This is a genomic window from Limibacillus halophilus (assembly GCF_014191775.1).
In the GTDB taxonomy this organism is placed as follows: domain Bacteria; phylum Pseudomonadota; class Alphaproteobacteria; order Kiloniellales; family CECT-8803; genus Limibacillus; species Limibacillus halophilus.
In genome coordinates this window covers 1-112,844 of record NZ_JACHXA010000005.1, presented here as the reverse complement: position 1 = coordinate 112,844, position 112,844 = coordinate 1, and the positions used below count along the sequence as shown (strand labels likewise).

Here is a 112,844-nt window from a genome sequence, read left to right as displayed (position 1 = left end):
GGCATATCAGAAGACATCATCACCGCGTTATCTCGATCTCCCTGGCTTTTTATCATCGCGCGCAACACAACGTTCACTTTCAAGGGCACTAACATCGGTGTCCCGCAGATCGCCCGGGAGTTAGGCGTCAGGTATGTACTGGAAGGCAGCGTTCGCAAGGCCGGTAATCGGGTTCGCGTTACCGCGCAGCTCATCGACGGAACGACCGGTGGCCATATCTGGTCTGAACGCTACGACCGGCAACTTGCAGATGTCTTTGATCTCCAGGACGAGATTACCCGTAACGTCGTGGCATCCATACAAACCCGCGTTCAGTTGACTGCGAGTGGCGCGGTCGAGCGTAGTACGCGTCCGGATCTAACGGTCTGGGAGTTGACAATGCGCGCCTGGCATTTGCTCTACGATTTCACGCCGGAAAGCTTCACAACCGCAAAAGTCCTGCTGAAACGCGCGCAGGACCACGCCCCCGAAAGCGCAGAAGCCAACATGGTCCTCGCGCTGATTCACCACCACAGTGCAATCCTGGGCTTTGCCGACGACTTCGTCGAAACAATGACCCTTGCGCACGAACTGGCGCGCCGAGCAACACGACTGGACGGCAGGAACGAATATGCCCATTGGGCTCTGGGCATCACCTGCTGGGGCCTCCATAAGCACGAGGAGTCCATCGCGGCATTGGAACGCGCTGTGGAGCTAAACCCAAATTGTTCCCTCGCCTATGGTAGCCTAGGCACTGCACTGAGCTTGGTTGGCCGCTTGGAGGAGTCAATTGCCAATCAGGAAATCGCAATCCGGTCGAACCCCCGCGACCCCAGTATATTCTTCCGCTTTACCGGAATCGCCCTCGCCCACTTTCTAGCCGGACGCTACGACACTTGCATTGAGTGGGCGAATCGCGCGGTCCATCGCATGCCACAATGGTATTTTGGACATTACCTTCTAGCCGCTGGCCATGTGATGTCTGGTCGGCTGGAACAAGCGAGAGCTGCGATTGCCTACTGCCACGAGGCCTTGCCCCACGCAAGCATCGCAGACCTCGATCGTGTACCCTTGAAGGACGCGACCAGAATGCAACAACTCCGCGACTGTTTGCGCCGGGCCGGACTACCGGAGTGAAGGGATCTGCTGGAAAGGGAAAGAAATGGCGTCCCCTAGGGGATGAAAGTGGGCACTGGGAGGTAAAACTGGCTCTACCTGGTAGGATACAAGTCAAGCGAGGTATTCAATTTAAAAATGGTGGCTGATATCCAATGGCCCGCGTTTCAGTTGAAATCTGTGTATGATTTTTCCACTTGGTTTGCAGAATAGTTCTTATTCCAAGTGAGCCGCCGCAAACCGCTCAATAACGTTTTTGGCCAAACCGCGCGCCTTAATAAAAACACCAATCTCTTGTCGGGGCTTGGTATCGGGAGGATCTGCAGATAGCCAATTCTGGCTAGTGATTACTACTGCATCATCATCCCATGCTAATATCTTGGCATGAATGCGTGGTTTTCGAACAGGTCTGATCTCTACCCCCATCTCGCGCACATCTATTGTCATATCTGCTGCAGCATCGCCACCTAAGAGGCCGCTCGTGGTGCAATAAAACACATTAACATCAACACCTTTCGCTTTTGCAGCAGCTAGTGCCGGGGCTAATATTGCTGACTCGCCAGCTACGCCGAAACGGTGGCTGACAACAAACATTCGCCTTTCGCAAACATCGCGTGCTTGCCTAACGAGATCAGCATGGCGTGAACCTATGACAATTTGGGCAAGAGCTCCGCCATTTGATTTTATGGGTTTAGCTCTAAGATGAGCAGCAAGCGCAGCAAGTTCATTTGTGAAGTCAGTCCATATGCCGCGCGAGCCTTTCGACAACTCGGCCATTTGGTAAACAACATCAGCAACAATGGCTGGATCCTTCAGTCGAACTGAAGCCTCAAAGGATTGAAACTGGGTAGAAAGCCAGTTGCAGGAGCCGACAATGCTAAAGAATTTATCTGTCGAGCCTTCGTCGGCAATCAGAACCTTAGAGTGTGACCCTGTAGAGAACGGATGTACGCGCAGCATTTCGATACCTTCCTCGCGCAACATACGCCTGATTAGGCCAACTGCATGACGCGTGGTGCTATTGCTTTCTGATTGCGCCTCCTGTCCCCAAAGAATGTCAACTTTGACCCCTCGGTTAACAGCCTCCTTTAGAAGATGCAGCAGTTCGTTGAAACGGTTCTCCGAGATAAAGGTCGAATGAATAAGTATTCGGTGTCGCGCTTTTTTCACGGCTGCTTCAAACACCGCACGGTGATCTGAACCTCCAAGAATAATATCTCGAGCCGAAAAATCGATGAAGTGCTCCCCTGGCAATAAACTTGCAGAAGGAACCGCAATTTGAGGTGGCTCAAAGAACGCGAAATCTCCTTTTGCTGGAAGATTGGGCGCGGCCTTTGCTGCACATTTTATGATCTCTATTAGTGACGCAGGAGCGCGAGTTGTGAGTCCATCAGGTTCGCCATCACGGACAGTAACAAGAGACCATCGCTTTGATAATCGGTCGCCATGCGGATCTACAGAAATGAATTTTTCGTCGTCTAAAAATAATGCTTCAACGAGTGGTTTTACCTCGTCTAAATATTCTCTCTCAGCTCGCTCAAGCTTCACTATTCTTTCGCGCTTGGCTCGTTCGTCCAAGACATGTTCATGAACGAAAGGTAGCTCGCGACTGCGGTATACTGTGCCGGTAACTTGGTCTATGACAAAGTTCATCCTCCGACTCAATCGTCTAGACGCATTCGGTAGTTCATTATATGTAGCGGCGGCGGCTCCTCGGTGAGTGACAACAAAACGAACAGCAGCGCTTTTTTGCGACATCTCCACCCAACCAGCACGCATTAAACGTATCAAAGCCTCAATTGCGACGCGCTTTGGAATATTGCCACGTTCAGCAAGCTCCGCAGCAGTCAATGGCTCATCGATAAGCCCGGCGAGCAAAACATGTTCAACAATGCTCCAAGGGCGGCCCTTGTCAAAATGAAAGTTGCGGCGACCTTGTAGAACTGGAACCGCGACCTGGACGATTGTCATCTTGCAAGCCTCAAAAGCCTATCGGAAGGAACTACTACCGCATTACTATTTTTGCGCTCATCTTCAATTGCTTTGAGCATCTCTGATAAGAAATAGGTATTACACCGCTCACCTTTGAACTGTTCTGCTCTTAATACGTGCTCAAGGAATTTGGATGAACAGACCAAGATTAAACGCCATCGAGCTCTACTAAGCAGAACATTCATTCTGCGCGAATCGCTTAAGAATCCGAGAGCGCTTCTGATACCTGAATGGTGATTGTTTCGGACCAATGATACAACGACAACATCAGCCTCATTTCCCTGGAATGAATCAACTGTCCCGCAGTAGTTTCCTGGACTCACGGCAGCGCAAAATTGACTCAAATGTGAACCCACTGAAGAATCTTCGTCTATTCGATTTTGCAGTCGGATGACTTGCTCACGATAAGGCGACAGGATCGCCATGGTCGGTATTTCTGAGGACTTTGGGTTCCGCCCAATCAACATAACAGCTTTTAGTATAGCTTCGATTTCATCAGGGTTGTGCCACCGGGGGTGGGCTTCTGCGCCGAGCATGCCGACTGTGCTTTGAACGTATGGCATGTCAATCATCATGATCGGCGCATCCGGCAAGCGCTTTGGGTCAAGAGACTTGATCGGACAAGGCTCCTTCTCGAAGCGTTTTTTTGCGGACGGATGCGTATGCAGATCGCCATCATAGAAACACCGAGAGATTACGCGAGCGATCGCCGGATGCATCCTATGTTGTTGATTAAGTCGATGGGCTATTTGCCGCGCCTTAGCTCCACGGGCATACAATTTAAACTCGGCTTCGATAAGCGACTCGAACAAAAGAAGGCAATCGATTGCGGTCGCACATAGTGCTGCAAAATCCTCTCCCGCCTCTTCATCAATTTCATCCAATATTTCGTCAGTAGATGGATCACGCAGTGTACGGCTTACAAATTCCTTCCCAGTGATCATTGCATTGCGCAGAGTATCTGGTTCTTCAAGGAGCCGAATGATTTGTTCCGAACCAAAGGGGGACAGCTGTTTATGATCCCCAATCATAAGCCGCCGGTATGACAAAAGTAACGGGGCAACAAGCTCTCCACCCGTTGCCTTCCCAGCTTCTTCTATGATCGACCAGTCGAACTGACCACGTTCTTCAATTAGACGCTCTAACTCAAAAGAGTTGGTGGTGGCAAAGACAACGTTTGCGGCTCTCACTATTAGCCCTTCTACGGCTTGTTTTGAGTATCGAGGTGCCACTCCCCGGCCCTTCAAATTCTCATCGTTGGTATCATCGCCGCTCAGTTCTGCCTTGAGCGCCATGACAGATTCACGCAGGTTATCTGGTGAACTAGAGACCAGTTCGCTTTGCGCAAATCGTTGAATTATACTGCCAACTTGGCTTCCAATTTCATATGGACCGGCGTCCTTGTGACTGTCGCGGGGTCGGCATCTGACAATCAGTATATCGTCTCGGTCGCCTACCAGAGCCTTGTCAAGAGTTTCCATAAGATGGTTTACGGCCGCATTGCTTTGTGCGCTAAGAAGCAATCGCGTTGTTGGGTCCTTTTCGAATATGTATTTGACAAGCTCTCTTATCATGTGAGTTTTCCCGACGCCCGGGGGACCCTGAACTAAAAAAAGCGGCAAAGTTTCAACAATAGCGTTCAGCGCCTGTATTTTTGAATCGTCTAAGTTAGCAAGAACATTGCCATTATCGATGGAATCATGCGTGTCTAATATCCGCCTCCTAGGATCGACTAGCATCCATAGTAATTCGGCATGATCTGCAAGTGCTCTGAGCGCTTTAAGCCGACGCTGGAGCTGTTTATCTCTTCCCACAAAGTCGCCTGGAATCAAGATGGGATTATGAAGGGGTGGAGACAGATCAGTTCCAACAAATCGATACTCTGGCGCTTTTTTCGACCCTGCAAATTCCTTGTCGAAACGCCATGACGTATCTGTGAATTCACTTTTGCCAACATGCTGCGCTTCGGTAAGAACCCATTCGTCACTCCGTCGGTCCTGCATTAGCGCTTCATTTAGGCGTATAGATGGTGACTTAAACCCCATTTCTTTTGCGAGTGCCTCGCGCCCCAAGTCCTCCCGAACGGTAATCATAATTGCGTTCATTTCATTTTCAGAATTGCCAGTTACATTTCGTACATTCACAGGAAAAGCGTCTGTGGCGGCATACAGCGCTTCAAGGAACTGGGTAATTGCGAAGGCTTTATGATGCTGTTTGTCACGAGCCGCGAACTTTTTATCAACCTTAAACACCCGCCGCAGTGTGTCCCAACTACGGACTTTTCCACGCATACGGCTGAATCGTTCGTGCGCCTCTCTCAATTGTAAAATTTCAAGCGAGTTTGATTGCAGGGGAATTGAATCGACGATCTTATTTGGATTGGGGCTTTGAAGCTCCACACTATCGCAATATGCGAGCTCCCAAGTTAGTGCAGCGCCTTCTGATCTAGGCGAATATTCCTTTATACGATAGATTAATTTTGTCCCTCGAATGGCTAATCTGAAATTCGAGCCATCTCCGATTCTAATAGCAAACAAAATAGGAACTTCGCTCAAATCATCTTCAATAAATTCTATTTGCTCTCGGTCAGATGTAATTTCGATCACATCTTCTGATGCCTCTCTAATATTTTGAGATAACCTAGAATTTGTTCCCAGTGAGACGACGAGATGAAACTTGACGTCTTGATGCGCAATATCGGCTTCTAAGACCCGAAGAACCTCCTGAATCCGTCTTTCAACCACTTCGCCATCCAAGCGGTCCAAGTGTTCCACCTGAACGAGGTGTCTAAGGAGCCGAATTTCGTCCAGCACTAGATTTTCTGAGACCGCAGATAGCGGTATTTTTGGATCTTCAAGGCGGCAAACCGAAAGATTCATTAATTCAGCTGCTAGCCGACCAAAATCTCTCCAGTCTTGCAAGAATGATACTTGCTCACCATAAGCGCTGTCCGGTCCGCGTGCGGAGCGTCTACCGGCGGCAGCCCCGATTAAACGTATGGACCATTCAAATCCAGTCAGCTGGAAATCAGGCTCCTCCCCACCAGTGGTTAATATTGCCCAATTGTCTAGGTTCTTATGAAGGAGACCTTGTGTGTGTAAGGTTTCTAATCCTGTAGAAATTCGAAGTAAGTTTCTCCACAACTTTGCTCTGTTGAGAGACACACGTTGATTCTTTATCCAGTGAATAGAAGAAGCATGTGCGAGAACACTTGAAAGAGGCTTTCTTTGACCAGGGTCCAATACTAGATAGAATCCGTCGTCGTCAAAGCCAGTTTGTTGGAGCGTTGCTATAGCATCAAAAGCGTTAGGGTACCCCCCCAAACGATGGAGCTGGCGGACTTCGTGATGCCAAATCTCTCTTAGTTCTGAGTCCGAGGTGTGTTTGGCCTTTGGCCATATTTTGACCAACACGGGATTGCCGTGATCATCAATACCTGAAAGGATGCCTGGGCGGCCATATTTGCGGTCAGGCCTGCGCAAATATGTGTCGTCGAGACGATATGGGCTTAAAAACTGGCTGCGACGACGCCTCGACCTCTTGGGCATTACTTTCCCCTTTCCCCCGTGATCAGTAACACGGGGGGTTTAAAATACATTACGTTACATTGCTACCGATAGGACTGTTCTGTCCAGAACTCTCACCCCATGGGGGTAGACTCTGGCTTAGTCATGCCAAGCCCCTAACGTGCAGGCTCCGGCTCGGTCAAGGCTCGCGCCAGCGACCGTGCGCAGCACGGCCTGGCCTTGAGGGAGACGGCAGCCGCACGTTCTCCTGGCGCTTATGACTGAGCCCTGCCCTGTTTGCTCCAAAGGAGGATGAAAGACACTGAATGTCTTTTAAGCTTGATTGAAAGACATTGTTTGTCTTATAAGGGATTATCACTTTGGGAATCGTAGGACATGGTTACAGAAAGACACTATCTCACCGTCAAGGCGCTGGCACAGTTGATCGCCCCTTCCTTGAGCGCGGCGAACATCGCCAAGACCATGCGCCAGCTTCGCCACTGGACGCAGAACGACCTTCTGGAGACGGTCGGCGGCAAGGAAACCGGCACCGGCATCCCGCGCCTCTATGAGACCGAGCCGACACCCTGGATCGCGGCGATCCTTCTGGAGTTGGCGCGCTACGGCGCGACCCTGGAAGTCCTCAAGCCTGCCGCCCAGGCTCTCTATGACGCCTGGGAGGATGACAACGACCTGGTGATGGCCTCGGAGACTCAGGAAGGACCGGCCTTTGCCCAGGTCTCCTGGCAGGTCGATCCAGATAGCGGACGCTTCACAAAGGCCAGCATTCATTTCTTCCACGGCATAGAAGCCTTCGATGGCGATGAGACAGTCCTGGAAAGCGCGCCTGTCAGCTCGATCCTGATCAATCTCACCCAGGTCATGGATAAGCTCTATGGCGCTGGAGCCACTGCGGATCGCGGCGACCATGACCAGTGAGCGCCCGCGCCTGCTTCTGAGCGGCATCGACAGTCTCTATGTCTCCTACTTCGTCTCCATGGGCGAAAGCTGGCTGGACTTCGATGAGCTGGCCTATCAGCAGCAGCGCCTCAAAGAGAGCCGCCGCGATGAGGTCGCCAAGATAACGATTGGTGGCGAGAGCTTCGCCCTCATGCCCTATGGTCTCCATCCCTACCGTTACGTGCTGGTGAATGAAGACTTCGAAATCCGTCTGACTGAGAAGATGCAGCCAAGCTGCCATGTGCGATTCTCTAGCAAGGGTCTCTGGAGCCATGGCTATGCCGCGCTCCTGGCGCGCCTGAACGCCTGGCTGGAAGCCATCAATGGCGCACTATACAGGCCCAGCTCCGTATCCCGTATTGATTGGAGCTTTGACTATGACTTGCCGCTGGTCGATTTCGCGGCGGATCACTTCGTCACACGCGCTAGCAAGGACGCCATCTACCGGGAGCATGGCCTGGTGCAGACCCTCACCTTCGGGCGCGGCGAGGTGGTGGTGCGTCTCTATGACAAATCGGCGGAGATCGAGCAGGAAAGCGGCAAGGTTTTCTTCCATCAGCTTTGGGGTCAGAAAGAAAATGTCTGGCGGGTCGAGTTTCAAATACGGCGCGAGCGCCTGGCGCCCGGCGGCATCACCAATCCGACCGAGATCGGCATCCATCAAGGCGATATCCTGCGTGAGCTGGCGAACAGTCACACGACCCTGCGCAAGCCTTCGGGCGACAGCAACCGCTCTCGCTGGCCGCTCCATCCTCTCTGGCAGGGACTTCTGCAAGATATTAGCGCCCTCGATCAAACAGGCCTGATCCGGGAGATCGACCGGCAAGCGCCCCTGAATTGGCGGCTCTTTCAGCAGACGAAGTCCCTCCACGGCGGCTTAAAAGGCCTCGCAGCAGTTCTTGGCCTTCTCAAGGGTGCAACTGCACCCCTGACGATTGAGGAGGTCCACGCAGAGCTTCTGAGCCACCTCAAATTGCACCACGACCCCTACACCTGGGAGCAAGACGTGGCCGCACGGATCACCAAATACAGCTATGGGCTTTGGTAATGTATAAGTCGATTCTCTCTCTCATCAACCATCGCAAGACCCGGATCATCGACCTGGCGCAGGCCTCCCTGCCGCCGGAGCAGTTCCAGGCTTTCAGAAAGATCACCCTGGAGGAGTTTGGCGAGCGCGGCCTGATAGCCGATTTGCGCGCCCTCTTCCGGGCAGAGCGTTAAAGGGCGGGTATGGCATGGCAAGGGCCGGAATTGATCCAGGCAGGAAAGGAGGTTTTCATGGTTGAGCGACAGCCATCATACGCCCGAGCATAATAGCGACGGCCAAAGCAAAGCGGCCTCGTCCAAAAAGACAAGGCGGCCCGTCGCAAAAGCCACGAGCAAGGGCAGGTATAATAGCGGCGAGTATAATAGTGAAACCGGACTCCGGGTCAGTCACGATCTACCCGAAGTCCTGCCGGTGACAGGCGAGGAAATCGAAATGCTTTCCGGTTTCTTTGATAGTTTGCTGGTTAGCAGTCTGGAAAATTAGGAGACCATAATGGCTGGAACGGGAATGCGGGCGGCTCTCTATCTGAGGGTTTCAACGACGAGGCAAGCAGAGCAAGACCTCTCGCTTCCCGACCAGCAAAGCCAATGCGAGGCCTACGCCAAAGCCAACGGCTATCAGGTCACCAATGTCTATATAGAGCCTGGCGCGTCGGGCACCGACGACAGGCGACCAGCCTTCCAGGAAATGATAGCCGACGCCCGGCAGACGCCACGGCCCTTCGATGTGGTGCTTGTTCATAGCCTTTCGCGCTTCGCGCGCTCGGTTGCTGATTCCTGCATCTACCGCAGAATGCTGGAAAAGAACGATATCCGGCTCGTGGCTATCACCCAGGATTATGGCGACGAAACCACAAGCAATTTTCTCTATACCGTTGTCGCAGCCTTCGATGAGCAACAGAGTGCGGAGAACGCCAAGCACACCCTGCGCGCCATGAAGGAGAACGCGCGCCAAGGCTTTTGGAACGGCGCATCGCCACCCTATGGCTACCGCACCTACACAGCAGAACTACGCGGCGCAAAGGAAAAGAAGCGCCTGGAGATCGACCCTAACGAGGCGCAGACCGTTAAGCTGATCTTTGACCTCTACAGGAACGGCGACGGCAAAAGCGGTCCGCTCGGTATCAAGGCCATCGTCAATCATCTAGGCGCCAGGGGTCTCAAGGCACGAAAAGGTGCGCGTTTCAGCATCAAGAAGGTGCATGAAACCCTGCGCAACCCTGCCTACAGGGGCGAATACTTCTTCAACAGGTTCGACAGTCGCAGCAAGAAGGAAAAACCACGTGAGGAATGGATCGCCCTTCCCGTCCCTGTGATCATCGAGCCGGAGACTTTTGAGACGGTCCAGAGCCGCCTCAAAGCGCGCAGCCCGCGCAAGACCCCGGCGCGCATTACCAATGGCCCGACCCTGCTCACAGGGCTCCTGAAATGCGGTCGCTGCGGCGCAGGGATTACGATCCGTACCGGCAAAGGCGGTCGCTATCGCTACTACGACTGCGCCAACAAGATTCGCCACGGCAGCAGCGCCTGCAAAGGCCATCCTATTCCCATGAAGGACCTGGACCGGCTTGTGGTCGATAGCCTCCTGGAGCGCATCTTGGAACCAGCGCGCTTGACTGTGATCCTCAAGGAATTAACGCAGCGATCTTCTGATAAGAAAGATACAAGGCGCGAGACAGTAGCCCACCTCCAGCGCGAGCTGCGTACGCACGACCAAGCGTTGGATAACCTCTATAAGGCTGTCGAGAGCGGCCATCTGGACAACGATGAATCCCTGGCAATCCGTATCCGCACACGCAAGAGCGAACGTGAGGAGATTATCCGGCAGCTCTCGATCCAGAGCCGCGCTCAGGAAACCATTGACCAGAAGATCACGCCTAAGCGCGTCAAAGCCTTTGCAAGCGCTCTCAGGCGCGAGTTCGCGAACGATAACTCGCCGCTCCGCAAGAGCTATCTGCGGCTCCTCATTGATCGGATTGAGGTGCAAGGCAAAGAAGTGCGCATCACCGGCTCAAAGGCCATCCTGGCACAGGCCGTGGCCGCCAACGATGGCGACCATCCTTCTTTTTGCGAGGGAGTGCCCACTTCTATGGGCGGATGGCGTCCCCAACGGGAATCGAACCCGTGTCTTCAGCGTGAAAGGCTGATGTCCTAGGCCTCTAGACGATGGGGACGCAATGACCGAACCGATGGCCAAACCGGCTCGACGGCGCAAAGACCTAATCGGTCTGAGCTTCAAATGCAAGCCCTTCGCTGCCCTTTCTGATTCCAGCAATCGGGACACCGGAAATCTCTTGGATCAGCTTGCGTACGATAGCCACCTGAAAGTCCTGAAAATCCTGCGCCGTGATGATGAAAGCACCGGTCCCGCCAATCACGTTGTAGAGGTAGTAGCTATCAACTGCCTGGTCCTCATTTAGAATAGCCAAGCCATTGATCGTAAACCCTTTCGCGACGGCATCATCGCGCGCGCGCGGCGGCAGGCGTCCCTGATTCGCACGGCCGTCGCCGGACACATCGATGACCTGACGACGCCCTTGAAAGGGGCTTTTCAAAACAAAATCAACGCCGACATCGATAGCACTACCGATGGCCGTTCCGCCGCCGACAACGAATCGGGCCGTGTTCTCCACGGCCTGCGCAAAGGCCTCGGCGGTCACCTCGTCCTTGACCACGCGCCAATCCAGTGACAATGACTGATTGCGGCTGTCCGACCATTGCATCAAGGCGACAGCGATCCCAAGGTCGCCAGAAGCCTGGATCGCGCCTTTGACCCCTGGATGGCGGAAAGCGGCTGCTATACCCTGCATCTGAAGATCGAACTCCCGGGCATCAATGCTGGAAGAGCCGTCGATCGCCAGCAGTAGTTCCAGATCGACCTGCTGCGCGACCGCCATGCGCGGCACCAGCAACGCCAGCAGCAGCAGGGGCATCGTCACAGCAGCCGACAGGGTTTGAGAAATCCCGCACGCCGATCTCATAGGCACAAGCATAGCAGGCCCGCACTCGATGGTCGCGCCCTAAGCACGGTACCGGTTCTTCAATTACAGGACTTGCGCTAGCTAGAGCTAGCCAGCGCGCCATCGTCGATCAGGAACTGCACCGCATCACCGCCAGCCCATTCATCCAAACGCAGTTTGCCGGCGAGATGAAAACGGCCACCACCTCCAGACAAGAGTGCCTGCCCTAAATCCGTATCAAGCGCGCGGAAGGCTATGGCTTTGATTGATTTGCCATCGCTACCGACGATACGGCAACGCACATGGTCATCGCCCACGACCTGCGCTTGGATCACGCCCACACCGGAAAACGCAAAGCGAGGCTCCGGGTTATCAGTTCCGAAAGGGCCGACTTTCTCTAGCAAATCAACGAGACTGCCAGTAGCCGCCCCGGGCTGTAGAACCGCATCGATTCCTATTGCTGCCTGATAGCTACTGCGCTCAATTTCCTTCTGCAAACGATCTTCCAAAAAGGCCCGGAGATCGCGCAATGCTCCCCTGGCAACTGTCAGGCCGGCCGCCATGCGATGTCCGCCACCATTAATGAGAAGACCGGCCTGACGCGCGGCGATTACGGCGCTGCCCAGATCAACGCCACGGACCGAACGGGCTGAACCCTTCCCCACTTCATCCTCAAGGGCAATGACCAAGCATGGCAGGTCATAGCGCTCCTTGAGGCGGCTAGCGACAATGCCGATGACTCCCGCGTGCCACCCCTCCCCTGCGGCAAAAACCATGCCGCGCGGCTTTTCGCCTGCCTCTACCTGCAAGAGCGCATCGTCCAGAACTTGCCTTTCGATCTCGCGGCGTTCGGCGTTCAACGCATCAAGTTCCTGAGCAAGCGCCCGGGTTTCCGAGGGGTCTTCGCTGCTGAGTAGCCGAACGCCCAAATCGGCCTTGCCGACACGCCCACCGGCATTGACCCTGGGACCCAAAAGGAAACCGAGATGATAGCTTCCCGGTCGACTATCGACGCGGGCTACTTCGGACAAAGCGGCGACACCCTGGTTTCGGCGCGCAGCCATTATCTTCAGGCCCTGGGCCACGAACGCGCGGTTAGCGCCTGTCAAAGGCACGACGTCACAGACCGTTCCCAACGCAACCAAATCCAGTAGATTCTTCAAATCTGGCTCCGGGCGGTCTCCGGAAAACCAACCAGCTTCACGCAGGCGCCGGTTAAGCGCCACCAGCAACAGGAATGTAACCCCGACGGCGGCCAAGTGCCCCTGGCCGGACTCGTCATCCAGGCGGTTCGGGTTGATTACCGCTGCTGCTATTGGCAGCTTCGGCTCTGCTTTGTGATGGTCGATCACAATGACATCGAGGCCAACCTCCGCCGCCGTTTCCAGCACCTCAAAGGAAGTGATGCCGCAATCCACCGTCATCAGAACCTTTACACCACGCTCAGCAAGTGTGCGCATGGCCTGGGGATTGGGGCCATACCCTTCGGTAATGCGATCGGGAATATAAGCTTCTACCGCCACGCCGAGTGCGCGAAAATACCGGAGGATCAGCGCGGAGGACGTTGCCCCATCCACGTCATAGTCACCAAAGACGCCAAGGCTTTCCCCCTGTTCCAAAGCACTTTGAATGCGTGTGGTCGCTTGTTCCATCCCGGCAAGGCCGGAGGGATTTGGAAGATCTCTGCGGAGAGTCGGTTCGAGAAAGGCTTCCAAGGTCTCAAGCGTCACGCCACGGGCTGCTAGGATACGACCCAATATCTCCGGAAGATCTCCACGCTGGCTAAGCGCCAGCGCCAGGCGCTCATCGTTGCAACGCGCTTCCCAACGCCGTCCTTTCAGCGAGGTTTCGACCCCCAGGAATCCTGCTCGTCGCTCCTCCGCCGCCGCCATCCCAAATCCTTTCAGAGAGATTTCCTAGATAAAGGGGCTGTACCAAACCTTACGCTCGAAATTGTGGTGTGTGTCGATGGTGCGGACCGTCCCTGTCTTGGAGCGCATGACAATGGAATTGGTGTACGCGCCACCGCCGTAACGGCGCACGCCCTTTAACATGGCCCCATCGGTGACGCCGGTCGCCGCGAACATAACATCACCCTTGGCCAGATCCATGAGGTTGTACTTGCGATCCGGGTCCTCAATGCCCATCGTCCGCGCCCGGGCAATCTGCTCTTCATTCTTGAAGATGAGACGACCCTGCATTTGCCCGCCGATACTACGCAGCGCCGCAGCAGCCAGCACGCCCTCGGGCGAGCCGCCTTGACCCAGATAGATGTCCACCGCCGCCTTGGGGTTGCTGGTGGCCATCACACCGGAGACATCACCGTCCCGGATCAGCATGATACGCGCGCCAGCGTCGCGCGCCTGTTGGATTAGGTCCTGGTGACGGGGACGGTCCAGGATACAAACCACGAGATCGGCGACATCGACTTTCTTGGCCTTGGCCAGTTCGGTCAGGTTTTCCTTCGGCGTAGCATCGAGATCGACGATGCCTTCCGGCAGGCCGCCGCCGACTGCGATCTTGTCCATATAAATATCCGGGGCGAAGAGGAAACCACCCTCCTCGGCCAGAGCGATCACTGCCAGCGCATTGTGATCGCCCCTAGCGGTCAAAGTGGTGCCTTCAAGCGGATCAAGGGCAATATCGAATTTCCCGCCGCCGCTGCCAACCTTTTCACCGATATAGAGCATCGGCGCTTCATCACGCTCGCCTTCGCCGATCACGATCGTGCCATCGATCGGTAGACTGTTCAGTGTTTCCCGCATAGCATTCACAGCAGCCTGGTCAGCGGCCTTCTCGTCCCCGCGCCCCATCAACCGCGAGGCGGCTATTGCCGCAGCCTCGCTGACACGCACCAATTCCAATGCAAGATTGCGATCAGTCCAACTGTCGGTCATGTATGGTTACTCCCCTCGGATTGATGTGGGCCGCCACGATGCCATGCGCGACAACAGGCGCCCTTGATTTCTTATTGACCGTTCTTGCCCCATTCACTGCCGCGCGGCAAGGGGTCATGGACGAAGCCGATCTAGAGTGCTTCGATCCGGATCAAGTGCGGAGGCTCCAGCACGCTCTTTTGTTGTTCAATGCGCGCAAGCGCACGCAACATCGCCGCCTCGTTCGTCTCGTGCGTGGTGATAACCACAGGCACGGATTGGCCTTCCTTGGATGAGCGCCCCCGCTGCACCATGGTTTCGACCGAAATGTTTTCATCCCGCAAAGTCGCCGTGATATCAGCAATCACGCCGGCTTCGTCCAGGCACGCCAGACGGAGATAATAAGCACCCACGTGCTCCGCCATTGGCCGGGTCGACAACTTGTTCAGGCGCTCAACCGGGAGGGAGAAGGTCGGTAGTTGCTGCCCTCGCGCCACATCGATGATGTCCGCAACAACAGCCGAAGCGGTCGGATAAGCTCCCGCCCCTCTGCCCTCGAACAGGGTCGTACCAACGTAATCACCTTCGGCGACGACCGCATTAAAAACACCGTCGACGCTGGCAATCGGCGCCTTGCGGTCAACCAAACAAGGATGCACCCGCTGAAACACGCTGCCATTGTTACACTCAGCAATGGCCAGCAGCTTGATGCGGTAACCGAGTTCTTCCGCGAAGGCTATATCCTCAGCCCCAATGTTACGGATGCCTTCCACATAAACGCCCGGAAAATCAACTTCACAACCAAAGGCGAGCGCTGTCAAAAGCGCAAGTTTATGAGCCGCATCAACACCATCAATATCGAAGCTTGGATCGGCTTCAGCGTATCCCAAGGCTTGAGCATCAGCCAAGACAGAACCGAAATCACGCCCGGTCTCGCGCATGGTTGTCAGGATGTAGTTGGACGTGCCATTCAAGATGCCGGTGATCGAATGAATTCTGTTTCCGGCCAAGCCTTCCCTAAGAGCCTTGATTACCGGAATCCCGCCAGCCACCGCAGCTTCGAAATGCAGGCTGGCGCCGCTACTTTCGGCGAGATGCGCGAGCGCCGTGCCATGGTGCGCCATCAAGGCCTTGTTCGCCGTGACGACCGGCTTCCCTGCCGCCAGTGCCGTTTCAACCAGGGTCTTGGCGGCCCCGTCTGTGCCGCCCATCAACTCGACGACAATATCAACCTTGTCGGATGTCGCTAACGCCACAGGATCGTCATGCCACTGCAGCTTGGAGATATCAAAGCCGCGATCCTTTCCGCGATCACGCGCTGATACCGCCGTTACCTCGAGAAACTTACCGCAGCGAATCTCAATGAGGTTCCTTTGCGTTTCCAGTAACTCGAGAGTGCCAATTCCGACCGTCCCAAGACCGGCAAGACCTAGACGCAAAGGGTCGCTCATGAAATTCGCTCCATTATAATCCTACAGTGATCGCGCTACGCTCGGGAACAAAGGCGCGACAGTGGTCTAGCGCTTGCTGGACTGTAATTCCAGAAAGATTTCGGCGCGCCGATTCCAGGCTTCGCCGTTTGCCGTACTTTCCTCATAGACCGGCTTGCTGTCGGAGAGCGCTTCGACCAGGATCGCGGCAGGTGATACACCAAAGTTGCGCAAAGCCTGCGCCACGGAATCGGCCCGCCTAGCTGACATCTCAAGGTTAATTCTCTCACGATCTGGGGCGGAAACCGCGCCTGTTTTGCCGCTCGCGTGTCCCTGCACCTTCAAGACGCCGCCTTCAGCTTGGTGAATCAAGAATACCTGGCGGAGGACCTCTAGATCCTCGCTGTCCAAATCCGCGGACGCGCTATCGAAGTAAATAACCGCGATCTGCTCAGTGGCCCCTGCGACCGCTGGCCCGGCGCTGGCGGTTCGGCGGATGCTTGAGCGCAAAGGCTCAGTGCTGTAATTGGCGGAATCGCGATCGGCAGTCAGTTCCTTAGTAAGGCGCTCGCGTTCTTCCTTGCTGCTCGCTTCGGGTGCTTCGTCGGGGACCGATGCCAAATTCGGGAAGCTCTCCTCCTGGCCTTCGGGCACAACGACCGTTTGGTTCTCCGGCACCGGCTCGGAATCATCGAGCCAACCGGTTGGATCTGCCCACTCAGGAGCTGACGCACAAGCCCCCAGGAAAAGGAGGGGCGCTATTGCTAGAGCCACCCGCCAGCCCCCTCGTATCGGCGACAAACGATGCCACCTGTTCTTGTGCATTTCACACCGGATATCCGAGGATTTCCTCAAGACCTGCGTCACGCCTATTCCCTTCTCTCCTGCCCCCCGAAACATGGTGTCGGAGCATCTCTGGCGGAAAGCAGCATAGAAAAGCCGGGTAGCACTCGCAACAATGCTGAAGCGGTGGCACCCGCATATCCCAAGGCTTGCAGAATACTGCATGGGAAAATCCTGGCGATATTGCCCGCAATCGGCTATCAACCTAGAAATATTGCACCGCACAATTTTCAGTACCTTTGAAGCGCGACCCGAATGCGCTTACATGTTCGGGTGACAGTTGCGCTCATTAGAAGGTTAGAAGGGTAAAAGATGTCGGATCAGAAGGAACAGCCGTCACCGGATATCAACCTGCCAGACCCGGTGGAGTTTACCAAGACCATGGCGAACATTGCCGAGCGCAGCCAGCGCTTGGTGACCGATTTTCTGCAAAACCAGGATCTTGAGGGCAAGGGATCGGTCGATCCGCTGAACATTGGTGGCGCTTTCTACGAGATGACGACACGCATGATGCGCGACCCGGCCAAGTTGATTCAGGCGCAGATGTCGTTGTGGCAGGACTACATGAAACTATGGCAGAACACCACGCAGCGCATGCTGGGCGGCGAGAGCGATCCGGTAGCGGCCCCAGATCGCGGTGACCGGCGTTTCAAGGACCCTGCCTGGGAAGAGAATCAGATTTTCGACTATATCAAGCAATCCTATCTGCTGACGGCGCGCTGGATGCAGAACACGGTGAACGACGTTGAAGGGCTGGACGACAAAACCGCTCAGAAGGTGGACTTCTATACAAGGCAGTTCGTCGACGCCATGGCGCCGTCGAATTTCGCGGTGACCAATCCAGAGGTCTTGCGCACGACCGTCGAAAGCGGTGGCGAAAACCTGATCAAAGGCTTGGAAAACCTGCTGGAGGATATGGAAAAAGGTAAGGGCAAGCTTCGCATCAAGATGGTCGATGACCAGGCCTTCAAGCTGGGCGAGAACATTGCCGTGAGCCCAGGCAAGGTGATCTTCCAAAACGATCTGATGCAACTCATCCAATACAGCCCGACAACCGAGGAAGTTTACAAACGCCCGCTGCTTATCGTCCCGCCCTGGATCAACAAGTTCTACATCCTGGATCTACGCGAGAAAAATTCCTTCGTTAAATGGGCGGTGGACCAAGGCTTTACGGTTTTCATGGTGTCCTGGGTCAACCCTGACGAGAAGCTGGCGAAGAAATCCTTCGAGGATTACTTGGTTGAAGGGCCCTTGGCGGCTCTCGAAGCCATTGAAGCCGCCACCGGCGAAAAAGACGCCAATGTCATCGGCTATTGTCTTGGCGGCACCTTAATGTCGGCAACGCTTTCGATCATGGCGCAAAAGGGCGATGATCGCGTCAAGTCCGCGACGCTTTTCACCACCATGACGGACTTCACCGCGCCTGGCGAACTCGGTGTCTTTATCGATGAAGAGCAACTCAGCGCACTCGAAGAGTCGATGAACCAGCGCGGATACCTCGAAGGCGCGGAAATGGCGAAGACCTTCAACATGCTCCGGGCAAACGATCTCATCTGGTCGTTCGTGGTCAACAACTACCTTTTGGGGAAAGATCCCTTCCCCTTTGATCTTCTCTACTGGAACTCGGATTCCACGCGCATGCCCGCGGCCATGCATTCCTTCTATCTGCGCAAGATGTACCACGAGAACAAACTGGCGGAACCAGGTGGTATAACCTTGTTGGGTACACCGATCGATTTGACGAAGATCAAGACTCCTGTGTTCATGCTTTCAACGCGCGAGGATCACATCGCGCCCTGGGATTCAACCTACGCACTGACGCAACAGCTTTCGGGTCCGAAAAAATTCTGTCTCGCGGCCTCCGGACACATCGCCGGGGTCGTCAACCCACCGGCTTCGGGCAAATACTGCTACTGGACCAACAACCGCACGCCGAAGGATCCCGAAGCTTGGTTGCAAAGTGCCGAGCAGCATGAAGGCTCCTGGTGGCCGGAATGGGCAAAATGGGTCGGTCGCAAAAGCGGCACCAAGGTCCCTGCCCGCCAGCCGGGAGATGGCAAACTAAAGGCGATTGAAGACGCGCCCGGCAGTTACGTCCAGGTCAAGGCCACACCCGAAGATGCTCACGCCATTAAAAAATAGCTACACCAAGAAAACACGTCAAAGTAGCATGGCAATGGCCAAGCTTATAATATGATGCTTGAGCCGATCGACGTAAACGGAGTGCCGCTACCTGGTAGCGAGGAGCCCGTATCGATGCATAGATTCAACCTGCATGATGTCAGAGGGCCGTTGATTGACTACCTAATGGCTTTATGACGCTTGCTTGTGAGCGGCGGCAAGCTTGGCGTAGTTGGCAGCAGAGTATGGAAGAAAGCCGCGCTCCGCTTCGGTCAGCGCCCGTGCATGACGGGCGGGGCTCCCCGCCCACAAGGTACCGCTTTCGACGACCTTACGGGGAGTCAGCAATGCCCCGGCGGCCAACATTGCGCCCTCTTGTACAACCGCTTGATCCATAACGACCGCACGCATACCCACAAACGAGCCATCCTCCAACGTACAGGCATGCAACAAGGCCATGTGCCCAATCGTGATTCCGTCACCTATCAGGGTCGGCATTCCGCCACCTGTCTCGCGGTAATCCCCCTTGGGGTCATGATTGCAGTGGATAATCGAGCCGTCTTGGATATTGGTGCGCGCGCCGATCCGAATCCGATTGACGTCGCCGCGAATGACGCAGCCATACCAGACCGAACTTTCCGGTCCTATCTCCACATCGCCAATAACAACGGCGCCGTCGGCGATGAAGGCCGTCTCGTGAATACGCGGACTAACGCCCTTAAAAGCTTTTATGATTGCCGCCAAGATCCCCTCTCCTGCTTTGCCGTCAGAGCACCTCGCGAGCACCGGGCCAGGCTGGGTCGGTGAAGCGCTGAAACTCCACCGCATGTCCTTCCGGATCATAGGCGAAGAAATGATAGATACCATAGGCCTCGGTTTCTCGCGGCGGCCCATCGGTCGGAATTCCCGCGTCATTCAAGCGCTGATACCAGCCATCAACCTCATGCGCCACGAAGGAAAGGCAGACACCCTTTGGATGAACCTCTCTGTCGGCTCTATGACAGACCCCAATATAGCTGTTGGGCGTTACACGGTAGATCCGACAACCGCCTTTCTCAAAAGTCAGACCCAGACCAAGCGTGTCACCATAAAACCGCCACATGGCTTCCGGTTGCGTGGTGTAAACGAAGGTGATCTGCTCCATGGCGCACTTCCCTTTCTGCTGACCGTCGGTCACCCATCATGCCCGTCACGACAGCCCCCTGCCACCCTTGCCGTCGCTCCCGTCGCGGGTCAGTATTAGCAAGACATTATAAGCTGTCGGAAGGAGCCTAGCGATGCACGCCATCTTCGTCATGGTCAAATGCGATCTGGGTCGCGCCTACGATGTCGCCGCACAAGCGGTCGATACCTTGGAGGAGGTCTCGGAGGTCTATTCGACTTCGGGAAGCTATGACTTGCTGGTGAAATGCTATTTACCGGAAGACTCCGACATCGGACGCTTCGTCACGGAGCGGCTGCAAACCCTGGAAGGCGTGCGCGACACCTTCACACTTATCACCTTCAAGGCTTTCGCCTGACGGCTGTTTCTCGAAAACCCTATATCTCGCCCTACATGAAAAAAGGGCCGCCCAAGCGAGCGACCCTTCTTTCGTTCGGCAATTCCCGTTGCGAATTAACGCTTGGAGAACTGGAAGCTCCGGCGCGCCTTGGCGCGGCCATACTTCTTACGCTCGACGACACGCGAATCGCGGGTCAGGAAGCCTTCCTTCTTGAGCACGGCTCGCAGGTCCGGCTCGTAAAGCGTCAAGGCCTTCGAGATACCGTGGCGTACGGCGCCCGCCTGTCCGGAGAGACCACCACCGGTAACCGAGCAGACAACGTCATACTGGTTGACACGCCCGGCGACCGAAAAGGGCTGCGAGATGATCATCCGCAACACCGGACGGGCAAAGAAGGTCTCCACGTCGCGGCCATTGACTGTTACTTTGCCGCTGCCCGGCTTGATCCAGACGCGAGCAATGGCGTTCTTACGCTTACCGGTCGCGTAGGAGCGGCCCTGGGCATCGATCTGCGGCTCGCGCGTCTCCTCCTCGGCTACAGCAGTCACAGCCGCTGCACCGCCCAGTTCGGAGAGGTCGTTTAGGGTTTGCTGTTCGTCGGCCATGCCCTTACGCGCTCCTCTTGTTCTTCGGGTTCATGGAAGCAATGTCCAGCACGGTCGGCTGTTGAGCCTCATGTGGATGATCGCTGCCCGCATAGACGCGGAGGTTCTTCATCTGCTGGCGCCCAAGGGGTCCACTCGGCACCATACGCTCAACGGCCTTGAGGACGACTCTCTCCGGATGCGCACCAGACAAAATCTGCCCCATGCTACGCTCCTTGATGCCGCCGGGATGACCGGTGTGCCAGAAGAACTTCTTATCGTCCCATTTCTTGCCGGTCATCTGCACCTTCTCGGCGTTGATGACGACAACGTGGTCGCCGCAATCGACATGCGGGGTGAAGGTCGGCTTATGCTTGCCGCGCAGAATCAAAGCGATCTGGCTGGCAAGGCGGCCGAGGACAACACCCTCTGCGTCGACGACGAACCACTTCTTTTCCACCTCAGCCGGTTTGGCGGAGTAGGTTTTCATGGCTCTGCTCCTTCGCAAGGTCGCCCCGATATCCGGGGCGGTTCTCGAACTCGTTGGTGACGACCGCCAGCATGGCAAATGACTAAACCCGCGGCCCTCTCCTATCGGCGGCGAGTTCTAAGGAACTAAAACGATCTTGTCAAAGGAAAACGTCTTAAAATTATAGACTTAGAGATGAGGTATTTAGATACCCCATTTTTAATTTATCGGTTTGGCGGGATCGAATAGGTCGAAGTTGCGTGTGCAACGGGTTCGCCTGACTCTTCGCCATCCGAATGGATCAAGACATCACCTACAGCGAGACGTTTACCGAGCTTCAGCAACCGCGCTTTGGCTATAATGTCTCCCGGTTTGGGGCGACGAAGGAAATTGATGTTGAGATTAATTGTCACAGCCAGTTCAACACGGCCAACCGCCGAAAGGACGGCGCCATACATCGCGAAATCGGCGACAGTCATCATGGCTGGTCCGGAGATCGTACCGCCGGGCCGCAGATGAACCTCGCGGTAAGGCAAACGAACGGTGCAAGCGCCCTCCTCGAGGGATTCCACGGTCATCCCAAGCTCGACTACCCACGGCAGCTCTTTGGCGCAAATATCCTGAATTTCTTCCCTTGTGATCCTGGCCATGGCAACCCCTCTTCCCTATGGTCTCCTGATAACCCTTGAAGCGGGCTCTGCCTAGGGGCCAAATTGCCAATAACGGGCCCTCTCCTGCAAGAGGGTGTGTTTGATGCCTTTTTGTTGGAGCGAGACCTAATGAACGACGAAGCGCCAATCCTGTTACGCGAAGACCGGGAAAGCGTAGCCTGGCTGACCTTGAACCGGCCCCGTGCATACAATGCACTGTCCATCGGTTTGATGACCGCCTTGCAGGCGGAGCTTGAGAGTATCGGCGAAAACGCCGACATACGCGCTGTCGTCATCGGCGCGGCGGGCCGCGGGTTTTGTGCGGGTCACGATTTGAAGGAACTGCGTGCCAACCCGTCTCGTCAATTCTATGAATCCGTTTTCGCCCACTGCAGCAAGCTGATGCTCACTATCACCCGGATGCCGCAGCCGGTTATCGCGCGTGTCCACGGAATCGCCACCGCCGCCGGCTGCCAACTGGTGGCAACCTGCGATCTGGCCGTGGCGGCCGATGATACGCGCTTCGGCACGCCGGGCGTCAACATTGGCCTGTTCTGCTCCACACCCATGGTGGCGCTATCGCGAAACGTTGGACGCAAGCAGGCGATGCAGATGTTGCTGACCGGAGAAACCGTGGATTGTGCGACTGCACTCTCGTTTGGACTCATCAACGAGGCCGTTCCTGCCGACAACCTCGACCGAAGCGTGGAGGCCCTGGCGGCCGCTATAAAAAGCAAGTCCTCCCATGTTCTCAAAATCGGCAAGAAGGCATTTTACCGTCAGGCTGAAATGGGCCTGGAGGAAGCCTACCGCTTTACCGGGCAAGTCATGGTCGAGAACATGATGGCGCGCGACGCCGAAGAGGGCATCGATGCCTTCATCGAGAAACGTCCGCCGGTCTGGCAAGACGCATGACGATGGTTGTCGACACTATGAACAGCCCCAACGCCGCACATGACCATGATCGTTATCCCGATCATTACATCCGTCGTATCCTGGCAAGCACGAAAACCATCGCCATGGTGGGTGCCAGCCCGGACTGGAGCCGCCCCAGTTACTTCGCCATGAAGTACCTGCAGGAAAAGGGGTATCGTGTGATCCCGGTGAATCCGCGCGCCGCCGGACAGACGATTCTCGGAGAGAAGGTCTATGAGCGGCTCGATGCCGTCCCCGCTCCCTTTCAGATGGTCGATGTATTCCGCAACTCCGATGCTGCCGGCCCGATTACGGACGAGGCTATTGCCCTGGCCCAGGACAAAGGCATTCAGGTGATCTGGATGCAGTTGGGTGTGCGCAACGATGCCGCTGCGGCGCGTGCCGAAGCAGCAGGGCTAAGGGTCGTCATGAACCGCTGCCCGAAGATCGAGTGGGGCCGTCTCAACAACGAACTTTCCTGGGGTGGCTTCAACTCCAGGATCATCACAGCCAAACGCCGTAGGATCTGATCGCAATGACCAGCAAAAAGAACGACGAGGACTACGGGTTTGAAACCCGCATGATCCATGCAGGCAGCCAACCGGAACCCATCACCGGTGCGCGCCAGACGCCGATCTTTCAAAGCACGGCTTATGCTTTTCACGATTCCGATCACGCAGCCTCTCTTTTCAACCTGCAGACCTTCGGGTTCATCTATACCCGGCTCAACAACCCAACCGTTGCCGTCCTGGAGGAGCGTATCGCAAATCTCGAGGACGGCCGCGGCACGACCTGTACTGCCTCCGGCCATGCCGCTCAGCAACTTGCGCTTTTCACGCTCATGGAACCTGGGGATTCCTTCATCTCCTCGTCACGCCTCTACGGTGGCTCAATCACGCAGTTCGGCAAGACCTTCAAGAAATTCAACTGGAACTGCGACTTCGTCGACATCGACGATCCCACCGCGATCCGCAAGGCGATCAAACCGACGACGAAAGCAATCTTCGTCGAGAGCTTGGCCAACCCAGGCGGTTCGGTCTGCGATCTGGAAACCGTCGCGGCGATCGCCGAGGAAGCCGAGGTGCCGCTGATTGTCGACAACACCATGGCGACCCCTTACCTCTGTCGGCCCTTCGAGTGGGGCGCTTCACTCATCACTCACTCAACGACCAAGTTCCTTTCCGGTAACGGCACCTCCATGGGTGGCGCGGTGGTCGACAGCGGCAAGTTCGATTGGGCCCGCAACGACAAGTTTGGCGCATTGACTGCGCCCGAGGCCGCCTATCACGGTCTGATTTTCTATGAAACCTTTGGCGACATGGCTTTTACCATGCATGCCCATGCTGTGGGTCTGCGCGACCTGGGTGCGACGTTGGCCCCGATGAACGCCTTTCAGACCCTGCTGGGCATCGAAACGCTGAGCCTGCGCATGGAGCGTCACTGCGCCAATGCACTAGCGGTCGCGGAGTATCTGGAGACTCACGAGGGTGTGGAATGGGTTTCCTATGCGGGTCTACCGTCGAGCCAGTACCGCGCTCTGGCAGACAAGTATATGCCCAAAGGAGCTGGTTCGGTTTTCTCCTTCGGCTTGAAAGGCGGGTATGAGGCCGGCCTGAAATTGGTCGAGAGCGTCAACCTCTTCTCCCATCTGGCAAATCTCGGAGACACACGTTCCCTTATCCTGCACCCGGCCTCAACCACACACCGGCAGTTGACCGAAGAACAGCGCGAAAACGCCGGCGCGGGTAACAACGTCATCCGGCTGTCCATTGGTCTGGAAACCGTTGCCGACCTGATCGCAGATCTGGAAGCAGGTCTTCAAGCGGCTTCGAAGGCCTGACCTACTCGGCGGGCTGAGGTTGTGTGGTGCTCCCGCCGGTTTGTCGGCGATTGGGGATGAAGTTGGCCGCAAGGAAGGCCAGCAGCATCACGCAGCCCGAGAAAATGAACAGCTGGGTAAATTCGCCCGTGCGCCCTTGGATGAATGACACGATCTGCACGGCCAGAGGGCCAGCCGAGAAAGCAAGGACGAACTTCATGCCATAGGCCAGCCCATGACGGTGCTGCGGCGTGAATCGTGCCAGCAGCATGTTCTCCGCCGGTAGCGCCGAGGAATTGAGGAGTACGGCCCCCATCGCCGCGAAAACCAAGGGAACACCTAGGCCGTAAGCGATGAAAAACAGGCAGGGGACCTGGAAGAACAGCCCGAACAGATAGATGTATTTGACGTTGTAGCGGTCCGCCAGATGCCCACCAACCACCTGCATGATGGCGCCGAATCCATAAACCGCAGCGACCAGGGCCCCGACACCGAACAACCCCTCCCCGACAAAACTCTTGAGCCGCAGATCGAACAGCTTGGGCAGCGCCGTCTGAGTTGCCTGGAACACAAGGCCGATACAGAACATGCAGAACATCAAAAGGAAGAAGGCGCGAAAGCGATCCGCCCGGCTGTGGTGTTCGTTGTCTGGCGCCTGAACCCGCTTTTCTTCGACCATCCACCCCTTTAGCAGGCAGAACACCAACGCCAGGCCAATGACAAGCGATACAACCCCGGGAACGATAAAGGCCGCCCGCCAGCTATAAAGGTCAATCAAGGATCCCGCCACCAAACCGGAGGACGCGACACCCATGCCGCCAAAGATGCCGTTGATGCCCAGGGCCTTGCCGCGCGACTTGGCGTTACGCACAACCCAGGCGATGCCGACCGGATGATAAATGGCAGCGAACAATCCGAGTGCTGTCAGGCCAACCAGAAGCGCCGTCGGGCCATCGATCAGGCCGCAGGTTATGGATGCCAAACCCATCCCGATGAACATCAAAGCCATCATGCCGGCCGGGCTCCAGCGGTCACCGAGCCAACCGGCGGGCAAAGCCGCTAGACCGATCATCAAGGCGCCCAGAGTCCATAGCTCGACCAGATCGGCATACGGCAGGTTCCAGGCGTCCTCCAAGCTCACCACAATAATGAAGTAAAAACCCGCAAAGAGGTGCACGAAACTATGGCCGATACTTGAAAATGCGAGCGCAAGTTGCGCCGAACTGGGCTTCATTGACTGTCCTGCTCTATCGAAGATGGAGCGTCATTATGTCCCGACTTCACGAAATCGAACAGCCGGAAGGCTGCATGGCTGCCATTCTTTGGCAATCTGGGTTAGGATCGTTGCCGAGGACTTGGGAAGGAACGGGGAAAAGATGGCTGAGACCAAGGCAAGCAGGGGCCCGAGGCCCACGCCGCATCAGCTTGATTGGCTGCAACGTGGGCTCGATCAACCAGGCGGCAAGCTGCCACTCTTCGACAGGGATGGGCAGGAAATGAATGCTCATACCGTGCGGAGCTGCCTGGAGAATGGCTGGGCCGAGCCTTGGTTCCATAATTTCCTGAAACCCGATTGGCTGGTCTGCAAGCTAAGCGACAGCGGCCGACTGCTTGCCGAAGATGCCGCTGAGAAACTCGGGTCCGGCAACAGCGACGACAAGCATCAGCGCCGCGCTGGGTAATCCTCAAGCGTCATTTTTTGATATCCCTAAAGGAAAAGGCCAGCGGAGGATTCAGCTCCGACTGGCCGGCATTTAGCGGCCGACGCCGTCAACAATATCAGGTCAAAGCATCCGATATCAGTTTTGCGGCGACGACTTTGGCATCACCGGCAGGGTCGGTCTCGTGCCCCATGTGAGCGGTGACAATCGCCCCCTCCTTCAACAACAGCAACGCACGGGCCAATTGCACCGAATCGCGGGCCCCCGCTTCTGCGGTAAGTTTTGAAAGCTGCAGGCACAAAAGCCGCTTATGTTCGGCAGCCTGAGCGTGAATGGGGTGCCCAGGGTCCGGATACTCGGAAGCGGCTTTGATGAACATGCATGACCGAAATCGGGGAGACGAAAACCACTCCGCCAAGGCATCGAACATTGCCAACAACTGAGCTTGAGGAGCTCCCGCCTGCTCCATTCGGCGAAACAGCCAGTTTCTGAAATCCTGATCACGCAACCGAAGCACCGCAAGGATCAGCTCGTCCTTGCTGCGAAAATGTTTGAACATAGTGGTCTTGGAAATTCCCGTCTCTTCCGACAATCGGTCCATTCCCGTCGCGTGGAATCCCTCGCGATAGAAAACTTCGAGCGCCTTCCGGACCAGTTCATCCCGCTTACTCGGACGCATGATATCTCCATTTATGAACAGAACGGTATATATATAACACTGGCGTTATCGTTTTAAACGAAAAAAATATTATTATAAAATAATATGTTATAGCGTTTTCTCTTAAAAAGGATGTTGATTCGGTAATTTTTTGCTTGAAAAAGTGTACCGATCGGTCCAGTTTCAAATTATCAAACTGTACCGTTCTGTTCACTTTTGGAGAGCCACAATGGTCCGACCACCCTTCCCCCCCTTCAATATAGACTCCGCGAAAGCCAAGGTACGTGCCGCAGAGGACGCTTGGAATGGCCGTGATCCGGCTAGCGTTGCGCGTGCTTACACACCGGACACGCGTTGGCGAAACCGCAATGAATTCCTGACCGGACGAGCCGAAGTCGAAGGTTTCTTGACCAGAAAATGGCAAGCCGAGCGAGAGTACAGATTAATCAAGGAACTCTGGAGCTTCGACGACTCACGGATCGCTGTCCGCTTCGCCTATGAGGCAATAGGTAAAGACGGAAAATGGTTCCGGGCCTACGGAAACGAGAACTGGGAGTTCGCGCGCAATGGGCTAATGGCCGTTCGTCACGCCTCGATCAACGACTTACAGATTTCCGAAGACGAGCGCCTCTTCCACTGGCCCCTCGGTCCACGGCCCATCGACCATCCGGGCCTCTCCGACCTAGGCCTTTGAGCTAACGAAGGAACGCAAACAATGACTCGGATCATTCCCGTCACATTTTTGGCTGTCGTTTTGCGAGGAGTACAGGACCCGCGCCCGTCCTCAACTCGGATCAACGGCAAAGTCCGTTGGCGGGAATGGTTGCTCCTGATTCTCGGCGGGAGGCCTGACCGAGAAACCAGGATGACAGGGCGCTAACCCCCAAGCCCGCCACACTTCACACGCATGGTGCCGGTCCAGATAGGGGCCGCCATCCCAGCAACCGGGCTAATTCGCTTCATTAGAGGAGAGAGAAACAATGAGAAAGACATGCGATCACCATCATCATCACGACAATCATGACGGCGACATCAACCGCCGGAGCTTCCTGACGACCGGTGTTGCCGGCGTCGCCGGTGCGGCAGCAGCGACATCCATCCTGGGCGCGTCAAAAGCCGAGGCTGCCGGCATGAGCGCCTATGCTGACCCGGCCGAGCCCGCCCTGCCGCCCTCTAGCATGGCTTTAGAAAAGGGCCGTGCCGCGCTTCTCGTCGTCGATCCGCAAATCGACTTTCTCAGCCCACAGGGCGTGACATGGGGTGTCGTCGGAGAAAGTGTCACGGAACACAACGTGGTCGAGAACATCGGCCGCCTGTTCCGCGCCGCCAAAGCCGCCAACATGCCCGTCGTGATCTCCCCCCACTACTACTATCCGCATGACCATGGCTGGGAATTTGAAGGCGCCCTCGAGAAGGTAATGCACTCGATCGGCATGTTCGATCGGCCCGGTCCGCTCGATGTCGATGGTCTCGAAGGCTCCGGCGCTGATTTCATGGCCGAGTACAAGGACTACATCTTCGACGGAAAGACCATCATCGCCTCGCCACATAAGGTTTATGGTCCCGAGCAGAACGATGCCGGGCTGCAGCTCCGCAAGCTGAAAGTAGACCAGATCATCCTCGCCGGCATGTCCGCAAACCTTTGTGTGGAAAGCCACATGCGGGAGTTTCTTGAGCAAGGCTTCGAGGTTGCGGTCGTCCGCGATGCCACGGCTGGCGCCAAGGTGCCGGAAGGTGACGGCTATCTCGCTGCGCTCATCAACTTCCGCATGATAGCAAATGCGCTCTGGAGCACAGATGAAGCCGTGGAGCACATGCGCGCGCTCAACGCCTGACCCCGCGACAGGCAGCACCGCAAACAAGTGCCGACGACACACCCTCCGGTCACTCGGCACCTGTTTGCGGACAATCGCGCGCACGAGCAAGGCGGTTGGTTCGTTCCCCTGTCGTACCAACCGCCTTCTCACCTAGTTCAATTAATTGGTGCGGCGAAAAGGCAAAAAATAAGCTCCCGAGGTGGGAGCTATTCTTGCTTACTGCATGTTTTCCAGGCTTTAGAATTGGTCGGAGCGGCAGGATTCGAACCTGCGACCCCCACACCCCCAGCGTGGTGCGCTACCAGACTGCGCTACGCTCCGACCGTGTCCGGCGGCGCCGGACGGACCCTATATAACGGCGCAGTCAGAGCAATGCAATCGCCCGTGACGCAAAAGCTGAATTCGTAATCAATTGCGCGGGAGGCGCTTCAATTCAGCGCGCAGGTTGAGAAGATCGCGCATGATTCCTTCGAGTTCCTTCCGCTTTTCGCGCGGCAGTGCGCTTGCTGCGGCCTCGCGGCCCGCCTTGGCCGCTTCCTTGGCTTTGGGGTGTCCCGAACGGGCCAAGGGTTCGGAGGACTGCTCGGCGGCGCTGGCAGCGCCCGCCCGCGTCAACTGACCTTCACGGAGCAACTTCTGAACGCCCTTGATGGTATAACCGTCGTCGTAAAGAAGCTCGCGAATCTGACGCAACAACTCGACATCTTCCGGGCGATAGTAGCGCCGCCCACCGCCACGCTTGAGCGGTTTAACCTGTGTGAACTTCGATTCCCAAAATCGGAGCACGTGCTGTGGGACGTCCAATTCGTCGGCTACTTCACTGATCGTGCGAAAAGCCGCGGCGGATTTCCCATTTCCCCTGGCGGTCGCCATTCTGGTCTCCTCGTATTCTGGAACGCGCAATCATTATCGCACGGTCGGTCAGGATCCGTCGTTGATACGTTCCTTGAGCACATGTGACGGGCGGAAAACCAAAACACGGCGCGGCAGGATAGGAACCTCCTCGCCCGTCTTGGGATTACGCCCTATCCGCTCCCCCTTCGAGCGAACCGAGAAACTGCCAAAGGAGGAGATCTTGACCGTCTCCCCACGAATCAAAGCATCGGAGATTTCTTCCAGCACGCTTTCCACCAGATCGGCGGACTCGTTCCGAGAGAGCCCGACCTCGTGATAAACAGCCTCACCCAGCTGCGCTCTAGTAACGGTTTGTTCTGCCATTTATTCCCCCTGCCCTAAAAGCTTTTGAGCGAATGCTATACCAATCTCGTAAGATTGGTCAATTATTTAATAAAGTCAGATGGATAGCGGGGAAAATTAACGGTTAAGGCAAAAATGACGTCAGGAGCACTCTTAATTTATTACATTAATAATAAGCGTTAAAGCCTTACTAATGCTGAACCCCATGTGAAGCCGCCACCCATCGCTTCCATCAGTACAAGGTCGCCCTTTCCGATGCGTCCGTCCTGCATTCCCTCGTTCAGCGCAAGGGGTATGGAAGCGGAAGAAGTGTTGGCGTGACGGTCCACCGTCATTATGACCCGCTCCATCGGCATGGAGAGTTTACGGGCCATTGCTTCGATGATCCGGGAGTTTGCCTGGTGCGGCACCAACCAATCGATTTCACTCTCCGCAACCTTGTTGTGAGCAAGTGCGGCGTCAATCGCCTCGGCCATATTGGTAACCGCGTGACGGAAGACCTCGCGGCCTTGCATGCGCAGATGTCCGGTCGTCTGGGTGCTGGAAGGACCACCATCGACGTAAAGCGCGTCATGATGCCGGCCATCCGAATAAATATGGGTGGAAAGGATGCCGGTATCGGCCTTATCGCCCTCTCCCTCGCCCCGTTCAAGGACGACAGCGCCACCGCCGTCGCCAAACAACACGCAAGTCGTGCGGTCCTGCCAGTCGAGGATGCGGCTATAGGTCTCGGCGCCAATCACCAGCGCTCGGTTCGCCTGTCCGCAACGAATGAAGTTGTCGGCGACCGCCAGCCCATACACGAAGCCCGAACAAACGGCCTGAACGTCGAATGCGGCACCACGGGTTATGCCCAAGGCATGTTGCACGCGGGTTGCCGTTGCAGGAAACGTCTCGTCCGGTGTCGAGGTAGCGAGTACGATCAGATCGATATCCGTCGCCTGCCGCCCAGCATTCTCCAGAGCTGCCTGAGCAGCGTGAAGCGCAATATCGGAGGTCATCTCACCCTCCGCAGCGACCCGGCGCTCGCAGATACCGGTGCGCTGTCTGATCCAATCATCGGAGGTATCGATGACGTGCGCCAGATCGGCATTGGTTACGATGCGTTCGGGCAGGTAGGCCCCACAACCTGTAAGCTGTGTACGGATCGGCATCGTCAGACCGCCGCCCTTGCGTTGGCTTGGACGCGTCCTAATTTCGCAAAATCTTCCTGTAAGCGCTTGACGAAATCGCCCTTGGCGAGATCGACCGCCAAACCAATTGCATTGGCAAAACCCAAAGCGTCCGTTCCACCATGGCTCTTTACAGTCACACCGTTGAGGCCAAGAAAGATCGCGCCGTTGTAGCGGCGCGGATCGAGACGTTTACGCAGCTTGTTCATCGCACTCTTGGCAAGCAGGTAGCCGATAGAGGCCAAAGGCGATGACCGGAACGACTGACGCAGGTACTCGCTGACCAGCTTTGCCGTGCCCTCCGCTGTCTTCAGCGCCACATTGCCGGTAAACCCATCGGTCACGATCACATCCACGGTCCCCTTGGCGATATCGTCGCCTTCAACAAAACCGTGAAAACGGCCAGGCAAAGAGTCTGCCCCGCGCAGAACTGCAGCCGCGTCCCAAAGCGCGTCATGCCCCTTCTTGTCCTCAGAGCCCACGTTCAACAAGCCGATGCTTGGCTCGATGCGGCCCAGAACGAGATGCGAGAAGACGCTGCCCATAATGGCAAAATCCACCAGATTGTTGGTATCGCAATGCACGTTCGCGCCCAAATCCAGCATGACCGACTCGCCTTTCAGCGTCGGGAAAAAGGACGCAATGGCCGGGCGGTCGATCCCAGGCAGGGTCTTTAACACGAACTTGGCCATGGCCATAAGGGCGCCTGTGTTTCCCGCAGAAACCACACCTTGCGCCCGCCCATCGTGCACGGCGTTGATCGCCAGACGCATGGAGGAGTTCCGGCCGCTGCGTAAGGCGACCGAGGGGCGCTCTTCAGAGCTCACCACGTCGTCCGTATGGATCACCTCGGCAACTGCCTGGAGCTTCTTGTACTTCGCCAAAAGCGGGGCTACCTCGCCCTCGCGCCCGAACAACAGGAACCGCACGTCGGGAAACCGCTGCTGTGCGATATTCGCGCCGCGCAGAACCATTTCAGGCGCGGCATCGCCGCCCATGGCGTCTAATGCGATTGTCAGTGACGCACTCAAGGTCTGGCTTTCATGGCAAATGCGAAGCCTTCAGTCGTGCTTCCGGCCAAAGAGACTGCCAGAAGCACGATGCAGGGCCTCAGACCGCTTCCGTCTCGACCACGTCACGGCCATCATAGTGGCCGCAAGAGGTGCAAACATGGTGCGGCAGCTTCAATTCGCCACAGTTCGGGCATTCATTCGGATTCGACTTTCCAAGAGCGTGGTGCGACCGACGCATGTCACGCTTTGACTTGGATACTTTCTTCTTAGGAACGGCCATCGCTCGTCATCCTCATAGTATTCTAATAGAGAGCGCCTTGAAACGCCCGCTTGTAGCCAAAAAGCCAGCATGCAGCAAGTCCAAGCTATGGACAGCCGCTGCCACCATACTCTGCCAGCATCCCAATCAGGGTTCGCTTTTGGAGCCTTTTACCAAACGCGCAAGGTCCGCAAAGGGATTTGCCCGCTCGCCTTCCTCTTCGACCGCAATGCGCGGTCCAAATTCCGACTGATCCAGGTTGGCACCGGGCCTCCTGGGATGTGGATCCAGCATAATCGCTAGTTCCTGTGTCATAGCCTCGCCCAAGTCCAGAGTCGATTCTTCCAGTACCTCCGGCGGCTCATCGCCCTCCGGGTCCAGGAGATCGCTGTCCTCGGCACCTGCCCCACCAACAACATAACGCTGCTCGAAGTCACCTTCCAGCATGCTATCGAATGCCTCCAGGCTTACGACGCAACTCTGCGAAATGCGCGCCGTAAAACGCCCGGTCACCTCATAAATACCGCCGCCCAGTCGCCGTAACTCAAGGTCTCCGCCTAGCGCTTCGAGCGACACCAAGCCCAATCGACGCGCCAGGGCTTCACATTCCTCGGCCCGCGCATCGATCCGAACGATGCGGCCAGCCTGCCCCAAACCCTCCAGGTCAAAAGGGCGATGAAACTCTGAAGTTGCCTCAACCATGAAGAACGTTCCCATTACTTCCGCAGGCGGCGGAAGGGCGCGAACATAGAAGAGCGGCCCGTCAGGGTCAATGCCGATAACCACCAATCGGCATTACTTCTGTCCCGGCTGCGAAAAGGCAATGATGCCTTGCAGTATATCAGCGCTTTTCTGTTGGCCCAAGAAAGCTGCCTGATGGCGCAGATAATCTGAAATCTGTCCGAGATCGTGCGCTTCGACTTGATCTCTGGTGCCAAAGAGGTTTCTGCGCAGCGCATCATGGAGCTGGGTTTCCTCATCCGCTACAAGCGCCGAAGAATAAGCTGCAACACGCCCCTGAAAGGCTTCCGCCATCTTTTTCACGCGCTTTCCCACACCCATGTCGCCAACGCCCATTTCGCGCAGCGACTGATCCATATCGGCAAACATCAGATCGACGAGACCTTGACCTATGGCGAGACCGGCCTCACCAGTCTCGGACTTCAAGCGATGAAGCACCAAAAAAGTGTGCAGCGAGATCAATTCGAACCGGCCGTCCAAGCTGTCCGGCACCCCAAGATCGCTATAGAAAACCGGATTACGCGCTTGCTCGACCACGGCGACATAGAGCCTATGAGCGCTTTTGCTGTAGCGATCTTTACCGAAGATAATGTCCTTGAGGGGCATTGGTAACCTTCCTAACGGGAAATCCAGTGCTGCTGTGCTTGCAATAAGGCCTCGGAAGGCGGTAATCAATGGGTAGCATGAAATGGCGCCATGAACCCCTTGGGTGAACGGCGCAGACAATGGCGGACCCGATGATGCACCTATCCATTGCGACCCACCGAACCGTTAGAAACAGGAGACTACGTGTCCTCTTGCTTTCGAGTGTTCTCCTACTGGGGGCTTGCAGCAACGAGATCAAGGTTCATGGCAATATGCCGGACCCGGAGGTGCTGGCCGAGATTCACCCTGGAGTCGACAACCGCAATGACGTTCTCAACAAGCTGGGCAGCCCTTCGACGCTTTCCACATTCCAGGATAACATTTGGTACTACATCGGATCGCGAGCCGAACAAGGACCATCGGTATTCCCGGCCGAAGAAATTGAACGCTCCGTTTTTGCAATAAGCTTTACACCGGCTGGGATCGTCCAGGAGACCAAGCTCTATACGCTTGAAGATGCCCAAGAGGTTGAGTTGATCGACCGCGAAACCCCAACCGAGGGCCGCGAGTTGACGATCCTTGAGCAGATGCTGGGCAATCTCTGGCGCCAGCCGATCTCCAGCCGCAGCAAGAACACCAAGTAGCAACCGCCAAACAAATCGGTACAGAACATAAAATAAGCCCCGGAGATGACTCTCCGGGGCTTATGTTTAGGACCGTGCCTGTGAAGATCAGTGGGCCAGAATAGCCAACAGCAACAAGGCAACGATGTTCGTGATCTTGATCATCGGGTTAACGGCCGGACCGGAGGTATCTTTGTAGGGATCACCCACGGTATCACCGGTTACAGCGGCCATATGGGCATCTGACCCCTTGCCGCCATGATGGCCGTCCTCGATGTACTTCTTCGCGTTGTCCCAAGCACCGCCGCCCGAACACATGGACAGGGCTACGAAAAGACCGGTCACGATCACACCCAAGAGCATGGCGCCCAGAGCCGAGAAGGCAGCGGCCCGGCCACCGACCAGATCGATCACGAAGAAGAAGACGATCGGCGAAAGGAGTGGCAGCAGCGATGGTACAACCATTTCCTTGATTGCCGATTTGGTCAGCATGTCCACGCAGCGTGCATAGTCGGGTTTTGAAGTCCCGGCCATGATACCCTTATCTTCACGGAATTGACGGCGCACTTCCTCAACAACCGCACCGCCGGCGCGGCCCACGGCCATCATGCCCATGGCACCGAACAGGAACGGCAGCAACCCACCAACCAACAACCCGGAAACCACGTAGGGGCTGGAAAGCGAGAAATTCACCGGCACGTCTTTGAAGTAAAACGCCAAGTCTTCCGTATAGGTCGCAAAGAGCACCAGAGCACCCAGACCCGCCGAACCGATCGCGTAACCCTTAGTCACCGCCTTGGTTGTGTTCCCTACGGCATCCAACGCGTCCGTGGTTTCACGCACGCTGGCGTCGAGATCGGCCATTTCGGCAATACCACCGGCATTATCCGTAACGGGGCCGAAAGCATCCAGCGCCACGATCATGCCGGCCAATGCAAGCATGGTGGTCACGGCGATGCCGACACCATAGAGACCGCCCAGGCCAAAAGTCGAAAGCAGTCCCGCCACGATCACAAGCACAGGAAGCGCAGTCGATTCCATTGAGACTGCCAAGCCCTGAATGATGTTGGTCGCGTGGCCAGTCTCGGAAGCCTTTGCGACCGACCGGACCGGGCGGTAGTCGGTCCCGGTGTAGTACTCGGTGATCACGACGATGCCCGCGGTAACAGCAAGCCCAATCAACGCACAGGCAAACAGCGACCAACCGGTGAAGCCAGCACCAGCGAAAGGCTCACCAAAGCCGATTGACAGGAGATTGGCGATCAGAACGCCGGGAATGGTCAGTACCGCCGTGACGATCAGGCCACGGTAAAGCGCGCCCATGATCGACTTGTTAGCGCCCAGCTTGACGAAATAGGTGCCTGCGATCGAAGACAGAATGCAAACGCCGCCAATCAAGAGCGGATAAAGCATCAGTTCGTTCACCACACCACTGGCATTGAAAAGGATAGAAGCCAGAACCATCGTCGCGCCAACGGTCACCACGTAGGTCTCGAAGAGATCAGCGGCCATACCGGCGCAATCGCCCACATTGTCACCGACGTTATCGGCGATAACACCCGGATTACGCGGATCGTCCTCGGGAATGCCCGCTTCGATCTTACCGACCAAGTCGGACCCGACATCCGCGCCCTTGGTGAAGATACCGCCGCCAAGACGGGCAAAGATAGAGATCAGCGACGCGCCAAAGGCCAAGCCGATCAGTGCATTCGCAACCGTCCGAGAACCGGCTTCATTGCCGATACCGGTCAGCAGGGAAAAGTAGATCGCAATCGCCAGCAACGCCAAGCCGGCAACCAACATTCCAGTCACCGCGCCAGACCGAAAAGCCATCGAAAGCCCGGCCTCAAGCCCGCCGGTGGCGGCCGCCTGCGTGGTGCGCACATTGGCACGCACGGAGACATTCATACCGATGAAGCCTGCGGCGCCCGAAAGGATCGCACCGATGGCAAAACCGACGGCGACTTCCCACCCAAGCAGAAAGAAACCAATTACGAAGATCACCACACCAACAACGGCAACCGTTGTGTACTGACGCTTCAGATAGGCGTTTGCGCCTTCTTGAATGGCGCCTGCGATTTCCTGCATCCTGGCGGACCCGGCATCAGCCGAGACGACAGCCTTTCCGGTTACGAACCCGTAAGCAATCGCCGCCAGCCCGCAAGCAATGACGAATAGCAATACCAATGTCATGGAACTTCCCTTCCTAGAACAGTCGTCGGCGCGCTAAATCGCCGACCCCACTGTCAGTCCGAAGTGCGGGGGACTCCCTAATTCGGACTACGTTTCCCCTGATAAATCGCGCGGAAAATGCCAGAAGCCGCGCCTTAAAGCAACAGTCTGGACCCCATGTCGCGGTTAAAGCGATCAAAGTGGCCTAAAAATGAGTCCAACCGCGCCTTTCGAACTGCAGGACTTGCCTCTCGCTGTCCAACACTTCCACCCGCGCGGGGCCCGGTAGCACGTCTCCAATGACCGTCAGCGGGATACCCGATTCGCCTTCTATCCTCGCCAGCTCAGGCCGTGCGGACGCGGGGACTGTGAAAACCAGTTCGTAGTCGTCACCGCCGCCCACAACGTTACTCAAAAGTTGCGCATCTGCGTTCAACACCGACCTTGCAGCGGCTGACAACGGCAGCGCTGAAGCATCAAGTTGAATCGTCACCTCTGAGGCCTGTGCAATATGTTCCAGGTCACCAAGCAAGCCGTCGGACACATCCAGACAGGCATGCGCCACTCCAACGAGCCTGTGTCCCAGTTGCAATCGGGGTTGGGGTAGATGGTACCTGTCGACAAGATGGGCTCGGTTCGCCGCATCAAGGCCAAAATTCTTGCCCTGGAGAATGCATAAGCCGAGCGCCGCATCGCCGAGCGTTCCCGATACCACGACGCTGTCACCCGGTTGAGCCCCGCTCCTGGGCAACGCTTTGCCCATGGGGACTTCGCCCAGTGCTGTAAGGGAGAGCACAAGGCCCTTCTCCGTCCGCGTGGTGTCTCCACCCAGCAATGTGACGCCGAACAGCTTCTGGTCCTCCTTGAGACCAGCGGCAAAAGCCTCCAACCAGGGGTCGTCTTGAGACTTTCCCCGGGCCAGACTCAGCAGATAACCGAAAGGACGCGCGCCCATTGCGGCCAGGTCGGAGAGATTGACTCGCAAGAGCTTACGGGCAACACCCGCTGGATCGTCATCACCAAAGAAATGAATACCCTCACAAAGCGTATCCAGGGTGATGACAGTTTCATGTCCGGGTGAGGCAACGAAGGTTGCGGCATCGTTCCGGAGGTCAAATGTTCCAGGCCGACCGTCGGTCAGCGGCGCAAATAGACGAGCGATCATATCGAATTCGCCCGTCACTTCGTTCACCGTCTCACTTGCCCTCGCCCGCAGCCGTGCCAAACTCGTCTTCCCGCAGGCTATGGGCGAGGCGATTGAGTACGCCGTTAACGAACGATGGCTCCTTGCCATCAAAAAAGGCGTGCGTGACCTCCAGATACTCGCTGATAACTGCCCGAGCCGGCACATCGGAGCGCTGCCAAAGCTCGAACGCACCGCAACACAGGATCAGGCGCAAAAGCACCTCCAAGCGCTCCAGCGGCCAACCTTCGACCAACGCAGGCGCCACCATCTGGGTGAGCGCCTCACGGTCTTGTGCGACACCAGCTACGAGATCGTTGAAAAGCTGCCGATCCAATTGCGTCAGGTCCAGGCCTTCGACAACATCGTTCAAGCGATGCTGCAGGAACTCGAGAATGACCCGCGACGGCTCTCCACCATTGACGTCCAGTTGGTACAAAGCTTGCACCGCAGCCAATCGCGCAAGACGGCGCGGACTGGCATTTCGGGTCGTTTGAGGTGCTTGCGGTCCGGTCATTCGCCTGCTTCCACGTCGTCCGACAGAAAGCGCTCTCGCAGTGCGATCATCGCGAGGCAAGCTTCGACGGCATCCTTGCCTTTGTTCTTTCGATCAACTGCGGCCCGCTCCCAAGCTTGGGCGTCGTTCTCGCAGGTGAGGATTCCATAGCCGATGGGCAAGCCCGCGTCCGCAGCCAAGTCTTGAAGCTTGCGCGCACTTTCCTGGCAAACATAGTCGTAATGCGTTGTTTCGCCGCGGATCACGCAACCCAAGGCGACAAAACCGTCGAAAAGCCCGCTTTCAGCCGCCAGAGACACAGCGGCAGGTATCTCGAAGGCGCCCGGCACAGCGATCCGCTCCCAGGTCACGCCCGCTTGCTTTAGCGCTGCCTCGGCGCCCTTTACCATTTCGTTGGCGATGTCCTCATAGAACCGCGCCTCAACGATCAATACATGCGCCATCACGGCCCTTCTTTCCAGATCAGTTACTCAATAGGGCGCTGGTCTACGATAGACAGGCCGTAGCCCTCAAGCCCAATCACCGTTTTACGGCTGTTGGACAGCAGCACCATGTCCTTTACACCCAGGTCCAACAGAATCTGAGCGCCAACGCCATAATCGCGAAGTTCCACGGATTTGCTCACCTCATGACCCATGCGTTTACGCAGTCGATCGGATAGGCTCGTGGCCGAAGGCTCACGCAGCAACACGACGACCCCTCTTCCCGCTTCACCGATGATCTCCATTGCTCTTTGTAGTTCACCGCCGCGACCGCTTTCGCCATCGCCCAGCACATCGTCCAGCACGTTTAATGCGTGCATCCGAACCAGCACCGGCGCGCTGGCGTCTATCTCACCCTTCCATAAGGCTACATGCTCGGCGTAGGCCAGTTTGTTTGTGTAGACCGCCATGTTGAAAGTGCCGCCGTGGCGACTTTCGAAGGATGTTTCAAGCGTGCGTTCCACAATACGCTCGTTGCGGCGGCGATAGGCAATCAAGTCGGCAATGGTCGCGATTTTCAGACCATGGGTTTGTGCAAAGGCGATCAAGTCGTCGCGCCTCGCCATAGTGCCGTCATCGTTCATGATCTCACAGATCACACCCGAAGGGTTCAAGCCCGCAAGACGCGCCAAATCGACAGCCGCCTCCGTGTGGCCGGTCCGCACCAGCACCCCGCCCTCCCGCGCCATCAGGGGAAAGACATGCCCTGGCGTCACGATATCGCGTGGGCTCGATGCAGGATCGATCGCAACCGAAATCGTCCGTGCCCGGTCAGGCGCCGAAATTCCGGTGGTCACCCCCTCACGCGCTTCGATTGACAAGGTGAATGCCGTTGCGTGGCGGCTCTCGTTGCGCTGCTCCATCAGCTTCAAGCCAAGTTGGTCGATCCGCTCGTGTGTCAAAGCCAGGCAAATCAGACCCCGCCCAAACTTTGCCATGAAATTGATCGCTTCAGGGGTCGCCATCTGTGCCGGTACGACCAAGTCACCTTCGTTCTCTCGATCCTCGTCATCGACCAAAATGAAAATGCGGCCATTGCGCGCTTCTTCGATGATCTCTTCGATCGGCGAGATTATTTCCCGGAAGGTAACGCGCCATGCTTCGTCGCGTTCGATCTCGGCCTTGGTGCGGTCCATCATTTACTCCCGGCTGGAAAGTCGTTCAAGGTAGCGTGCAACGAGGTCTATTTCCAGGTTGAGCCTGTCGCCTACTTGAGTCGTTGCGAAAGTCGTGACCTCAGCTGTGTGAGGGATGATGTTAACGCCGAAGCGGCAGCGACCGTCGTCCAGATCCGCCACCTCATTGACGGTCAGCGATACACCGTTGAGGCAAATCGACCCTTTCGGCGCAATAAAACGGCCCAGCGCGGCTTCCACGACAAAGGAAAACCGCCAGGAATCGCCCTCACGGCGGCGCTCGGTTACTTCGGCCAGTCCGTCGACATGCCCGGACACCAGATGTCCGCCCAGTTCCTCGCCCAACGCCAAGGCGCGCTCCAAATTCACTGCCGTGCCAGGCTGCCAGCTATCCAGGTTGGTTTTGGCCAAGCTTTCGGCGGAGACATCGACGGCAAAGTAATCGCTCCCGGTCTCCACGACCGTGAGGCAACAACCGTTGCAAGCGATTGAAGCACCCAAGGAAATTTCCGATGTCGGATAGCGGGTTTCTACGACAAATCGCGAAACACCGCCGTCCTTTCGCTCTCGAATGCGGCCGAGATCCGTAATGATGCCTGTAAACATGAGCTTGATCTAGGTGGCCTTGCTATAGCTTTCCAGCAGGTCTTCGCCCAGACAGCGCAGGAAATCAAGCCGGAACCGAGGTGAATCTTTCAGGCTGTCTATCCCCAATGCCGACAATCCCGCCCGTCCGTCGTCCCCCAGCAGCCGCGCCGCACGGAACCAGATCAAGCGATCGACCAACCCCGCCCGCACCAAACTTGCGGCCAAACCGCCGCCGCCTTCGCACAGCACACGTGTCACGCCGCGCGCCGCCAGCGCTTCTAGAACACCATCCGGTGGCAAAAGCCCGCCCGGTTGATCCGGCCGCAGTTCGATGACCTCGACACCGGCACTCCGATAGGCAGCCACACGCTCCTTGGGATGTCCTTCCCTCGTGAACAACAACGTCGAACAATTTCCCGCCCTGGCCCCCGCATTTGCGACAAGATGATGGGTTAACGGCAAAACCAAACTGCCATCCATGATGACGCGCAGCGGCGACCGCGTTTCCAGGCCAGGTAGGCGACAGTCCAAACGCGGATTATCGTAGAGAGCCGTTCGCCCGCCGATCAGTATGGCATCGTGGGTCGCCCGCAAACGATGCCCGAAGGCCCGCGCACTATTGCCGGTGATCCACTGACTTTCTCCGGTGTGTGTTGCGATGCGACCATCCAAAGTCGTCGCAAGTTTGAGCGTCACTAACGGCCGACCATGCAACCGGTGCAGCAGATAGCCTGCGTTCACCCGTTCGGCCTCATGCCGCAGCAATCCGGTTTCAACAGCGATTCCCGCTTCACGCAACATTTTAACGCCGCGCCCACGCACTCTTTCATCCGGGTCGTTCATAGCCACCACGCAACGGGCGACGCCGGCCTTCACCAAAGCCTCAGCACAAGGACCGGTCTGACCATGATGGGAACAGGGTTCCAGGGTAACGTAAACGGTGCTACCGCGCGCAGCGATGCTTGCTTGGGCCAGCGCTTCGGTTTCGGCATGCGGGCGCCCGCCCGGTTGTGTCCATCCACGCCCGACAATCTGATTCTGGCTAACGATGATACAGCCGACCGCGGGGTTCGGCGCGACACGGCCCAGGCCTCTACGAGCAAGCGACAAGGCCGCTCGCATATAGCCAAGATCAGCGGCGCTATCGGTCAAGGGACTAGTCTTGGTCGGCGCCAAGTTCGCCGACGAACTTCTCGAAGTCCCGAGCCTCGTGGAAATTCCGATACACAGACGCAAAGCGCACATACCCAACCGGATCAAGCTGCGCCAAACGATCCATCACCAACTCGCCGATGGCTTTGCTGGGAACTTCGGTTTCACCATGAGACTCAAGCTGTCGCTGAATTGAACTGGCAATCTGCTCTACCCGCTCCACCTCAACCGGGCGTTTCTGAAGGGCAATTCGCATCGACCGCACGAGTTTCTCACGGTCGAAGGGTTCGCGTTTCCCACTCCCCTTGACCACCGTGAGTTCCCGGATCTGCACGCGCTCGAAGGTCGTGAAACGCGCCGCGCAGTTAGAACACTGACGACGGCGTCGGATGGAGGAATGATCCTCCGTCGGACGCGAATCCTTCACCTGCGTATCTTCGTTCCCGCAGAAAGGGCACCTCATGTCCGACCTCCCCTCAGTTCACCGGCCCCAAGTCACCGACCCCAAGTCACCGGCATTCCTTCGCCGACAGACGACTCCACTGCCGATCCGAGTCTATCCTTACCTCAGATCGCTACATCTTGGTAGATGGGGAAACGATCACACAAGTCCTTGACCTCTTTCCGAACTGCCTGCTCGGTGGTGCTGTTGTCCTCTGGATTGACAGCCAGACCATCCAGAACCCGCGTGATCAGCTGCGCCACCTGTTTGAATTCCGCGGCCTCGAAACCACGGGTGGTTGCGGCTGGTGTCCCAAGGCGAATGCCCGAAGTGACGGTCGGTTTCTCCGGATCGAAGGGAATGCCATTCTTGTTACAGGTGATGCCCGCCCGGTCGAGGCTCTTCTCGGCTATATTGCCTGTCAGCTTCTTCGGGCGCAGATCGACAAGCATGAGGTGTGTATCCGTACCGCCGGAAACGATATCGAAACCACCCTCGAGCATGCCGTTCGCCAGCACTTTGGCGTTTTCGACCACCTGCTTGGCATAGGCCTTGAAGCTTGGCTTGAGACACTCACCCAACCCGGCTGCCTTGCCGGCTATAGCATGCATCAAGGGTCCACCCTGCAAGCCAGGAAAAGCCGCAGAGTTGATCTTCTTCCCCAAATCCTCGTCGTTGGAAAGGATCATGCCGCCACGCGAACAACGCAGTGTTTTATGTGTGGTCGTCGTTACAACATGGGCATGCGGTAAGGGGCTGGGATGCACGCCGCCCGCAACAAGCCCCGCGAAATGAGCCATATCGACCTGAAAGTAAGCGCCGACTGTATCCGCAATCTTGCGAAAACGTTCGAAATCAAGGAACCGTGGATAGGCCGACCCGCCTGCAATGATCAGCTTGGGGCGCTGTTCCTTGGCTACGCGCTCAAGATCATCGTAGTCGATCAGACCATCTTCCTGGCGAACGCCATACTGAACAGCCTCGAACCACTTGCCTGACAAGTTGGGCGGCGCTCCGTGCGTCAGGTGGCCGCCAGCAGAAAGCGACAGCCCCATGATCTTGTCGCCTGGGCTGCAGAGCGCCAGTAGAACGCATTGGTTCGCCTGCGCGCCGGAATGCGGCTGTACGTTGGCAAAGGTGCAATCAAACAGCGCCTTGGCGCGGTCGATCGCCAATTGTTCAGCTACGTCGACATACTCGCAACCGCCATAGTAACGGCGACCGGGATAGCCTTCGGCATATTTGTTGGTCAGGACCGAGCCCTGAGCCTCCAGCACTGCTCGGGACACGATGTTCTCCGACGCAATTAGCTCGATTTGGTCCTGCTGGCGACGGAGTTCTCCGCGAATAGCATCTGCCAGAGCGGGGTCGCTCTCATTCAAATGGGCGCTGAAGAAACCTTCTTCCTTGATCTTCGCGGCGGTCGATTGACTCATAATGTGTTTCCTCTCCTCTTCCCCGGCGGCCGATCGGAAACCGGGAACCCTCAAAAATGTTACCTTAGGAGTGCTATCGAAGCAGGCCTCAAAGGCCCAGTTTTTCCACTCGGCGGGCGTGACGCCCACCTTCGAATTCCGTGCAAAGGAACGCTCGCAGCGTCTCAGAGGCGACCGACGCGCCGATAATTCTGGAACCGAGAACGAGCACATTCGCGTCATTGTGCTGGCGCGCAAGGCGTGCGGTCGTTACATCGTGGCACACAGCGGCCCGTACCGCGGGGTTACGGTTGGCCGCGATCGAAATGCCGATCCCCGTTCCGCAGACCAATAATCCTTGTCCCGCTTTCCCTTCCGCAATCGCGTTTGCAAGTGCTATGCCAAAGTCTGGATAGTCCACCGAATCACCGTTGTGGGTTCCAAGATCGAGAACCGCATAGCCATCGGCTTCAAGTTCGCTTTTCAATGCTTCCTTGAGATCGAACCCCGCATGGTCCGAAGCAACGGCGATAACTTTAGCGTTCATCCGGTGGTAACCCCTTCACTGACAGCAACCGAGAAATTTTGGCGGAACCTATCACGCTGACTCGCGGCATGAAAGAAGCCATAAGAACGCAGAGTCAACCGCCCCGCCAGCGTCAATAAAAACCGTATTTGCGCCCTCCAACCGTCGGACCAATAGCCGATCATTTTGGCCGCTATTGAGATTCAGCCCCTCGACTAGATGAATGCACCGACTATTATGAGCGACGAACGACGGCCCAGGCAACAAATGCCAAAACCCTGATGTGCGTACCAACACAACGCCCGGAGATATTTCATGAGTTCGGTCCAATCCGCACCTAAAACCGTTCCAAACGTTGATAAACCTAGTTTTGTTTGGGATGACCCCTTTCGTTTGGATGATCAACTCAGCGAAGAGGAACGGATGATCCAGGAGGCGGCCCGAGCTTACTGCCAGGATAAACTGATGCCGCGCGTCTTGAAAGCAAACCGCGACGAGAGTTTCGACCGTTCCATTATGAACGAGATGGGGGAGCTTGGTTTTCTAGGCCCCACAATTCCTGATCAGTATGGCGGCGCCGGCGTCAACCATGTGGCCTACGGCCTCATCGCGCGGGAAGTCGAGCGGGTCGATAGCGGCTATCGCTCGGCGATGTCCGTCCAGTCCAGCCTCGTCATGCACCCAATTCATGCCTACGGCAATGAAGAGCAGCGCCAGAAGTATTTACCCCGTCTGGCGAGCGGTGAGATTGTCGGCTGCTTCGGCTTGACGGAACCGGATTCGGGATCGGACCCGGCCAGCATGAAAACCCGCGCCAGGAAAGTGGATGGCGGCTGGCAGCTCAAGGGCGCCAAGATGTGGATCACGAATTCACCCATCGCCGATGTTTGCGTGGTATGGGCCAAGGCTGAACCGGAAGGCGATATCCGGGGCTTTATCCTGGAACGTGGGATGAAGGGACTCACGACCCCCAAGATCGAGGGCAAGTTTTCGCTGCGTGCGTCCGTTACCGGCGAAATCGCCATGGATGACGTCTTCGTTCCCGATGAGAACCTTCTACCCAATGTGAAGGGTTTGAAGGGACCGTTTGGGTGTCTTAACAAAGCACGCTATGGAATTGCCTGGGGTGCGCTGGGCGCCGCCGAGTTCTGTTGGCACGCCGCACGCAGTTACACGCTGGATCGCAAACAGTTCGGACGCCCGCTCGCGCAGAACCAACTCATCCAGAAAAAGCTGGCCGACATGATGACCGAGATTGCTCTGGGTTTGCAGGGCTCGCTGCGCGTAGGCCGCCTGCTGGATGACGGCCAGGCTACACCGGAGATGATCTCGCTGATCAAGCGCAATTCCTGCGGCAAATCGCTGGAGATTGCACGAAATGCGCGTGACATGCACGGCGGCAACGGTGTCTCCGACGAGTACCATGTCATCCGTCACGTCATGAATTTGGAAGCGGTCAACACCTATGAAGGGACCCATGACGTCCACGCGTTAATCCTGGGGCGCGCGCAAACCGGCCTGAACGCGTTCTTCTAGGCATCTGGCCGAGGTAGCGGCGGATGAAGATCACGGGGATCAAGCAATCGCGGCATCGTTTGCCGCTTGACCCGCCCTTTGTTCCTTCGTGGGATACGCGGCCGCGGCACCATTTCGATTTGGACCTCGTCCGAGTTGAAACCGATGAGGGGCTTTGCGGATTCGGAGCGGGTGATTCCATGGCAGGCTTTGCCGGTCATGAAGATCTTTTCATCGGCCAGGATCCAATGAATCTGGATCGTCATGCACGCGTGATCGAGAATATCTCGTTTCACCATGGGCGTTGCTGGCCCCTTGATATTGCGCTTTGGGACCTTGCCGGGAAGATACTTGGTCAACCCGTATGGCGGTTATTGGGTGGCCACAGCAACAAAGTTCGGGTTTATGCGTCCTCCGGGTCCCTCAGAAGCCCCGATGAACTGGTTGAGCTCGCTCTCTCGGTACGGGACGCGGGCATGGAGGCAATGAAAGTGCGGTTTCATCGGCCGCACTGGCGCGAGGATATAGCAATCCTGGAGAAGTTGCGGACCGCTATCGGCGATAGATTGGAGTTGATGGTCGATTGCAATCAGGGTTGGAGGATGCCCTGGGACACCGCGCAGCCCTGGACTCTTAAGGAAGCAACCACCGTTGCTCGGGAATTGGAAAAACTTGCGGTCTACTGGATGGAAGAGCCTTTGCACCGAGGTGATTACCGAGGCATGCAGCAACTACGCGCGCAGACTGATATTCGTATCGCAGGCGCCGAAATGACCCGCGAACTGCATGAAATCCGACACCTTATCGAAGCGCGTTGTCTGGATGTGATACAGCCCGACGCGGCTGTCACCGGCGGCCTATCGGGACTGTCGAGGATTGCCCGCATGGCAATCGATTCAGGGTTAGCTTTCACGCCGCACACCTGGGGGCACGGGATTGGGCTGATGGCCAATGCCCATCTAGCGGCCGGTGTTGCGGGGTCGGCTTTCCTTGAGCTTCCGCACGACCCCCCGGTCTGGACTGCCGAGCGGCGAGACTTCGGCCTGACGGTTCCGATCAAGCCCAATAAGGAGGGTTGGGTCGAGTTGACAGATAATCCCGGACTTGGCCTCGAACTCGACGAAAACCTGTTGGCCAATACGCGCGTCAATTGAAGCGGAGGAACTATGCCGTCAACTGAAATTCTACTGGCCTTCCTTCTGGCAACCGCCGTTTTTGCGTACATGCCGGGCCCAGCGATGCTTTATGCAACGGCTCAAACGCTGGCACGCGGGAAACAGGCTGGCTGGATGGCGGCATTGGGAATTCACGTTGGCGGTTATGTTCATGTTCTTTCCGCTACCCTCGGACTAGCCGCCCTTTTCGAGACCGTTCCACTGCTCTACGCCCTCATGAAGATCATAGGGTCGGGTTATCTAATCTGGCTTGGCGCCCGGCTCATACTCAATCGAAGCGGCACAGCCACCGAATCTCTACATGTTTCCAAGCACTCCGGCGTCCAGGCCTTTCGGCAAAGTGTGGCAGTTGAGGTGCTCAACCCCAAGACTGCCCTCTTTTACCTAGCGTTTCTGCCGCAGTTTACCGCTACCGATGCACTGTTGCCGCTTTGGGCGCAGTTGTTCGTGTTAGGCACAATCGTCAATTTTGTATTCTCTAGCGCGGATGTGCTCTGCGTGCTTCTTGCTGCGCGCCTATCCGATCTAATCCGTAACAGACCGGCGCGCGGGATGATCATCCGCCGCGCAGGCGGCGGCATACTGATAGCACTGGGACTGAATCTGGCGCTTGATCGACAGTGAACAACGCGGTGAACAAACACCCTTACGGTCAGATATTCGGTTAGCGTCGGGCCAATTGGCCCTGGTAGTGAGGCGGCCGCTTTTTCGGTCGTCGAGAAGAGGAGAATTGGCCATGCTGAATTTCATCGCCGTCCTTCTGATTTGCCAACTTGTCGGTGAGGTCCTGCACAAAGCCAGCGGCCTTCCTCTGCCCGGCCCTGTGATTGGCATGGTTCTGTTATTCTTTGGCTTGCTGGTTCGGGGCAGCGTGCCTGATGACCTTAGCCGCTTAACAAAAGGGTTGCTTGATCATCTGTCCTTGCTGTTTGTCCCCGCCGGTGTCGGTGTCGTTGTTCATCTGAGCCTGGTACGCGAGGAATGGCTCAGCCTCTCTGCGGCTCTGATCTTCAGCACGGTCTTTACCATCGGTGCCACAGGGTTGCTGCTTTCCTGGCTCTTCAGAATTTCGAAGAAAGACCCCACTGGCCCCGAGCTAAAGGATTAGCCCGATGCAGCAGGAAGTATTTTTCGAACTCTGGGTATATCTGTCACAGGAACCGTTGCTCGGTTTAACGGTGACCCTAGTTGCCTATCTTCTCGGAGATTGGCTGCATAGAAAATCCGGGCGGAGTCCTCTGGTCAATCCGGTCTTGATCGCCGTGATCGTGCTGGTCGGCATGCTTTGGGTCACGCAAACCGAGTACGAGGCCTATTTCAAGGGCGCTCAATTCGTACACTTCCTCCTCGGGCCGGCGACCGTGGCCCTTGCAGTGCCACTCTACCGCAATCTTCAGCGCATGAAGGAAGTGGCACTTCCGCTAGGACTCTGCCTGATCTTCGGCTCTCTGACCGCTAGCATTAGCGCGGTGGCCGTAGCGTGGTTACTCGGCGTCAGCGAGCAAACTCTGTTGTCCCTGGCGCCGAAGTCGGTGACCACACCCGTCGCAATGGGCGTCACCGAACAACTGGGCGGTTTGCCTTCACTGACGGCAGTTCTGGTGATTATAACTGGAATCCTTGGCGCGACTTTTGGCACCTGGACGTTGAATGCTTTGAAGGTTCGGGATTGGCGCGCAAGAGGCTTCGCTGTGGGTGTCGCCTCTCACGGAATTGGAACGGCACGAGCTTTTCAGCTGAATGAGGTCGCTGGCGCCTATTCGAGCTTGGCTCTCGGCCTCAACGCTTTGGCGACAGCGATCCTCGTGCCCCTGTTGTTCAGGCTGCTGTAAAGATTCGGCGCTGTTCCTGCGGCACTCCGACCAGACCGTCCGCCGCCCAAAAACGTTGGAGCAACGCCAATCCTTTGGAGCTTTGATCGAGCGCTTCTTCCGCTCTTGGATCGCGGGCAAGAAGTTTCGCTTGCTCCGCGAAGAGGTGCGCCAAGCGGTTTGATATCTCAACACCCTTCTCCGACGCCCGCACAAAAATGGAACGGCGGTCGTGGGGACAGCGGCGCTGCAAAAGATATTCGTTCTCGACCAACTTCTTCACGTTGTACGACACATTCGAGCCCTGGTAGTAACCGCGCTGCATCAACTCGCCAACGCTCAGTTCCATAGAGCCCAGATTGAACAGGATGAGCGCCTGAACGCTATTCAGATCGCGCACGTCGATCCGCTCCAGTTCGGCCTTTACCACTTCCTGCACCTGACGATGGAGTCTCTCCACCAAGGCGATCGTTTCTACATAAGATTCCGTCACGGCCCGCATCTCCTCGTTGCGCCTAAGAGGGCATTGCCTCTGCTTGTCGTAAAATTTTAGGCAAACAGGCGTTAACGACGGCTTAACGCGCGGAAAAAAGACCGACAGCCGCAAAACAGGCCGCCGCCAGCTATCTTAGAAGGAGTGCGTTGGGTTACTTCTCGCCGCTTATCATCTTGATAATGGCTGAGTAATCCAATTCGCCGTTCCCTGCATTCACGAACATCGAGAATAGCGCGGCGGCTTCTGCACCCAAAGGTGTTGCCACTCCGGCCTCGCTCGCGGCCTGTTGCGAAAGCCTAAGATCCTTCAGCATCATCGCCGCCGCAAAGCCAGGCTTGAAATCTCGGTTTGCCGCCGAGGTTTCGACAATTCCAGGAACGGGCAGGTGGTTCAGCATGGCCCAACAGGAACCGGAGGATTTCGAGGAAATGGCGAAAAGTTTGTCCGGATCCAACCCTAGGGTTTGGCCGAGAGTAAAGGCCTCGGATACCGCCAGCATCGAGATACCCAGGATCATGTTGTTGCAGACCTTGGCAACCTGCCCATTTCCAGCGCCGCCCGCATGAACCACATTGCGTCCCATGATCTCGAACAGAGGTTTACCTAGTTCGAAGGCCTCGTCGCTACCCCCCACCATAAATGTCAAAGTGCCGGCCTCGGCCCCTGCGACGCCGCCCGAAACCGGCGCATCAAGCATTTTCATGCCTGCGGCCTGCGCAGCTTCGTGGACCGTCCGTGCGGAGCCAACGTCAATGGTGGAGGAGTCGATAAGGAGCGTTCCCTTGCCGGCGGCGGCGATGACCCCATCATCTCCGCAGTATACCTCACGCACGTGCCGTCCGGCGGGCAGCATGGTAACCACCGCGTCGGCGCCCGACACGGCCGCCGAAATCGAGCTTTCCACGCCCACGCCTCTCTTTGCTGCGGCCTCCAGATTGGAAGCCATCAAGTCGAAGCCTCTCACTTCGTGACCGGCCGCAACGAGATTGGCGGCCATAGGGCCCCCCATGTTGCCTAGACCGATAAATGCTATGCGCATGGCGTCGTCTCCCTAACGGCTCTTATTGATTCGTCATTTAACTCTTGCGGCGACAAGCCTCAAGCGAAGGCCAAGTCGCGTGCGCCCAATGAGGTAAAGCTCGCCTCTATTTCTGCCGCCTCGACATCTTCCAATCGAGCTGGCTTCCAGCGCGGCGCATGGTCCTTCTCCACCAAGACAGCTCGGATTCCCTCGTAAAAATCACCGTCCTTCATCATGGCTTGGCTCAACCGGTACTCCATGATCATACAGTCATCGAACGATAACGCCGCGCCGCGACGGAGCTGTTCAAAGGCCAACATCACCGAGAAAGGCGAGCGTTTGCGCAAGGTCTCGAGCGTCTCGCGAGCCCAGTCGCCCGGCATCTCCGAGAGCCGCTGCAATATGGCGAAGACATCGTCCCCACCGAACGCATCGTTGATCGAGGCCATCGCAGAGGCGATAGGGGCTTCGCCAGGGTCGGTACGAAACCCTCCAATAATGTTGCTTGCGACCCGCTTGGCATCGCCCCCTTCATAGTCACCAGAGGCCAAGGATTCGAGCAGGCCGGAGAGCGTCTCGCTGTCGCAATGATCCGTCGCAATACCCAGAAAGCAACAATCCGCGGCTTTCAGGCGTGCCCCGGTTAAGGCTAGGTAGAGGCCCGATTTGCCTGGCAATCGCGGCAGAAAATATGAGCCACCCACGTCAGGGAACAACCCAATCGCGGTTTCCGGCATGGCAAACAGAGTGCGCGCACCAACGACCCTGTGACTGCAGTGAATCGATACGCCAACGCCGCCCCCCATGGTGATGCCGTCGATCAGGGCAACGATCGGTTTAGGGTAGTGGTGGATCAGATGATTGAGCTGGTACTCTTCCCGGAAGAAATCGGCGGTCAGGCCCTGACCGACCTCACCTCGCTTGCCCGCTTCCCAGACTGCACGGACATCACCACCGGCGCAAAAGGCTTTCTCGCCCGCACCTTCAATCGCGACAACCGCAAGCGACGAATCCTGCCGCCACTCCCTAAGCTGACGATCAAATTCCCGGATCATTCCCAGAGTCAGAGAATTGAGCGCTTTGGGTCGATTCAGAGTGATCACACCCAGCGCACCGCTGCGCCGGAACAAAATCTCAGCTTCGTCAGTCATTCGGTTCGGATCCTTCCATTTTCAATTGCAGTCTGTGTCGTTGAATAATTCCACAACCTGTCATGACGCGCGACGATCCGTCACTCCTCCGTCAAGAGCCGACGCGCGATGATGAGGCGCATGATTTCGTTCGTTCCCTCGAGAATCTGATGTACCCGAAGGTCCCTGAGGTATCTTTCGATCGGGTACTCCTTGATGTAGCCGTAGCCGCCATGTAGCTGCAAGGCTTCGTTGCAGACTCGAAAGCCCACATCGGTGGCCATGCGCTTGGCCATTGCGCAAAGCTTCGTGGCCTCAGTACTCCCAGCATCCAAGGCGGCAGCCGACCGGTGCAATAGAAGCCGCGCAGCCTCAAGCTCCGTTGCCATATCCGCCAGCTTAAACTGCAAGGCCTGGAAATCAGCCAGCGGGCGGCCAAACTGTTTGCGGTCCTTCACATGTGCAAGTGCGGCTTCCAGGCAGGCTCTAGCGCCCCCCAATGAGCAAGCCCCGATGTTCAATCGCCCACCATCGAGGCCCTTCATGGCAATCTTAAAGCCCTCGCCTTCTTCACCAAGGCGATGAGACTTTGGTACTAATGCTTTCTCAAATATCACCTGACGCGTCGGCTGGCTGTTCCAACCCAGCTTGCGTTCCTTCTTGCCGAACGACAGTCCCGCCGTATCTTTCTCCACGACGAGAGTCGAAATACCCTTGGAACCCGCTTCGCCGGTGCGACACATTACCACGTAGATGTCGCTGCTTCCCGCTCCGGAAATGAATGCCTTGCTACCATCCAGTTGATAGTCGCTGCCTTTCGCTCCGGCCGTGGTGCGCAAGGAACCCGCATCCGAACCCGCATCCGGCTCCGTCAGGCAGTAACTGGCGAAATGTTCCATGCTCGTCAGTTTGGGTAGAAAACGATGGCGTTGTTCGTCATTGCCAAAGCGGTCAATCATCCAGGACGCCATGTTGTGGATTGAGAGATAGGCGGCCGTTGATGGACAGGCGGCCGCCAATTCTTCAAAGATTATGGCGGCATCCAACCGCGTAAGGCCCGAGCCGCCAACATCCTCGCGAACGTATATTCCACCGAACCCGAGCGTAGCAGCCTGGCGCAAAACCTCGATCGGAAAGGTTTCGTTCTCATCCCAAGACGCGGCGTGCGGCAACATCTCGTTTTGAGCAAAATCACGCGCCACGGCCTGAAAGGCGTGCTGTTCTTCGGTCCATTCAAAATCCATAAACGCCTCACCCCACTATTGCCGTTCTTAGATTGATAATGCCCTGGTTTGATCTGTCAAATAAGCGTGACCTGCCAGCCCTGCGCCTTTGCGCCCTCTTGTTCACTTATTTACTAAATGATACGTTTATTTCATCTATACGATCAGTTGCAAGATCGTGACTCTTTACCGTTCATACGAGACTATGAGGATACAATGGCTGACAAGTATGACGTAGCTATCGGCAAGCGTTTGCGACAACTGCGTACAGACCGAGGATTGACGCAAACACAACTAGGCGAGCTTCTTGATGTCAGTTTTCAACAAATTCAGAAGTACGAGAAGGGTACCAATCGGATCGGCAGCGGACGCCTTTGGGTTATCAGCCGGCTCCTCAAGTCGCCCATTGGATACTTCTTCGAGGATTTGGACGAGCCCGGTTCCGAGAGCGAGGCCGAGCCGGTCGGTGACGGCAGGTTGTCTCGTGATTCCGTGCTGTTGGCCCGCTCTTTGAACGAACTGCCGGATGGTGAAATCAAGGTACAGTTGACCAAATTGGTAAAGGCGATCTCTCGCTGCCAAACACAGCTTGAAGATTGAGTTAGGCATACTTTTCGGAAAAGCCTGTTGACAAAAAGGCTAAAAATCTTTTCCCTCTGACCATTGCGGCGCCGATTTGAAGCACAGCTTGCGGGCGCCTAATAAATGCGGCTAAAGCGTGGGCAAGCTTCCTACGAGGAATAAAGGAACCGCCCAGCAGCTTTGGCCGTGGCGGTTCATTTGTTTTCGGAAGGAAGCCACGGCGATGACAAACAAATACATTAATCCTGAAACCCTTGCTCTTCATGCGGGATACCGCGCTGATCCCGAAACCGGATCGGTCGCCGTGCCCATTTATCAAACGACATCCTACCAGTTCGAACACACCGAACGGGCGGCCAATCTGTTTGCTTTGAAAGAGCTCGGCAATATCTACACGCGGATCATGAATCCGACCGTGGACGTATTGGAAAAGCGGGTAGCAGCGTTGGACGGCGGTGTAGCGGCCCTGGCTGTTTCCTCCGGTCAAGCGGCCTCGGCAATCTCGATCCAGAACATTGCCAAGGCGGGCGACAACATTGTCTCCTCCACTGACCTCTATGGCGGCACCTGGAACCTGTTTGCCAATACCTTGCCGAACTACGGCATAGAAGTCCGCTTCGTCGACCCGAAAGACCCAGAAAGCTTCCGCCGGGCCGCGGACAAGCGCACCCGCGCTTTCTATGCGGAAACGCTACCCAACCCCAAACTGACGGTTTTCCCGATTGCGGAGGTGGCGCAGATTGGCGAGGAGTTGGGTATTCCCCTGATTGTTGACAACACGGCAGCTCCGCTCTTGTGCAAACCCATCGAACATGGCGCCCACATCGTCGTTTATTCCGCGACCAAATACATCGGCGGCCACGGAACCTCAATCGGCGGCCTCATCGTCGACAGCGGTAAGTTCGACTGGATCAAGCATGCCGATCGGTTCCCCGCCCTTAATCAACCGGACCCCAGCTACCATGGCGCCGTATGGACGGAAGCCGTGAAGCCGCTTGGGCCCATCGCCTATATCATCAAGGCACGCGTGACCCTGCAGCGTGATCTCGGGGCAGCGCTAAGCCCGTTCAATGCCTTCCAGTTCATCCAGGGATTGGAAACCCTACCGTTGCGCATTCGGGAGCACAGCCGCAACGCCAAAGCCGTGGCGGATTATCTCGAGAAGCATCCGTTGGTAACGAAGGTGATTTATCCCACCACGCACAGCGATGCCGAGCAGAAACGCCGGGCGCAAACCTATCTGAAAGGCGGCTTTGGCGGCCTCGTCGGATTTGAGGTCAAGGGTGGTGCCGAAGCCGGGCGGCGCTTCATTGACTCGCTACAGCTCTTCTATCACGTCGCCAACCTCGGCGATGCCAGGAGCCTAGCGATCCATCCGGCGACTACAACCCACTCGCAACTTTCAGCAGATGAGCAGAAGGCCAGCGGTGTAACGCCGGGTTATGTCCGTTTGTCGGTCGGCATCGAGCATATCGACGATATCCTTGCTGATCTTGCTCAGGCGCTGGAAGCCGCCAAGTTGGACAGCAAGGCCGCCTGACACAGACTGATGCCTTTAAAGGGGCGAGGCGATGCGACACAAACGCGTGTGGTGTCGCCTCATCCTTTTGTCGAAGCTTGTTGAGTTGAGTTGCCTTTCCTAGACTGCGGCGACAGAGCTTGACCAAAAGACGGCAACAGGAAGTCCAACTGAAATGAGTAACGGCATTCCCCCTAGCCTAGGCACCTACCCTGCTACACGCCTACGCCGCAATCGCAAAGCCGCGTGGCTCCGGCGGCTTGTCGCTGAGAATCGCCTGTCCGCGGACGATCTTATTTGGACCGTCTTCGTGGAGGAAGGGAACGACCGCGAAACCGAGATTCCCTCGATGCCGGGTATTCGGCGTTACACACCCGACCGCTTGGTAAAAGCAGCAACCGAGGCGGTAGAGTTGGGCATCCCAGCCGTCGCCCTTTTTCCCTACGTCGAAGGCGCCCGGAAAGACCCGACCGGCCGCGAGGCCATTAATCCAGAGAACCTGATGTGCAGAACCGTACGGGCATTGAAAGCGGCCTTGCCAAACCTGGGTGTCATCTGCGACGTGGCTTTGGATCCTTACAACAGCGACGGTCACGACGGCCTGCTCCGCGATGGCCAAGTGCTTAATGACGAAACGATCGAAATTCTCTGCCAGCAGGCGATCGTCCAGGCGGCTGCCGGGTGCGATATCATTGCCCCCTCGGACATGATGGACGGACGCGTGGCCGCGATCCGCAGATCACTGGACGAAGCCGGACATGGAAACGTTGGCATCATGAGTTATGCGGCGAAGTACGCCAGTGCCTTCTATGGCCCCTTCCGGGATGCAATCGGTTCGGGCGGTTACCTCAAGGGCGACAAGAAAACCTACCAGATGGACAGCGCTAACAGCGACGAGGCATTGCGCGAGGTGGCCCTGGATATCGCCGAGGGAGCAGACATGGTCATGGTAAAGCCGGGCCTCCCCTACCTTGATATCGTCCAACGCATCAAAGCCAACTTCGGCATACCAACCTTCGCCTACCAGGTAAGCGGCGAGTACGCCATGATGAAAGCCGCCGCTCAGATGGGCTGGCTAGACAATGACAGGGTTATTTTGGAAACATTGCTGGCCTTCAAACGAGCTGGCTGCGATGGAATACTCACCTATAGCGCCGTTGAGGCCGCCAGTCTCCTCAGAACGGCGCCTTAGCAGATTGAAAAAACCCTACAGGTTATTGGTTTTTATGGAACCCGCTTGACGCTAGTCTAGGGCTCCACGGTTAAATGCAGCAGGAGGTTATCATGTCGCTACGTCTCGGCGATACCGCTCCCGATTTCACTCAGGATTCAACCGAAGGCCCAATCTCCTTTCACGAGTACCTGGGTAATAGCTGGGGGGTTCTCTTCTCGCACCCAAAGGACTTCACACCCGTATGCACGACGGAACTCGGATACACGGCTAAACTGATGCCGGAGTTCGCCAAGAGAGGTGTAAAGGTGATCGGCCTAAGCGTCGATCCAGTTTCAGACCACCGGACCTGGGCCAACGATATCGAGGAAACCCAAGGTACGAAGCTGAACTTTCCCCTGCTGGCGGATCACGACCGCAAGGTAGCCGACCTTTATGACATGATCCATCCGAATGCCAATGACACGCTTACGGTTCGCTCGGTCTTCGTCATCGATCCGAACAAGAAGATTCGGCTGACCATCACCTATCCAGCTGCCACGGGACGCAATTTCGATGAGATTTTACGGGTTATCGATGCCTTGCAACTAACCGATAAGCACAAGGTTGCGACGCCGGTAAATTGGAAGCATGGCGAGGACGTCATCATTGTGCCGTCGGTCAGCAACGACGACGCAGCAAAGATGTTCCCCAACGGGTGGGACGAGAAAAAGCCGTATCTCCGCATCGTGCCTCAACCGAAAGGGTGATGGCGACGGTTGACGGCAGGCCTTAACCGCGTAACTGCTTGAAGAAGGCTGAAATTTTCTGATCGTGCCAAGGCACCAACGCCTTTGCGGCGTGGAATCCTACGTGCCCGCCGCCGTCTGCTTGCAAGAGGCGTAAATTGGGGTAGGCCTGCCAATCAACACACCTATAAGATTCAACGGGAATCCAAGGGTCGTCGACGGCCTGCACAAGCAACGTCGGTGTCTTGATCGACGGTAAAAACACGACCGCCGAACAGCGGGTGTAGTAATCCAACGCCCCGTCGAAGCCGTTCGCCGGCGCCACAATGCGATCATCAAAATCATAGATATCCCGCACTGATTCGAGAACCTGCAGCCTATGACCATCCAAGCCGCCCGGCGAGGAGAGTAACTCCCGCTTCATGTTACGCAGTAGCCAGTAGTGATAAACTCTGTTGCGCGGCTTCATAAGGCGTTGCTGACCGGCCCTTAGATCGATGGGCGCCGATACCGTCGCGGCTGCCGTTACCGACCACTCGCTCCCCTCTTCCGCCAGAAATTTGAGCAGTACGTTTGCACCTAGCGAGAAGCCGACGAGAAACAACCCGGTTTCAAAAGCCTTGGGCTCAAGCGCTTGGAATGCGCGCAGCGCGCCGTCGATATCCGCGCTGCGACCAGCATGGTACTGCTGGCGTGCCAGTGCCCGGCCAGGTCCGGCACCCCGAAGATTTAGCCGCAGTACCGCGAAACCCTGGGTGAGCAAAAATCCCGCCGTGGCCCGCAGGTAATGAGAATCTTGGGAACCGGTCAAACCGTGAATCAGCACCGCCAGCGGGCCGCTTGCCGGGGTGGCTGGGTGAAAACTTCCGAGCAAATGATCGCCGGTGCCGTCATCGAGGTCGAGCTCGACCCGGCGGCACGGCCAGGCAGACAGGTCAGCGGGTCGACCAACAAGCAGGTTCCGAACCGTCTGCAGGTCGCCGGTCAACCAGGGCAGCCTCGGTTTAAACGGTTCAGCAAGGTTTTCGGGCGTGGTGATCTGCTTCATCGCGAGGGTATAGGCCGAAGTACGCTTCCAATCCAAGAGGTCCACCGTCATTCGGCTCGCTGGAGATAACAAATCCAATAGACCAGCGCGACCGAACCGCCGCCTAGAACGTTGCCAAGTGTGACCGCGGCCAAGTTCGCTATGCTATCGCCAAATCCGAATTCACCGCCCGCCAGCGTTCCCATGGAGAAAAAGTAGAAATTTGCAACCGAGTGCTCAAACCCAAGGGCCACGAAAGCGGAAATTGGGAAGACGATAGCAAATACCTTGCTGACGACTTCGCGCGCGGCCATGCAAAGCCACACGGCCATACACACCAGCGTATTGCAAAGAATGCCCAGGAAGAACGCCTCTGAAAGAGGCAGAGCCGCTTTGGCTTCAGCAATTCGAACGGTTGTTTCGCCCAAGGCACCGCCCCCTAATCCCGGTCCGCCGGCGAGAAAAAACAAGACTGCGCAACCAGCGGCGCCGAAGGCATTGGCGAGATATACAATCCCCCAATTTCGAAAGACCTGCTTGAGCGTGATTTTTCCGCTGACCCAGGCCATGACGATGAGATTGTTTCCTGTGAACAGCTCCGCACCTGCGACGACAACCAGCACCAACCCAAGCGAAAAAGCCACACCTCCCAACAAGCGCGTTGGACCAAAGCCCAGCGTGCTTCCGGTAATCGTCAGGCTGTAGAACATGGCCCCGAAGGCGATAAACGCCCCTGCAAGGAGCCCAAGCATCGCGGTTTGGACAATGGGTAGTTCTGCTTTCTTTACCCCCACACTCTCGACAATCGCGGCTACCTGCGCTGGAGGGTAGGCGTCCAAAGGTAGAGGCGCTGTTGCCTCGGGCGGAGTCAAAGGCGCTGTCCCCGATCGATTTTCCGGCTGCGTTTCCGGCACCATGGAACACCCCTCCCTTAGCTTCATCACATCGCTTGAGGAGTATTATTCACCGCTCTTGTCACAAATAGCCTTGATGTGAATCAAAGAATAAGGAGGCGCATCAAGCGGCAACAACCGATGGCGCTCCGGGTCCATCGCTCAACTGTGCGGCTACGGGGTCATCCATGACCGTCACGAATGTCTCGGGATAGAACCCATTGAAACGGGTGGCGATCGCGTTCGAATATGCGCCGATTTGATCAATCTCGATCCAATCACCCTCCTTCACGTCGACCGGCAGATGGAAGGCCCCGGGTACGACATCGACTGAATCACAGGTCGGACCCATCATTCCATAGGTTTGGAATTCATTGGCTGTGCCGCCCTCCAAACGGACCAGCCGTGCCGGAGGCCGCATGTCGCTGGTGGTCAGTTCCTGGAGGCTGCCGTAGATTCCGTCGTTGATATAAAGCTGATCGCCCTTGCGAAGCTGGACCTGAACCAGAAGGGATACCCCAGTAGCCACCAAGGCCCGGCCCGGTTCGCAGAAAACTTCCACCGTGGGCGGCAACTTGATACGACGCAGCCCCTCGCGCACCGCGTCGATGTATTGCTCAAGTGGCGGCGGCTCCATGTTTGCGTAGCGGGCAGGGAATCCCCCTCCGACGTCCACGCACTGCGGCACTATACCCGCCTCTGCAATGACACGCCCGACCATCTCCAGCGACGACGTGTAGGCGCCTGGATCCATACATTGGGAGCCGACATGGAAAGCAATTCCCACTTCCATTCCCAGTTTCTTGGCCTTCTTGAGCAAGGCAACGCTCTCGGCCTCGCTTGCACCGAACTTGCCGGCAAGATGGAACAATGTGCCTTCGGCTTTCGGAGTGGTCATACGAACCACCGCTATGACATTGCGTCCCTTCTCCGTTTCCTCGTAAAGCTTCTGCAGCTCGTCAATATGATCGACGACATAGTGTCGAATTCCATAAACGCGGTAGGCCATCTCAATGGCTGCCCGGGTTTTCACCGGATGCATGAAATAGGAATGCGCATCCTCATAGGCCTCACAAATCTGAGCAATTTCGGGCAGAGATGCTGTATCGAAATGCCGGATTCCGCCTTCATAGAGCGCCTCCAGCACGCGGGTGTGCGGGTTGCATTTTACCGCATAAAGAACATCTCCGGGGAACAGCTTGATGAAACGCCGCGCATTGCGAACCAGAACTTCTGGGCGCACGCAGTAAACTGGATAGCTGGGTTTAAGCTCCCGCACAACCGAAGCTATGTCAGTGAAGACCCTATCGCCCTTTGCCAAATTTAACCCCTATTCGCCCGCGGTGTACGAAGATCTTCAAGCGACAATACGCCCTGGCCGGAGCCAAGGAAACCCCACCTGCAAGGCCATTTGAAATGGTTCGCTTACACAACACCTGTAGCTCAAGCCGAGCGGCGTTGCTCACTTTCACTAGATTTTCGGCTTGCCAAGCCACGCGCGGCCTTCAGCAGTGCCTTGACGTCACTGCTGGCTGCAATCCGTCTGTCGGACGCATAGGATTCATGATTGGCCTCCATGCTTTCCGGCAGATAGCGATAGTTCACCATGATCCCATGAGATTGCCGCAATCCCTTGGTGGAAACATCGCCGCGCCAATTGACCCGCTCAAGCCTGGCGCCGTTGCGTAGGTGGAATCGGGCAACTGGGTCGATCGGCTCCCGGTTGTCCCGGCGCTCTTGGAAATAGGCCGCAACCAGACGCATCATGGGCTCTTTGAGGGACTTGCAAAGCTTCCTGTCATCCGACCAGCCATTGCGCGACAGCAACGCGCGCAATGCTACCGCTGGATCTGATTCCGACGCAGCCTCTGTCAGCTTGCCTGAGTCGTCACCAACCGCAGCCCGTAGCAAGTCGTCATCAACTTTCGCCAGCCAACGCGCAAAGCCCGGGACCGGCGAAAGCGTGGCGAAAGTCTTGATATTCGGCTGCTCGGCGCTCAAACGGCGCACCGCGCATTTAATCAGGAACTCGCCGAAGGAAATTCCTTTCAGACCGGCCTGAGTGTTGGAGATGGAATAGAAAATTGCCGTGTCCGCCTGGGAAGGATTGGCAAGTGGTGCTTCCTCATCCAAAAGGTCCTGAACCGACTCCGCGAGACCGTCGTGCAGCGCAACCTCCACAAACGCTAGTGGTTCTTCAGGCATGCGGGGGTGGAACAACGCATAGCAACGGCGATCAGAATCCAAACGGTTGCGGAGGTCGTCCCAAGAGCGAATTTCATGGACGGCTTCATAGGCAATCAGCTTTTCCAGCAGAGCCGCGGGAGAACTCCAGGATATCTGCTCCATATCGAGGAAACCGAAATCGAACCAGCTCAGGAGTAAATCTCGAAAGTCAGCATCCAACGCAACCAACGCCGGGGTCGGGTTTGTTTCCGCAAGCAGATCAGCTCTAAGATCAACTAAAAATTTAACACCATTATCTAATGCACTGAATTTACGCAATAATGCAGAACGAGAGGGAATCAATGATTGGCGCAGTTCATGGGCGGCCCGATGCCGCTCCGCCTCGTCAACCGCAGCCTCAAAAGTCGCGGTAGCTTCCTTTACTTTCGCATAATCGACGCCGAAATCCTCCGCCAGGACCTGCCGGAAACACGCCCGGCCCGCAGGGTCGGCCTCCAGATAGACCTGGCCAAGCTCCGCTGCCTGCATACGCGCCGACACCTCGCCTCCCTTGGCGTCCAGGCATTCACGCATAAATCGCCGCAACGCCCGGCGATCAGTTGGCGGGAGCAGTGGTTCAGGCAGGCCGATTGTCCGGGCTGCGGAATTAGCGACATCACGCCAGGCGCCCGTCAGGTTCGATAGCGCCCTTTCTATCACCGTCTGCCTCTGTTCCGCCGCAGCCATTCATTCGTCTCCTACATCATCGTTTCATACTATAACCAGCATGTAGGGTCGCATCGGTGCCATCGCCATGGGCAAAGCTCAGATTCCCGGCCCCATGAGATAGGTCGGCAGCCACAGCGCAATTTCAGGGAAGATGCATAGCAGAACAATGCCCAACACCATGCAGAGCATGAAGGGCAAGGCGCCGAGCAGGATTGTCTGCAGCTTCACTTCTGGCACTATGCCATTGATAACATAGAGATTTAATCCCACTGGCGGTGTGATAAGTCCAATCTCCATGTTGATTGTCAAGACGACCGCAAACCAGATCGCATCAAAACCGAGGCTCTCCACGATGGGCAGTAAGGTAGGCGCCGCCATTAAAATCACCGCAACCGGTGGCAGGAAGAACCCGGCCACGAGCAGGAAGAGATTGATGCAGCCCATCAACAGCCAGCGATTGATTTCCAGGTCGCCCACCCAAATCGCCAGAGATTGGGTGATGAAGAGAACGGACATCATGTAGCTAAAGAGATCGGCGGCAGCGATGATCATCAAAATCATCACTGACTCGCGCATCGAATCCTGGAAAATCCGCCAGATCGCCTTGCGGTCCCGCATTTTATAAATAATGACGACCAGCAGCAGGCAGAACATCGCACCGACACCCGCCGCTTCGGAAGGAGTCGCCACGCCACCGTAAAGAACCCAGAGAATGCCAACGATGATCGCCAGGAAAGGACCGACTTTGGGCAGCATCTCCACTTTTTGCTTCAAGCTATAGCGAAGACCGGGCTCGATGAATTGATATCCATGGCGCCGCGCCGAGTAGAGCCCCCAGAGAATGAAGAGCCCCGTTAACATCAAGCCGGGCATCAGGCCCGCAAGGAACAGCCGCCCAATCGAGGTTTCGGTGGCGATGCCGTATACGATCATAGTGATCGACGGCGGGATCAGGATGCCGAGGGTCCCGCCTGCGGCAATAGATCCGGTTGCAACAGAATCCGGGTAACCGCGCTTGCGCATCTCGGGGATGCCCATCTTGCCGATGGCAGCGCAGGTGGCCGGCGATGATCCGGAAAGCGCCGCAAAGATTGCACAAGCGCCGAGGTTGGAGGCCATTAAACCGCCTGGCACCCTGTAGAGCCAACGGTCCAGCGCCTCGTAAAGGTCAGCCCCTGCCCGCGAAGAAGCAATGGCCGCCCCCATCAGGATAAACATAGGAATCGATAGCAGCGAGAAGCTGTCCAACCCGCCGTAAAAGATATCAGCGACAAACGAGAGGGATCCCAATCCATCGAAGATGGCGAGAAACGCGAGGGCGACTATGCCCAAGGAAAATGCCACCGGAGCGCCAGTCAAAAGGATGACGACGGTGACAACCGCGATGAGCGCGCCAATCTGCAGTTCACTCATGACCTTTGGCCTCCGCTGTCATGCCGAATGGCGCTTCACGACCAGTGATCAGCGCCAGAATATCCGCAACGTATTGCAAAGCTACCAGTCCCAACCCCAGGGGAATGGACAGGTAAGGTATCCACAGGGGCGGCGACCAAACGGTCTCGGCTCGCCAACCATTGGTCAAAGCTTCCAGCCAAAGCTCGAAACCGACATATCCGACGATCGCGCAGAAAGTCAGGGATAGGAGGGCAGCAATCAACGCCAGGGCCATGCGCGCACGATGGCCAAGATAATGTGGCAACAAGTCGACATTCACATGCCCCTTGGTCAACAGCACATAAGGGCTGCCGATGAACGTGGAGCCAATCACCGCAAATGTAACGAACTCATGCTGCCAGATTGCCGACGCCTCAAGGATGTAGCGAACGATCACGAGATGGCAGACTGCCAGCACCGCTGCAAGTAACAGGAGTACCGAGACAACGCCACATATTCGAGAAATCGTTCGCACTCCGGCGATGAAGCTATCCATGCCTTCCCCCAGATTCCTGAATCAGAAGATCAAAAGGACAAAGGCACAAAGAGGCGCGGCCAGTCCTGGCGCGCGCCTCCCTTGCCTTTTAAGCGCCCTTTACTGAACAGCCAGCGCCTTTTCGATCAGCTCGGCGCCACCGGGAACTTCCTCGGCAAAAATCTTGTAGGAAGATTTTTTGGCGACTGCCAACCAAGCATCGAAGTCGGCCTGCGTCATGTCACGAACTTCAACGCCTGCCTTCTTATAGGTTTCAACCAGCTCGTTATCCAAGCCCTTGGCCGCATCGAAGAAAAAGTCTTCTGCAACCTGACCGGCATCCATCAGCGCCTTTTGCTGTTCCGCCGTTAGTCCGTCATAAGACTTCTTGGACATCAGGATTGGCTCGTACATGAACCAGAGGGCATAGTCTCCTGGAGGCGTCAGGCACTTCACCTGCTCGTAAATTCGGTAGGAAACGAAGCTGCCCGAACTAGTGTTCGCTCCATCCAAAACACCAGTCTGCAAGCCGGTGTAAAGTTCAGAGCTTGGCATGGCGTTGATCGACGCACCGGCTTCGGCCAGCATTTGCTCGAAGGCCGGACCAGCGGCCCGCATTACCTTGCCCTGAGCGTCCGCAGGATTGGCGATGCAGCTGTCCTTGCCGACGAAACCGCCCGCAAGCCACGCATCTGAAAGAACGACCACGCCCGCGTCGTTAATGATCTTTTTGATGTCGGCCATGAAAGGCGAATCGTTCAAACGTTTCGCATGATCATGGTTTTTCACCAAGCCAGGCATCAGGGTTGAGCTAAACTGCGGATGCCTGCCGCTGGCGTAATCCAAAGGGAACGCCGAAATATCGAGCTGATCCTTGACCATCGCATCCCACTGCTGCTTTGCCTTGAACAGCGAGCCACCGGGATAGATCTGAATCTCCAGACCAACGTTGGCTTTTTCCACTTCGCGCGCGATGATCTGAACCATCTCGTCACGAACGTCACCCTTCCCACCAGGCCACTGATGCGAAGCCTTCAATTTGGTTTGAGCTTGGGCAGAACCGATTGCCATCGTACCGGCAACAGCCAGGCCCATTAGCCCTAACAATAGCTTTGAAGATTTATTCATTGAGGTTTCCTCCCGCCTCGGTTTGATCGTGCTCCGGGCTATCCCGGATTTTTGCTTGGATCGTACGTCCTTATTATTGGCAGCTTCTTGCACAACACTGCCTTTCGAACATGAACGGTATACTGCTCCAGGCATACTGTCCAGTCTTGTATACAAGAAACACTTTCTTGCATTACAGGTTCCTGATAAGCTCCTTCACGAAAGGTGGTGACGCAGCATGAGCAGTGTGAGTACGACTCCGAAACGAACGGCCGACATTGTGCGTCGAACGTTGGAATCTGAGATCGTATCCGGCGCCCTTGGCCCTGGAGAGCGCCTCGACGAAACCGTGCTGGCTCGGCGTTTTGAGGTTTCACGCACCCCTGTCAGGGAGGCCCTCATGCAACTGACGTCGGGTGGATTGATTGAAATGCGTCCCCGCCAGGGAGCGATCGTCGCAACTGTCACCGCCAAGCAGCTTTTCGAAATGTTCGAGGTCATGTCCGAGTTGGAGGCACAATGCGCCAAGTTCGCTGCGCGCAGAATGACCACGACCGAACACGAAGCGCTCCGCAATGCCATCGAGGCTTGTCAGGCGGCCGCGGATAAAGGATCGGCGGACGCGTACTACGACGCCAATCGGTCCTTCCACGAGGCCATCTATGCGGGAAGCCATAATAGTTTTCTCGAGCAGCAGACTACAGCGCTGCGAAACAGGTTGTCAGGCTATCGCCGTATTCAACTGCACCGCGGCGCGCGCATTCTTTCTTCGCTGAATGAACACAAACAAGTCCTGGCCCATATTCTGGCCGGTGACGGCGACAGCGCCTCATCCGCCATGCGCGGCCACGTAATGATACAAGGTGACGGCTTCATCGACCTCCTGTCGAGCCTGAACCTGGGCGACAGCGCCCAAAGCCGCGTCGGCACCTGATCACCCGACGGCCGAGACCCCCGCCCTATCGAAAAGGCTGAAGAACCCATGAGCGATAATCTTTACGAGCTATTCCAATCTCGCTTTCCGGCTGACCGCAAAAACTGTTTCATCGAGACCGCCGACGGCACGAAGTACAGCTACGCCGACCTCGAGGATATCTCCGGGCGTTTTGCACGTTTGTTGCAGGACCGTGGCGTAAGGAAGGGCGACCGGGTCGCCGTGCAAACGGAGAAGTCGCCTGAGGCTGTATTCTTCTACCTCGCTTGTTTGCGGGCCGGCGCAGCTTATCTGCCCTTGAACACTGCCTACACCAAGTCGGAAATCGCATACTTTCTCGGTGATGCGGAACCGGCATTGGCTTTGTGCCGCCCCGAAAGTGAGGCTGAGTTCACCGAAGCCGCCGAGAACGCTGGCGTTGGTACCGTTCTAACTCTTGGCGCTGACGGAAAAGGCAGCCTGACCGAGGCAGCCAGCGGCTTGACACCTCTGAAAGGATGCGTCTCTGCCGACGCGGGAGACTTAGCCGCAATTCTTTACACCAGCGGAACAACAGGCCGGTCCAAAGGCGCCATGCTGAGTCATCGCAATTTGGGTTCGAACGCACTGGCACTGCACCAAACCTGGGGATTCAGACCGGGCGACGTCTTGCTTCACGCCTTGCCGATCTTCCACACCCATGGACTATTTGTCGCGACAAATTGTCTGCTTTTGAATGGCAGCAGCATGCTATTTCTAAACAAGTTCGATGCAGACAAGGTCGTTGAGTTGCTGCCACGGGCGACCGTTATGATGGGCGTACCGACTTTCTATGTCCGGCTTTTGGCTCACCCTGATTTCGGACCCGATGCCTGCAGGAACATGCGTCTGTTCATCTCCGGTTCAGCGCCCTTGCTTGAGGAAACATTCCAGCAGTTCAAGGAGCGTACCGGGCACAGCATTCTGGAACGCTATGGCATGACGGAAACCGGCATGAATACATCTAACCCGCTGGAGGGGGAACGACGCGCAGGCACCGTGGGATTTCCCCTGCCCGGCGTAGAGGTACAGGTCCGCGGCGAGGATGGCGGTCTTCTTCCTTCGGAAAGCGTGGGTGTGTTGGAAGTCCGAGGCCCGAACGTATTTTCAGGATATTGGAGAATGCCCGAGAAAACCGCCGAGGAGTTTCAGCCAGACGGCTTCTTCATAACCGGCGACGTGGGGAAAATCGATGCCCGCGGATATGTTCATATCGTCGGACGCGCCAAGGATCTGATCATCTCCGGCGGATATAACGTCTACCCCAAGGAAGTGGAACTGGTGATCGATGCGCTGCCCGGTGTCGGCGAATCGGCCGTTATTGGGCTGGCACACCCTGATTTCGGTGAAGCTGTTGCGGCTGCCGTGACCCTGGACGGCTCCGCCGAGGTTGATGAAAAGGCGGTCATCGACGCCTGCCGCCAGCAACTCGCCAATTACAAAACGCCTAAACGGGTGTTCGTCGTCGATTCCCTCCCCCGCAATTCGATGGGAAAGGTGCAGAAGAATCTACTGCGCGACGCTTACAAGGACAGCTTCACGGCCTGATAGCCAAGCATGTCACCCGCCCGGCAAAAGAACTTTGAGGAACAACGACACGATGAGTGAAACATTGAGCATCAATCTGGACCCGCGCCTGCTGGCAAACGAACTTTCGAGCCTGCATCTGATCAACGGTGCACTCGTACCCGCAACATCCGGGGAAACCTTCGATGTCATCTATCCAGCGACACTGGAGGTCATTGGCAAGGCAGCAGCCGGTGACCGGGACGATGTCGTGTCCGCAGTTGCCGCCGCTAAAGCCGCTCAGCCCGGCTGGGCCGGCCTTTCGGCTCGCGAACGTGGCAAGCTCATAGTTGAATGCGGGCGTAGACTAACGGAGCACGCAGAGGAACTGGGGCGCCTGGTAGCGCTGGAGACCGGGAAGGCGCTACGGACGGAAAGCCGCGTCGAGGCGTCGGTTCTGGCGGACGCGTTTGTGTTCTACGGGGGCCTCGGATCCGAGTTGAAGGGCGAGACCGTACCGTTTAGCCCAACGATGATGACCCTGACTCAACGGGAGCCAATTGGCGTTGTTGCGGCCATCATCCCCTGGAACGTTCCGATGATGTTAATGGCCTACAAGATTGCGCCAGCCCTGGTCGCGGGAAACACGGTGGTGGTCAAATCGGCGGAGGAAGCCCCCTTTGCCGTCTTGCGTATCTGCCAGATTATGAACCAGGTCTTGCCCGCGGGTGTCTTCAATATTCTGTCCGGCATGGGCCCCGAATGCGGCGGCCCGCTGGTTGCCCACCCAGACGTAGGCAAGGTCACTTTCACCGGCTCGGTGGAAACCGGCAAGATCATCTACCGTGCGGCGGCCGAGAAGCTGATCCCTGTTACCTTGGAGCTTGGCGGGAAGAGCCCGATGATCGTCATGGCCGACGCTGATCTCGACAAGGCCGTGGACGGTGCTGTCGGCGGAATGCGCTTTACCCGACAAGGTCAGAGCTGTACGGCAGCCACCAGAATCTACGTCGAGGAGCCGCTTCGTGAGGCTTTTGTCGAGAAGCTGACAGCCAAGGTAAATAAACTCAAGATGGGCGACCCGCTGGACGAGGCCACAGACATCGGCACAATCGTCTCGCAGCAACAATATGAGCGTGTCACCTCCTTTATCGAGATTGGCAAGAAGGAAGGCGCTACTGCCCATGAGCTATCGGCACTGCCGCAAGCCGGCAGCGGGTTGGACAAGGGCTTTTTCGTGCGCCCCGTCGTTTTCACCAATGTCTCCGACGAATCCCGACTGACTCGCGAGGAAATCTTCGGCCCGGTCACTTGCGTCTACGGGTTCAATGGTCTGGAGGAGGCCTTGAGACTTGCCAATGACAGTGTGTACGGCCTTGCCGCCACGATCTGGACTCGTGATCTGAAGACTGCCATGACCGCGACACAGCGCCTGCAAGCAGGATTTGTTCAGGTGAACCAGAACTTAGTGGTCATGCCGGGCTTGTCCTATGGCGGCATAAAGCAATCGGGCCTTGGGCGGGAAGCCAGCCTCGAGGCAATGCTAGAGCACTTCACGCACAAGAAGACTGTTATCATAAACATGACCTGATCTTCGTGCGGCTATAGGGAGTAGTTTTGGCGACCCACCACAATAAAGGCTCTGGATTGAGACGTGGTGGCCTTTGGGTTGCGCGGGGCGTCGCCCTTGTTATGTTGCTGGCGATCATCGCGGCGTTGGCAATCCTCTTCTATCTACGAAGCGCACTTCCCCAAACCGAAGGGCGATTAGAGACGCCGGGCCTGCTGCAGCCCGTTGAGATATGGCGTGACGGGAATGGAATCCCGACGCTGCGGGCTCGGAACGAACCCGATGCTTATTTCGCTCTGGGTTTCCTGCACGCGCAGGACCGGCTCTGGCAGATGGATTCCATGCGCCGGATCGGTGCTGGCCGCCTATCCGAAGTGGTCGGCTCGGCAACTCTCAACCTCGACCGCATGATGCGTACTCTGGAACTTTACCGGGTCGCGCAGGCCATGTACCCGCGGCTCTCGGACGGTGCACAAGCCGCCCTAGCAGCCTATGCCAAGGGCGTTAACGCACAGCTTTCGACGAGACTTGCCCCCTTGCCGGCTGCCTTTCAAATCCTGAACTACGAGCCCGAGCCTTGGACGCCAGCCGATTCCATAGTCTGGGGGAACTTGATGGCGCTGCAGCTTTCGGGGGATTGGCGTGAAGAGATATTGAGGATGCAACTCTCCGGTCGGCTTGATGAAGCGGCCATCGATTTTCTCTGGCCTTCTGATCTTCCCGACTCGCCAACGACGCTCGAGAGCGCAGCGACCAAGGTGCGGACTTCTACAGCTGTTCTTGAATCGCTTTCGAAGGCCCTGCCCTGGTCCCTGGGTCCAAAATCCGCTTCGAATTGGTGGGTTCTTTCCGGTGATCGTTCAACAACGGGCGCTCCGCTACTGGCCAACGACCCGCACCTGGCATTGTCAGCCCCCGGCACCTGGTATCTGGCGCGGTTGGAATGGCCGGGCCAGGTTCTGGCAGGCGTCACGGCCCCGGGCGTCCCCTTCCCGATTATCGCGCATAACGGCCGCATCGCCTGGGGGTTCACCACGACACACAGCGATACACAGGACCTTTTCATCGAACAGCTTAGTGCCGATGGCTTATCTTCCAGGACCGAGCAGAACTGGGAACCGCTGCAAATCCGCGAGGAGGTGATCGAAAGCGCAGATGGTCCTCCTGTTACCATTCAGGTGCGGCGAAGCCGGCATGGAATTTTGATTTCAGATGCCGTATCTGAAGTTAAGAACATTCTGGACAGCCAAGTAGCGCTGGCTTTGTCCTGGCCTCTCTACGATCCGGAGAGCCGCAGTCCAGAGGCTTTCTACCGTCTGACCAAAGCTGCCGACCGGGCCGAATTCTTGGACGCCATGCGCCTGATGTCCGTCCCCCAACAGAATGTGGCTTACGCGGACGGCGGCGGCGGTATCGGCTTCATAAGCGCTGGTTGGACTCCCATTCGACGATCGGGTGATGGAAGCCGTGCGCTACCGGGCTGGAGCGCTGACAGCGGTTGGAATGGCTACATACCTTTCGAGGACCTTCCGCAAGTATTCGATCCAGAAGGCGGCACATTAATCAACGCCAACAATCGCGTTGCCGGAGACGGTTATCCTTATCTCCTGTCTCGATACTTCCCCGATCCGGCGCGCTTTGAACGGATAGCGGAACGTTTGGCGAAGCAGCAAAGCTTCAATCCAATGGAGGCCGCCGCCATCCAACTTGATATCCTCTCCATCACCGCGCGCGATCTACTGCCCCTTTTGCTTTCACAGCTATCGGAAAAGGATCGCCAGCGCCCCGAAATCACGGCGCTTGCGGCGTGGGATCATAGAATGAGCCGCGACCGTCCGGAGCCCCTGATCTTCGCAGCCTGGATGCGGCACTTAATGAGAGCCTTGATTGCAGACGAAGTCGGCACCGCTTTCGACGACCTTGCGCGTCCCGATCGACGGCTCATCTTACGTATTCTCGAGGAAGCCCCTGAATGGTGTGACGACGTTTCCACGCTCCACATCCATGAAGCCTGCACAGAGCAAATCGCAACAGCGCTTTTGCAGTCACTAGACGAACTGCGATCACGCTTGGGCGGCGATTGGCGGCAATGGCGGTGGGGTCAGTTTCATCTGGCCCCATTCCAGCACCCGGTTTTTGGGCGCGTCCCATTAGTCGCCGATGCTTTATCCCTGGCAATCGAAACCGATGGCTGGGACGACACCGTAAGTCGGGGCGGTACTGCACTCGGTTGGTCCGATCCAAATCGCATGTTTCAACATCGGCACGGCGCCGCCTTGCGTGCGCTTTTCGATCTTTCAAACCTCGATCAATCGCTGTTCATGATTGCGCCGGGCCAGTCCGACAACCCGCTGTCGCCCTACTATGGAAATTTCGTCACTAGGTGGCGCGACGGCCATTATGTAAAACTGGTCGGCAAGACGACAGCGCAAGGTCCAGCTTTATTGCTCACTCCAGTTCAGTAAACATATAACTGCTACTGTCGAGAGACCATTCTGGAATTCGGAGCCCTGTTGAACCTTCGGCACGGTCAAACACTGCAACCAAGGGGTAGCCCCAATGCCTGTATCAATTGATGACATCAAAGCGGCTGCCCAGGTGATCGATGGACATATCCTACGCACGCCCGCAGTACGGTCTCCGCGCTTGAGTGAGGAGTTAAACTGCGATCTCGTCCTCAAGCTGGAGAACCTCCAGGCCACGGGTTCTTTCAAGGAACGTGGCGCTATCAACAAGCTTTCCAGTTTGACGGCAGCCGAACGCAAGAAAGGCGTCATCGCCATGTCGGCGGGAAATCACGCCCAAGGCGTGGCCTATCATGCCCAACGGATGGGCATTCCCGCAACGATCGTCATGCCTGATTTCGCACCGATCACGAAGGTTGAACGAACGCGTTCCTTCGGAGCCCGCGTTGTGCTGAACGGCGATACGCTTGATGCCTCGGCCGTTGCGGCCCGGCAGATTGCAAAGGATGAAGGCCTCACCTTCGTCCACCCCTATGACGACGAACTGGTCGTTGCCGGCCAAGGCACAATCGGGCTGGAACTTATGGAGGATCACCCGGACCTGGAGATAATCGTGGTCCCTATCGGCGGTGGCGGCATCGTGTCGGGCATCGCCACGGCAGCGAAAGCCATCAAGCCAAGCATCCGGATTATCGGCGTCGAGGCAGAATTTTATCCGTCCATGTACCAGGCAATTCATAACCTGAATCCAATCAGCGGCGGACAAACCCTGGCGGACGGCATCGCCGTGAAGAATCCTGGCACGGTAACCCGCAGGATTATCGAGAATTTGGTCGAGGACATCATCCTCGTGGATGAAAGCGCCATAGAAAGCGCTATTCTTGCGCTGGCCGAGAAGCAAAAAGTCGTCGCCGAGGGCGCGGGCGCCGCGGGCATCGCCGCAATCCAGGCACACCCTCAACGCTTTGCAGGCAAGAAGGTCGCAACCATCATCTGTGGCGGCAACATTGATGTACGAATCCTTTCAGCCGTCTTGACCCGCGGCTTGGTGCGCGACGGTCGGATGGCCCGGCTTCGCATCGATATTTCCGACCGGCCCGGCGTGCTTGCCAAGCTTGCTGGCATCATCGGCGATGCCGGCGGCAACATCATCGAGGTTAATCACCAACGGCTGTTCCAGGACGTCCCGGTTCGAAATGCGGAGATCGACATCATCATCGAGACGCGTAACGCCGATCACGTGAAGGAGATCGTCGCCAGCATGCAGAGCGCCGGGTTCCGCACAAGGGTCCTTTCCACACGCTCCATTGACGAACCGGTGCGCTAGGGATCTCAAACGAGCCTCCTTCCCATTATCTTCACGGTTGTGGCAAACCCGGACTGGCAATAGACCGGTCGCGTCCCTAGATTTGGGCTGCAAGCGAATCCCTCCGCGAGGCCACCGAAGGATATACGATTAATGACCGCCCAGAGTACCGCCGCCGCTCCGGTTTTTCAGAATGTGATGGAGGCCATTGGCAACACGCCGCTCGTCCGCATCAATCATATCGATACCGGACCGTGCGAGCTCTATCTGAAGCTTGAGAACCAGAACCCCGGCGGCTCCATCAAAGACCGTATTGGCCGGTCGATGATCGAGGCGGCTGAAGCCGAAGGGCATATCAAACCCGGCGACACCCTGATCGAGGCAACCGCAGGGAATACCGGGCTGGGACTTGCACTGGTCGCCGCGCAAAAAGGTTACCGCCTTATCATCGTCGTGCCGGACAAGATGGCTCAGGAGAAGATATTCCACCTGAAGGCATTGGGCGCACAGGTCGTTCTGACCCGCTCGGACGTTGGTAAGGGGCACCCTGAATATTATCAGGACATGGCCGAGCGTATCGCCGCGGAGGAAGGCGCGTTTTTCGTCAACCAATTCGGCAACGCCGCAAACCCCCTTGCTCACGAGACAACGACCGGCCCAGAAATCCTTGCGCAAATGGATGGCAGGCTTGATGCCGTCGTCTGCGGCGTTGGATCGGCCGGCACTATTACCGGCCTATCCAACTTCTTTGCAAAGAATGCGCCGGCGGTGGAAATGATCCTGGCCGACCCGGAAGGATCCATCCTGACGAACTATGTCGAGACGGGTGAGATATCAAGCGATGTCGGTTCTTGGATGGTGGAGGGAATCGGCGAGGATTTTCTGCCGCCCATCGCTGACTTCACACGGGTGAAGAAGGCTTACACCATTGGTGATAAAGAGGCGTTTTTGACAGCCCGGGATGTCTTGGCCAGAGAAGGCATCCTTGCCGGGTCTTCGTCGGGCACCTTGATCGCCGCCGCGCTTCGGTACTGCCGTGAACAAACGGAACCGAAGCGGGTCGTCACTTTTGTATGCGACAGCGGCAACAAGTACCTCTCGAAGATGTTCAACGATTACTGGATGTTGGATCAGGGATTTCTCGAACGCGAACCGACCGGCGACTTGCGCGATCTTATCTCACGGCGGCATACGGATCGGGCCACAGTGGTAGCCGCACCCGATCATACGCTGTTGATGGCCTATGGCCGTATGAAACTTTACGATATTTCCCAGCTTCCGGTGCTCGACGACGATGGCAAGGTTGTCGGCATTCTGGACGAGGAAGACATCCTGCTGAAGGTTTTTGGCGACGAGGCTCAGTTCAAGACGCCGGTCCGCGAGGCAATGACCAGCCAGCTAGAGGTCGTATCCGAAGACAGCCCCATTGGCGAATTGCTACCTATCTTCCATCGGGGACATGTCGCCATTGTGATGAGCGGTCGGCAGTTTCTTGGCTTAATTACCCGTATGGACTTGCTTAATCACCTTCGTTTGAGGATGAGATGACAGAACAAAAAAAGCGACCAAACCGTCCTTCCTTCGCCACGCGGACCATCCATGCCGGTCAGAGCCCGGACCCCACGACCGGAGCCATTATGCCACCGATCTCGCTCTCCTCGACTTATGTTCAGGAAAGCCCCGGCGTTCACAAAGGCTTCGAGTACAGCCGAAGCCACAACCCTACCCGCTTTGCCTATGAGCGATGCATCGCAGATCTGGAGAATGGCGTTGCCGGTTTTGCCTTCGCTTCTGGCCTGGCATCCATAGCAACGGCTCTGGATATGCTGGATAGCGGAAGTCACGTGATTGCCATGGATGACCTCTATGGCGGCAGCTATCGCCTGTTTGAGCGGGTTCGGCACAAGTCCGCAGGGTTGAATTTTAGCTACGTGGATCTCAGCGATATCTCCAAGCTAGAGGCAGCAATCCGCCCTGAAACAAAATTGATCTGGATAGAGACCCCCACCAATCCGCTCCTGAAGCTCGTGGATCTGGAAGCCGTCGCTGCCCTGGCCAAAAAGCACGACATCATCACGGCCTGCGATAACACCTTCTGCTCGCCCTACATCCAACGTCCCCTCGATCATGGCATTGACATGGTGATGCACTCGGCAACCAAGTACCTGGGCGGGCATTCCGATGTCGTTGGCGGGGTTCTGGTGGTCGGCGACCGCCCCGAGCTGGTCGAGAAGATGACATTCCTGCAAAATTCCGTCGGCGCGGTGCAAGGACCTTTTGACTCCTTCATGGTGCTCCGCGGTTTGAAGACACTTGCCTTGCGCATGGAACGTCATTCGAGCAATGGCTTGAAGATGGCAAAATTTCTGGAGAGCCGCGAGGAGATCGACAGGGTGTATTATCCGGGGCTCGACAGTCACCCGCAGAAAGCCCTGGCCGACCGCCAGATGACCGGCGGCGCCGGAGGCATGGTGACAGCGGTCCTGAAAGGCGGATTGCCGGCAGCCAGACGCTTCCTGGAAAGGGTCGAGCTATTCGCACTTGCCGAATCCCTGGGGGGCGTCGAGAGTCTGATCGAGCACCCAGCTATCATGACACATGCGTCGATCCCCCCGGATCGTCGGGCCGCGCTAGGCATAGACGACGGTCTTGTGCGTTTCTCGGTCGGGGTGGAGGACGTTGACGATCTGATAGCAGACGTCGAACAGGCCTTGGCCTGACCGGATTTTCCCACTACCTATGAAAGATGATGCGTGGGATGAGAGATGGGCATTTACCGATGAAACTGCATTTCCCGGCCCGAACGGGCGATGCAGCCTGGGAAGGTGAAGCGCCCGACGCTCTTGAGCATCCGGAACTCTATGACGGGCTGGCTCTGCGCCGATCTCTGGCTTGGTTTTTGGACATGATAGTGCTGTTCTTTCTCGGCGTTACGCTATGGGGAGTGGTCGGGCTATTGACGGTGGCCTCATTCTTCGCCCTTACGCCTCTTACAGTCCCCCTAGGCATTCTGATGGCTGCCTTCTTACCACTGCTCTATCACAGCTATTTCATTGGGAAGACAGGCGCATCTCCGGCGATGGCGCTGTTTGATCTGGAAGTACGCTCTTGGAACGGCAGTCCGGCGTCGATGGCTCAGGGCTTTCTCCACAGCGCTATCTTCTTCGCAACAGTCATGCCCAGCACCTGGTTGATCCTAGTGGTCGCTTTCCTCAACACGAGGCGACGCTGCCTGCACGATTTTCTTGCCGGTACGGTGGTTGTACGGGCCAGCAGGCTGCGCAGCTATCAAGCGTGAGGTGAGAGACAATGGCTGGCCCTGATCGCTTATCCGGCACCCAGCGCATCCAACCGCTACACATCTTGACCGAGACTCCTTGCCCCTACCTGCCCGGTCGAATGGAGCGCAAGGTTCTCACCGTGCTGGAGCCAACGGCCGCAACAACAGAGCTGTACAGCGAATTGTCACGGGCAGGGTTCCGACGGTCCCAGCGGTATGTCTATCGCCCGGCTTGCCGCAATTGCGACGCGTGCCGCCCGGTGCGCATCGACGCTTTGGGCTTTGCGCCGACTCGCAGTCAAAAACGCATCATGGGCCGAAACCGCGACTTGAAAACGACGTTGGTGCTACCTGCTTCTACCGCCGAACATTTCGCGCTGTTCCGGCGTTATCTCGATTCTCGACATGATGACGGCGAGATGTCCGGGATGACGGCTAGCGATTACCGCAACATGGTTGAGGACACCCCTGTTAATACACAGATAGCGGAGTTTCGGACAAGCAGCGGAAAGTTGCTTGCCTGTCTGTTGTTTGACTGGCTCCAAGATGGTCCAAGCCTGGTCTATAGCTTCTTTGAGCCGGATGAAGAGAGGCGGAGCTTGGGAACCCAAGCGGTGCTCTGGGCGCTTTCTGAAGCACGGACGAGACACCTGCCCTTCGTCTATTTGGGCTACTGGATTCCAGAATGCCGTAAAATGGCCTACAAGGACCGCTTTCAACCACTCCAGGAACTTCGGGGCGGCCAATGGCGCCAAACCAAGCCCCCTCGTGATTGATCAAAGCACTACGGGCCCAACGTCCCCTCCGGAATATCGGACCCGCGGCTGATCAATACGACGCAAGCCCCCGTGTCAAAACCTCAGGAAATCAGAAGCTCAGGGACACATCGTTGTGGTGTGATCGGCAGGCGGCCACATCCAGCGCAATGTCATCCGGCAAGCGGCTTTGCTGACGCAAACCAAGGTTGTGCTTGATCGCGCCTTCATAGGCACTTAAACCCGACAACAGCGCTCCTTGTGCATTCTGACGCCAAGCAACTTCGCCATCATAAGCTTGCAGCGCAGCAGCCAGCCGCTCCGCGACCTCCTGTTGATCGGTACCTTCTTTGCGAAGCTCCCGTCGCGCCTTAGATAGCTGCGATTTGATGTCGCTTGTGCCATCGATTTCATTGAGACGGCTTTCCAGTTCCTTCAAACGATCCTGGGCTTCTTCCGATGAACTGGAAGCCAACAGGTTTTCAAGCGCTGTCATATCATCGGCAAGAGCCACCAAGGCGTCGGTCTGGTCTATCTTAATCTTGATAGCTGCCACGGCCTCGTAGGAGCCGTCAGACGTCCGGCGATAAAGGTTGAGTTGCTTCTTGTGCTCATTGGCCAGCTTCACATAGGCCGCGTGCTTTTCTTCCCAGATATCCGGAATGCTTGCCAAGGTCGTGTCGGACATAGCTTCCAACTCGGCGATCCTGCTCTTGATCCGCTCGATCCGTTGGGTGTTGGGTTCCTCGGCGCGCGAGATTCGCGTTAAGGTTTGGTTCAAATCGCTGAGTTCGTCTTTGATCTTGATAATGTCCGCCTGCGCGGCGCGCACACTGAGATGCAGGTCTTTGTACTCGGGCAGGTAAGCGTCGATGGCGGTTTGGGCCGCACGGACCGCCGCGACCCTCTCGAAAATCTCCGACGCCTTCTCCAGAGCTGCATTCAGATCACTCTGATCATCCTTGGGCAGCGCCCCGATATCAAGATTGCGCGCAGCTGCGATACTGGCGCGCAAGCTATCACCCTCCTCGTCATAATAGGTGAAGAGGTTCTGTTCTATGCAGGCCTGCAAACGCGGATTCAAAGGCGGCGGTGCGGTTTCGGACGTTAGGTAGACCCGGTTTGGAAGGTAATTCACCAAGCTTGGCAGGAACGCCACAATGACCAGCGCCACAAGCTGCAATCCGATGAAGGCCACTACGCCCTTGTACATGTGCAGCGTCTTAACGATGGGCGGAGCCACTCCACGAAGGTAAAAGAGAGCGAAACCGAAGGGCGGCGTCAAAAACGACGTCTGGATGTTGAGGCCAATCATTACACCCAGCCAGACCGCCGTGACATTGGCACCCGGATCGGCCAGGAGAATGGGCGCCACGATCGGCACCACGACAACCGCGATTTCGATGAAGTCCAAAAAGAACCCCAGGACAAAAATCACGGCCATCACAACAAAGAACTGTGCCCAGAAACCACCCGGTAAGCCGGTCAAGAACTCACGCACGAGCTCTTCACCGCCAAAGGCGCGGAATGCGGCCGTCAACATCGCGGCGCCCAACAGGATGATAAAAACCATCGAGGTGGTCTTCGCGGTGTCGATCATCACTCCCTTAAGCGTGTCACCGATCTTGATTGTTCGCCAGCCGCTCCACAAAACCGCGAACAGGAAGACCGCGACGGCCGCCAGAGCAAGAGTGACACCTATGTAGTCATCGCGCGTATCCATACTCTTGATGTTCAGATCGAAATACGCCAACAACACGAATATGACTATGAGCGACAAGACGGCGAGAACCGCCGGGATGTAGGCGCCTTTCTCCCCTTCCTTTAGTCGATAACCTGCCATGATCGTCGCACCAACGGCGCCGATGGCACCTGCCTGGTTGACAGTTGCAATACCAAGCAGGATTGACCCCAACACGGCGACAATAAGCGCCAGCGGCGGCACCAGCGACAACACCACATTGATGGCGAAGCGGGCGTCGTATTTTCCTTCATAATGGACTGCAGGCGCCAGCTTTGGCCTGATGATGGCGACGACCAGAATGAAGACCATATAGAGGCCGACCAACAAGATGCCCGGGATGAAGGCACCCAGGAACATGTCACCTGCGCTGGTTGAGACCACATCCAGTTCGGACGGCATCGAAAATTCGCCAGTCGCTAGCTTGTAGGCTGCTTTCCGAGCCGTGCTTGCCTGATCCGAAGCGCTCGCCAACTGGTCAGCCAGAATGATAAGGACGATCGAAGGCGGGATGATCTGCCCAAGCGTACCGGAGGCTGCGATAGTGCCCGTCGCCAAGGCTTTGGAATAATTGTTACGCAACATGGCAGGCAGAGAAATCAAACCCATGGCGACGACCGTGGCGCCGACGATCCCGGTTGTCGCGGCAAGAAGCGCACCCACAAACACAACGGAGATACCCAGGCCACCGGGTATTGGGCCAAACAACTGGGCCATGGTGACGAGCAGGTCCTCGGCGATCTTCGACCGCTGGAGCATGATCCCCATGAAAACGAACAGGGGAATGGCGATCAGAGTATCTCGTTCAACTTCCCAGTAGACGCCACGGAAGTTGGTAACACCGGCACTCAGCCATTGGATAGGCCCGTCCTGCGTAAAGTACTCGGATGCATTTCCAGCAAAAAGGTATCCCGCCGCCGCAGCTGCGCCGATGGTCAGGATCGCCGACCCTGGCAAAGCAAAAGCCACGGGAAAACCCGATGCCAAAGCAGAGGCCATGATTAGGATGAGCAGAGCCAGGAAGAAAAGTTCCATGATTGTATCCTAAACGCGCGCCTTAGTGGCCCGCCTCGCTGTCAAGGTCACGACGGCCGGGCTCATCCCTGGCGTCTGCTACGCCTTCCAATAAATAGCTGGCGAACTGAATCATCATGGTCACAGCAAAAATCGCCAGGAACCCCGCCATTAGGTACTTGCTGTACATACCGAAGCCAGACTGTGTGACCTCATAACTCAGTAGCGGGCTATTGATAATGAACGATTTTTCCCACATGCCGCGGATCAGGATGACCCAACAAAGAGGAATCCCGAGCAACAAGGCCCCCAACGCATTCACCAAGCCTTTGCGTTGCGGCGTGAAGCGCGTATAGAGCACGTCGACCCTGACGTGCCCACCTTCGATCAAAGTGTAAGCGCTGGCGAACAGGAATAGCGCCGCGTACCAAAATCGCACGAGGTCTCCCATAAATGCCTGCTCATAGGAAAAAATGAACCTCGCCACCACGATTTGCAGTTCAGCAAAGACGACCAGCGTCGCAAGCCAGATAAAGCTGATACCCCGGGTCAAGGCCGCAATTACCAGCGAGGCCCCAATCAGTGGGTAATGCACATAATCTCCGCGAAACTGAGGGCGGCCCAAGCTGTCAGAGAGGCCTTTCCCGACAACGCTCTCAAGAAAGCCTTCAACCCGGAGGAATGATATGGCGGCGTCCGCCAATCCGATCAGTAGAACGGACCAGAAGGCGGCACGCGCGATAAAGGCGGCAACGCCGGAAAGGCGCTCCACATCAGTGCGCAACCGCGTCCTGCTCGACCGAAAGGCATAAAAGCTACAACCTAACACTGCGAGAACATAACCGAGCGTCTGCGCGCTTGCTTGAAACAAGGGCGCACCGGTCAGATCTTTACCCTTCGAATCCGCGCCGAGCCACCCCAGGTCTCCCATAAGCCCGGTGACCCCCGGCCAGCCACGCCAGAAAATAAGGTAGTTGTTGATCAGAAACAAAAGCACGACAGCCGTCAGCGACCACGTCAGGGCGCGCAACAGCAAAACCCATGACGGATAGCTTTCATCCGCATAAGCGGCAGGCCGCGTAGCGTCGAGATCTACAGACATGATTTCAGAGTTCTCATACCATGAGCGGGACGGAGCCGTTCACGGCTCCATCCCTACTTCATGAAATAGCCTTAAGCTCAGACGCCCAGGACGCGGTTACGTTGAGTGATATAGGCGACCTCGGCGAGGTTACCCCATCCACCAACGTCGGCACGAGCCGCTACAAAGCTATCATGGACGGTGCTCGCCAAGTCACTATGTGCGCGGACCTCGTCAAACACTTCATCAGCTGCCTCGCCGAAGCTATCGTAAATCTCATCACTGAACTTACGAAGCTGGACACCCTGCTCCTTGATGAGCTGTGTCAGAGATGTACCGTTCTTAGCGTTGAACTCGGACATCATGACATCGTTTTCCATCGAGGAAGCCGCTTCAATGGCAAGCTGATCCGACTTGGAAAGCGTGCTCCACCAAGATGCATTCATACCCAGCGACAACATCGCGCCCGGCTCATGCATACCCGGATAGTAGTAGTACTTGGCAGCCTCGTAGAACTTCATGACCTGGTCATTCCAGGGGCCAACCCACTCGGTTGCGTCGATGGCGCCGGAAATCAGGTTCTCATAAATCTGGCCACCGGGGAGTGAAACCGGAGACGCGCCCAACTTGGCCAAGACGTCACCGCCCAACCCAGGAATACGCATCTTCAGACCTTTGAGGTCATCGGCCGTGTTGATTTCCTTGTTGAACCAACCGCCCATCTGCACGCCCGTATTGCCGCACATCAGGCACTTGAGGCCGAAGTCTCCAGCCAATTGGTCCCAAAGTTGCTGGCCGCCCATGAAGCGAATCCAGGCATTAATTTCGGTATAGGTTAGCCCGAAAGGAACCGCTGTGAAGTAAGCCCAAGCCGGGTGTTTGCCCTTCCAGTAATAGTCGGCCGCGTGATAGGCCTGCGCGTTGCCGGAAGCAACTTCGTCAAAAGAGTCGAACGCGCCAACGCGCTCGCCCGCCGCAAAGTACTGGACGTTGATGCGCCCCTCGGTCAGGTCCGAAACACGCTGTGCAAAACGCTGCGCGCCGGTTCCCAAACCCGGGAAATCGCGTGGCCAGGTGCTCACAATCGCCATATCGATGCGCTGCTGCGCAATTGCCGGAGCGGGAAAAGCGGTGGAAGCCGCCGCTGCCGCACCAACACTCGCAACACTTGCATTTTTAAGAAAATCGCGCCGTTTCATTCGTTAAACCTCCCGTGGTTTTTTTTATTACGTGCCATTTAGACTACGCCTAAGTCCGCTCTATCAGCCTCGGAGCGATTTTATTGTTGTGCTCCGACCCCTGCCAATCACCGAACTTGCGATCGGGTGTGATGCTATAAGACCGTCTTGGAAAAGCAAAGCTGTTTCATGGCAATTTGAGCATAAAAATGCCGCATTGCAGCAAAAATGCGGGAACAAGTACGGAACCTGACATAAATGCAAGGAAAAAAGGGCGGGTATAAGCCCGCCCTTTCTAACAGAATCCGGTAAAAATTACCGTAAAATCGAATCTACAATGCTGCAACGCGGATAGAAAATTCCTATTCGACGAACCCACTTTTCCGATCAGCGCAACGCCATGAGTTTCCATGCCAACGGCATCAGCACTGCCGCCAAAGCGATCTTCAAAGCTTCACTATACAAGAAGGGCATCAACCCGAAGGTGATGGCCTTGTCGAAGCCGATGAGGCTGGCAAGCCAAGCTAGGCCCAAGGCGAAGATCACAAACGTGCCGATCATCATTGCAACCAACGTGGAGCCGACGTTGCGGTCAAACCCGCGTTCGGCAAGCCACCCCACGATACCGGCCGCAACCAGCATTCCGACAAGGTACCCGCCTGTCGTACCCAGCATGTAGGCAAGGCCCAGACCGCGCTCCGGCGTTCCGGTGAATACCGGCAACCCCATCAATCCTTCGGCCAGGTAGAGCGCGACCGTCGCCATCCCCAACCGCCAGCCATAGGCCATAGCCAGGACCATCACGACAAAGGTCTGCATGGTCATGTCTACAGGATAGAATGGCACCTTTACTTTGGCCGAAACGGCCAGTGCTAGGCTGCCGACAACGACCAGGAGAAGCGCACGCGCTGCCTTTGAAGCTCCGTCGGAAGCGGGCCAAATCACAGCAGAAAGTGCTGGCTGTCCGGCTGCATATGTTGTCATTGAATACCTCCTCTATTGGCAGGAAAGAGCGTCGTGTACGCTCGTTCCACGGTCTTTATTCATGCCTTATAGCATGGCCCAGGCATCTGCATAGCCCCAGTATACATCCTCTGCAAATGAGGACGATCAGTCGAACCGATTGCTGCGCGGAAAGCCACGCGGCGGCAATCGACCCGCAGAAGCGCGTTTACCCAACCACGGCGTTAGGTCGGTTTCGGTACGTGTCCGCTCGCCGCTTCCACCCATCGTCCAGCTCAAGCCTTCCGATCGCTGAAACACCTGTGCATCGGCAAGCCCACCATCGCGGTATCGCTGCAACATAACGCCGCGCCCGCGTGACATTTCCGGCAACTCATCAAGCCCGAATACCAGGAGTTTATGATTGTCACCAACCACCGCGACACTATCAGCCGTTTCCGGAATCCGGCGGCAAACCTGCGTCTCAACCTCACCGCTGACATTGAGGGCCTGCTTGCCATTCTTGGTCTGGGCGATCAGATCATCTTCCTTTGCGATAAATCCACGTCCGTCCGACGAAGCCAACAGCAACCGTCCCCCCGGTTTGTGAACCAGCAACGATACGACATCATGGTCATTGGGTAGATCGATCATTAAACGGACCGGCTCTCCGAAACCGCGACCGCCCGGCAACTTGTCGACCCCGAGGGTATAAATTCGTCCGTTCGTGGCGACGACCAACAATCTATCCGTCGTATGGGCGTGAAGCGCGAAGCGCTCGCGATCACCGTCCTTGTACTTTGCACTCGACAGGTCATCCATGTGCCCCTTCATGGCACGTATCCAACCACGGTCGGAACACAGGATTGTCACCGGCTCGCGTTCAATGACCGCTTCCAAGGGAACGACGATGTCGGCCGGTGCTTCAGCAAGCTGAGTGCGCCTGCGCCCGAGATCGGTTTTTTTGCTGAAGGTTTTGCGAATATCGGCAATCTGTTCCGAGATTACACGCCACCGCCTCGGTTCGTCCTCCAGTAGCGCCGCCAGATCGGCGCGCTCCTCGGACAAAGCAGAGTGCTCCTTGCGGATTTCCATCTCCTCCAGCTTACGCAAATTGCGCAGGCGCATATTGAGGATTGCGTCAGCCTGCCCTTCAGTCAGATCAAATGCGGCGATCAATGAGGCCTTGGCATCGTCCTCTTCGCGAATGATCCGGATAACTTCATCAAGGTTCAGATAAGCAATCAGATACCCATCAAGCATTTCCAAACGCTTGATGATCTGCCCCAGGCGGTGTCGGGTCCGGCGCTCAAGCACCTCATGCCGATGGTCGAGGAAAGCCTGCAGAACCTGACGCAGATCCATGACACTGGGTGTGTGGCTTGCGTCCAGAACGTTCATGTTCAAGCCGAACCGTGATTCCAAATCTGTCTGCTTGAACAGGTGCTCCATCAGCATCTCTGGTTCGACGTTGCGACTACGCGGCTCCAAGACGATTCGAACATCGGCGGCCGATTCATCCATGACGTCGGCCAGCAACGGAAGTTTCTTCTGATGCAGAAGGTCGGCAATGCGCTCAATCAGCTTCGATTTTTGCACCTGGAAAGGAATTTCTGTGATGATGATCCGATAACCGCCACCACGGATATTCTCCTGCTCCCAGCGCGCCCGGACGCGGAATGAACCTCGGCCCGTGCGGTATGCTTCAACCAATGCGGAGCGGTCTTCAACCAACAGGCCACCGGTTGGAAAATCGGGACCTGGCATCAGATCTACGAGTTTCTCGATCGTTGCGTTTGGGCTCTTGATCAGATGCAGAAGTGCATCGCAAATTTCCTCGACATTGTGCGGCGGAATCGATGTTGCCATCCCCACCGCGATACCTTGAGAGCCGTTCGCCAACAGGTTCGGAAAGGCCGCCGGAAGAACGACCGGTTCCAGGCCCTCGCCGTCGTATGTCGCCCGAAAGTCAACGGTGTCCTCATCGATACCCGCAAGCAACGCCTCGGCGACAGCTGTCAGCCGCGCTTCCGTATAGCGCATGGCTGCCGCGTTATCCCCATCAATGTTGCCGAAGTTCCCCTGGCCATCGATCAACGGGAACCTCAAGGCAAAATCTTGCGCTAAGCGCACAAGGGCGTCGTAGATGGATTGATCACCATGCGGGTGAAACTTACCGATGACGTCACCGACCACGCGGGCCGACTTCTTATAGGGTGAATCCGGATTCAAGCGTAGTTGCCGCATAGCGTATAGCAAGCGGCGATGGACCGGCTTCAACCCGTCGCGCACGTCTGGCAGGGAACGCGCCATGATGGTCGAGAGCGCATAGTTGAGATACCGCTCGGACAGCGCATCCGCCAAGCGCACAGGCTGTATCTTTCCGCCGTTCTCGATCTTAGCTGCGGACATGGAGTCTCCTTGATTTAAACGCGATATATGGTAGTCGCCACGAGATAGAGCTACAAGATCAAGATGACATCAGATCTTAAAGCGTGGCTATTTGAGTAAAATCGTCCGGGATATCCCCTGCCCACACCTGACAGTCAACCGCAAAAACCTTCGCCAACGGCGGCCCCTCCTTCAGCAACACAAGCATGCGATCAACCGACGCGGTATCTCCGCATAACAGCGCTTCCACGGTACCATCGCGCCGGTTTCTCACCCAACCGCTAAGCCCCAACTCGCCTGCCTGTTCTTTCGTCCAAGCGCGGAACCAGACTCCCTGAACGCGCCCGGAAACAATTGCGGTGACGGCTTTCATTTCCTCCGCCCTCCCTGGTTCAGTGCATAAAGCACATCGAATGCCATCCGCACGGCACGCCGGGCATGGCGCCCCCACTCTTCACGTCGTGTCCAATGATCCTCGATCGTGAAGGCTGGCTGACTGCGATTCTCATGTAGAAGACTGTTGCGCAGTCCCCGCAGCCAGGAGCGATCCCCCGACGATCGACTCTCCGGATACCCGCGATGAAATTCCTGCGCATCCACCACAGCGGCGGCGAGCAAAACGGTTGCGGCCCAGGCACCGGCGCAGAACGTCGTCTGCATCTCGATTACCAGTGCTTCCGCTTGCTCGGAAAGTCGACCGACTCCCTGGCTTGCTGCTGCTTGACGGTGTTCCTCGAACCAGAGGCGCCGTTCGTCCCAGGTTTCCTCGCTCGGATGTTCGAGCTGCTGCATGGGGTCTCACTCGGATATCGGCTACTCAAACTCCAGGATGGCCTGATCCACAGCCAAGCTGTCACCCGGCTTTGCGCAAACCCTGGAAACCACACCATCATTTACCGAACGAAGGATATTTTCCATCTTCATTGCCTCGACCACCGCAAGTTCCTCGCCCGCCTTGACCTCCTGACCCTCGGTAACCGCGACGGAAACCAGAAGCCCCGGCATCGGTGACAGGAGGAATCGGGAGAGATCGGGCGGCGCTTTGACCGGCATCAGTCGTGCCAACTCAGCGATACGAGGCCGCAGCACCTGTATTTCCAGAGCCTCTCCTTCCAGCGATAGACGGTCTGCAGGGCCTCTGCGATCCAATTGAACCGCTACCGGCTGCCCCTCGATCCGGCCTTTGAACAGCAGATCTCCTGGTCGCCAGGACGTGCTGACGGTCAAGCTATGCCCCTCCAACTCGACCCAAAAGTCCTCGCTTTTCCGCATCACGGAGATCGGCCTTTCCGTCAAGCCGTAACGCGCCACCCAATCGTTGGGCACCGCCTGACCGGAGATCACGGCATCCCTTTCTTCGCGAATGAAGCGCAACACTGCCGCGGCGGCCACCAGCAGATTCTCTGTTTCCGCTGTTGGGGAGATACCTTCAAAACCGTCCGGGAACTCTTCAGCTATGTAATTCGTGGTCAGACGCCCCTCACGAAACCGCTCTTGGCCCAGCACTACGGACAGGAAGTCCATATTATGGTTGATGCCGCGAATGTAATACGAACCAAGCGCGGTCCGCTGACGGTCTATCGCTTTGTTTCTGGTTTCGCCCCAAGTGACCAGCTTGGCGATCATGGGATCGTAGAACATGGAAATCTCGGAGCCTTCTACAACGCCGCTGTCGACGCGCACGCCATCTCCCTCCGGCTCGCGGTAGCGTGACAAACGACCGATGGACGGAAGGAAATTGCGTCTCGGGTCCTCGGCATAGACCCGGGTCTCAATGGCCCATCCCTTCCAGCCGATGTCCTCCTGCTCCAAAGCCAGCGGCTCGCCCGCAGCCACGCGGATCATCCACTCCACCAAGTCGATCCCGGTCACCATTTCGGTAACCGGATGTTCGACCTGCAATCGCGTGTTCATCTCCAGAAAATAGAAATTGCGGTCCTTATCGACGATAAACTCAACGGTACCGGCAGAGCTATAATCCACAGCTTTGGCCAACGCTATCGCCTGTGCGCCCATTGCCGATCGCGTTTTCTTGTCAAGAAACGGCGACGGCGCTTCCTCGATAACCTTTTGGTGGCGGCGCTGAATGGAGCATTCGCGCTCGCCGAGATGCAAAACCTTCCCGTGGTTGTCGGCCAACACCTGAATTTCGATATGACGCGGTTCTTCGATAAACTTTTCGATAAAAATTCGGTCATCACCGAAGGAGGATCGCGCCTCGTTCTGGGCCGAGCGAAATCCTTCCTTTGCCTGCGCATCATCATAGGCGACACGCATGCCCTTGCCGCCGCCGCCAGCCGATGCCTTGATCATCACCGGATAACCGATTTCACCTGAGATCTTTACGGCCTCATCAGCATCCGCAATAAGCCCCATCGTACCGGGCACCGTGCTGACCCCCGCCTTGGCCGCGAGCTTTTTTGATTCGATCTTATCGCCCATCGCGGCAACGGCAGGTGCCGGCGGGCCGATGAAGACGATACCAGCTTTAGCCAAGGCCTCGGCAAAGGCCGTGTTCTCGGATAGGAAGCCATATCCCGGGTGAACGGCCTGGGCTTGGGTTTTCTTGCAGGCTTCGATTATCCGCTCGATAACCAGATATGATTCCGCCGCCGCTGCCGGTCCGATGAGAACAGCTTCATCAGCCATCTCCACGTGCAGGGCCCCGGCGTCCGCTTCGGAATATACGGCAACCGTCTTGATACCCAGGCGCTGCGCCGAACGTATGACCCGGCAGGCAATCTCACCACGGTTGGCAACCAGTATTTTGTCGAAGGGTTTCTTCTGGCTCATCGGTTGGATGCTTCCTTGCAAGCTGACAGCGGACTACAACGGGAGATTGTCGTGCTTCTTCGGTGGGTTCTCGAGTTGCTTGTCCCGCAACATCGAAAGCGCCCTGCAGATGCGCCGCCGCGTATTGCGCGGCATGATCACATCGTCAATGAAGCCTCGCGATGCAGCGACGAAAGGATTGGCAAACTTCTTGCGGTACTCTTCCGTCCGGGCCTCGATCTTTTCGGGATCTCCCGCATCCTGCCGGAAAATTATCTCCACGGCGCCCTTCGGACCCATGACAGCGATTTCGGCGGTGGGCCAGGCATAATTGACGTCGCCACGCAAATGCTTCGACGCCATAACATCGTAAGCGCCGCCATAGGCTTTACGCGTAATAACCGTAACCTTCGGAACTGTTGCTTCCGCATAGGCAAAAAGCAACTTGGCGCCGTGCTTGATGATGCCTCCATACTCTTGCGCCGTGCCCGGCAAGAATCCGGGAACATCGACAAAAGTCACGATCGGAATGTTGAAACAATCGCAAAACCTGACGAAGCGAGCCGCCTTGATCGAGGAGGAGATATCCAGACAACCCGCCAGCACCATCGGCTGGTTCGCGACAATGCCCACGGATTGACCGTTGAAACGTGCGAACCCGATGACGATGTTGCCGGCATAACTTGGCTGAAGTTCAAAGAACTCGCCCTCGTCCACGACCTTCTCGATTAGCTCCTTGATATCATAAGGTTTGTTCGGATTGGTTGGCACAAGGCTATCCAACGAATGTTCGGCGCGATCCACCGGATCCTCGGTCGGCCGCAGCGGCGCTTCTTCCCGGTTAGAACCGGGCAAAAACCCCATGAAACGGCGCAGTTCCATCAGCGCCTCGACGTCGTTCTCGAAAGCCAGGTCCGCCACACCAGACTTCGTGGTATGCGTGATTGCCCCACCCAACTCTTCGTGCGTTACGGTCTCGTGAGTCACGGTTTTCACCACGTCCGGCCCGGTGACGAACATGTAGGAGCTATCTTTGACCATGAAGATAAAATCGGTCATGGAAGGTGAGTAAACCGCACCACCGGCACAAGGCCCCATGATCATCGAGACCTGCGGCACGACACCCGACGCCAACACATTTCGCTGGAACACTTCGGCATAGCCTGCAAGTGAATCGACGCCTTCTTGAATGCGCGCACCGCCGGAATCGTTCAAACCTATTACTGGCACGCCAACCCGCATTGCCTGGTCCATAACCTTGCAGATCTTTTCTGCGTGAGCGCCCGAAAGAGAGCCGCCGAAAACAGTGAAATCCTGGCTGAATACAAAAACGGGCCGACCATTGATCGTACCAAAGCCCGTCACCACGCCGTCACCCGGCACACGCTGCGTCTCCATCCCGAAGTCATGACTGCGGTGTTCGACGAACATATCCCACTCTTCGAAGGACCCGTGGTCCATCAGAACTTCAATCCGCTCGCGGGCTGTCAATTTCCCCTTGGAATGCTGCGCCTCGACGCGACGCTCGCCCCCACCGCTACGGGCTGCGGCACGCTTTTCCTCAAGCTGACGGATTATGTCCTGCATGCATGCGGTCCCCCATGAAGGAATTGTGTCATCAAGGTCGTGCTTGCTGATAGCACGGTCCCGCCGTCACGCCAAGCATCAGCGCTGCGTCGCAAAATGAACGGAAGGGGAAGAAAAAACGACCGATAGCGCCACTTACTTGCGCTATCGGTCGGATATTAGAGAACACCCTCTCAATGGGCTCTCGAAGGACGGACCCAGCTACCGAAGGGGACGACCAGTCGGGTCCGAATGGAGTTCCTGCTCATCTCCTCTCCCAAAGCGACAAACAGGAAATCCCGGCCAGGCGTGAAACCACGACCTCGCTACGGTCAAAAGTTTACGCATCACATATGAATCCTTGCAAGCTTTTCGTTCACGTTTTCGTGAAGTCCGACAATTTTGATTTAATTTTTAATTAATCAAATACATTCAATAAAATTCTTAATATCTTGTAATTCCTTTAATAATGCCTTTCTGTTCCTCTCCGCCTCAGCATCAGCACCCCAAAACTCTTGTTGATACAAACTGTCAAGTTCCGCCGTGGAGAATGCCTCGTCTGGCCCCAGACGCCCTTTGAGCATAGCCAATCCAACAAGCAGCGAATTTGTCGCAGCGGCGATGCTGGACAAGGCCGCCAACCGAAAATCATCCAATGCTGAAAGTATTTCCGAAATCTTTTGCAGGGCTTCTTTTGGTTGTGGTTGATGGATAACGCCGACAGAGACCGTCAGTTCAACACCCAGGTCGCCGGCTGCCCAATCAAGAATGGGCTGCCATTCCTTTCGTTGCCGCTCAAGAAGAGATGCTGGCCCCTCCGCCCAGTAACACAGAAGGTCATTCCCTCCGTACGACAGCAGCGTTGCCTCCATCTCCTCGCGATTTGGTGCTATTCGGTCCAGTGCCGTGCAAGCCAATGCCATCGATGGCATGTCCGAGACATTGATCTTCTCGGTCTGCCTGTTCCACTCCTCCGCAATAGCCTGCGCCATGGCGAAAGTCGGCAGTCGCAGTTCCGCACGCAATGGCGTCTTCAAAGGTCGGCCATCGAGCAGGACGCGACTGCCATCCGGCGACGGCTCGGCTATCGCGCTCTCATAGAAACGGTCGGCAGACTTGTAACCAGGCAGCATGCATCAATTCCCAAAGAGCTTTTTCAGCCCCTCTGTCGCACCCTGAACCGGATTACTGCCACCGCTACTCCCGTCAGTCGTGCCGCCCGACGCGCCGCCCGTTAACGTATCTTGCAGCAACTTAGGCGCATTGGTGATGGTTTCCTGTATACCGCCCGTTGGCGATGGTTGGACGGTACCGGCCTCTTCGACCGCCACTTTGCAAACATCGGCGCCGGTCGCACCACCACTGGTGCTGGTTTGCTGGCCGACGATAGCCCCGATACCGGCAACCGGATTGATGGCTACACCCGCGGCTTTGGCGAGCGCCGCCGCTGCTCCGGCCACGTCCGGCGACGCTTTGGGATTCTTTAGCGTGCCGCCGACCCGGAAAGGTATCGCAAGGCTGGCAAGGCTGGCCTGACTGGTCTGGGTATCGAAAAGCAGGTCAAGCTTCTCGGTTCTGAGATCAATGGTCCCCGCCCCTGAAACCGTCAGCACCTCACTGGCAATGACAATGGCATTGCTGGTGGCCAGACCATTTTCAACGTCGAAGTCGACCAGAATGCAATAGAGCTTGTTGCTTTCGTCTTTGTTGAAGAGGTTCTGGAGATCACCCAAACCGGCAGTCAGGACCTTGAGCAGCTTGTCGTCAAGCACACCTTCACCACCCTCAATCAGAATTTTGCCATTCAAGGAAGATGCGATCGCTCGAGGAGAGGTTCCCGCACCTGTCAGATCCAGATTGGAGCTAATGGTACCCTGCATCTTTTCATAGATACCCTGCTCGCGCAGAATTCGACCGTAGTCGATGTTGGCCGCACCGAAGCCTAAATTGAAGCTTGGGTTTTTCTGAGCTGCATTCAGGAGGGTCTCAACAGTGATTTGCCCCCCACCAAATAGGGTTTTGAGCGGTGTCACGGTCAGTTTGCCGTCCTGCAAACCCAGAGCGAGTTGCGTTTGCTCCAGCGCCACCTTCTCATCCAGAACAAAAGAGCCGACAGCTAACTTTACATCCATAGTCGCCGTGCGAAGTGCTTGCAGGTCAAACGGCTCTTCCTTGAAAACATAGGGGGAGCTATCCACGGCCTCAGCGGCACCTTCACGCTCGCTTGCAGGCCCTGTGAAGTCGCGTAAATCTATGCTTTCGGATTGGAGAACACCCGTGATCTTGGGCGTCTTTCCACTTGTAAGAGCCAGGTTCCCGGTCAAGTCGCTGTTGCCAATCTTCGCCTGCAAATCATTGAGACGTAGGCTCTGCCCTTCAGCCACGATCTTGGAGGAAATATTGATATCGAGGATCGGCGGCAGTTCGGCGCCGGACAACTTCGCGAAATCATCCAATGAATTGGCTACGAAGGTCATCGAGATGTCCGCCTGAGGTCCAGCCGGAGTCTGCCCGACCTTGCCTTCGACCGAGTACTCTGCGCTCCCGACACTCCCCTTCAACGCCAAGCTCTTAAGAGCATCCGGGTTGGTGAGTTGCGCTAAGGAACCCAAGGTGCCGTTAACGGCAAAGGGCACTTCCTGATAACTGCCCGCCGCCTCGATCCCGACCGGCGTATCAACGCCCGCCGCCGTCGCTCGCACTAGGTCGAGCGTCAAGGAGAGCGTTTCACCGCTCTGGCCATCCTTGAAAATGAGCCGACCCTGCTCGATCAGGAGTTCATCAACACTGGCTTGAATATCACCGTCACCGCCGGAACCGCTATCAGAACCAACACTCTTCTCTTCGCCCAGATCAAAAGCCCAGTTCCCGTCCCCTTGTTCGTTTGTCTGAAGAAGAATAGTCGGCTCGACAATTACCAGACGCTTGACTTGTATCTGGCTGGAAAGCAGCGGCAGCAATGCGACCTCAAGCTCGAACCTGCGAACTGACATCATTTCCTGCGCGTCGCCCCAAGCCGCATTGGCGAGCCCGACGTCATTCAAAACAATTGCCGGCGTCAAGGAAACCTTGAGATTCATTTGGCCGTCGATCCGCACCTTGCGACCCGTGGCCTTTTCGGCTTGCGCGATTATCTCGTCGCGATACTGATTGATATCGAGGCTGCTAATGACGGCGTATCCGGCAACCAGTACAGCAACAATCAGTACCAGAAACCCGATAAAAAAATGCTTCAAGCGCATGAACCAATCCTCCTAAATCCAGCCAGTATCGCCGGCAGCGCCGCCATTTCCCGAGCCAACGCTTGCGCGCCGGCCGAAAGCAATGCTTCCTCGGCGTGGTAGCCCCAGGTGACGCCAATTGCGGCCGCACCGGCCGCTCTTGCCATCATCATATCGTATGAGGTATCGCCGATCACAACCGTTTCCTCGGGATCTGCTCCGGTTTCGGCCATGGCCTGCTGAACCATACCGGGATGCGGCTTTCCCGGATTGCTGTCCACCGTCTGGATCGTTACGAAGCGGTTTTCAAGTTTATGGAGCGCCAGGCTGAAGTCGACACCACGACGCGGTCGGCCGGTGGCGATCCCCAGACAAACATCCGGTAGATCCAACTGATGAATGATCTCCCGAGCGCCCTCGTAAAGCGGTTCTTGATATCCAGGGACGTCACGCTGCGCGATGGCGGCCCGCTTAAAGAGAACCTGCAGTTCCTGGTGAACCGACAAGGGCGTATCCGCGGGGGCCAGACGCAAGAATGCGTCTTCGAGCGTCAATCCGACGATCTGGCGAACAGCCTCGCCATCCGGCGGCGGCAAGCCGACACCGCCAAAGGCTTCACCCATGGCGGATACGATGTGATGCTGGCTATCGACCAGCGTACCGTCCATGTCAAAAATGATCAGGCGGAAGCCATGTAACCGTTCAACCAGTGTCAATTTCACACATTCCGTCTTCTATGAAGTTCCATCAAGCCCAAGTAGCCCCAAACTCTCAACCATATGAGCGGATAGCGGAGCGTGTATCCGCAACAGAGAACCGGTACCAGAAGGATGTGGCAAACTGATGTCGCGCGCGTGAAGATGCATGCGACGCGGCAACGTCATCCCCTCGATATAGGCGTCCGCACCGCCATACTTGCCATCGCCCAGAATAGGCGTCCCAAGCCCGGCACAATGGGCCCTGAGCTGGTGTGTACGCCCAGTAATAGGCTGCAGTTCCAACAAAGCCGCTTTCTTCCCCGCGTGATCGAGAGTTCGATAGAGCGTCACCGCGCGCTGTCCCTCTTCGGGATCGATCCACACCCTTTCATTACCTTGTCCGGCAGCGTTTGGCACCGCCCCTTTCGTGAGTGCCGCCTCGATGCGCCCTTCATTGGGGCGCGGCAAACCAACCACGATCGCCCAGTAGGTTTTCTCCGCATCCTTGCCCCGGAAAACCGCTGCTAGGCTACGCGCCGCCGCCGCACTTCGCGCCAGCAGTAGAACACCGCTGGTATCCTTATCCAGTCGATGAACGAGACGCGGCCGTTCGCTCGCATCAAAACGCAAATGATCCAGCAAAGCATCCACGTGCCGGTTTTGCTTGGTGCCTCCTTGGACGGCCAGTCCGGCAGGTTTGTTGATGGCGAGGACCCAATCGTCCTTGAACAGCACCGCAGCTTGCAGGTCCAATATGATGCGTTGATCGGCCTTGCTGATGACACGCGGCGTATCGCGGACCGTCGGTGCGTCTCCCTTGCCGAGATCACCTGCTTCGAGTGGCGGAATACGAACGATCTGACCGGCTTCCAGGCGCGTTGAGTTCTTTGCGCGCTTTCCATCGACGCGAATCTGCCCGGTACGCAGCAACTTAGCCAGTTTCCCAAAAGGAAGGTTTGGATAGTGTTGCTTGAACCAGCGATCGAGACGCTGATCACCTTCTCCGTCTGCGACTTTTCTGTTCTCGACGCCTGTCATGCGAGGAGGCTCCGAACCAGATAGAGGCCCAGCACAAACCCGCCTATGGACAAGAAAACCGATAACAGCACGTAGGCACCGGCAGACAGAACTTGGCCTCGCTGCAACAGCAATACGGCGTCGAGGGAGAAGGTCGAAAAAGTTGTGAAGGCGCCGAGGAAGCCCACGGCGATCATGGCCCGAAGCTCTGGCGAGGGAGACCAGGCAAGCGCTGACAACTCAACAAGGAGTCCCATGAGGAAGGAGCCCAGGATATTGACCACCAAGGTTCCGGACGGGAAGTCCAGGCCGATCAATCGGCCTACGAAACCAGCGGAGTAATAGCGGGCCACCGCCCCCAGGGCCCCGCCTGCGGCCACAGCCAGCACAATTTTCATGAGCTCACTCCAAGAGTGCCGAGAATCCAGGTCGTCAGGGTGGCTTGCTTTTTCGCCGGGATCAAGCCACTCCCTGCTCTGAGCGCGGGTTCGCCAGCCACAGGGACAGGGCATCCGCGCCGATCAGATAGACACCTAAGCGGCCTAGTTGATTCAACGCGATATCATCGACCTGACAACCGGCCGCATCCGGCACCACGATGACCCTGTAGTCCCGGGCGCAGGCTTCATAAACCGTGGGCCGAACGCCACATTCAAAATCGCTGCCGATCACAACCACTGTGGTGGCGCTTCCCTTACGAACGTATTCGTCCAACCGGGTGCTATAGAACGCGCCCCAACGCGGTTTACAAAAGGCCCATTCATTTGGTCCAAGCTCCTGAGCGTCTCCCTCCAGAAGCTTCAGCGCGTTCAAACGCTTATGACCATCGGGTGCAATTCCGTCCACTAGCTCAGCACCGGAAGTTCCCGGCATGAGGACGCGCATGCCCTCTTCGACCGCTTGGCGGCGAGAACGCTCAACATTGGATCCGTCCGGCAGAAAAAAGCGGACGCTGTGATAGATGGGCAATCCAGCCCTTCTAAAAGCCGATACCACCGTTGCGCATTGACCTATGCATCGTCCAGCCGAACAGCGCGTCAGGGGCGAATTGGGCTCTAGAAAGTCACGCTGCAAATCACTGGTAACCAGAACCACATGTTGGCGCTCTGGGACCGTATAGTCTGCCATCTGTACTTATTGCCTCCAAGAAGTCCTGGCCAATCAAGGCCAGCAGATTTCTACAATCTGTCCTAATGCGGACCATACTCCGGGATGAACGGGGAACAAGGGCGAAAGAGTCATAACTGCATTCGCCTCAGTGCATAAGCACCCAAGGAATGACGACAAAACCGCACTAATCCTTGCTATCCCGCTTTGATTTTTCCGCGCGCAGACGCTGAAAATAGGCTAGGCGCTTGTGGATTTCCCGCTCAAATCCCCGTTCGACAGGCTGATAAAATTCCTGCCGCTCCATTCCATCGGGAAAATAGTTCTGCCCGGAAAAGCCATCCTTCTGATTATGGTCGTAGGCATACCCCTCCCCATAACCCAGATCCTTCATCAACCCCGTAGGTGCATTGAGAATATGCAGTGGCGGCGCTAGCGACCCTGTGTCCCGAGCCGCCCGGCTTGCTGCCTTGAAAGCGCTGTAGCTCGCATTGGATTTTGGTGCTGTTGCCAGGTAAAGCACGACCTGAGCCAGTGCCAACTCGCCCTCAGGCGACCCAAGCCGTTCGTAGGTTTGCCACCCGGCAAGAGCCTGCTGGACGGCTTGCGGATCGGCGAGAGCTACATCCTCGACAGCAAAACGTGTGAGCCGTCTGGCAATGAACCTTGGATCCTCACCTCCTGCCAGCATGCGTGCAAACCAGTAAAGGGCGGCATCCGCATCCGAACCGCGCAGCGACTTATGAAGGGCGGAAATAAGATTATAGTGTTCTTCCCGGTTCTTGTCGTAAACCGGCGCGCGCTTTTGAACCAGATTTGTCAGTGCTTGGGTGTTCATCGCCTCAGTGCTGCCCGCAGCTTCGATCGCCTCGACAAGATTAAGCAGATACCGACCATCGCCGTCGGCCATGGCCCTAAGACTGCTGCGAGCCTCACCATCAAGCGGCAGGGCGTGTCCCAACTCTCCCTCAGCGCGCGTGAGCAGAGCCTCCAGAGCCTCATCGTCCAATCGGCGGAGCACGAAAACCTGGCAGCGCGACAACAAAGCGGCGTTAAGCTCAAATGACGGGTTTTCGGTCGTGGCGCCGACAAGAATGACTGTTCCGTCTTCCACATAAGGGAGAAAGCCATCCTGTTGTGCACGATTGAAACGGTGTATTTCGTCGACGAAAAGGAGTGTGCCCTGCCCGCCGGTACGACGTTGCCGGGCTCGTTCGAAGACCTTCTTCAGGTCTGCAACACCGGAAAAAACCGCGGACAACGGCTCAAACTCCAAACTGCATCCTTCCGCCAGCAAACGCGCAATCGTCGTTTTACCGCAACCCGGCGGCCCCCAAAGCAGCAAGGAGGTCAAGCGGCCACGCGCCACCATTCGACCAATCGGTGCTTCGTCTCCCAACAAATGCGACTGCCCAACCACATCGACCAATCGTGCCGGGCGCAAGCGGTCGGCGAGCGGCCTTGGCGCGTTGGAATCGAAGAGCCCGGCCATCAATCTAAGTCCTAGAAAGTTACATCGAGGGAAAGCAACCTGCCGCCTCGTTCAATCTGCACTTGCCAACGAGGTCCTCCCTCCGCGAGCAAACTCTGTAACTGTTCAGTGGATTCTACTCGGCGTTTGTTCACCTGAACGACAATATCCCTGGGCTTCAGCCCACTGCGTGCGGCCGGACTGCCGCGATAGGTTCCCAACACAACCACGCCGCTCCAGGCCCCCTGTAGCTCGATCTCCTCGGCAAGGCGGGGCGATAGATTGGCGACCTTGGCACCTGCCAACGGGTTGCTGCCATCCATGACACGTTGATCCGGCTCCGGCTTATCCGGTGCCGGGTCCAGTTTCATTTCTAGCAGCAGTTCCTTTTGCCGCCGCCACACGCGCAATGGCATCATCGAGCCCATCTTCCCCGTGGCGATCCGGAACCGCAGACTCTCAAGATCAAGAACCGGTTGACCACCGGCATCCAGAATGACATCGCCGCTCTTCAAGCCTGCTATCTCGGCATTCCCACCCTTGAACACCTCGTTGACCACAACGCCGCCGGGCCGTCGTAGACCGAATCCTTCCGCCAAATCGAGCGACAGGTCTTGCCCGACAAAGCCTAGCCAGGGGCGCACCACCCGTCCCCCCATCCCGGCGCTGGCAATGATGGTGCGGACCATGTTTGACGGCACCGCAAAACCAATACCTATGGAACCTCCGCTGCGCGAATAGATCGCGCTATTGATGCCGATCAGGCGACCATCCATGGTCACCAGAGCGCCGCCGGAGTTTCCGGGATTGATGGCTGCATCGGTCTGAATGAAGAAATTGAAATCGCTAATCCCAACCCGCGTCCGCGCAAGGGCCGAAACAATTCCGCTGGTTACCGTTTGCCCTACTCCAAAGGGATTGCCGATCGCCAACACCAAGTCACCGACCTCGATATCATCCGAATCCCGTAACTCCAGGAACGGCAACAGTTCGTCGCCGGATTGCACCTTCAAGAGCGCCAAATCGGTTTGCTCATCATCGACTATCAGTTCTGCGGCGAACTCGCGGCGGTCCGCCAAGACGACCTTGATCTCGTCCGCACCGGCAATTACGTGATGATTCGTAATGATGAGACCGGATGGATCAACGATCACACCGGAACCAAGAGCATTCTGCTTTCGCTCTTTCTCGGGAACTTTGAAAGTGTCGCCAAAGAAACGCTTAAAGAAGGGATCGTCGAACAACGGCGACGACGGCCGACTGCGCGTAACCCGGGACGTGAAGATGTTTACGACAGCAGGCGCGGCCTTTTTAACCACCGGCGCAAAGGAAAGCTGGATCTCTTCCTGACTGGACGGCACTTGTTGCGCCAGCACGCTAGCCGGGCCCCAACTCACAACCTGCAGCATCATGAACAACGAGCCAAGAAGGGCTATCGGTGAAAGTTTGATCATTAACGTCGGGTCCCTTGGTCAGTGCTTCTACACTTTCAAAGTACAGCTCAACAGTTAGGCAATCCAAAGGCGCCAGAAAAGGAAAAAGGCGGTCCAGGTAGGACCGCCTTTCTCAGATCAATTCTGACCGACCTCGATACCGAACTCAGGCCTCTGCCTCATCGCCGTCGTCCGCAAGCTGTACCGGGCCGGAGTCCAGGCCCTTGGCTTCCGGATCGCGATCCACGAGCTCGATGACGGCCATCGGCGCCGCATCACCATAGCGGAACCCAGCCTTCAGAACGCGAGAGTATCCACCCTTACGGTCCTTGTAGCGCTCGCCGAGGATATCGAAAAGCTTGGTGACCATGGCGTCATCGCGCAACTGCGCAAAAGCCTGACGGCGCGCATGCAGGTCGCCGCGCTTTGCCAGCGTGATCAGGGGATCGATTACCCGTCGCAGATCCTTTGCCTTGGGCAGGGTCGTCTTGATCTGCTCGTGCTTGATCAGGGCGTTGGCGAGATTGGCAAACATCGCCTTGCGATGCGACGTGGTACGATTGAAACGACGACCGGAAAATCCGTGACGCATGATCCTCTAGCTCCTCTTAATCCTGGCATCGCAGCGCGAAGCCGATTTCGCAACCACCTCGCCCGCCACGCCCGAAACTCCAGGCTTCCTTTGCGGTACGAAGGGCTTGGGTCACCGTGACCCGATATCAATTTACTTAGTAGGGCTCTTCCAATTTCTTGGCGAGTTCCTCGATGTTCTCGGGCGGCCAATTCGGGATTTCCATTCCCAAATGCAGGCTCATCTGCCCCAGAACTTCCTTGATCTCATTCAGCGACTTGCGGCCGAAGTTCGGCGTGCGAAGCATCTCGGCTTCCGTCTTCTGAACCAGATCGCCGATGTAGACGATGTTGTCGTTCTTCAAGCAGTTTGCCGAACGGACGGACAGCTCCAGTTCATCAACCTTGCGAAGCAGGTTCTTGTTGAACGGGGGTTCGCTTTCCTTGTCCTCGGCAACCCGTGCCTGGGGCTCCTCGAAGTTGATGAAAAGCTGCAATTGGTCCTGCAGAATACGCGCGGCCAATGCCACGGCATCCTCCGGCGAAACCGCGCCATTGGTCTCAACTTCCATGGTCAACATATCGTAGTCGGTTACCTGACCAACGCGCGTATTCTCAACCTTGTAGGCAATCCGGCGTACCGGCGAGAAAACCGCATCGACCGGGATCAGTCCGATCGGCGCATCCTCGGGGCGGTTCATCGAGCTTGCGACATATCCCTTGCCGGTATCGACCGTCAATTCCATGTCGAGCCGCGCGCCATCATCGAGCGTGCAGATCACCAGGTCAGGATTCATGACCTCAATGTCATGGCCCGCCTCTATCTGACTTGCAGAAACCTCACCCGGGCCATCGGCGCGCAACCGCATACGCTTGGGGCCTTCACCGTGCATACGCAAAGCAATCTGCTTTACGTTCAAGACGATGTCTGTCACGTCCTCGCGGACACCCTGGATCGAAGAAAATTCATGCAGGACACCGTCGATTTGAATAGACGTGACCGCTGCACCTTGCAGGGACGACAGCAGAACGCGCCGCAACGCATTGCCGAGCGTCTGGCCAAAACCGCGTTCCAGCGGCTCGGCAACAACTTTGGCAAAGCGCGTCGCATCATGACCCGACTGAACATCAAGCTTCTGCGGCTTGATCAAATCGGTCCAATTTTTCTGCAAGGCCTGTGTCTGTTCTTTGATAGCCGACTGGGACATGGGAACCTACTGCCTCTCTAATACGGGAGGCGACGGCCCAAAATGGCGTCGCCTACCTTCATAACACTCTGTGACTATCAGGGCCGCTCTAAGCCGCCCCAGCGCCAACGGCAGTTAGGCCGATGGCGATAAACGAATTAAACCCGACGCTTCTTCGGCGGACGACATCCGTTGTGCGGAATTGGCGTTACGTCCTTGATCGCCGTAATCTGGAAGCCAACGGCCTGCAACGCACGCAGTGCGGATTCGCGGCCGGATCCCGGGCCCTTTACATTGACTTCAAGGATCTTCATCCCATGCTCTTGGGCTTTCCGGCCAGCGTCTTCCGCCGCCACCTGAGCCGCATAGGGCGTGGATTTCCGAGAGCCTTTAAAGCCCTGCCCGCCCGCCGACGACCAGGCAATCGCGTTGCCCTGAACATCGGTGATGGTGATGATCGTGTTGTTAAAGCTCGCATTCACGTGCGCAATACCAGAACTGATGTTCTTGCGCTCGCGACGGCGCATCTTCTGCGGGGCCTTGGCCATGGTTTATTCCTTAACCTTTCGTCCGACGCAATCCGTCAGGGTTACTTCTTCTTACCGGCAATTGCCTTAGCCGGGCCCTTACGAGTCCTGGCATTGGTGTGGGTGCGCTGACCCCGCACGGGCAAGCCCTTGCGGTGACGCAGTCCGCGATAAGAGCCGAGGTCCATCAGACGCTTGATGTTCATCGCTACTTCGCGGCGCAGATCGCCTTCCACCAGGTAGTCCCGGTCGATGGTCTCGCGGATACGAACGATCTCGTCGTCCGTCAATTCGTTTACCCGACGTTCCTCGGGAATGCCCACCTGACCACAAATATCCACGGCCTTCGTGCGACCGATGCCATGGATCGACGTCAGAGCGATATGCACCCGCTTGTTCGTCGGAATGTTGACGCCAGCAATACGTGCCACGTCGAACTCCTCTTACCTTGCGTTAATCCACCTGGGGACACGAAAGCCCCTTGCTCCCGTATCGCCACCCAAAAACGGCAATAGCCGCTCGTTCCGAACACGGGCGGCTCCGGGTGCGCGGATTATAGGATTCCGCCGCGCCCTGTCAACCACCGCGAAACGTCTTCGTCTCAGTGCAGGACAGCTTTGATCTGTCGTGTCACCTCGTCGATGTCCGCCATTCCATCCACGGCATCCAAAACGCCCCGCTCCCGGTAGTACGGGAGGATCGGCGCTGTCTGCGCATGATAAATCTCCAACCGTGCCCGCACGGTTTCCTCATTGTCGTCGGCGCGCCGCTTAAACTCGGTGCCGCCACAGAAATCACAAACTCCGTCAACCCGGGGGAGCTGAAACCGATCATGGTACCCAGCGCCGCATCTCGAGCAGGAGAACCGACCGGTGATTCGCTCAATCAAAGCGGCTTCGTCGACCGTTAGCTCCACTACGTGGTTAAGCGTCAAACCCTTGCGCGCCAGCATCACATCAAGTGCGCGCGCCTGAGCTTCAGTCCGAGGAAAACCATCCAGAATGAAACCCTTGTCGCAATCCGGCTGGCCGATCCTCGATTCGATCATACCCACCATCAAATCGTCCGGCATGAACTGGCCGGCGTCCATAATCTCCTTGGCCTGCCGCCCGAGCACGCTTCCGGACGCAACCTCGGCGCGCAGCATGTCCCCCGTAGAGAGCTGAACCAGCCCGTAAGCGTCTTCCAATCGTTTCGCCTGTGTACCTTTTCCCGCCCCTGGTGGGCCCAGGAGAATGATATTCATCGACGCCTTCCCCGCAGCTTGCTCTTTTTGATCAGCCCTTCGTATTGATGCGCCAGCAGATGCGAATGAATCTGGCCCACTGTATCCAGCGTGACGGACACCACAATCAGAAGGCTCGTACCACCGAAGTAGAACGGCACCGCATAGCTCGAGATCAACATTTCGGGCAGCAAACAGACCACTGTCAGGTAGAGAGCGCCCACACAGGTCAAGCGAGTCAGAATGTAATTCAGATACTCGGCTGTATTCTTGCCCGGACGAATTCCGGGAACGAAGCCACCATGCTTCTTCAGATTCTCGGCCGTGTCCTCCGGATTGAACACGATAGAGGTATAGAAGAAGGTGAAGAACAGGATCAGTCCGCCGTAAAGCAGCATGTAAAGCGAACCGCCCCGGCCGAGGTGGGCCGTGATCGTCGATAGCCACTCAGGCCCTGCGCCACCGGAGAAGCCAGCGACCGTCAAAGGCATCAACAGCAAGGACGAAGCAAAAATCGGCGGAATGACGCCCGAGGGGTTCAGCTTCAGCGGCAGGTGGGAGGATTCGCCGCCAAACATGCGGTTACCGACCTGACGCTTGGGATACTGCACGACCACCCGACGCTGCGCGCGCTCCATGAACACGATAAAAGCAACCACGCCGACGGACATGATCAGCAAGAAAATGATGAACAGCGTCGACAAGGCGCCGGTGCGACCCAACTCAAGCGTTCCCGCCAAAGCAGACGGCAGGTTCGCCACAATTCCGGCCATGATGATCAACGAAATACCGTTGCCGATACCGCGCTGTGTGATCTGTTCGCCCAACCACATCAAGAACATGGTGCCACCGGTCAACGAAACCACCGTTGTCAGACGGAAAAGCATGCCTGGGTCGATGACCGCAGAACCCGAGGGACCCTGCATGTTCTCAAGACCAATGGAAATACCATATGCCTGAACGGCGGCCAGAAGCACGGTGCCATAACGGGTATATTGATTGATCTTCTTACGGCCGGCCTCGCCTTCCTTCTTCAGCGCTTCCAGCTTCGGCGATACGGCCGTCATCAACTGCATGATGATAGAGGCCGAAATGTAAGGCATGATGTTCAGAGCGAAGATCGTCATACGCTCAAGCGCACCGCCCGAGAACATGTTGAACATGCCAAGAATACCACCGCCCTGCTGCTGGAAAATAGCACCCAGCGCAGCGGGATCGATGAAAGGCATGGGAATGTATGTCCCCAAACGATAAACGACCAAAGCCGCAAGCGTGAACCAGATACGCTTCTTCAGCTCAGTCGCCTTCGAAAAGGCGCCCCAGTTCACATTCGCGGCTAATTGTTCGGCAGCAGAGGCCATTTACCCATCACCTTCCGCGCTGACGCGCTTTGCTCAGGCGTCTTTTTTCTTCTTCTTCTCTTCGGCAACAACCGGCGCCGCCAAAAGCGTCACCTTACCACCGACCTTTTCGACCGCAGCTAGGGCGCCCTTTGTCGCACCCGAAACCGTGATGTCGATCTTCGCCTTCAGTTCCCCCTTACCCAGCAAGCGAACACCGTCACGGACCTGCTTGAAGAAACCGGCAGCTTGCAGGACTTCCGCATTGATTGGCTTTTTCGCGTCGATCTTACCCGCATCGACCGCCTCTTGCAGACGACCGATGTTGACCTCGACGAAATCCTTGCCGAACAGGTTCTTGAAACCGCGCTTGGGCATCCGGCGGTAGATTGGCATCTGGCCACCTTCAAAACCCTTGTTCACGGCGCCGGAGCGCGCCTTGGCGCCCTTGTGACCACGCCCGGAGGTCTTACCAAGACCCGAGCCGATGCCACGACCGACGCGCTTGGGCTCCTTGCGGGCACCTGCGTTATCGGAAAGCTGGTTCAGTTTCATCTTATTCTTCCCATTCCCTCCGTCGGATCATTGGCAGCGCCCCAAAGCGCCCCGGCCCAAACGGCGAGTTAAAAGCGTTTAAACTCAGGCTTCACCCTCAACGCGCACGAGATGGGCGACCTTATTGATCATCCCGCGCACAGCAGCGGTATCTTCCAATTCGCGCGTGCGATGCATCTTGCCAAGGCCCAACCCGACCAAGGTCTGATGCTGGTCCTTTGGACGGCCGATCGAACTGCCGGTCTGCGTGACGATCACAGTCGCTTTACTTTGCTTAGCCATCTTCAACGTCCTTCTGTTCAGGCCGCGCTCTCGTCGGCGTCACGTCGGCCTTCGAGAATGTCGCTTACCTTCTTACCGCGGCGCTGGGCCACCATACGCGGGCTTGCACAGTTGTTCAGACCATCAAAGGTTGCCCGAATCATGTTGTGCGGATTGGCGCTGCCAACGGACTTGGCAACGACGTCTTGCACACCCAATGCCTCGAAAATGGCGCGCATCGGACCGCCGGCGATGATACCCGTACCTGGCTCGGCCGCCCGCATCACGACCAGCCCGGCACCGTAGTGACCGTGTACATCGTGATGCAGAGTGCGCCCCTCGCGCAGAGGAACGCGTACCATGCTGCGTTTGGCGGCCTCGGTCGCCTTGCGGATCGCCTCGGGGACCTCGCGGGCCTTACCATGCCCGAAACCTACCCGTCCCCTGCCGTCGCCGACAACCATCAGTGCGGCAAAGCCGAACCGACGACCACCCTTGACCACCTTGGCGACGCGATTGATTCCGACCAGCTTCTCAATGAGATCGCTGTCTTCGCGGCCGCGTTCTTCGCGTGGAGCTCGTGCCATTACCTGATTCCCTTAAAAGTCCAGTCCGCCTTCACGCGCGGCATCCGCCAGCGCCTTGATGCGGCCGTGAAAAATGAAGCCACCACGGTCGAATACGACCTGCTTTACACCGGCGGCGGTGGCGCGCTTGGCAACCAGCTTACCGACGGCAGCAGCAGCGGCAGAATCTGCGCCGCCCTTACCGCTGGACCGCAGTTCCTTATCGACGGTCGATGCCGAGGCGACTGTTACGCCCTTAGCATCGTCAATGACCTGGGCATAAATATGACGGCCAGAACGATGGACCGACAAGCGCGGACGACCGTTGCTGTGCTTGAGAAGCGCGGAACGCACACGCAACTTGCGGCGTTTGCGCAGTTCGTTTGGCGACTTCATTTCTTTTTGCCTTCCTTGCGCAAGATGTACTCATCCGAATAGCGCACACCTTTACCCTTGTAGGGCTCAGGCGGACGGTATGCGCGAATTTCCGCGGCAACCTGGCCAACAACCTGCTTATCCGCACCGGTAATGCTGATCGATGTCGGCTTTTCGCAGGTCACCGTAATCCCGTCAGGGATCGGGTGGAGTACGTCATGGCTGAAACCGAGCTGCAGGTTAAGTGCCTTGCCCTGAACCTGCGCACGATAACCAACGCCGGTAATCTCCAGGTTTTTCGTGAAACCCTCGGAGACACCCTGCACGAGGTTCTGGATTCGCGCGCGCGTCGTACCCCAAAGAGCCCGCGCCTGCTTCGACTCGTTGCAAGGCTTTATCCAAACCTTGCCGTCGTTGACAGACATCTCGACCTCGTCGGTTGCCTTGAAGCTGAGTTGCCCGAGCTTCCCTTTGGCCGTTACCAAAGCGCCATTGAGGGTAACCTCAACGCCGCTCGGGATCTCGACCGGATTTTTGCCTATGCGGGACATAGTCTATTCCCTTTGCCTTTCTTCGGATCCACGCCCGCGTCTTAGTAGACGCGGCAGAGGATCTCTCCGCCAACATTCTGTGCCCGTGCTTCATGATCCGAAAGAACGCCACGCGGCGTTGACAGGATCGTAACACCGAGACCGTTGAAGTAGCGCGGCAGCTCCTTGATCTTGGAGTAAACCCGCCGACCCGGACGGGAAACGCGGGCGATCTCTTGAATCACCGGACGTCCGTCATGGTACTTCAGCTCGATGTTGATGGTGCTATGGCCGGGTTCACCATCCTTGACCTGATAGTCACGGATGTAACCTTCGCGCTTCAGCACCGCCAGCACGTTCAGGCGTAGATTCGATTTCGGCGCCACTACAGTGGTATGACCCGCGCTCTGCGCGTTGCGGATACGGGTCAACAAATCCCCGAGAGGATCGCTCATCGACATTGCGCGATTCCTTTCCTACCAGCTCGCTTTGGTCATGCCCGGGATCTGACCGATCGAGGCCAGGTCACGCAGGGCAATCCGCGACATCTTCAACTTGCGATAATAGCCACGTGGCCGACCTGTAAGCTGGCAGCGATTGCGCACACGCATACGGGATCCGTCGCGTGGCAATTGAGCAAGCTTCAGGTAGGCCTCGAACCGTTCCTCAGGTGCGAGTTCACGGTTACGGGCAATGGAACGCAGGGCCTGGCGTTTGTTCGACTGCTGCTTGGCCATGCGTATACGCCGTTTGTTTTTCTCAATAGCGCTCTTTTTTGCCATTTTTTTCTACCCTCTCCCGTTCTCAGCTTTTTGAGAACGGCATTTCGAAACCGCGCAGGAGTGCACGGGCTTCATCATCCGTCTTCGCCGAGGTGCAAATAATGATGTCCATCCCTCGAATTTCGTCCACGCGGTCGTAGTCGATTTCCGGGAAGATGAGCTGTTCTTTGACACCCATGGCGTAGTTGCCGCTCCCGTCGAAGCTCTTCGGGTTCAACCCGCGGAAGTCACGGGTACGCGGCAGCGCTATCGTCACCAGACGGTCGAGAAACTCGTACATTCTCTCGCCACGCAAGGTTACCTTCGCACCAATTGGCATTCCCTCGCGCAGCTTGAAGCCGGCGATGGATTTCCGGGCGTGGGTCACGACGGCCTTCTGGCCCGCGATGGTCGTCAGTTCCTCGGCGGCCGCCTTGACCTTCTTGGAATCCTGAGTGGCCTTACCCACACCCATGTTCAGAACAATCTTCTCCAGCTTCGGCACGGCATGAACGTTCTTGTATCCAAGTTCATCCATCAGCTTCTGCCGAAGGGAGGTTTCGTAATGCTCACGCAAGCGCGCTTTCATGGTCTCTCTCCGCCCTTGCTCAATCAATGGCCTCGCCCGACAGGCGGGCGACACGGATTTTGCGGCCTTCGACCACTTTGAAGCCCACACGGGTCGGCTTCTTCTCGCGCGGGTCGATATGGGCCACGTTCGAGACGTGGATCGGAGCTTCTTTCTCCTCGATCCCGCCCTGGCTCGTGGGTGTCGCACGCTGGTGACGCTTCACCATGTTCACGCCGGCGACAAGAACGCGTGACTCGGCAGGCATCACCCGCAAAATCTCGCCTTCCTTACCCTTATCGCGACCGGTCAGTACAATGACCCGGTCGCCCTTCTTAACTTTCATCTTTACGGCCATCACAGCACCTCTGGGGCCAGCGAGACGATCTTCATGAAATTCTTGGCGCGCAACTCGCGAGTCACCGGCCCGAAGATACGCGTGCCAATCGGCTCGCCCTGCTTATTAATAAGAACCGCGGCATTGCGATCGAAACGAATGACAGAGCCATCCGGACGCCGAATGTCATAAGCTGTGCGCACGATCACAGCGCGGTGCACCGTTCCCTTTTGCACACGGCCACGGGGAATCGCTTCCTTAACGGAAACAACAATGATGTCACCAATACCCGCGGTCTTGCGCTTAGAACCGCCCAACACCTTGATGCACTGGACACGGCGCGCGCCGGAGTTATCGGCAACATCCAGGTTTGACTGCATCTGGATCATCGGTCCGGACCCTTTCTACTAACTTACTATCTCAGCCAATTTCCGAGTGCCGCCGATCACGCGCCGGCTACATCCTGAGTGGCGCCGGTAGCGTTGATAACCTTCCAGGACTTCGTCTTGGAAATCGGACGGCATTCCTCGATCTGCACAACGTCGCCAACCTTGTACTGGTTGACCTCGTCATGGGCATGATAGCGCTTGGAACGCTTGATAAACTTCTTGTACAGCGGATGCATGATGCGACGCTCGACAAGAACGGTCACCGTCTTGTCGGTCTTATCACTCACCACGACACCTTGCAAAACACGACGCGGCATCGACCCTTACTCCCCGGCTTCCGCCGTTTGCTTCCCACCCAAGGTCGTCTTGATACGCGCAATATCGCGACGCACCTGACGCACACGGGCGGTGTTCTCGAGCTGTCCGCTCGCCTGCTGGAACCGCAGGTTGAACTGTTCTTTCTTCAACTGGACGAGCTGTTCCTTAAGCTCGTCCTGGCTCTTGGCCCTGATTTCTTCGGCCTTCATCTTCAGCCTCCTTCACCCAAGCGGGTGACGAATTTTGTCTGCACCGGCAGCTTGGCGGCGGCCAGGCGGAAGGCCTCTTCAGCCATCGGGCGCGTCACGCCATCCAGCTCAAAAAGCACCCGGCCAGGCTTCACGCGGACTGCCCACCACTCGACCGAACCCTTACCCTTACCCTGACGGACTTCGGCAGGCTTCGAGGTGATCGGCACATCCGGGAATACCCGGATCCAGAGTTTACCAATACGCCGCATGTGGCGAGTGATCGCACGGCGCGCCGCTTCGATCTGACGAGCCGATACACGGCCCGGCTCCATCGCCTTCATGCCATAAGCGCCAAATTGCACGGTGGTACCGCCCTTGGCGGTGCCGTGAATACGGCCCTTATGTTGCTTCCTAAACTTCGTACGCTTTGGCTGCAGCATCTTTCTATTCCTCTAGCCTCGCGGCCCTTCCAAACGGTGCGTAATCAACCACGCGGTTGAACGCCCTGCTGACCTTCCGTCTGGCGTTTTTCGTGAGCCATCGGATCGTGGGCCAAAATCTCGCCCTTGAAGATCCAAACCTTGACGCCGCAGGTGCCATAGGTCGTCTTCGCAGTGGCTTCACCATAATCAATATCGGCACGCAGTGTGTGCAACGGCACCCGGCCCTCGCGGTACCATTCGGTCCGTGCGATTTCCGCACCGCCCAAGCGACCGGCGCAGTTGATACGGATGCCCTCGGCGCCCAGGCGCATTGCCGACTGAACGGCACGCTTCATCGCGCGGCGGAAAGCCACACGGCGTTCCAACTGGGAGGAAATATTCTCCGCGACCAACTTCGCATCGAGCTCCGGCTTGCGGATCTCCATGATGTTCAGCGCCACGTCGCTGCCAGTGATCTTCTGCAGATCTTGGCGCAGCTTCTCAATGTCCGCGCCCTTCTTGCCGATGATCACACCGGGACGCGCACTATGAATCGTGATCCGCGCGCGCTTGGCGGGTCGTTCAATGACAACCTTCGACAAACCGGCCTGCGGCAAACGCTCTTCCAAATATTTGCGCAGCTGCAAATCCTCGTGCAACAGGTCGCCATAGCGGCCGTCTGCGAACCAACGAGAATCCCACGTGCGGTTGATACCGACACGAAGACCGATCGGATTGACCTTATGACCCATTACGCCGTCTCCTCGCGCTCACGAACGATGATCGTCAGGCGGCTCCAGGGCTTCAAAATCTTGCCCATGCGCCCCCGCGCCCGCGCCCGGAAGCGCTTCATTACAAAAGACTTGCCGACCGAGGCCTCAGCTATCACGAGCCTATCCACGTCCAGCTGGTGATTGTTCTCAGCGTTGGCAATCGCCGACTGCAACACCTTTCTCACATCCACCGCGATCCGGCGCTTGGAGAAAGTAAGCTGGTTCAAGGCTGCCTCGGCGCTCATTCCACGAATGGAAGCGGCGACCAGGTTTAACTTGCGCGGGCTGGTGCGCAGATTCGTGGCGACGGACATCGCCTCGTTCTCTGCTACCCGGCGCGGTGCGCTACTCTTGCCCATCGTCCTTAACCCCTCTTCGCCTTCTTGTCCGCGGTGTGACCGTAGTAGGTACGCGTCGGCGCGAACTCGCCAAACTTGTGCCCAACCATCTGTTCGGTCACCAAAACCGGCAGGAACTTCTGGCCGTTGTAGACGCCGAAGGTCAAACCGACGAAATGCGGCATGATCGTCGAACGACGTGACCAGGTCTTAATGATCTCATTGCGCCCAGACTGACGAGAGGCATCCGCTTTCTTGAGCAGATAGCCATCGACGAAAGGGCCTTTCCAAACCGAGCGAGCCACGGTCAAGCTCCCTTATTTCTTCGCATGACGGCGGCGCACAATCAGGCCATCCGTCTTCTTGTTGTGACGCGTTTTTGCGCCCTTGGTCGGCCGACCCCACGGGGTTACCGGATGACGACCGCCCGAAGTGCGACCCTCACCACCACCATGTGGATGATCAACCGGGTTCATGGCCACGCCGCGCACGGATGGGCGCTTGCCCAACCAGCGCTTGCGACCGGCTTTTCCGAGTTTCACGTTGCCCTGATCCGGGTTAGACACGGCACCAATCGTGGCCATGCACTCACCGCGAACCATACGGACCTCGCCGGAGCTCAAACGCAACAACGCATAACCACCGTCGCGACCGACGAGCTGCACATATGTTCCTGCCGAACGAGCGATCTGCCCGCCCTTGCCGGACTTCAGCTCAACGTTGTGCACGATGGTGCCGACCGGGATCGACTTAAGCGGCATGGCGTTGCCCGGCTTTACGTCGACACGCTCGCCGGCGACGACCTTGTCGCCCGCCTTCAAACGTTGCGGCGCCAGAATGTAGGTTTGCTCGCCATCCTCATAGGTCACCAATGCGATGAACGCAGTACGATTCGGATCGTATTCCAACCGCTCGATCGTCCCGACCACATCGAACTTGCGACGCTTGAAGTCGACCAAACGATACCGGCGCTTTGAACCGCCACCGATACGGCGAGCCGTAATGCGACCAGTGTTGTTTCGTCCACCGGACTTCGTCAAACCTTCGGTCAGCGCCTTGACAGGCTTGCCCTTGTACAGATCCGAACGATCGACCTGCACCAGATTCCGAAGACTGGGCGTTACCGGATTGAATGTCTTCAATGCCATGACTTTAGACCCCCGTGGTCACGTCGATGGAGTGACCCTCTGCCAGGGTCACATAGGCTTTCTTGGTGTCCGGACGCCGACCAATGATGCCACGGAAGCGCTTGATCTTACCCTTGGCCCGAAGCGTATTGACCGCCTCGACCTTGACCTTGAACAACGCTTCGACAGCCGCCTTGATCTCCGGCTTGGAGGCATCCAGGGGAACCTGGAACACCACCTGATTATGCTCGGAAGCGAAGGTCGTCTTTTCAGTCACGACCGGGCTAACCACCAAGTCGTACTTGCGCGCCTCGCTCACCTTGATCTCGTCCTTACGGACAGCACGTCCCTTGCTCATTTCAGTCGAGCCTCCAGCGCTTCAACCGCATCTTTGGTCAGGACCAAGGTATCGCGGCGTAGAATGTCATACACGTTGGCGCCCTGCTGCGGCAGCACGTCGACGCCCGGCAAGTTGCGTGCGGCGCGCGCGAAGTTTTCATCCAACTGCGTTCCGCCGATCACCAGAACAGAGGCCCAGCCAAGCGTCTCAAAACGCCCACGGAGGTCCTTCGTCTTGTGTTCCTTGGCGACAGCAGCGTCGAGAATGATCAGCTTGCCTTCGGCGGCCTTCGCCGACAGCGCCGTCTTCAACGCCAGCTTGCGAACCTTCTTCGGCAGGTCGAAGGCGTGATCGCGTACACGCGGACCATGCGCCTGGCCACCGCCACGGAAGATGTTCGCCCGGATGCTGCCGTGACGAGCCCGACCGGTTCCCTTCTGCCGGAAAATCTTCCGGGTCGAACCAGAAACCTCGCCCCGCTCCTTCACCTTGTGGGTGCCGGCACGGCGCTTGGCGAGCTGCCAATTAACCATGCGCGCCAAGAGATCCTTGCGCGTCGGCAGTGCGAAGATCTCGTCAGCGAGATCAATGTCACCGGCCTTCTTATTGTCCAGAGTTGTAACCGGGGCCTTCATCGTTATGCGTCCTTCTCTTCCTCAGCCGGAGCTTCGGCGGCAGGTGCCTCAGCCGGCTCCGCCTCGGTCGCTGCCGCGGCGCTCGCCGAACTCTTCAGACCCGCGGGGAACGGCAGACCTTCCGGCGCCGCACGCTTCACCGCATCGCGAATGAGAACCCAACCACCCTCGGAGCCCGGAACGGCACCACGAACCAGAATCAAGCCACGGTCCTCATCGACCTCAACCACTTCAAGATTGAGCGTCGTAACACGGTGAGCGCCCATGTGCCCGGCCATCTTCTTACCCTTAAAGACGCGGCCGGGGTCCTGGTTGTTACCCGTTGAACCATGACTACGGTGGGAAACCGACACGCCGTGACTGGCGCGCAAGCCACCGAAGTTATGACGCTTCATGACACCGGCGAAGCCTTTACCAATCGACGTCCCGGTAACATCCACATATTGACCCGGCACGAAGTGCGCAGCGGAAAGCTCCGCGCCAACCTCAAGCACCGCATCAGGCGCCACGCGGAACTCCGCGACATTGCGCTTGGGCTCGACCTTTGCCTTGGCGAAGTGACCGCGCAGACCCTTGGTCGTATTCTTGACCTTCGCCTTACCCGCACCGAGCTGCACGGCGACGTAGCCGTCCTTTTCCTCGTTGCGGACGGCGACTACCTGGCAGTCGTCCACCTTGAGCACCGTCACGGGAACCTGATTCCCCTCACCGGTGAAAACTTGGGTCATGCCCAGTTTCTGTACAATCAGGCCGGTTCGCATGGCCTTATCCCTTCAACTTGATCTCAACATCCACACCGGCAGCCAGGTCGAGCTTCATCAGCGCGTCCACTGTCTGCGGCGTCGGATCGACAATGTCGAGAAGACGCTTATGCGTGCGCATCTCGAACTGCTCACGGCTCTTCTTATCGATGTGCGGCCCGCGCAGCACGGTGAAACGCTCGATCCTCGTGGGTAGAGGGATCGGGCCACGCACCTGCGCGCCGGTCCGCTTTGCGGTATTGACGATCTCATGGGTCGACTGATCGAGGACCCGGTGATCGAACGCCTTCAGGCGTATGCGGATATTTTGGCTTTCCATGGCGGTATCGCCCGTCCTTCGTTCCCGACGCCCTACCGCCGAAGCGGTAGGGGTCAGAGGGTTATTCCAAATCTTTACTTAACGACCGCGGAGACGACGCCGGCACCGACGGTGCGGCCGCCTTCACGGATAGCGAAACGCAGGCCTTCGTCCATGGCGATCGGCGCGATCAACTCGACTTCCATCGCCACGTTGTCGCCCGGCATCACCATCTCCGTGCCAGACGGCAGGGAGACAACTCCCGTCACGTCCGTCGTCCGGAAGTAAAACTGCGGACGATAGTTCGTGAAGAACGGCGTATGACGGCCGCCCTCTTCCTTCGTCAGAATGTAAGCCTCGGCCTTGAAGTTCGTGTGCGGCGTGATCGAGCCCGGCTTCGCCAGAACCTGACCGCGCTCAACGTCCTCGCGGCCAACACCGCGCAGCAGCGCACCGATGTTGTCGCCCGCCTCGCCCTGATCCAGAAGCTTGCGGAACATCTCAACGCCCGTCACAACCGTCTTCTGCGTGTCGCGCAGGCCGACGATCTCAACTTCCTCGCCAACCTTCACCACACCACGCTCAATTCGGCCCGTCACAACCGTGCCACGACCAGAAATCGAGAACACATCCTCAATCGGCATCAGGAACGGCTTGTCCTTCGGACGCTCAGG

The 112,844-nt window shown here is 56.9% G+C and carries 120 protein-coding genes, 2 tRNA genes and 1 pseudogene (1 of these 123 running past the window's edge); 33 read left to right on the top strand and 90 right to left on the bottom strand.

Features of this window, described 5'->3' with window-relative positions:
• Positions 1-1,116, top strand: the 3' portion of a protein-coding gene (locus FHR98_RS10260) for a LuxR C-terminal-related transcriptional regulator (RefSeq protein ID WP_183416601.1). 306 nt of this gene lie to the left of the window's left edge; only the last 1,116 of its 1,422 coding nucleotides appear in the window; its start codon lies beyond the left edge, outside the window; its stop codon occupies positions 1,114-1,116.
• Positions 1,117-1,311: 195 nt separating this feature from the next.
• Here FHR98_RS10260 and FHR98_RS10255 read toward each other — a convergent pair whose 3' ends face one another.
• The gene (locus FHR98_RS10255; RefSeq protein ID WP_183416600.1) at positions 1,312-3,066 is read right to left on the bottom strand and encodes a phospholipase D-like domain-containing protein; all 1,755 of its coding nucleotides are present in this window, start codon (positions 3,064-3,066) and stop codon (positions 1,312-1,314) included.
• On the bottom strand, positions 3,063-6,635 hold the full coding sequence (locus FHR98_RS10250) for an AAA domain-containing protein (protein WP_183416599.1): 3,573 nt from the start codon (positions 6,633-6,635) through the stop codon (positions 3,063-3,065). Before FHR98_RS10250 ends, FHR98_RS10255 begins: the two co-directional genes overlap by 4 nt.
• Positions 6,636-6,989: 354 nt before the next feature.
• Between FHR98_RS10250 and FHR98_RS10245 the strand changes: the two genes are divergently transcribed.
• The 5 genes and pseudogenes from FHR98_RS10245 to FHR98_RS16840 all read left to right on the top strand — a co-directional run.
• Entirely contained in the window at positions 6,990-7,532 is a 543-nt protein-coding gene (locus FHR98_RS10245; RefSeq protein WP_183416598.1) for a hypothetical protein, read from the top strand.
• The gene (locus FHR98_RS10240; RefSeq protein ID WP_183416597.1) at positions 7,489-8,601 is read left to right on the top strand and encodes a hypothetical protein; all 1,113 of its coding nucleotides are present in this window, start codon (positions 7,489-7,491) and stop codon (positions 8,599-8,601) included. Before FHR98_RS10245 ends, FHR98_RS10240 begins: the two co-directional genes overlap by 44 nt.
• On the top strand, positions 8,601-8,774 hold the full coding sequence (locus FHR98_RS10235) for a hypothetical protein (RefSeq protein ID WP_183416596.1): 174 nt from the start codon (positions 8,601-8,603) through the stop codon (positions 8,772-8,774). Before FHR98_RS10240 ends, FHR98_RS10235 begins: the two co-directional genes overlap by 1 nt.
• Positions 8,775-8,835: 61 nt before the next feature.
• Positions 8,836-9,084 (top strand): hypothetical protein, encoded by a 249-nt coding sequence (locus FHR98_RS10230; RefSeq protein ID WP_183416595.1) that lies wholly within the window; start codon positions 8,836-8,838, stop codon positions 9,082-9,084.
• A gap of 9 nt (positions 9,085-9,093) precedes the next feature.
• A pseudogene (locus FHR98_RS16840) lies at positions 9,094-10,125 on the top strand (recombinase family protein); the annotation flags it as partial.
• A 108-nt stretch (positions 10,126-10,233) separates the two neighbouring features.
• Here FHR98_RS16840 and FHR98_RS10215 read toward each other — a convergent pair.
• The 7 genes from FHR98_RS10215 to FHR98_RS10185 all read right to left on the bottom strand — a co-directional run bounded on the left by FHR98_RS10215 (position 10,234) and on the right by FHR98_RS10185 (position 16,640).
• The gene (locus FHR98_RS10215; RefSeq protein ID WP_183416594.1) at positions 10,234-10,587 is read right to left on the bottom strand and encodes a hypothetical protein; all 354 of its coding nucleotides are present in this window, start codon (positions 10,585-10,587) and stop codon (positions 10,234-10,236) included.
• 111 nt (positions 10,588-10,698) lie between these two features.
• A tRNA-Glu gene (locus tag FHR98_RS10210) sits at positions 10,699-10,774 on the bottom strand.
• A gap of 45 nt (positions 10,775-10,819) precedes the next feature.
• Positions 10,820-11,533, bottom strand: coding sequence for a DUF1194 domain-containing protein (locus tag FHR98_RS10205; RefSeq protein ID WP_183416593.1), 714 nt, complete (start codon positions 11,531-11,533; stop codon positions 10,820-10,822).
• Between the two features lie 125 nt (positions 11,534-11,658).
• The gene (gene recJ, locus FHR98_RS10200; protein WP_183416592.1) at positions 11,659-13,452 is read right to left on the bottom strand and encodes a single-stranded-DNA-specific exonuclease RecJ; all 1,794 of its coding nucleotides are present in this window, start codon (positions 13,450-13,452) and stop codon (positions 11,659-11,661) included.
• A gap of 24 nt (positions 13,453-13,476) precedes the next feature.
• Positions 13,477-14,457: a class II fructose-bisphosphatase gene (glpX, locus tag FHR98_RS10195; RefSeq protein WP_183416591.1), complete on the bottom strand. Its 981-nt coding sequence runs from the start codon at positions 14,455-14,457 to the stop codon at positions 13,477-13,479.
• Positions 14,458-14,588: 131 nt separating this feature from the next.
• Positions 14,589-15,887, bottom strand: a complete 1,299-nt coding sequence (locus tag FHR98_RS10190) for a homoserine dehydrogenase (protein WP_183416590.1) — start codon at positions 15,885-15,887, stop codon at positions 14,589-14,591.
• A gap of 66 nt (positions 15,888-15,953) precedes the next feature.
• Positions 15,954-16,640: an OmpA family protein gene (locus FHR98_RS10185; RefSeq protein WP_183416589.1), complete on the bottom strand. Its 687-nt coding sequence runs from the start codon at positions 16,638-16,640 to the stop codon at positions 15,954-15,956.
• A gap of 381 nt (positions 16,641-17,021) precedes the next feature.
• Between FHR98_RS10185 and FHR98_RS10180 the strand changes: the two genes are divergently transcribed.
• Entirely contained in the window at positions 17,022-18,851 is a 1,830-nt protein-coding gene (locus FHR98_RS10180; protein ID WP_221205841.1) for a PHA/PHB synthase family protein, read from the top strand.
• A 171-nt stretch (positions 18,852-19,022) separates the two neighbouring features.
• Here FHR98_RS10180 and FHR98_RS10175 read toward each other — a convergent pair whose 3' ends face one another.
• Complete coding sequence (locus FHR98_RS10175; protein WP_221205840.1) at positions 19,023-19,574, bottom strand: gamma carbonic anhydrase family protein; 552 nt, start codon at positions 19,572-19,574, stop codon at positions 19,023-19,025.
• Positions 19,575-19,596: 22 nt separating this feature from the next.
• On the bottom strand, positions 19,597-19,974 hold the full coding sequence (locus FHR98_RS10170; protein ID WP_183416587.1) for a VOC family protein: 378 nt from the start codon (positions 19,972-19,974) through the stop codon (positions 19,597-19,599).
• A 133-nt stretch (positions 19,975-20,107) separates the two neighbouring features.
• Here FHR98_RS10170 and FHR98_RS10165 point away from each other — a divergent pair, with 133 nt between their 5' ends.
• Entirely contained in the window at positions 20,108-20,350 is a 243-nt protein-coding gene (locus FHR98_RS10165; protein WP_183416586.1) for an Lrp/AsnC ligand binding domain-containing protein, read from the top strand.
• Between the two features lie 95 nt (positions 20,351-20,445).
• Here the strand turns inward: FHR98_RS10165 and rpsI are convergent, their stop codons facing one another.
• The 3 genes from rpsI to FHR98_RS10150 form a co-directional block, all read right to left on the bottom strand.
• Entirely contained in the window at positions 20,446-20,937 is a 492-nt protein-coding gene (gene rpsI / locus FHR98_RS10160) for a 30S ribosomal protein S9 (protein ID WP_183416585.1), read from the bottom strand.
• 4 nt (positions 20,938-20,941) lie between these two features.
• Entirely contained in the window at positions 20,942-21,406 is a 465-nt protein-coding gene (rplM, locus tag FHR98_RS10155) for a 50S ribosomal protein L13 (RefSeq protein WP_183416584.1), read from the bottom strand.
• Between the two features lie 203 nt (positions 21,407-21,609).
• Complete coding sequence (locus tag FHR98_RS10150; RefSeq protein ID WP_183416583.1) at positions 21,610-22,035, bottom strand: PaaI family thioesterase; 426 nt, start codon at positions 22,033-22,035, stop codon at positions 21,610-21,612.
• Between the two features lie 129 nt (positions 22,036-22,164).
• On the opposite strand from FHR98_RS10150, the gene FHR98_RS10145 reads away from it, so the two are divergent.
• Genes FHR98_RS10145 through FHR98_RS10135 form a run of 3 tightly spaced genes read left to right on the top strand, consistent with a single transcriptional unit; the run spans position 22,165 to position 24,790 of the window.
• The gene (locus FHR98_RS10145) at positions 22,165-22,950 is read left to right on the top strand and encodes an enoyl-CoA hydratase (protein ID WP_183416582.1); all 786 of its coding nucleotides are present in this window, start codon (positions 22,165-22,167) and stop codon (positions 22,948-22,950) included.
• The gene (locus FHR98_RS10140) at positions 22,947-23,480 is read left to right on the top strand and encodes a CoA-binding protein (RefSeq protein ID WP_322091242.1); all 534 of its coding nucleotides are present in this window, start codon (positions 22,947-22,949) and stop codon (positions 23,478-23,480) included. Before FHR98_RS10145 ends, FHR98_RS10140 begins: the two co-directional genes overlap by 4 nt.
• Positions 23,481-23,485: 5 nt before the next feature.
• Positions 23,486-24,790 carry an O-acetylhomoserine aminocarboxypropyltransferase/cysteine synthase family protein gene (locus FHR98_RS10135; RefSeq protein WP_183416581.1) on the top strand — a complete coding sequence of 435 codons (1,305 nt, stop codon included), beginning with the start codon at positions 23,486-23,488 and terminating at the stop codon, positions 24,788-24,790.
• Between the two features lies 1 nt (position 24,791).
• Here FHR98_RS10135 and FHR98_RS10130 read toward each other — a convergent pair whose 3' ends face one another.
• A complete protein-coding gene (locus tag FHR98_RS10130; RefSeq protein WP_183416580.1) occupies positions 24,792-26,003 on the bottom strand; it encodes an MFS transporter in 1,212 nt (403 codons plus the stop codon).
• A 142-nt stretch (positions 26,004-26,145) separates the two neighbouring features.
• Between FHR98_RS10130 and FHR98_RS10125 the strand changes: the two genes are divergently transcribed.
• Positions 26,146-26,451 carry a hypothetical protein gene (locus FHR98_RS10125; protein WP_183416579.1) on the top strand — a complete coding sequence of 102 codons (306 nt, stop codon included), beginning with the start codon at positions 26,146-26,148 and terminating at the stop codon, positions 26,449-26,451.
• Between the two features lie 97 nt (positions 26,452-26,548).
• Here the strand turns inward: FHR98_RS10125 and FHR98_RS10120 are convergent, their stop codons facing one another.
• Positions 26,549-27,109 (bottom strand): TetR/AcrR family transcriptional regulator, encoded by a 561-nt coding sequence (locus FHR98_RS10120; protein ID WP_183416578.1) that lies wholly within the window; start codon positions 27,107-27,109, stop codon positions 26,549-26,551.
• A gap of 208 nt (positions 27,110-27,317) precedes the next feature.
• Between FHR98_RS10120 and FHR98_RS10115 the strand changes: the two genes are divergently transcribed.
• Together FHR98_RS10115 and FHR98_RS10110 are read left to right on the top strand one after the other, a co-directional pair.
• Positions 27,318-27,782 (top strand): nuclear transport factor 2 family protein, encoded by a 465-nt coding sequence (locus tag FHR98_RS10115; protein WP_183416577.1) that lies wholly within the window; start codon positions 27,318-27,320, stop codon positions 27,780-27,782.
• A gap of 286 nt (positions 27,783-28,068) precedes the next feature.
• Entirely contained in the window at positions 28,069-28,923 is an 855-nt protein-coding gene (locus FHR98_RS10110; RefSeq protein WP_183416576.1) for a cysteine hydrolase family protein, read from the top strand.
• Between the two features lie 226 nt (positions 28,924-29,149).
• On the opposite strand, the gene FHR98_RS10105 is transcribed toward FHR98_RS10110, so the two are convergent.
• The 8 genes from FHR98_RS10105 to FHR98_RS10070 form a co-directional block, all read right to left on the bottom strand.
• A tRNA-Pro gene (locus FHR98_RS10105) sits at positions 29,150-29,226 on the bottom strand.
• An 87-nt stretch (positions 29,227-29,313) separates the two neighbouring features.
• Positions 29,314-29,778 (bottom strand): MerR family transcriptional regulator, encoded by a 465-nt coding sequence (locus tag FHR98_RS10100; RefSeq protein ID WP_183416575.1) that lies wholly within the window; start codon positions 29,776-29,778, stop codon positions 29,314-29,316.
• A 48-nt stretch (positions 29,779-29,826) separates the two neighbouring features.
• A complete protein-coding gene (locus FHR98_RS10095) occupies positions 29,827-30,123 on the bottom strand; it encodes an integration host factor subunit alpha (protein ID WP_183416574.1) in 297 nt (98 codons plus the stop codon).
• A gap of 158 nt (positions 30,124-30,281) precedes the next feature.
• The gene (locus FHR98_RS10090; protein WP_221205839.1) at positions 30,282-31,256 is read right to left on the bottom strand and encodes a beta-ketoacyl-ACP synthase III; all 975 of its coding nucleotides are present in this window, start codon (positions 31,254-31,256) and stop codon (positions 30,282-30,284) included.
• A 2-nt stretch (positions 31,257-31,258) separates the two neighbouring features.
• Complete coding sequence (gene plsX / locus FHR98_RS10085) at positions 31,259-32,305, bottom strand: phosphate acyltransferase PlsX (RefSeq protein WP_183416573.1); 1,047 nt, start codon at positions 32,303-32,305, stop codon at positions 31,259-31,261.
• Positions 32,306-32,384: 79 nt separating this feature from the next.
• A complete protein-coding gene (gene rpmF / locus FHR98_RS10080; RefSeq protein ID WP_183416572.1) occupies positions 32,385-32,567 on the bottom strand; it encodes a 50S ribosomal protein L32 in 183 nt (60 codons plus the stop codon).
• Between the two features lie 126 nt (positions 32,568-32,693).
• The gene (locus FHR98_RS10075; RefSeq protein WP_221205838.1) at positions 32,694-33,332 is read right to left on the bottom strand and encodes a YceD family protein; all 639 of its coding nucleotides are present in this window, start codon (positions 33,330-33,332) and stop codon (positions 32,694-32,696) included.
• A 9-nt stretch (positions 33,333-33,341) separates the two neighbouring features.
• Complete coding sequence (locus tag FHR98_RS10070; protein WP_183416570.1) at positions 33,342-33,893, bottom strand: ubiquinol-cytochrome C chaperone family protein; 552 nt, start codon at positions 33,891-33,893, stop codon at positions 33,342-33,344.
• Between the two features lie 191 nt (positions 33,894-34,084).
• Here FHR98_RS10070 and FHR98_RS10065 point away from each other — a divergent pair, with 191 nt between their 5' ends.
• Complete coding sequence (locus tag FHR98_RS10065) at positions 34,085-34,516, top strand: outer membrane protein assembly factor BamE (protein WP_183416569.1); 432 nt, start codon at positions 34,085-34,087, stop codon at positions 34,514-34,516.
• Positions 34,517-34,603: 87 nt separating this feature from the next.
• Here the strand turns inward: FHR98_RS10065 and FHR98_RS10060 are convergent, their stop codons facing one another.
• The 10 genes from FHR98_RS10060 to rpiB all read right to left on the bottom strand — a co-directional run bounded on the left by FHR98_RS10060 (position 34,604) and on the right by rpiB (position 44,129).
• Positions 34,604-36,688 (bottom strand): sodium-translocating pyrophosphatase, encoded by a 2,085-nt coding sequence (locus FHR98_RS10060; RefSeq protein WP_183416568.1) that lies wholly within the window; start codon positions 36,686-36,688, stop codon positions 34,604-34,606.
• A 184-nt stretch (positions 36,689-36,872) separates the two neighbouring features.
• Positions 36,873-37,859, bottom strand: coding sequence for a thiamine-phosphate kinase (thiL, locus tag FHR98_RS10055; RefSeq protein WP_221205837.1), 987 nt, complete (start codon positions 37,857-37,859; stop codon positions 36,873-36,875).
• A 4-nt stretch (positions 37,860-37,863) separates the two neighbouring features.
• Positions 37,864-38,367, bottom strand: a complete 504-nt coding sequence (gene nusB / locus FHR98_RS10050) for a transcription antitermination factor NusB (RefSeq protein ID WP_183416567.1) — start codon at positions 38,365-38,367, stop codon at positions 37,864-37,866.
• Positions 38,364-38,810 carry a 6,7-dimethyl-8-ribityllumazine synthase gene (locus FHR98_RS10045; RefSeq protein WP_183416566.1) on the bottom strand — a complete coding sequence of 149 codons (447 nt, stop codon included), beginning with the start codon at positions 38,808-38,810 and terminating at the stop codon, positions 38,364-38,366. Before FHR98_RS10045 ends, nusB begins: the two co-directional genes overlap by 4 nt.
• Before the next feature lie 23 nt (positions 38,811-38,833).
• Positions 38,834-39,985 (bottom strand): 3,4-dihydroxy-2-butanone-4-phosphate synthase, encoded by a 1,152-nt coding sequence (gene ribB, locus FHR98_RS10040; RefSeq protein ID WP_183416565.1) that lies wholly within the window; start codon positions 39,983-39,985, stop codon positions 38,834-38,836.
• Between the two features lie 3 nt (positions 39,986-39,988).
• On the bottom strand, positions 39,989-40,591 hold the full coding sequence (locus FHR98_RS10035) for a riboflavin synthase (RefSeq protein WP_183416564.1): 603 nt from the start codon (positions 40,589-40,591) through the stop codon (positions 39,989-39,991).
• Positions 40,592-40,600: 9 nt separating this feature from the next.
• Entirely contained in the window at positions 40,601-41,725 is a 1,125-nt protein-coding gene (gene ribD / locus FHR98_RS10030; protein WP_246377692.1) for a bifunctional diaminohydroxyphosphoribosylaminopyrimidine deaminase/5-amino-6-(5-phosphoribosylamino)uracil reductase RibD, read from the bottom strand.
• 4 nt (positions 41,726-41,729) lie between these two features.
• Positions 41,730-42,188 carry a transcriptional regulator NrdR gene (gene nrdR, locus FHR98_RS10025; RefSeq protein ID WP_183416563.1) on the bottom strand — a complete coding sequence of 153 codons (459 nt, stop codon included), beginning with the start codon at positions 42,186-42,188 and terminating at the stop codon, positions 41,730-41,732.
• Positions 42,189-42,292: 104 nt separating this feature from the next.
• Positions 42,293-43,603: a serine hydroxymethyltransferase gene (gene glyA, locus FHR98_RS10020; RefSeq protein WP_183416562.1), complete on the bottom strand. Its 1,311-nt coding sequence runs from the start codon at positions 43,601-43,603 to the stop codon at positions 42,293-42,295.
• An 88-nt stretch (positions 43,604-43,691) separates the two neighbouring features.
• Positions 43,692-44,129, bottom strand: a complete 438-nt coding sequence (gene rpiB, locus FHR98_RS10015; protein WP_183416561.1) for a ribose 5-phosphate isomerase B — start codon at positions 44,127-44,129, stop codon at positions 43,692-43,694.
• A 294-nt stretch (positions 44,130-44,423) separates the two neighbouring features.
• Between rpiB and FHR98_RS10010 the strand changes: the two genes are divergently transcribed.
• From FHR98_RS10010 to FHR98_RS09990, 5 genes are all read left to right on the top strand, one after another.
• Positions 44,424-45,644 (top strand): acyl-CoA dehydrogenase, encoded by a 1,221-nt coding sequence (locus FHR98_RS10010; protein ID WP_183416560.1) that lies wholly within the window; start codon positions 44,424-44,426, stop codon positions 45,642-45,644.
• A 23-nt stretch (positions 45,645-45,667) separates the two neighbouring features.
• Complete coding sequence (locus tag FHR98_RS10005) at positions 45,668-46,777, top strand: mandelate racemase/muconate lactonizing enzyme family protein (protein WP_183416559.1); 1,110 nt, start codon at positions 45,668-45,670, stop codon at positions 46,775-46,777.
• A gap of 12 nt (positions 46,778-46,789) precedes the next feature.
• Positions 46,790-47,422, top strand: a complete 633-nt coding sequence (locus FHR98_RS10000; protein ID WP_183416558.1) for a LysE family translocator — start codon at positions 46,790-46,792, stop codon at positions 47,420-47,422.
• Between the two features lie 112 nt (positions 47,423-47,534).
• Positions 47,535-47,906 (top strand): CidA/LrgA family protein, encoded by a 372-nt coding sequence (locus FHR98_RS09995; RefSeq protein WP_183416557.1) that lies wholly within the window; start codon positions 47,535-47,537, stop codon positions 47,904-47,906.
• 4 nt (positions 47,907-47,910) lie between these two features.
• Positions 47,911-48,630, top strand: a complete 720-nt coding sequence (locus tag FHR98_RS09990; protein WP_183416556.1) for an LrgB family protein — start codon at positions 47,911-47,913, stop codon at positions 48,628-48,630.
• On the opposite strand, the gene FHR98_RS09985 is transcribed toward FHR98_RS09990, so the two are convergent.
• The 4 genes from FHR98_RS09985 to FHR98_RS09970 form a co-directional block, all read right to left on the bottom strand.
• Complete coding sequence (locus FHR98_RS09985) at positions 48,617-49,111, bottom strand: MarR family winged helix-turn-helix transcriptional regulator (RefSeq protein ID WP_281369942.1); 495 nt, start codon at positions 49,109-49,111, stop codon at positions 48,617-48,619. The two genes, FHR98_RS09990 and FHR98_RS09985, sit on opposite strands and share 14 nt — an antisense overlap.
• Before the next feature lie 145 nt (positions 49,112-49,256).
• Positions 49,257-50,144 (bottom strand): 3-hydroxyisobutyrate dehydrogenase, encoded by an 888-nt coding sequence (mmsB, locus tag FHR98_RS09980; RefSeq protein WP_183416554.1) that lies wholly within the window; start codon positions 50,142-50,144, stop codon positions 49,257-49,259.
• Positions 50,145-50,203: 59 nt separating this feature from the next.
• Positions 50,204-51,277 (bottom strand): enoyl-CoA hydratase/isomerase family protein, encoded by a 1,074-nt coding sequence (locus tag FHR98_RS09975; protein WP_183416553.1) that lies wholly within the window; start codon positions 51,275-51,277, stop codon positions 50,204-50,206.
• Between the two features lie 80 nt (positions 51,278-51,357).
• Positions 51,358-52,500 carry an isobutyryl-CoA dehydrogenase gene (locus tag FHR98_RS09970; protein WP_183416552.1) on the bottom strand — a complete coding sequence of 381 codons (1,143 nt, stop codon included), beginning with the start codon at positions 52,498-52,500 and terminating at the stop codon, positions 51,358-51,360.
• Positions 52,501-52,695: 195 nt separating this feature from the next.
• On the opposite strand from FHR98_RS09970, the gene FHR98_RS09965 reads away from it, so the two are divergent.
• The 4 genes from FHR98_RS09965 (at position 52,696) to FHR98_RS09950 (ending at position 56,500) form a co-directional block, all read left to right on the top strand.
• Entirely contained in the window at positions 52,696-53,079 is a 384-nt protein-coding gene (locus FHR98_RS09965; RefSeq protein WP_183416551.1) for a helix-turn-helix domain-containing protein, read from the top strand.
• A 205-nt stretch (positions 53,080-53,284) separates the two neighbouring features.
• Entirely contained in the window at positions 53,285-54,601 is a 1,317-nt protein-coding gene (locus FHR98_RS09960; RefSeq protein ID WP_183416550.1) for an O-acetylhomoserine aminocarboxypropyltransferase/cysteine synthase family protein, read from the top strand.
• Positions 54,602-54,755: 154 nt separating this feature from the next.
• Positions 54,756-55,772 (top strand): porphobilinogen synthase, encoded by a 1,017-nt coding sequence (hemB, locus tag FHR98_RS09955; protein ID WP_183416549.1) that lies wholly within the window; start codon positions 54,756-54,758, stop codon positions 55,770-55,772.
• 92 nt (positions 55,773-55,864) lie between these two features.
• A complete protein-coding gene (locus tag FHR98_RS09950; protein ID WP_183416548.1) occupies positions 55,865-56,500 on the top strand; it encodes a peroxiredoxin in 636 nt (211 codons plus the stop codon).
• 22 nt (positions 56,501-56,522) lie between these two features.
• Here FHR98_RS09950 and FHR98_RS09945 read toward each other — a convergent pair whose 3' ends face one another.
• The 7 genes from FHR98_RS09945 to dctP all read right to left on the bottom strand — a co-directional run bounded on the left by FHR98_RS09945 (position 56,523) and on the right by dctP (position 64,331).
• The gene (locus tag FHR98_RS09945) at positions 56,523-57,578 is read right to left on the bottom strand and encodes a YheT family hydrolase (RefSeq protein WP_183416547.1); all 1,056 of its coding nucleotides are present in this window, start codon (positions 57,576-57,578) and stop codon (positions 56,523-56,525) included.
• Positions 57,575-58,423, bottom strand: coding sequence for a formate/nitrite transporter family protein (locus tag FHR98_RS09940; RefSeq protein WP_183416546.1), 849 nt, complete (start codon positions 58,421-58,423; stop codon positions 57,575-57,577). The genes FHR98_RS09945 and FHR98_RS09940 overlap by 4 nt, the downstream gene beginning before the upstream one ends.
• Before the next feature lie 100 nt (positions 58,424-58,523).
• Positions 58,524-59,720 (bottom strand): type III PLP-dependent enzyme, encoded by a 1,197-nt coding sequence (locus FHR98_RS09935; protein ID WP_221205835.1) that lies wholly within the window; start codon positions 59,718-59,720, stop codon positions 58,524-58,526.
• 122 nt (positions 59,721-59,842) lie between these two features.
• Entirely contained in the window at positions 59,843-61,312 is a 1,470-nt protein-coding gene (locus FHR98_RS09930; RefSeq protein ID WP_183416545.1) for a malonyl-CoA decarboxylase, read from the bottom strand.
• 78 nt (positions 61,313-61,390) lie between these two features.
• Entirely contained in the window at positions 61,391-62,707 is a 1,317-nt protein-coding gene (locus FHR98_RS09925; RefSeq protein WP_183416544.1) for a TRAP transporter large permease, read from the bottom strand.
• Entirely contained in the window at positions 62,700-63,224 is a 525-nt protein-coding gene (locus tag FHR98_RS09920) for a TRAP transporter small permease (RefSeq protein WP_183416543.1), read from the bottom strand. The genes FHR98_RS09925 and FHR98_RS09920 overlap by 8 nt, the downstream gene beginning before the upstream one ends.
• Before the next feature lie 99 nt (positions 63,225-63,323).
• Positions 63,324-64,331 carry a TRAP transporter substrate-binding protein DctP gene (gene dctP / locus FHR98_RS09915; RefSeq protein WP_183416542.1) on the bottom strand — a complete coding sequence of 336 codons (1,008 nt, stop codon included), beginning with the start codon at positions 64,329-64,331 and terminating at the stop codon, positions 63,324-63,326.
• Positions 64,332-64,548: 217 nt separating this feature from the next.
• On the opposite strand from dctP, the gene FHR98_RS09910 reads away from it, so the two are divergent.
• From FHR98_RS09910 to FHR98_RS09870, 9 genes are all read left to right on the top strand, one after another.
• A complete protein-coding gene (locus FHR98_RS09910; protein ID WP_183416541.1) occupies positions 64,549-65,244 on the top strand; it encodes a GntR family transcriptional regulator in 696 nt (231 codons plus the stop codon).
• Positions 65,245-65,292: 48 nt separating this feature from the next.
• Complete coding sequence (locus FHR98_RS09905) at positions 65,293-66,810, top strand: malonate--CoA ligase (protein WP_183416540.1); 1,518 nt, start codon at positions 65,293-65,295, stop codon at positions 66,808-66,810.
• A gap of 52 nt (positions 66,811-66,862) precedes the next feature.
• Positions 66,863-68,359: an aldehyde dehydrogenase family protein gene (locus tag FHR98_RS09900; protein WP_183416539.1), complete on the top strand. Its 1,497-nt coding sequence runs from the start codon at positions 66,863-66,865 to the stop codon at positions 68,357-68,359.
• Between the two features lie 56 nt (positions 68,360-68,415).
• The gene (locus FHR98_RS09895; RefSeq protein WP_183416538.1) at positions 68,416-70,803 is read left to right on the top strand and encodes a penicillin acylase family protein; all 2,388 of its coding nucleotides are present in this window, start codon (positions 68,416-68,418) and stop codon (positions 70,801-70,803) included.
• Between the two features lie 94 nt (positions 70,804-70,897).
• Positions 70,898-72,130 carry a threonine ammonia-lyase gene (locus FHR98_RS09890; protein WP_183416537.1) on the top strand — a complete coding sequence of 411 codons (1,233 nt, stop codon included), beginning with the start codon at positions 70,898-70,900 and terminating at the stop codon, positions 72,128-72,130.
• Between the two features lie 132 nt (positions 72,131-72,262).
• Positions 72,263-73,657 carry a pyridoxal-phosphate dependent enzyme gene (locus FHR98_RS09885; RefSeq protein WP_183416536.1) on the top strand — a complete coding sequence of 465 codons (1,395 nt, stop codon included), beginning with the start codon at positions 72,263-72,265 and terminating at the stop codon, positions 73,655-73,657.
• A complete protein-coding gene (locus tag FHR98_RS09880) occupies positions 73,654-74,829 on the top strand; it encodes a trans-sulfuration enzyme family protein (RefSeq protein ID WP_183416535.1) in 1,176 nt (391 codons plus the stop codon). The genes FHR98_RS09885 and FHR98_RS09880 overlap by 4 nt, the downstream gene beginning before the upstream one ends.
• Before the next feature lie 59 nt (positions 74,830-74,888).
• Positions 74,889-75,407: an RDD family protein gene (locus FHR98_RS09875; RefSeq protein WP_183416534.1), complete on the top strand. Its 519-nt coding sequence runs from the start codon at positions 74,889-74,891 to the stop codon at positions 75,405-75,407.
• An 11-nt stretch (positions 75,408-75,418) separates the two neighbouring features.
• The gene (locus tag FHR98_RS09870; RefSeq protein WP_183416533.1) at positions 75,419-76,165 is read left to right on the top strand and encodes an arginyltransferase; all 747 of its coding nucleotides are present in this window, start codon (positions 75,419-75,421) and stop codon (positions 76,163-76,165) included.
• Between the two features lie 91 nt (positions 76,166-76,256).
• Here FHR98_RS09870 and FHR98_RS09865 read toward each other — a convergent pair whose 3' ends face one another.
• The 45 genes from FHR98_RS09865 to FHR98_RS09645 form a co-directional block, all read right to left on the bottom strand.
• Positions 76,257-78,920: a TRAP transporter large permease subunit gene (locus tag FHR98_RS09865; protein ID WP_183416532.1), complete on the bottom strand. Its 2,664-nt coding sequence runs from the start codon at positions 78,918-78,920 to the stop codon at positions 76,257-76,259.
• Between the two features lie 22 nt (positions 78,921-78,942).
• A complete protein-coding gene (locus tag FHR98_RS09860; RefSeq protein ID WP_183416531.1) occupies positions 78,943-80,001 on the bottom strand; it encodes a TRAP transporter small permease subunit in 1,059 nt (352 codons plus the stop codon).
• A 77-nt stretch (positions 80,002-80,078) separates the two neighbouring features.
• Positions 80,079-81,179, bottom strand: coding sequence for a TRAP transporter substrate-binding protein (locus FHR98_RS09855; protein WP_183416530.1), 1,101 nt, complete (start codon positions 81,177-81,179; stop codon positions 80,079-80,081).
• A 366-nt stretch (positions 81,180-81,545) separates the two neighbouring features.
• On the bottom strand, positions 81,546-82,142 hold the full coding sequence (locus FHR98_RS09850; protein WP_183416529.1) for a biotin transporter BioY: 597 nt from the start codon (positions 82,140-82,142) through the stop codon (positions 81,546-81,548).
• A 126-nt stretch (positions 82,143-82,268) separates the two neighbouring features.
• Positions 82,269-84,512, bottom strand: coding sequence for a DNA topoisomerase IV subunit A (gene parC / locus FHR98_RS09845; RefSeq protein ID WP_183416528.1), 2,244 nt, complete (start codon positions 84,510-84,512; stop codon positions 82,269-82,271).
• Positions 84,513-84,588: 76 nt separating this feature from the next.
• A complete protein-coding gene (locus FHR98_RS09840) occupies positions 84,589-84,864 on the bottom strand; it encodes an acylphosphatase (RefSeq protein WP_183416527.1) in 276 nt (91 codons plus the stop codon).
• Positions 84,861-85,283: a hypothetical protein gene (locus FHR98_RS09835; RefSeq protein ID WP_183416526.1), complete on the bottom strand. Its 423-nt coding sequence runs from the start codon at positions 85,281-85,283 to the stop codon at positions 84,861-84,863. The genes FHR98_RS09840 and FHR98_RS09835 overlap by 4 nt, the downstream gene beginning before the upstream one ends.
• A gap of 21 nt (positions 85,284-85,304) precedes the next feature.
• The gene (locus FHR98_RS09830) at positions 85,305-87,284 is read right to left on the bottom strand and encodes an acetyl-CoA carboxylase biotin carboxylase subunit (RefSeq protein WP_183416525.1); all 1,980 of its coding nucleotides are present in this window, start codon (positions 87,282-87,284) and stop codon (positions 85,305-85,307) included.
• 33 nt (positions 87,285-87,317) lie between these two features.
• On the bottom strand, positions 87,318-88,850 hold the full coding sequence (locus FHR98_RS09825; protein ID WP_183416524.1) for an acyl-CoA carboxylase subunit beta: 1,533 nt from the start codon (positions 88,848-88,850) through the stop codon (positions 87,318-87,320).
• Between the two features lie 401 nt (positions 88,851-89,251).
• A complete protein-coding gene (locus FHR98_RS09820; protein ID WP_183416523.1) occupies positions 89,252-89,962 on the bottom strand; it encodes an ATP12 family chaperone protein in 711 nt (236 codons plus the stop codon).
• A 3-nt stretch (positions 89,963-89,965) separates the two neighbouring features.
• Positions 89,966-92,071 (bottom strand): AsmA family protein, encoded by a 2,106-nt coding sequence (locus FHR98_RS09815; RefSeq protein ID WP_183416522.1) that lies wholly within the window; start codon positions 92,069-92,071, stop codon positions 89,966-89,968.
• The gene (locus tag FHR98_RS09810) at positions 92,062-92,772 is read right to left on the bottom strand and encodes an HAD-IA family hydrolase (protein WP_322091241.1); all 711 of its coding nucleotides are present in this window, start codon (positions 92,770-92,772) and stop codon (positions 92,062-92,064) included. Before FHR98_RS09810 ends, FHR98_RS09815 begins: the two co-directional genes overlap by 10 nt.
• A gap of 12 nt (positions 92,773-92,784) precedes the next feature.
• Positions 92,785-93,786, bottom strand: a complete 1,002-nt coding sequence (locus FHR98_RS09805; protein ID WP_183416521.1) for an RluA family pseudouridine synthase — start codon at positions 93,784-93,786, stop codon at positions 92,785-92,787.
• Entirely contained in the window at positions 93,783-94,163 is a 381-nt protein-coding gene (gene crcB, locus FHR98_RS09800) for a fluoride efflux transporter CrcB (RefSeq protein WP_183416520.1), read from the bottom strand. Before crcB ends, FHR98_RS09805 begins: the two co-directional genes overlap by 4 nt.
• 61 nt (positions 94,164-94,224) lie before the next feature.
• Positions 94,225-94,893 (bottom strand): cysteine hydrolase family protein, encoded by a 669-nt coding sequence (locus FHR98_RS09795; RefSeq protein ID WP_183416519.1) that lies wholly within the window; start codon positions 94,891-94,893, stop codon positions 94,225-94,227.
• Positions 94,894-95,059: 166 nt separating this feature from the next.
• Positions 95,060-96,364 (bottom strand): replication-associated recombination protein A, encoded by a 1,305-nt coding sequence (locus tag FHR98_RS09790; RefSeq protein WP_183416518.1) that lies wholly within the window; start codon positions 96,362-96,364, stop codon positions 95,060-95,062.
• Between the two features lie 11 nt (positions 96,365-96,375).
• Positions 96,376-97,797: a DegQ family serine endoprotease gene (locus FHR98_RS09785; protein ID WP_183416517.1), complete on the bottom strand. Its 1,422-nt coding sequence runs from the start codon at positions 97,795-97,797 to the stop codon at positions 96,376-96,378.
• Between the two features lie 145 nt (positions 97,798-97,942).
• Complete coding sequence (rplQ, locus tag FHR98_RS09780; RefSeq protein ID WP_183416516.1) at positions 97,943-98,368, bottom strand: 50S ribosomal protein L17; 426 nt, start codon at positions 98,366-98,368, stop codon at positions 97,943-97,945.
• Positions 98,369-98,504: 136 nt separating this feature from the next.
• Positions 98,505-99,554: a DNA-directed RNA polymerase subunit alpha gene (locus tag FHR98_RS09775; protein ID WP_183416515.1), complete on the bottom strand. Its 1,050-nt coding sequence runs from the start codon at positions 99,552-99,554 to the stop codon at positions 98,505-98,507.
• A gap of 137 nt (positions 99,555-99,691) precedes the next feature.
• Positions 99,692-100,081, bottom strand: coding sequence for a 30S ribosomal protein S11 (gene rpsK, locus FHR98_RS09770; RefSeq protein WP_183416514.1), 390 nt, complete (start codon positions 100,079-100,081; stop codon positions 99,692-99,694).
• Positions 100,082-100,122: 41 nt separating this feature from the next.
• Positions 100,123-100,491, bottom strand: a complete 369-nt coding sequence (gene rpsM / locus FHR98_RS09765) for a 30S ribosomal protein S13 (protein ID WP_183416513.1) — start codon at positions 100,489-100,491, stop codon at positions 100,123-100,125.
• 170 nt (positions 100,492-100,661) lie between these two features.
• Positions 100,662-101,306, bottom strand: a complete 645-nt coding sequence (locus tag FHR98_RS09760) for an adenylate kinase (protein WP_183416512.1) — start codon at positions 101,304-101,306, stop codon at positions 100,662-100,664.
• Positions 101,303-102,646, bottom strand: coding sequence for a preprotein translocase subunit SecY (secY, locus tag FHR98_RS09755; protein WP_183416511.1), 1,344 nt, complete (start codon positions 102,644-102,646; stop codon positions 101,303-101,305). Before secY ends, FHR98_RS09760 begins: the two co-directional genes overlap by 4 nt.
• A gap of 33 nt (positions 102,647-102,679) precedes the next feature.
• Positions 102,680-103,180 carry a 50S ribosomal protein L15 gene (rplO, locus tag FHR98_RS09750; RefSeq protein WP_183416510.1) on the bottom strand — a complete coding sequence of 167 codons (501 nt, stop codon included), beginning with the start codon at positions 103,178-103,180 and terminating at the stop codon, positions 102,680-102,682.
• 84 nt (positions 103,181-103,264) lie between these two features.
• Entirely contained in the window at positions 103,265-103,462 is a 198-nt protein-coding gene (gene rpmD, locus FHR98_RS09745; RefSeq protein ID WP_183416509.1) for a 50S ribosomal protein L30, read from the bottom strand.
• Positions 103,463-103,479: 17 nt separating this feature from the next.
• The gene (gene rpsE / locus FHR98_RS09740) at positions 103,480-104,028 is read right to left on the bottom strand and encodes a 30S ribosomal protein S5 (protein ID WP_183416508.1); all 549 of its coding nucleotides are present in this window, start codon (positions 104,026-104,028) and stop codon (positions 103,480-103,482) included.
• A gap of 12 nt (positions 104,029-104,040) precedes the next feature.
• Positions 104,041-104,403 (bottom strand): 50S ribosomal protein L18, encoded by a 363-nt coding sequence (rplR, locus tag FHR98_RS09735; RefSeq protein WP_183416507.1) that lies wholly within the window; start codon positions 104,401-104,403, stop codon positions 104,041-104,043.
• Positions 104,400-104,933 (bottom strand): 50S ribosomal protein L6, encoded by a 534-nt coding sequence (gene rplF / locus FHR98_RS09730; protein WP_183416506.1) that lies wholly within the window; start codon positions 104,931-104,933, stop codon positions 104,400-104,402. The genes rplR and rplF overlap by 4 nt, the downstream gene beginning before the upstream one ends.
• Before the next feature lie 41 nt (positions 104,934-104,974).
• Positions 104,975-105,373, bottom strand: a complete 399-nt coding sequence (gene rpsH, locus FHR98_RS09725) for a 30S ribosomal protein S8 (RefSeq protein WP_183416505.1) — start codon at positions 105,371-105,373, stop codon at positions 104,975-104,977.
• Positions 105,374-105,388: 15 nt separating this feature from the next.
• Positions 105,389-105,694, bottom strand: a complete 306-nt coding sequence (gene rpsN / locus FHR98_RS09720; protein ID WP_183416504.1) for a 30S ribosomal protein S14 — start codon at positions 105,692-105,694, stop codon at positions 105,389-105,391.
• A 22-nt stretch (positions 105,695-105,716) separates the two neighbouring features.
• A complete protein-coding gene (gene rplE / locus FHR98_RS09715) occupies positions 105,717-106,262 on the bottom strand; it encodes a 50S ribosomal protein L5 (RefSeq protein ID WP_183416503.1) in 546 nt (181 codons plus the stop codon).
• Positions 106,263-106,281: 19 nt separating this feature from the next.
• Positions 106,282-106,599 carry a 50S ribosomal protein L24 gene (gene rplX / locus FHR98_RS09710; RefSeq protein ID WP_322091240.1) on the bottom strand — a complete coding sequence of 106 codons (318 nt, stop codon included), beginning with the start codon at positions 106,597-106,599 and terminating at the stop codon, positions 106,282-106,284.
• Positions 106,599-106,967 carry a 50S ribosomal protein L14 gene (gene rplN / locus FHR98_RS09705; RefSeq protein ID WP_183416501.1) on the bottom strand — a complete coding sequence of 123 codons (369 nt, stop codon included), beginning with the start codon at positions 106,965-106,967 and terminating at the stop codon, positions 106,599-106,601. The genes rplX and rplN overlap by 1 nt, the downstream gene beginning before the upstream one ends.
• 56 nt (positions 106,968-107,023) lie before the next feature.
• Positions 107,024-107,284, bottom strand: a complete 261-nt coding sequence (gene rpsQ, locus FHR98_RS09700) for a 30S ribosomal protein S17 (protein WP_183416500.1) — start codon at positions 107,282-107,284, stop codon at positions 107,024-107,026.
• Positions 107,285-107,290: 6 nt separating this feature from the next.
• Positions 107,291-107,494: a 50S ribosomal protein L29 gene (rpmC, locus tag FHR98_RS09695; protein WP_183416499.1), complete on the bottom strand. Its 204-nt coding sequence runs from the start codon at positions 107,492-107,494 to the stop codon at positions 107,291-107,293.
• 2 nt (positions 107,495-107,496) lie between these two features.
• Complete coding sequence (rplP, locus tag FHR98_RS09690; RefSeq protein ID WP_183416498.1) at positions 107,497-107,916, bottom strand: 50S ribosomal protein L16; 420 nt, start codon at positions 107,914-107,916, stop codon at positions 107,497-107,499.
• Between the two features lie 44 nt (positions 107,917-107,960).
• Entirely contained in the window at positions 107,961-108,650 is a 690-nt protein-coding gene (rpsC, locus tag FHR98_RS09685; protein ID WP_183416497.1) for a 30S ribosomal protein S3, read from the bottom strand.
• Positions 108,650-109,030 (bottom strand): 50S ribosomal protein L22, encoded by a 381-nt coding sequence (gene rplV / locus FHR98_RS09680; protein ID WP_183416496.1) that lies wholly within the window; start codon positions 109,028-109,030, stop codon positions 108,650-108,652. Before rplV ends, rpsC begins: the two co-directional genes overlap by 1 nt.
• A gap of 5 nt (positions 109,031-109,035) precedes the next feature.
• Positions 109,036-109,314 (bottom strand): 30S ribosomal protein S19, encoded by a 279-nt coding sequence (gene rpsS / locus FHR98_RS09675; RefSeq protein ID WP_183416495.1) that lies wholly within the window; start codon positions 109,312-109,314, stop codon positions 109,036-109,038.
• Between the two features lie 12 nt (positions 109,315-109,326).
• The gene (gene rplB, locus FHR98_RS09670) at positions 109,327-110,157 is read right to left on the bottom strand and encodes a 50S ribosomal protein L2 (protein WP_183416494.1); all 831 of its coding nucleotides are present in this window, start codon (positions 110,155-110,157) and stop codon (positions 109,327-109,329) included.
• 4 nt (positions 110,158-110,161) lie between these two features.
• Complete coding sequence (locus FHR98_RS09665) at positions 110,162-110,494, bottom strand: 50S ribosomal protein L23 (RefSeq protein ID WP_183416493.1); 333 nt, start codon at positions 110,492-110,494, stop codon at positions 110,162-110,164.
• Positions 110,491-111,111: a 50S ribosomal protein L4 gene (gene rplD, locus FHR98_RS09660; protein WP_183416492.1), complete on the bottom strand. Its 621-nt coding sequence runs from the start codon at positions 111,109-111,111 to the stop codon at positions 110,491-110,493. The genes FHR98_RS09665 and rplD overlap by 4 nt, the downstream gene beginning before the upstream one ends.
• A 2-nt stretch (positions 111,112-111,113) precedes the next feature.
• A complete protein-coding gene (gene rplC / locus FHR98_RS09655) occupies positions 111,114-111,872 on the bottom strand; it encodes a 50S ribosomal protein L3 (protein WP_183416491.1) in 759 nt (252 codons plus the stop codon).
• Positions 111,873-111,876: 4 nt separating this feature from the next.
• Entirely contained in the window at positions 111,877-112,191 is a 315-nt protein-coding gene (gene rpsJ, locus FHR98_RS09650; RefSeq protein ID WP_183416490.1) for a 30S ribosomal protein S10, read from the bottom strand.
• A gap of 74 nt (positions 112,192-112,265) precedes the next feature.
• Positions 112,266-112,844, bottom strand: a 579-nt coding sequence (locus tag FHR98_RS09645; protein ID WP_246377690.1) for an EF-Tu C-terminal domain-related protein, incomplete at its 5' end; no start/stop codon positions are given.

Bases quoted from the DNA above. Each gene is read 5' to 3' on its own strand.
- FHR98_RS10255 (WP_183416600.1), bottom strand. From the start codon at position 3,066: ATGACAATCGTCCAGGTCGCGGTTCCAGTTCTACAAGGTCGCCGCAAC.
- FHR98_RS10250 (WP_183416599.1), bottom strand. From the start codon at position 6,635: ATGCCCAAGAGGTCGAGGCGTCGTCGCAGCCAGTTTTTAAGCCCATAT.
- FHR98_RS10245 (WP_183416598.1), top strand. From the start codon at position 6,990: ATGGTTACAGAAAGACACTATCTCACCGTCAAGGCGCTGGCACAGTTG.
- FHR98_RS10240 (WP_183416597.1), top strand. From the start codon at position 7,489: ATGGCGCTGGAGCCACTGCGGATCGCGGCGACCATGACCAGTGAGCGC.
- FHR98_RS10235 (WP_183416596.1), top strand. From the start codon at position 8,601: ATGTATAAGTCGATTCTCTCTCTCATCAACCATCGCAAGACCCGGATC.
- FHR98_RS10205 (WP_183416593.1), bottom strand. From the start codon at position 11,533: ATGCCCCTGCTGCTGCTGGCGTTGCTGGTGCCGCGCATGGCGGTCGCG.
- recJ (WP_183416592.1), bottom strand. From the start codon at position 13,452: ATGGCGGCGGCGGAGGAGCGACGAGCAGGATTCCTGGGGGTCGAAACC.
- glpX (WP_183416591.1), bottom strand. From the start codon at position 14,457: ATGACCGACAGTTGGACTGATCGCAATCTTGCATTGGAATTGGTGCGT.
- FHR98_RS10190 (WP_183416590.1), bottom strand. From the start codon at position 15,887: ATGAGCGACCCTTTGCGTCTAGGTCTTGCCGGTCTTGGGACGGTCGGA.
- FHR98_RS10180 (WP_221205841.1), top strand. From the start codon at position 17,022: ATGTCGGATCAGAAGGAACAGCCGTCACCGGATATCAACCTGCCAGAC.
- FHR98_RS10170 (WP_183416587.1), bottom strand. From the start codon at position 19,974: ATGGAGCAGATCACCTTCGTTTACACCACGCAACCGGAAGCCATGTGG.
- FHR98_RS10165 (WP_183416586.1), top strand. From the start codon at position 20,108: ATGCACGCCATCTTCGTCATGGTCAAATGCGATCTGGGTCGCGCCTAC.
- rpsI (WP_183416585.1), bottom strand. From the start codon at position 20,937: ATGGCCGACGAACAGCAAACCCTAAACGACCTCTCCGAACTGGGCGGT.
- rplM (WP_183416584.1), bottom strand. From the start codon at position 21,406: ATGAAAACCTACTCCGCCAAACCGGCTGAGGTGGAAAAGAAGTGGTTC.
- FHR98_RS10150 (WP_183416583.1), bottom strand. From the start codon at position 22,035: ATGGCCAGGATCACAAGGGAAGAAATTCAGGATATTTGCGCCAAAGAG.
- FHR98_RS10145 (WP_183416582.1), top strand. From the start codon at position 22,165: ATGAACGACGAAGCGCCAATCCTGTTACGCGAAGACCGGGAAAGCGTA.
- FHR98_RS10140 (WP_322091242.1), top strand. From the start codon at position 22,947: ATGACGATGGTTGTCGACACTATGAACAGCCCCAACGCCGCACATGAC.
- FHR98_RS10135 (WP_183416581.1), top strand. From the start codon at position 23,486: ATGACCAGCAAAAAGAACGACGAGGACTACGGGTTTGAAACCCGCATG.
- FHR98_RS10130 (WP_183416580.1), bottom strand. From the start codon at position 26,003: ATGAAGCCCAGTTCGGCGCAACTTGCGCTCGCATTTTCAAGTATCGGC.
- FHR98_RS10125 (WP_183416579.1), top strand. From the start codon at position 26,146: ATGGCTGAGACCAAGGCAAGCAGGGGCCCGAGGCCCACGCCGCATCAG.
- FHR98_RS10120 (WP_183416578.1), bottom strand. From the start codon at position 27,109: ATGCGTCCGAGTAAGCGGGATGAACTGGTCCGGAAGGCGCTCGAAGTT.
- FHR98_RS10115 (WP_183416577.1), top strand. From the start codon at position 27,318: ATGGTCCGACCACCCTTCCCCCCCTTCAATATAGACTCCGCGAAAGCC.
- FHR98_RS10110 (WP_183416576.1), top strand. From the start codon at position 28,069: ATGAGAAAGACATGCGATCACCATCATCATCACGACAATCATGACGGC.
- FHR98_RS10100 (WP_183416575.1), bottom strand. From the start codon at position 29,778: ATGGCGACCGCCAGGGGAAATGGGAAATCCGCCGCGGCTTTTCGCACG.
- FHR98_RS10095 (WP_183416574.1), bottom strand. From the start codon at position 30,123: ATGGCAGAACAAACCGTTACTAGAGCGCAGCTGGGTGAGGCTGTTTAT.
- FHR98_RS10090 (WP_221205839.1), bottom strand. From the start codon at position 31,256: ATGCCGATCCGTACACAGCTTACAGGTTGTGGGGCCTACCTGCCCGAA.
- rpmF (WP_183416572.1), bottom strand. From the start codon at position 32,567: ATGGCCGTTCCTAAGAAGAAAGTATCCAAGTCAAAGCGTGACATGCGT.
- FHR98_RS10070 (WP_183416570.1), bottom strand. From the start codon at position 33,893: ATGCCCCTCAAGGACATTATCTTCGGTAAAGATCGCTACAGCAAAAGC.
- FHR98_RS10060 (WP_183416568.1), bottom strand. From the start codon at position 36,688: ATGACATTGGTATTGCTATTCGTCATTGCTTGCGGGCTGGCGGCGATT.
- nusB (WP_183416567.1), bottom strand. From the start codon at position 38,367: ATGACCGGACCGCAAGCACCTCAAACGACCCGAAATGCCAGTCCGCGC.
- FHR98_RS10045 (WP_183416566.1), bottom strand. From the start codon at position 38,810: ATGGCGCATGTATTGATCGTTGAGGCGCGGTTCTATGAGGACATCGCC.
- ribB (WP_183416565.1), bottom strand. From the start codon at position 39,985: ATGGACCGCACCAAGGCCGAGATCGAACGCGACGAAGCATGGCGCGTT.
- FHR98_RS10035 (WP_183416564.1), bottom strand. From the start codon at position 40,591: ATGTTTACAGGCATCATTACGGATCTCGGCCGCATTCGAGAGCGAAAG.
- nrdR (WP_183416563.1), bottom strand. From the start codon at position 42,188: ATGAGGTGCCCTTTCTGCGGGAACGAAGATACGCAGGTGAAGGATTCG.
- glyA (WP_183416562.1), bottom strand. From the start codon at position 43,603: ATGAGTCAATCGACCGCCGCGAAGATCAAGGAAGAAGGTTTCTTCAGC.
- rpiB (WP_183416561.1), bottom strand. From the start codon at position 44,129: ATGAACGCTAAAGTTATCGCCGTTGCTTCGGACCATGCGGGGTTCGAT.
- FHR98_RS10010 (WP_183416560.1), top strand. From the start codon at position 44,424: ATGAGTTCGGTCCAATCCGCACCTAAAACCGTTCCAAACGTTGATAAA.
- FHR98_RS10005 (WP_183416559.1), top strand. From the start codon at position 45,668: ATGAAGATCACGGGGATCAAGCAATCGCGGCATCGTTTGCCGCTTGAC.
- FHR98_RS10000 (WP_183416558.1), top strand. From the start codon at position 46,790: ATGCCGTCAACTGAAATTCTACTGGCCTTCCTTCTGGCAACCGCCGTT.
- FHR98_RS09995 (WP_183416557.1), top strand. From the start codon at position 47,535: ATGCTGAATTTCATCGCCGTCCTTCTGATTTGCCAACTTGTCGGTGAG.
- FHR98_RS09990 (WP_183416556.1), top strand. From the start codon at position 47,911: ATGCAGCAGGAAGTATTTTTCGAACTCTGGGTATATCTGTCACAGGAA.
- FHR98_RS09985 (WP_281369942.1), bottom strand. From the start codon at position 49,111: ATGCGGGCCGTGACGGAATCTTATGTAGAAACGATCGCCTTGGTGGAG.
- mmsB (WP_183416554.1), bottom strand. From the start codon at position 50,144: ATGCGCATAGCATTTATCGGTCTAGGCAACATGGGGGGCCCTATGGCC.
- FHR98_RS09975 (WP_183416553.1), bottom strand. From the start codon at position 51,277: ATGACTGACGAAGCTGAGATTTTGTTCCGGCGCAGCGGTGCGCTGGGT.
- FHR98_RS09970 (WP_183416552.1), bottom strand. From the start codon at position 52,500: ATGGATTTTGAATGGACCGAAGAACAGCACGCCTTTCAGGCCGTGGCG.
- FHR98_RS09965 (WP_183416551.1), top strand. From the start codon at position 52,696: ATGGCTGACAAGTATGACGTAGCTATCGGCAAGCGTTTGCGACAACTG.
- FHR98_RS09960 (WP_183416550.1), top strand. From the start codon at position 53,285: ATGACAAACAAATACATTAATCCTGAAACCCTTGCTCTTCATGCGGGA.
- hemB (WP_183416549.1), top strand. From the start codon at position 54,756: ATGAGTAACGGCATTCCCCCTAGCCTAGGCACCTACCCTGCTACACGC.
- FHR98_RS09950 (WP_183416548.1), top strand. From the start codon at position 55,865: ATGTCGCTACGTCTCGGCGATACCGCTCCCGATTTCACTCAGGATTCA.
- FHR98_RS09945 (WP_183416547.1), bottom strand. From the start codon at position 57,578: ATGACGGTGGACCTCTTGGATTGGAAGCGTACTTCGGCCTATACCCTC.
- FHR98_RS09940 (WP_183416546.1), bottom strand. From the start codon at position 58,423: ATGGTGCCGGAAACGCAGCCGGAAAATCGATCGGGGACAGCGCCTTTG.
- FHR98_RS09930 (WP_183416545.1), bottom strand. From the start codon at position 61,312: ATGGCTGCGGCGGAACAGAGGCAGACGGTGATAGAAAGGGCGCTATCG.
- FHR98_RS09925 (WP_183416544.1), bottom strand. From the start codon at position 62,707: ATGAGTGAACTGCAGATTGGCGCGCTCATCGCGGTTGTCACCGTCGTC.
- FHR98_RS09920 (WP_183416543.1), bottom strand. From the start codon at position 63,224: ATGGATAGCTTCATCGCCGGAGTGCGAACGATTTCTCGAATATGTGGC.
- dctP (WP_183416542.1), bottom strand. From the start codon at position 64,331: ATGAATAAATCTTCAAAGCTATTGTTAGGGCTAATGGGCCTGGCTGTT.
- FHR98_RS09910 (WP_183416541.1), top strand. From the start codon at position 64,549: ATGAGCAGTGTGAGTACGACTCCGAAACGAACGGCCGACATTGTGCGT.
- FHR98_RS09905 (WP_183416540.1), top strand. From the start codon at position 65,293: ATGAGCGATAATCTTTACGAGCTATTCCAATCTCGCTTTCCGGCTGAC.
- FHR98_RS09900 (WP_183416539.1), top strand. From the start codon at position 66,863: ATGAGTGAAACATTGAGCATCAATCTGGACCCGCGCCTGCTGGCAAAC.
- FHR98_RS09890 (WP_183416537.1), top strand. From the start codon at position 70,898: ATGCCTGTATCAATTGATGACATCAAAGCGGCTGCCCAGGTGATCGAT.
- FHR98_RS09885 (WP_183416536.1), top strand. From the start codon at position 72,263: ATGACCGCCCAGAGTACCGCCGCCGCTCCGGTTTTTCAGAATGTGATG.
- FHR98_RS09880 (WP_183416535.1), top strand. From the start codon at position 73,654: ATGACAGAACAAAAAAAGCGACCAAACCGTCCTTCCTTCGCCACGCGG.
- FHR98_RS09875 (WP_183416534.1), top strand. From the start codon at position 74,889: ATGAAACTGCATTTCCCGGCCCGAACGGGCGATGCAGCCTGGGAAGGT.
- FHR98_RS09870 (WP_183416533.1), top strand. From the start codon at position 75,419: ATGGCTGGCCCTGATCGCTTATCCGGCACCCAGCGCATCCAACCGCTA.
- FHR98_RS09865 (WP_183416532.1), bottom strand. From the start codon at position 78,920: ATGGAACTTTTCTTCCTGGCTCTGCTCATCCTAATCATGGCCTCTGCT.
- FHR98_RS09860 (WP_183416531.1), bottom strand. From the start codon at position 80,001: ATGTCTGTAGATCTCGACGCTACGCGGCCTGCCGCTTATGCGGATGAA.
- FHR98_RS09855 (WP_183416530.1), bottom strand. From the start codon at position 81,179: ATGAAACGGCGCGATTTTCTTAAAAATGCAAGTGTTGCGAGTGTTGGT.
- FHR98_RS09850 (WP_183416529.1), bottom strand. From the start codon at position 82,142: ATGACAACATATGCAGCCGGACAGCCAGCACTTTCTGCTGTGATTTGG.
- parC (WP_183416528.1), bottom strand. From the start codon at position 84,512: ATGTCCGCAGCTAAGATCGAGAACGGCGGAAAGATACAGCCTGTGCGC.
- FHR98_RS09840 (WP_183416527.1), bottom strand. From the start codon at position 84,864: ATGAAAGCCGTCACCGCAATTGTTTCCGGGCGCGTTCAGGGAGTCTGG.
- FHR98_RS09835 (WP_183416526.1), bottom strand. From the start codon at position 85,283: ATGCAGCAGCTCGAACATCCGAGCGAGGAAACCTGGGACGAACGGCGC.
- FHR98_RS09830 (WP_183416525.1), bottom strand. From the start codon at position 87,284: ATGAGCCAGAAGAAACCCTTCGACAAAATACTGGTTGCCAACCGTGGT.
- FHR98_RS09825 (WP_183416524.1), bottom strand. From the start codon at position 88,850: ATGCAGGACATAATCCGTCAGCTTGAGGAAAAGCGTGCCGCAGCCCGT.
- FHR98_RS09820 (WP_183416523.1), bottom strand. From the start codon at position 89,962: ATGCTGCCTGGTTACAAGTCTGCCGACCGTTTCTATGAGAGCGCGATA.
- FHR98_RS09815 (WP_183416522.1), bottom strand. From the start codon at position 92,071: ATGCGCTTGAAGCATTTTTTTATCGGGTTTCTGGTACTGATTGTTGCT.
- FHR98_RS09805 (WP_183416521.1), bottom strand. From the start codon at position 93,786: ATGACAGGCGTCGAGAACAGAAAAGTCGCAGACGGAGAAGGTGATCAG.
- crcB (WP_183416520.1), bottom strand. From the start codon at position 94,163: ATGAAAATTGTGCTGGCTGTGGCCGCAGGCGGGGCCCTGGGGGCGGTG.
- FHR98_RS09795 (WP_183416519.1), bottom strand. From the start codon at position 94,893: ATGGCAGACTATACGGTCCCAGAGCGCCAACATGTGGTTCTGGTTACC.
- FHR98_RS09790 (WP_183416518.1), bottom strand. From the start codon at position 96,364: ATGGCCGGGCTCTTCGATTCCAACGCGCCAAGGCCGCTCGCCGACCGC.
- FHR98_RS09785 (WP_183416517.1), bottom strand. From the start codon at position 97,797: ATGATCAAACTTTCACCGATAGCCCTTCTTGGCTCGTTGTTCATGATG.
- rplQ (WP_183416516.1), bottom strand. From the start codon at position 98,368: ATGCGTCACGGATTTTCCGGTCGTCGTTTCAATCGTACCACGTCGCAT.
- FHR98_RS09775 (WP_183416515.1), bottom strand. From the start codon at position 99,554: ATGTCCCAGTCGGCTATCAAAGAACAGACACAGGCCTTGCAGAAAAAT.
- rpsK (WP_183416514.1), bottom strand. From the start codon at position 100,081: ATGGCCAAGGCCCCGCAGAAGATGCGCCGTCGCGAGCGCAAGAACATC.
- FHR98_RS09760 (WP_183416512.1), bottom strand. From the start codon at position 101,306: ATGAATATCATTCTCCTGGGCCCACCAGGGGCGGGAAAAGGTACACAG.
- secY (WP_183416511.1), bottom strand. From the start codon at position 102,646: ATGGCCTCTGCTGCCGAACAATTAGCCGCGAATGTGAACTGGGGCGCC.
- rplO (WP_183416510.1), bottom strand. From the start codon at position 103,180: ATGAAACTGAACCAGCTTTCCGATAACGCAGGTGCCCGCAAGGAGCCC.
- rpmD (WP_183416509.1), bottom strand. From the start codon at position 103,462: ATGGCTAAGCAAAGTAAAGCGACTGTGATCGTCACGCAGACCGGCAGT.
- rpsE (WP_183416508.1), bottom strand. From the start codon at position 104,028: ATGGCACGAGCTCCACGCGAAGAACGCGGCCGCGAAGACAGCGATCTC.
- rplR (WP_183416507.1), bottom strand. From the start codon at position 104,403: ATGAAGTCGCCAAACGAACTGCGCAAACGCCGCAAGTTGCGTGTGCGT.
- rplF (WP_183416506.1), bottom strand. From the start codon at position 104,933: ATGTCCCGCATAGGCAAAAATCCGGTCGAGATCCCGAGCGGCGTTGAG.
- rpsH (WP_183416505.1), bottom strand. From the start codon at position 105,373: ATGTCGATGAGCGATCCTCTCGGGGATTTGTTGACCCGTATCCGCAAC.
- rpsN (WP_183416504.1), bottom strand. From the start codon at position 105,694: ATGGCAAAAAAGAGCGCTATTGAGAAAAACAAACGGCGTATACGCATG.
- rplE (WP_183416503.1), bottom strand. From the start codon at position 106,262: ATGAAAGCGCGCTTGCGTGAGCATTACGAAACCTCCCTTCGGCAGAAG.
- rplX (WP_322091240.1), bottom strand. From the start codon at position 106,599: ATGGCCGTAAAGATGAAAGTTAAGAAGGGCGACCGGGTCATTGTACTG.
- rplN (WP_183416501.1), bottom strand. From the start codon at position 106,967: ATGATCCAGATGCAGTCAAACCTGGATGTTGCCGATAACTCCGGCGCG.
- rpsQ (WP_183416500.1), bottom strand. From the start codon at position 107,284: ATGCCGCGTCGTGTTTTGCAAGGTGTCGTGGTGAGTGATAAGACCGAC.
- rpmC (WP_183416499.1), bottom strand. From the start codon at position 107,494: ATGAAGGCCGAAGAAATCAGGGCCAAGAGCCAGGACGAGCTTAAGGAA.
- rplP (WP_183416498.1), bottom strand. From the start codon at position 107,916: ATGCTGCAGCCAAAGCGTACGAAGTTTAGGAAGCAACATAAGGGCCGT.
- rpsC (WP_183416497.1), bottom strand. From the start codon at position 108,650: ATGGGTCATAAGGTCAATCCGATCGGTCTTCGTGTCGGTATCAACCGC.
- rplV (WP_183416496.1), bottom strand. From the start codon at position 109,030: ATGGGCAAGAGTAGCGCACCGCGCCGGGTAGCAGAGAACGAGGCGATG.
- rplB (WP_183416494.1), bottom strand. From the start codon at position 110,157: ATGGCATTGAAGACATTCAATCCGGTAACGCCCAGTCTTCGGAATCTG.
- FHR98_RS09665 (WP_183416493.1), bottom strand. From the start codon at position 110,494: ATGAGCAAGGGACGTGCTGTCCGTAAGGACGAGATCAAGGTGAGCGAG.
- rplD (WP_183416492.1), bottom strand. From the start codon at position 111,111: ATGAAGGCCCCGGTTACAACTCTGGACAATAAGAAGGCCGGTGACATT.
- rplC (WP_183416491.1), bottom strand. From the start codon at position 111,872: ATGCGAACCGGCCTGATTGTACAGAAACTGGGCATGACCCAAGTTTTC.
- rpsJ (WP_183416490.1), bottom strand. From the start codon at position 112,191: ATGGAAAGCCAAAATATCCGCATACGCCTGAAGGCGTTCGATCACCGG.